The sequence below is a fragment of the Streptomyces griseorubiginosus genome (genome assembly GCF_001514195.1).
GTDB lineage: Bacteria > Actinomycetota > Actinomycetes > Streptomycetales > Streptomycetaceae > Streptomyces > Streptomyces griseorubiginosus.
Window position 1 is genome coordinate 57,672 of sequence record NZ_KQ948750.1, and the last position, 92,269, is coordinate 149,940.

Annotated in this window: 68 protein-coding genes and 12 pseudogenes; 37 read left to right on the forward strand and 43 right to left on the reverse strand. The window is 67.8% G+C overall.

Annotated features, from left to right (window positions below; translation table 11 throughout):
• Positions 1-185 precede the first annotated feature (185 nt).
• The 3 genes from AQJ54_RS41355 (at position 186) to AQJ54_RS41365 (ending at position 5,047) form a co-directional block, all read left to right on the forward strand.
• Positions 186-1,121: a hypothetical protein gene (locus AQJ54_RS41355; protein ID WP_079070303.1), complete on the forward strand. Its 936-nt coding sequence runs from the start codon at positions 186-188 to the stop codon at positions 1,119-1,121.
• Between the two features lie 79 nt (positions 1,122-1,200).
• Positions 1,201-2,664, forward strand: a complete 1,464-nt coding sequence (locus AQJ54_RS41360) for an RICIN domain-containing protein (protein WP_159055656.1) — start codon at positions 1,201-1,203, stop codon at positions 2,662-2,664.
• A gap of 784 nt (positions 2,665-3,448) precedes the next feature.
• Positions 3,449-5,047 carry an alpha/beta hydrolase gene (locus AQJ54_RS41365; protein ID WP_062246622.1) on the forward strand — a complete coding sequence of 533 codons (1,599 nt, stop codon included), beginning with the start codon at positions 3,449-3,451 and terminating at the stop codon, positions 5,045-5,047.
• Between the two features lie 286 nt (positions 5,048-5,333).
• On the opposite strand, the gene AQJ54_RS41370 is transcribed toward AQJ54_RS41365, so the two are convergent.
• The gene (locus tag AQJ54_RS41370) at positions 5,334-6,101 is read right to left on the reverse strand and encodes a winged helix-turn-helix transcriptional regulator (RefSeq protein ID WP_063806514.1); all 768 of its coding nucleotides are present in this window, start codon (positions 6,099-6,101) and stop codon (positions 5,334-5,336) included.
• A gap of 160 nt (positions 6,102-6,261) precedes the next feature.
• Between AQJ54_RS41370 and AQJ54_RS41375 the strand changes: the two genes are divergently transcribed.
• The gene (locus AQJ54_RS41375; RefSeq protein WP_059193854.1) at positions 6,262-7,068 is read left to right on the forward strand and encodes an alpha/beta fold hydrolase; all 807 of its coding nucleotides are present in this window, start codon (positions 6,262-6,264) and stop codon (positions 7,066-7,068) included.
• A 622-nt stretch (positions 7,069-7,690) separates the two neighbouring features.
• Here AQJ54_RS41375 and AQJ54_RS44620 read toward each other — a convergent pair.
• The 4 genes and pseudogenes from AQJ54_RS44620 to AQJ54_RS41395 all read right to left on the reverse strand — a co-directional run bounded on the left by AQJ54_RS44620 (position 7,691) and on the right by AQJ54_RS41395 (position 11,048).
• Positions 7,691-8,409: pseudogene (locus AQJ54_RS44620) on the reverse strand (IS5 family transposase).
• 82 nt (positions 8,410-8,491) lie between these two features.
• A pseudogene (locus AQJ54_RS47930) lies at positions 8,492-8,838 on the reverse strand (alpha/beta fold hydrolase); the annotation flags it as partial.
• A 255-nt stretch (positions 8,839-9,093) separates the two neighbouring features.
• On the reverse strand, positions 9,094-10,380 hold the full coding sequence (locus tag AQJ54_RS41390) for a sensor histidine kinase (protein ID WP_079070291.1): 1,287 nt from the start codon (positions 10,378-10,380) through the stop codon (positions 9,094-9,096).
• Positions 10,377-11,048, reverse strand: coding sequence for a response regulator transcription factor (locus AQJ54_RS41395; protein ID WP_062246626.1), 672 nt, complete (start codon positions 11,046-11,048; stop codon positions 10,377-10,379). Before AQJ54_RS41395 ends, AQJ54_RS41390 begins: the two co-directional genes overlap by 4 nt.
• An 86-nt stretch (positions 11,049-11,134) precedes the next feature.
• Here AQJ54_RS41395 and AQJ54_RS41400 point away from each other — a divergent pair, with 86 nt between their 5' ends.
• Positions 11,135-12,055 (forward strand): hypothetical protein, encoded by a 921-nt coding sequence (locus AQJ54_RS41400; protein ID WP_159055657.1) that lies wholly within the window; start codon positions 11,135-11,137, stop codon positions 12,053-12,055.
• 649 nt (positions 12,056-12,704) lie between these two features.
• On the opposite strand, the gene AQJ54_RS41410 is transcribed toward AQJ54_RS41400, so the two are convergent.
• Positions 12,705-13,130 (reverse strand): hypothetical protein, encoded by a 426-nt coding sequence (locus AQJ54_RS41410; protein WP_159055658.1) that lies wholly within the window; start codon positions 13,128-13,130, stop codon positions 12,705-12,707.
• A gap of 351 nt (positions 13,131-13,481) precedes the next feature.
• Between AQJ54_RS41410 and AQJ54_RS41415 the strand changes: the two genes are divergently transcribed.
• On the forward strand, positions 13,482-14,711 hold the full coding sequence (locus tag AQJ54_RS41415; protein ID WP_063806515.1) for a glycoside hydrolase family 68 protein: 1,230 nt from the start codon (positions 13,482-13,484) through the stop codon (positions 14,709-14,711).
• Positions 14,712-14,784: 73 nt separating this feature from the next.
• Here the strand turns inward: AQJ54_RS41415 and AQJ54_RS41420 are convergent, their stop codons facing one another.
• The 5 genes from AQJ54_RS41420 to AQJ54_RS41440 form a co-directional block, all read right to left on the reverse strand.
• Positions 14,785-15,543, reverse strand: a complete 759-nt coding sequence (locus AQJ54_RS41420; protein ID WP_062246720.1) for a nucleotidyltransferase family protein — start codon at positions 15,541-15,543, stop codon at positions 14,785-14,787.
• 36 nt (positions 15,544-15,579) lie between these two features.
• Positions 15,580-16,470 (reverse strand): polysaccharide lyase, encoded by an 891-nt coding sequence (locus AQJ54_RS41425; RefSeq protein WP_062019136.1) that lies wholly within the window; start codon positions 16,468-16,470, stop codon positions 15,580-15,582.
• A gap of 26 nt (positions 16,471-16,496) precedes the next feature.
• Positions 16,497-18,275: a right-handed parallel beta-helix repeat-containing protein gene (locus AQJ54_RS41430; RefSeq protein ID WP_159055659.1), complete on the reverse strand. Its 1,779-nt coding sequence runs from the start codon at positions 18,273-18,275 to the stop codon at positions 16,497-16,499.
• Positions 18,272-19,513 carry a glycosyltransferase gene (locus tag AQJ54_RS41435; RefSeq protein ID WP_062019138.1) on the reverse strand — a complete coding sequence of 414 codons (1,242 nt, stop codon included), beginning with the start codon at positions 19,511-19,513 and terminating at the stop codon, positions 18,272-18,274. The genes AQJ54_RS41430 and AQJ54_RS41435 overlap by 4 nt, the downstream gene beginning before the upstream one ends.
• 167 nt (positions 19,514-19,680) lie before the next feature.
• Positions 19,681-20,577 (reverse strand): nucleotide sugar dehydrogenase, encoded by an 897-nt coding sequence (locus AQJ54_RS41440; RefSeq protein WP_062246637.1) that lies wholly within the window; start codon positions 20,575-20,577, stop codon positions 19,681-19,683.
• 383 nt (positions 20,578-20,960) lie between these two features.
• On the opposite strand from AQJ54_RS41440, the gene AQJ54_RS41445 reads away from it, so the two are divergent.
• The 3 genes and pseudogenes from AQJ54_RS41445 to AQJ54_RS41455 form a co-directional block, all read left to right on the forward strand.
• Positions 20,961-21,635 (forward strand): response regulator transcription factor, encoded by a 675-nt coding sequence (locus tag AQJ54_RS41445; RefSeq protein WP_062019140.1) that lies wholly within the window; start codon positions 20,961-20,963, stop codon positions 21,633-21,635.
• The gene (locus AQJ54_RS41450; protein WP_062246645.1) at positions 21,632-22,906 is read left to right on the forward strand and encodes a sensor histidine kinase; all 1,275 of its coding nucleotides are present in this window, start codon (positions 21,632-21,634) and stop codon (positions 22,904-22,906) included. Before AQJ54_RS41445 ends, AQJ54_RS41450 begins: the two co-directional genes overlap by 4 nt.
• Positions 22,907-23,077: 171 nt before the next feature.
• Positions 23,078-23,452, forward strand: a pseudogene (locus tag AQJ54_RS41455) (IS5/IS1182 family transposase); the annotation flags it as partial.
• Positions 23,453-23,532: 80 nt separating this feature from the next.
• Here the strand turns inward: AQJ54_RS41455 and AQJ54_RS41460 are convergent.
• Positions 23,533-24,162: a TetR/AcrR family transcriptional regulator gene (locus AQJ54_RS41460; RefSeq protein WP_062246654.1), complete on the reverse strand. Its 630-nt coding sequence runs from the start codon at positions 24,160-24,162 to the stop codon at positions 23,533-23,535.
• 77 nt (positions 24,163-24,239) lie between these two features.
• Between AQJ54_RS41460 and AQJ54_RS41465 the strand changes: the two genes are divergently transcribed.
• Entirely contained in the window at positions 24,240-25,217 is a 978-nt protein-coding gene (locus AQJ54_RS41465; RefSeq protein ID WP_062246656.1) for an amidohydrolase family protein, read from the forward strand.
• Here AQJ54_RS41465 and AQJ54_RS44630 read toward each other — a convergent pair.
• Positions 25,218-25,382 (reverse strand): annotated as a pseudogene (locus tag AQJ54_RS44630) (IS5/IS1182 family transposase); the annotation flags it as partial.
• 655 nt (positions 25,383-26,037) lie between these two features.
• On the opposite strand from AQJ54_RS44630, the gene AQJ54_RS41470 reads away from it, so the two are divergent.
• From AQJ54_RS41470 to AQJ54_RS41480, 3 genes and pseudogenes are all read left to right on the forward strand, one after another.
• On the forward strand, positions 26,038-26,817 hold the full coding sequence (locus tag AQJ54_RS41470; RefSeq protein WP_062246658.1) for an SDR family NAD(P)-dependent oxidoreductase: 780 nt from the start codon (positions 26,038-26,040) through the stop codon (positions 26,815-26,817).
• A gap of 236 nt (positions 26,818-27,053) precedes the next feature.
• Positions 27,054-28,126, forward strand: a pseudogene (locus AQJ54_RS47935) (IS110 family RNA-guided transposase).
• Positions 28,127-28,398: 272 nt separating this feature from the next.
• Complete coding sequence (locus AQJ54_RS41480) at positions 28,399-28,962, forward strand: carboxymuconolactone decarboxylase family protein (protein WP_062246659.1); 564 nt, start codon at positions 28,399-28,401, stop codon at positions 28,960-28,962.
• Positions 28,963-29,367: 405 nt separating this feature from the next.
• Here AQJ54_RS41480 and AQJ54_RS47275 read toward each other — a convergent pair whose 3' ends face one another.
• The 8 genes and pseudogenes from AQJ54_RS47275 to AQJ54_RS41515 all read right to left on the reverse strand — a co-directional run bounded on the left by AQJ54_RS47275 (position 29,368) and on the right by AQJ54_RS41515 (position 39,852).
• A complete protein-coding gene (locus AQJ54_RS47275; protein WP_428843824.1) occupies positions 29,368-29,646 on the reverse strand; it encodes a hypothetical protein in 279 nt (92 codons plus the stop codon).
• Positions 29,647-29,714: 68 nt separating this feature from the next.
• Positions 29,715-30,464, reverse strand: a pseudogene (locus AQJ54_RS44640) (NAD(P)/FAD-dependent oxidoreductase); the annotation flags it as partial.
• A gap of 275 nt (positions 30,465-30,739) precedes the next feature.
• Positions 30,740-31,708, reverse strand: coding sequence for an alpha/beta hydrolase fold domain-containing protein (locus AQJ54_RS41490; RefSeq protein WP_062246661.1), 969 nt, complete (start codon positions 31,706-31,708; stop codon positions 30,740-30,742).
• Positions 31,709-31,723: 15 nt separating this feature from the next.
• Positions 31,724-34,144 carry a beta-glucosidase family protein gene (locus tag AQJ54_RS41495; RefSeq protein WP_159055660.1) on the reverse strand — a complete coding sequence of 807 codons (2,421 nt, stop codon included), beginning with the start codon at positions 34,142-34,144 and terminating at the stop codon, positions 31,724-31,726.
• Positions 34,145-34,226: 82 nt separating this feature from the next.
• Complete coding sequence (locus AQJ54_RS41500; RefSeq protein WP_062246722.1) at positions 34,227-36,527, reverse strand: alpha-L-rhamnosidase; 2,301 nt, start codon at positions 36,525-36,527, stop codon at positions 34,227-34,229.
• A 112-nt stretch (positions 36,528-36,639) separates the two neighbouring features.
• Positions 36,640-37,542: a carbohydrate ABC transporter permease gene (locus AQJ54_RS41505; protein WP_079070295.1), complete on the reverse strand. Its 903-nt coding sequence runs from the start codon at positions 37,540-37,542 to the stop codon at positions 36,640-36,642.
• On the reverse strand, positions 37,539-38,498 hold the full coding sequence (locus AQJ54_RS41510; RefSeq protein ID WP_079070296.1) for a carbohydrate ABC transporter permease: 960 nt from the start codon (positions 38,496-38,498) through the stop codon (positions 37,539-37,541). The genes AQJ54_RS41505 and AQJ54_RS41510 overlap by 4 nt, the downstream gene beginning before the upstream one ends.
• Positions 38,499-38,517: 19 nt before the next feature.
• On the reverse strand, positions 38,518-39,852 hold the full coding sequence (locus tag AQJ54_RS41515; protein ID WP_062246663.1) for an ABC transporter substrate-binding protein: 1,335 nt from the start codon (positions 39,850-39,852) through the stop codon (positions 38,518-38,520).
• Between the two features lie 132 nt (positions 39,853-39,984).
• Here AQJ54_RS41515 and AQJ54_RS41520 point away from each other — a divergent pair, with 132 nt between their 5' ends.
• A complete protein-coding gene (locus AQJ54_RS41520) occupies positions 39,985-41,124 on the forward strand; it encodes an alpha/beta hydrolase (protein ID WP_079070297.1) in 1,140 nt (379 codons plus the stop codon).
• Between the two features lie 27 nt (positions 41,125-41,151).
• Positions 41,152-42,147 carry a helix-turn-helix domain-containing protein gene (locus AQJ54_RS41525; RefSeq protein ID WP_062246667.1) on the forward strand — a complete coding sequence of 332 codons (996 nt, stop codon included), beginning with the start codon at positions 41,152-41,154 and terminating at the stop codon, positions 42,145-42,147.
• Positions 42,148-42,236: 89 nt separating this feature from the next.
• Here AQJ54_RS41525 and AQJ54_RS41530 read toward each other — a convergent pair whose 3' ends face one another.
• From AQJ54_RS41530 to AQJ54_RS41555, 6 genes are all read right to left on the reverse strand, one after another.
• Entirely contained in the window at positions 42,237-43,184 is a 948-nt protein-coding gene (locus AQJ54_RS41530) for an alpha/beta hydrolase (RefSeq protein WP_062246669.1), read from the reverse strand.
• Positions 43,185-43,392: 208 nt separating this feature from the next.
• Positions 43,393-43,917: an FAD-dependent monooxygenase gene (locus tag AQJ54_RS47545; RefSeq protein ID WP_079070299.1), complete on the reverse strand. Its 525-nt coding sequence runs from the start codon at positions 43,915-43,917 to the stop codon at positions 43,393-43,395.
• A complete protein-coding gene (locus AQJ54_RS41540) occupies positions 43,850-44,755 on the reverse strand; it encodes an intradiol ring-cleavage dioxygenase (RefSeq protein ID WP_062246673.1) in 906 nt (301 codons plus the stop codon). Before AQJ54_RS41540 ends, AQJ54_RS47545 begins: the two co-directional genes overlap by 68 nt.
• On the reverse strand, positions 44,752-45,813 hold the full coding sequence (locus AQJ54_RS41545; protein ID WP_062246675.1) for a maleylacetate reductase: 1,062 nt from the start codon (positions 45,811-45,813) through the stop codon (positions 44,752-44,754). The genes AQJ54_RS41540 and AQJ54_RS41545 overlap by 4 nt, the downstream gene beginning before the upstream one ends.
• Positions 45,810-47,612, reverse strand: a complete 1,803-nt coding sequence (locus AQJ54_RS41550) for an FAD-dependent oxidoreductase (RefSeq protein ID WP_062246677.1) — start codon at positions 47,610-47,612, stop codon at positions 45,810-45,812. The genes AQJ54_RS41545 and AQJ54_RS41550 overlap by 4 nt, the downstream gene beginning before the upstream one ends.
• A 152-nt stretch (positions 47,613-47,764) precedes the next feature.
• Positions 47,765-48,751, reverse strand: coding sequence for a helix-turn-helix domain-containing protein (locus tag AQJ54_RS41555; protein WP_063806517.1), 987 nt, complete (start codon positions 48,749-48,751; stop codon positions 47,765-47,767).
• A gap of 358 nt (positions 48,752-49,109) precedes the next feature.
• On the opposite strand from AQJ54_RS41555, the gene AQJ54_RS41560 reads away from it, so the two are divergent.
• The 3 genes and pseudogenes from AQJ54_RS41560 to AQJ54_RS41570 all read left to right on the forward strand — a co-directional run.
• Positions 49,110-50,111 (forward strand): alpha/beta hydrolase, encoded by a 1,002-nt coding sequence (locus AQJ54_RS41560; RefSeq protein ID WP_062019160.1) that lies wholly within the window; start codon positions 49,110-49,112, stop codon positions 50,109-50,111.
• Between the two features lie 51 nt (positions 50,112-50,162).
• The gene (locus AQJ54_RS41565; protein ID WP_159055661.1) at positions 50,163-51,167 is read left to right on the forward strand and encodes a helix-turn-helix domain-containing protein; all 1,005 of its coding nucleotides are present in this window, start codon (positions 50,163-50,165) and stop codon (positions 51,165-51,167) included.
• Between the two features lie 85 nt (positions 51,168-51,252).
• Positions 51,253-51,499 (forward strand): annotated as a pseudogene (locus AQJ54_RS41570) (transposase); the annotation flags it as partial.
• Positions 51,500-51,689: 190 nt separating this feature from the next.
• Here AQJ54_RS41570 and AQJ54_RS41575 read toward each other — a convergent pair.
• The 7 genes and pseudogenes from AQJ54_RS41575 to AQJ54_RS43080 all read right to left on the reverse strand — a co-directional run bounded on the left by AQJ54_RS41575 (position 51,690) and on the right by AQJ54_RS43080 (position 60,423).
• On the reverse strand, positions 51,690-52,610 hold the full coding sequence (locus AQJ54_RS41575; RefSeq protein ID WP_062246683.1) for an SDR family oxidoreductase: 921 nt from the start codon (positions 52,608-52,610) through the stop codon (positions 51,690-51,692).
• Positions 52,611-52,825: 215 nt separating this feature from the next.
• A pseudogene (locus AQJ54_RS41580) lies at positions 52,826-54,192 on the reverse strand (aldehyde dehydrogenase family protein); the annotation flags it as partial.
• Positions 54,193-54,622: 430 nt separating this feature from the next.
• Positions 54,623-55,393 carry an IclR family transcriptional regulator gene (locus tag AQJ54_RS41585; protein ID WP_248845585.1) on the reverse strand — a complete coding sequence of 257 codons (771 nt, stop codon included), beginning with the start codon at positions 55,391-55,393 and terminating at the stop codon, positions 54,623-54,625.
• Positions 55,386-56,228 (reverse strand): DUF8021 domain-containing protein, encoded by an 843-nt coding sequence (locus AQJ54_RS41590; RefSeq protein ID WP_062246685.1) that lies wholly within the window; start codon positions 56,226-56,228, stop codon positions 55,386-55,388. Before AQJ54_RS41590 ends, AQJ54_RS41585 begins: the two co-directional genes overlap by 8 nt.
• Complete coding sequence (locus AQJ54_RS41595; protein WP_062246687.1) at positions 56,228-57,472, reverse strand: acyl-CoA dehydrogenase family protein; 1,245 nt, start codon at positions 57,470-57,472, stop codon at positions 56,228-56,230. The genes AQJ54_RS41590 and AQJ54_RS41595 overlap by 1 nt, the downstream gene beginning before the upstream one ends.
• 180 nt (positions 57,473-57,652) lie before the next feature.
• Positions 57,653-58,762 carry an LLM class flavin-dependent oxidoreductase gene (locus AQJ54_RS41600; protein ID WP_062019165.1) on the reverse strand — a complete coding sequence of 370 codons (1,110 nt, stop codon included), beginning with the start codon at positions 58,760-58,762 and terminating at the stop codon, positions 57,653-57,655.
• A gap of 47 nt (positions 58,763-58,809) precedes the next feature.
• Positions 58,810-60,423 carry an SDR family oxidoreductase gene (locus AQJ54_RS43080; RefSeq protein ID WP_063806518.1) on the reverse strand — a complete coding sequence of 538 codons (1,614 nt, stop codon included), beginning with the start codon at positions 60,421-60,423 and terminating at the stop codon, positions 58,810-58,812.
• A 176-nt stretch (positions 60,424-60,599) separates the two neighbouring features.
• Between AQJ54_RS43080 and AQJ54_RS41610 the strand changes: the two genes are divergently transcribed.
• Together AQJ54_RS41610 and AQJ54_RS41615 are read left to right on the forward strand one after the other, a co-directional pair.
• Positions 60,600-61,097: a flavin reductase family protein gene (locus tag AQJ54_RS41610; protein WP_062246689.1), complete on the forward strand. Its 498-nt coding sequence runs from the start codon at positions 60,600-60,602 to the stop codon at positions 61,095-61,097.
• A gap of 99 nt (positions 61,098-61,196) precedes the next feature.
• A complete protein-coding gene (locus tag AQJ54_RS41615) occupies positions 61,197-62,126 on the forward strand; it encodes an alpha/beta hydrolase (RefSeq protein ID WP_062246691.1) in 930 nt (309 codons plus the stop codon).
• A 187-nt stretch (positions 62,127-62,313) separates the two neighbouring features.
• Here the strand turns inward: AQJ54_RS41615 and AQJ54_RS47940 are convergent.
• A pseudogene (locus AQJ54_RS47940) lies at positions 62,314-62,394 on the reverse strand (IS5/IS1182 family transposase); the annotation flags it as partial.
• Between AQJ54_RS47940 and AQJ54_RS47290 the strand changes: the two are divergent.
• Positions 62,374-62,764 (forward strand): annotated as a pseudogene (locus AQJ54_RS47290) (IS5/IS1182 family transposase); the annotation flags it as partial. The pseudogenes AQJ54_RS47940 and AQJ54_RS47290 overlap by 21 nt on opposite strands.
• Before the next feature lie 71 nt (positions 62,765-62,835).
• Here AQJ54_RS47290 and AQJ54_RS41620 read toward each other — a convergent pair.
• Complete coding sequence (locus AQJ54_RS41620; protein ID WP_062246693.1) at positions 62,836-63,219, reverse strand: hypothetical protein; 384 nt, start codon at positions 63,217-63,219, stop codon at positions 62,836-62,838.
• A gap of 124 nt (positions 63,220-63,343) precedes the next feature.
• On the opposite strand from AQJ54_RS41620, the pseudogene AQJ54_RS41625 reads away from it, so the two are divergent.
• Positions 63,344-63,721: pseudogene (locus AQJ54_RS41625) on the forward strand (transposase family protein); the annotation flags it as partial.
• Positions 63,722-64,260: 539 nt separating this feature from the next.
• Here the strand turns inward: AQJ54_RS41625 and AQJ54_RS41630 are convergent.
• From AQJ54_RS41630 to AQJ54_RS41645, 4 genes are all read right to left on the reverse strand, one after another.
• The gene (locus AQJ54_RS41630; RefSeq protein WP_062246694.1) at positions 64,261-65,721 is read right to left on the reverse strand and encodes a multicopper oxidase family protein; all 1,461 of its coding nucleotides are present in this window, start codon (positions 65,719-65,721) and stop codon (positions 64,261-64,263) included.
• Between the two features lie 1,095 nt (positions 65,722-66,816).
• Entirely contained in the window at positions 66,817-68,352 is a 1,536-nt protein-coding gene (locus AQJ54_RS41635) for a carotenoid oxygenase family protein (RefSeq protein WP_248845586.1), read from the reverse strand.
• Between the two features lie 33 nt (positions 68,353-68,385).
• Positions 68,386-69,855, reverse strand: a complete 1,470-nt coding sequence (locus AQJ54_RS41640) for an aldehyde dehydrogenase family protein (protein ID WP_062246696.1) — start codon at positions 69,853-69,855, stop codon at positions 68,386-68,388.
• 193 nt (positions 69,856-70,048) lie between these two features.
• On the reverse strand, positions 70,049-71,680 hold the full coding sequence (locus AQJ54_RS41645) for an MFS transporter (RefSeq protein WP_062246698.1): 1,632 nt from the start codon (positions 71,678-71,680) through the stop codon (positions 70,049-70,051).
• Between the two features lie 221 nt (positions 71,681-71,901).
• Here AQJ54_RS41645 and AQJ54_RS41650 point away from each other — a divergent pair, with 221 nt between their 5' ends.
• From AQJ54_RS41650 to AQJ54_RS41710, 13 genes are all read left to right on the forward strand, one after another.
• Entirely contained in the window at positions 71,902-72,396 is a 495-nt protein-coding gene (locus AQJ54_RS41650) for a VOC family protein (protein ID WP_062019172.1), read from the forward strand.
• A 4-nt stretch (positions 72,397-72,400) separates the two neighbouring features.
• Entirely contained in the window at positions 72,401-74,077 is a 1,677-nt protein-coding gene (locus AQJ54_RS41655) for a bifunctional 3-(3-hydroxy-phenyl)propionate/3-hydroxycinnamic acid hydroxylase (protein ID WP_062246701.1), read from the forward strand.
• Positions 74,074-74,916, forward strand: coding sequence for a fumarylacetoacetate hydrolase family protein (locus tag AQJ54_RS41660; protein ID WP_062246703.1), 843 nt, complete (start codon positions 74,074-74,076; stop codon positions 74,914-74,916). The genes AQJ54_RS41655 and AQJ54_RS41660 overlap by 4 nt, the downstream gene beginning before the upstream one ends.
• 92 nt (positions 74,917-75,008) lie before the next feature.
• Positions 75,009-75,782, forward strand: a complete 774-nt coding sequence (locus tag AQJ54_RS41665) for an IclR family transcriptional regulator (protein ID WP_248844788.1) — start codon at positions 75,009-75,011, stop codon at positions 75,780-75,782.
• A gap of 391 nt (positions 75,783-76,173) precedes the next feature.
• Positions 76,174-77,655 carry a carotenoid oxygenase family protein gene (locus tag AQJ54_RS41670; RefSeq protein ID WP_062246705.1) on the forward strand — a complete coding sequence of 494 codons (1,482 nt, stop codon included), beginning with the start codon at positions 76,174-76,176 and terminating at the stop codon, positions 77,653-77,655.
• 5 nt (positions 77,656-77,660) lie between these two features.
• Positions 77,661-78,041, forward strand: a complete 381-nt coding sequence (locus tag AQJ54_RS41675; RefSeq protein WP_062020665.1) for a nuclear transport factor 2 family protein — start codon at positions 77,661-77,663, stop codon at positions 78,039-78,041.
• A 93-nt stretch (positions 78,042-78,134) separates the two neighbouring features.
• A complete protein-coding gene (locus AQJ54_RS41680) occupies positions 78,135-79,391 on the forward strand; it encodes an MFS transporter (RefSeq protein ID WP_079070301.1) in 1,257 nt (418 codons plus the stop codon).
• A gap of 73 nt (positions 79,392-79,464) precedes the next feature.
• The gene (locus AQJ54_RS41685; RefSeq protein ID WP_248845588.1) at positions 79,465-80,991 is read left to right on the forward strand and encodes a FadR/GntR family transcriptional regulator; all 1,527 of its coding nucleotides are present in this window, start codon (positions 79,465-79,467) and stop codon (positions 80,989-80,991) included.
• A gap of 148 nt (positions 80,992-81,139) precedes the next feature.
• Positions 81,140-81,991: a DUF8021 domain-containing protein gene (locus AQJ54_RS41690; protein WP_246090823.1), complete on the forward strand. Its 852-nt coding sequence runs from the start codon at positions 81,140-81,142 to the stop codon at positions 81,989-81,991.
• Positions 81,992-82,025: 34 nt separating this feature from the next.
• Complete coding sequence (locus AQJ54_RS41695) at positions 82,026-83,330, forward strand: acyl-CoA dehydrogenase family protein (protein WP_062246709.1); 1,305 nt, start codon at positions 82,026-82,028, stop codon at positions 83,328-83,330.
• Positions 83,331-83,348: 18 nt separating this feature from the next.
• Positions 83,349-84,149 carry an SDR family NAD(P)-dependent oxidoreductase gene (locus tag AQJ54_RS41700; RefSeq protein WP_062019179.1) on the forward strand — a complete coding sequence of 267 codons (801 nt, stop codon included), beginning with the start codon at positions 83,349-83,351 and terminating at the stop codon, positions 84,147-84,149.
• 30 nt (positions 84,150-84,179) lie between these two features.
• Complete coding sequence (locus AQJ54_RS41705) at positions 84,180-84,698, forward strand: flavin reductase family protein (protein ID WP_062246711.1); 519 nt, start codon at positions 84,180-84,182, stop codon at positions 84,696-84,698.
• A 67-nt stretch (positions 84,699-84,765) separates the two neighbouring features.
• Positions 84,766-86,229 carry a benzaldehyde dehydrogenase gene (locus AQJ54_RS41710; protein WP_062246713.1) on the forward strand — a complete coding sequence of 488 codons (1,464 nt, stop codon included), beginning with the start codon at positions 84,766-84,768 and terminating at the stop codon, positions 86,227-86,229.
• A gap of 886 nt (positions 86,230-87,115) precedes the next feature.
• Here the strand turns inward: AQJ54_RS41710 and AQJ54_RS41720 are convergent.
• Positions 87,116-87,394 carry a hypothetical protein gene (locus AQJ54_RS41720; RefSeq protein ID WP_248845589.1) on the reverse strand — a complete coding sequence of 93 codons (279 nt, stop codon included), beginning with the start codon at positions 87,392-87,394 and terminating at the stop codon, positions 87,116-87,118.
• A 356-nt stretch (positions 87,395-87,750) separates the two neighbouring features.
• Here AQJ54_RS41720 and AQJ54_RS41725 point away from each other — a divergent pair, with 356 nt between their 5' ends.
• The gene (locus AQJ54_RS41725; RefSeq protein WP_062246718.1) at positions 87,751-89,109 is read left to right on the forward strand and encodes a Fic family protein; all 1,359 of its coding nucleotides are present in this window, start codon (positions 87,751-87,753) and stop codon (positions 89,107-89,109) included.
• Between the two features lie 314 nt (positions 89,110-89,423).
• On the opposite strand, the gene AQJ54_RS44665 is transcribed toward AQJ54_RS41725, so the two are convergent.
• Positions 89,424-90,332, reverse strand: a complete 909-nt coding sequence (locus tag AQJ54_RS44665; protein WP_079070302.1) for a hypothetical protein — start codon at positions 90,330-90,332, stop codon at positions 89,424-89,426.
• Positions 90,333-90,955: 623 nt separating this feature from the next.
• Here AQJ54_RS44665 and AQJ54_RS41735 point away from each other — a divergent pair.
• Entirely contained in the window at positions 90,956-91,609 is a 654-nt protein-coding gene (locus AQJ54_RS41735; protein ID WP_062019186.1) for a hypothetical protein, read from the forward strand.
• Positions 91,610-91,908: 299 nt separating this feature from the next.
• Here AQJ54_RS41735 and AQJ54_RS41740 read toward each other — a convergent pair.
• Positions 91,909-92,116, reverse strand: a pseudogene (locus AQJ54_RS41740) (IS701 family transposase); the annotation flags it as partial.
• Positions 92,117-92,269 lie beyond the last annotated feature (153 nt).

A 92,269-nucleotide genomic window follows, 5' to 3' on the forward strand; every position in this document is an offset into this window, starting at 1 on the left:
CAACAACTCCCAGGGCGGCCGCCTACCCATTCAATGCGTCCCCCATTGTTTCGGCCTGCCCATCACCTGCATCGTCATGCCATCCATGCAGGTGGAAGCCGCGATAACGCGTGAGGACGCCCTCTCGCGCTCTGACCGGCGCGTGCAGTGGCACGACCGCAACCACTCCCCGACTCGGAGAGCCCATGTTCAATCGAGCAGCAACGCGTCCGCCCAAATGGCGGATGCGCTACCGGATATCAGCGCTCGCGGCGTTCCTCGCCGCCGTCGCGGTCGTCCTGACCCAGGCCGTCGTCTCGACCAGCCCGGCGCGCGCGGCGGGGTTCTACGACTGCCCGCGAGGCTTCGGCAACGGCTCCTCATGTTCCAACATCGACAACACCGACACGGTCAACCAACGGCGGTTGCCGGAATACGTGTACCGCGGGGACTCGCGGGCGCCGTACGAGATCTTCACCAACGGTTTCAGGTCGGTCGGCACCGACTACGACATCCAGCGCCACGTGCAAGGCGGCAACAACGCCCGAAGCGGCTACATCTCCACGAGCGCGGCGCTGTCGGAGTCGGAAAGCTTCGCCCGCAGCCAGGGTGGCCGCAATCTCGACTCGATGGCGGCGCAGCCCTCGTGCCGACTCGGCCGTCCGATCGCGGTGTGGTCCACCATTCCGGGGCTGGGTGGGTGGAGGACCAGTGACTGCGACGGCGGCTGGGTGGAGGCGGACACCTTCGTGTACCTCATCGATGCCGGGATGGCGCACAACGCCCTGTACATCCCCGACCAGGTGCGCGGAAACACCACGCTGGCGCGCTACGCGAGTCAGGAGGAGTGGGCGTACGTCCGTCGCATCCCGAACACCGCGGTCGCCGGCGTGCGCATCTACCGCATGAGGGCGCGTGTCACCAACGGCGTGATCGATTTCCGGACGCAGACGTTCAGGTTCGACCGCTACGTGGGCAACCCTCACCATGCCGAAGCGCGGAGCACCTATGACCCGAGCGCCGACCCGGGCGCCCACTTCAACAGGGGCACCTACCTCGACGTGCCCGCGATCAACGCGAACCCGTACACCCGCGGTTGCGAAGAGATGTTCCGGTGCAGGGGCGGGGATGACCATGGCTGAAACCGGCTCGACTCCCGACACGACAGGCCAGGCGGACGCCGCAGTGATCACCCGCCCCTCGGACCCAAGGAAAACCAGGTTGGAAAACGCATCGACCGCGCCGCACCGCATGTGCTCCGCCCTGCGGGAGCGACCGCGCTCCGCCCTGCTCGCCCTCCTGTCGCTTCTGCTGGCGAGCGGGTCGCTGCTGCCGGCCGCGCCCGCACAGGCCGACACCGCCACCAGCACCAGCACCAGCACCGAGTGGGAGGAGATTCAGGAACTCGCGGGCTACAACGGCGCCCTTACCGCGTTCGAGGACCCGAACAGCGGCCCGGAGATCATCTTCCCGTCCGACTACACCGGTGACATCAACGACCTGAAACACCCGAGCGACTGGACCGACTCCACCGGCGCCACGCCGACCAGTTGGCCCACTCCCAAGACCGCCAAAAGCGCCGTGTTCACGCAGGACCAGCTCAACAGCGTGCAGAACGCGGTCGCCAACGCCGTCCAGCCAGGCGGCGACACCACCTACTCCCTGGCCGTCACCTACGACGGCACGAGCGACCGGGTGATCACGCAGACCAACGCCCCTTCGTCCGTCACCGACCCGCTGACCACCCAGTACCCCGACCAGGTCGTCATCCAGGGCCCGCCCGCGAACACCCCGCCCACCACGTGCGTGCCCCAGACATCGCTCACGGCCAGAACCGACGGAGCCGGCGGCGTGACCGCGGCGAGCGAGCAGTTGCAGGCCCTGGCCGACTACAACTGCGCCCTGGCTGCCTTCCAGGACCCGAAGTACGGCCCGGCGATGGTCTTCCCGTCCGACTACGCCGGCGACATCAACAACCTGCAGATCCCGCAGAACTGGACCGACTCCAAGGGCAACACCCCGACCAGTTGGCCCACCCCGACCACCGCTCGCAGCGTCAAGTTCACCGCCGCGCAGGTCCAGACGGTCATCGCCGCCGCCATCGCACAGATCGAGCCGGACGGCTCGCCGTTCTACTACGCCGCCGCCCACTACGACGGAACGAGCGACCGGATCGTGGTGAACACCGACGCGCCCTCCTCGGTCACCGACCCGCTGGTGGCCGCGTACCCCAACCAGGTCATCATCGTCAGCCAGGCGGCCCCGCCAATGCAGATCGTCAACAAGAACAGCAGCCTCGACCTGGGGATCGAGGGCGCCTCCACCACGGACGGCGGTGGGGTCACGCAGCAAAGCGCGGACACCACCGCCAACCAGCAATGGCAGCTGATCTTCGCCGGCGACGGCCAGTACAAGATCAAGAACGCCCACAGCGGCCTGCTGCTCGGCGTCGCCGGCGGCTCCAGCAACCTGGGCGCCCCCGCCATGCAATGGGACGACAACGGCCACGACGACCACCTGTGGAAGGTGACCGACGCCGGCCACGGTTACGTCAAGCTGGTCAACGTGCGCAGCGGACTGGCGTTGGACATCTCCGGAGCCTCGACCGACCCCGGAGCGAACGCGGTCCAGAACACCGACAACGGGACCGATTCCGAGCTCTGGCAGCTGACTCCGATCAGCTGACGAGTGACGCCCGCCACCGCGGGCATTGCCCGGACGGACGGCGAACCGGCCCGGGTTGTGCATACCTCTCGTGCGCAACCCGGGCCGGTTCATAGGCATCGTCTTGCTCGTCCCACCGCTCGACCGCCGGGTCGGCAATGGAAACTGTCGACGCCGAAGCGCGAGGGCATTCACGCGGTTGCGTACTCACGGCTTTGCCGGCTCCGGCCAGGCCCGTTCCCGGACGTGCTGCGCCGCTTCCACGCCGGCGTGACGACCGGGTGCGCACCAACAAGACCATGGGATTGGATAGTTCGCTCTCCGCATCGTAAGAGGTGACCGCGGCTGAATGCTCGCCGCGAACCTCGCCCCCGATCTCGACGCGCGGCTGTGACCGCCGGCCTTGCACGACATCGACGACCTGGCCCACGCCGAGCCGGACACCATGCGCTTCGCCTCTACGACCTGCCCGCCCGACTCACCGACCACCCCCGCCGTCGCCTGACGACCAGCCACCTGCCCGGCAAGACAAGGAAAGGAGCAGACCTGCACGACCTCCGGCCGCGCGGGCCGCGAAACCCCGGCGCAGCCGCAACGACACGCGAGGCCCGGTCCACGATCACGCGGAACGAACAGAGCGAACCGATGGCGCGGCTGAGCACTCACAGCCGCTGAAGAACCGAGGTTAAAGGCATATCAAAACTTCGCTCCGGATGTTTTCTGTGTTCGCACTTCTCCGAAAGACTCCGGTCGGGATCATGAACTTTCCGGTCCCGCCCAACTCCCCACGTTCTGAGAGAACTTCATGAAGAACAGCGCAGCTGTGCTGTGCGGCACGGCCGTCGTCCTGGCCGGCACGCTCACGGCCGCTCCCGCCGAGGCCGGAACGCCGACTTCCGCGAACGCCGTCCAGACGGCGAAGGTCACCTGGAAGAAGTGCGGCACCGACGACTACCCGACACTCGAGTGCGGGTCCGTGAAGGTGCCGCTGGACTACGCCAAGCCGCAGGGGCGGAAGATAACGCTGGCCCTGTCCCGGGTTCCGCACACCGCGAAGAGGTTCCAGGGCCCGCTGCTGGTCAACCCGGGCGGCCCCGGTTCCAGCGGACTCACGCTCGCCGGATTCGTCGCGTCCGGGCTGCCCAAGGCGGCCGCGGCCCAGTACGACGTCATCGGCTTCGACCCGCGGGGCGTCGGCAAGAGCCAGCCGGCCCTGGACTGCGAGCCGGGCTACTTCAACCCGGTGCGCCCCGCCAGCGTTCCCAGTACGCCCGCGCTCGAGAAGGCCAACCTGGAGCGCGCGAAGTCCTTCGCCGCCGCATGCGGCAGGAAGTACTCCGATGTGCTGCCGTACGTCAACACGATCAGCGCCGTGAAGGACATGGACTCGATCCGCAAGTCTCTCGGCGCCAAGAAGATCAACTACTTCGGCTACTCGTACGGTACCTACCTGGGCCAGATCTACGCCAAGTTCTTCCCGAACCGGGTGCGCCGCCTGGTCCTGGACTCGATCACGAACCCCGACAAGGTCTGGTACGACGGCAACATCGAGCAGGACTACGGCTTCGACGCCCGGCACAAGGCGTTCATGGCGTGGATCGCCAAGTACGACTCGACGTACAAGCTGGGCACCGATCCGGCCGTGGTAGAGGCCAAGTGGTACACGATGCAGGCCGAGCTCGCCAAGAATCCCGCGGGCGGCAAGGTGGGCGCCGCGGAGCTGGTGAACCTCTTCATAAACGGCGGTTACTACAACGGCTACTGGCCCTACCTCGCCCCGGTGTTCGCCGCGTACGTCAACGACCACAACCCCGCCCCGCTGGTCAAGGCGTTCGACACGTGGGGGGCGACCGATGCCTCCGGTGACAACGGCTTCAGTGTCTACTCCGCCGTGCAGTGCCAGGACGTGTCCTGGCCGCGGGACTGGAAGCAGTGGGAGAAGGACAACTGGGCGGTGTACAAGAAGGCTCCGTTCAGTACCTGGGCCAATGCCTGGTACAACGCGCCGTGCGCCTTCTGGCCCACGAAGACCCTGAAGCCGGTGAACGTCGCCAACTCCAAGCTCCCGCCGGTGCTCCTGTTCCAGGCGACCAACGACGCGGCCACCCCCTACCAGGGCGGCGTCACCGTCCACCGCCTGCTCAAGCACTCCAGCCTGGTCGTCGAGCAGGGCGGCGGCAACCACAGCATCACCCTGAGCGGCAACGCCTGCCTCGACAAGTACCTCGCCACGTACCTGACCGACGGCACGGTCCCCCGCGGCCACGGCACCGCGGACGCGATCTGCCAGAAGAACCCCGACCCCAAGCCGCTGAGCACGGCGACGTCCGCCATGCGCACGGAGCAGCCGGCCACCGCGCCGGGCGGCAGCCCCCTGCGGGGGATGTCCGGCTTCCGCGGCTGAGCGTGAGCGGAGCGGAAACGCGAAGGGCGCTCGGTGCTCGCCGGGCGCCCTTCCCGTCGTAGCGGAAGCGGTTAAGACTTGGTCTCAGAACTGCTCGGCTGGTTCTTATGGGGATGGGCTACTGCAACAAGTCGATCATGCTCGGTCGTGGACCAGCGCCTGGCGTTGAGCTGCGGGTCGCTATCCAAGTGGTGCGTTGTCGTCTCGGCGATGAGTTCCGCGAGCCCGCGGAGTCTGTCGGCCGGCGTAACCTCGCCACCGGTGTCCGGGGTCCGCGGACTGCCGCTCACCCCCGACGACTTCCTGCGCTGACGGCGGGATCCGGGAGTTCGGCGTTCGGTGATCCGGGGTCAGGTGATACGGGATCCGGCGGCTCGGGGTCCTGTGGCGCCGGATACCGCACGGCTGCGGGAAAGCAGCGCAGCAGCGCGGCGAGCCGCTCGGTATCGCCCGCCACTTCGGTGTCTGCCCGCTCGACGGCGTCGTGCAGCGCCGCACCGGCGAACACCAGATCGCGCAATGTCGCCGCCTCCGGCACGGTCAGCCACGCATCGGGGTCGGCGTGCTCACCGCGGTCCAACTCGAGGCGTCCGCCCGCAACGGTGGCGCGGAACCGGTCGCCCGCGACGTCCAGCTGGCAGCGCAGCGACAGCTCACCCGCCAGTGCCGGATCGAAGGTCGCGCGCAGGGCGAACAGCAGCGCGTCGACGCTCAGTTCCGCCGCGCCGTCCTCGGGCAGCGGTGCGCGGCTGCCCCAGTGGGCGAGCGCGCGGAGCACGGGCTCCAGTTCCTGCCCGCGCTCGGTGAGTTCATACACGGCGGCGGGCGCAGGCGGTCCCAGGCGCCTTCGCCGCACCAGGCCGTCGGCTTCGAGCTCGCGCAACCGCTGCGCGAGGACGTTCTGACTCATCTGCGGCAGCCCGCGGTGCAGGTCGGAGTAGCGCTTCGGGCCGAAGACCAGCTCCCGCACGACGAGCAGCGCCCACCGCTCGCCGACCGCGTTCAGCGCTCGCGCGATGCCGCAGGGGTCGTCGAACACCCGCTTCTTGCTCATGCACCCGAGTGTACTAGACAACAGGAGTGAATGCTCCTAAATTAGGAGTATGAATCGTGACCTGAGCCTACGGAACCGTCATCGGCTACACACGGCGCGGGTCAACATGCTCCGACGGTGACGACCACGCATCGAGATATGGAGAGAAGCGGTGAACGAGATGACACTTCGTGTGACGTCCGCCGACGGTACGAGGATCGCCTACGACCGGAAAGGCACTGGCCCGGCGGTGATCCTCGTCGGCGGCACCCTGGACGACGGCGCTGAGAACGCGCCGCTGGCCCGGCTCCTCGCCAACCATTTCACGGTCTACAACTACGCACGACGCGGCCGGGGCGACAGCGGCAATACACCGCCGTACGCCGTGGCGCGGGAGGTGGAAGACCTCGACGCGCTGATTGCGACAGCCGGCGGCTCAGCTCACTTGTACGGCGCCTCATCTGGCGGCGCCCTCGCGCTGGAGGCAGCAGCGGCAGGTTCGGCGATCGACAAGATCGCGGTGTGGGATGTGCCCTACGTGATCGGGGACGACCTGTGGCCGAGGTTCAACCAGTACCTCGCGGACACCCACGAGGCATACAAAGCCGGGCGGGACGAGGAGATGCTGGAACTGTTCATGAGGCTTACCGGCGGACCCGACGCGGACATCGCGGCTGGCAAACAGCACCCGTACTGGGCCTTGTCCGTCGCGCTCGCCCACACGCTCGTCAAGGACGCCATGGTCCTCAATGACTACAAGATCCCCACGAACCGACTTGCCCGCATCACTCAGTCGGTCCTGGTGACCACCGAGGGTCCGATCACCGAGCCCCAGATGGCAGGCCTCCCGACCGACTTCTTCGACCGCGCCGCGAAAGCGATAGCCGCTGCCACCCCCCAGACCGAACGACACACGCTCGACGGGCAGGGACACGTCGTCGCCCCCGAACTCATGGCCCGTGTACTGAAGACGTTCTTCGACCAGTAACCCGTCGACTGATCAGGTCGCGACCGTGGGTCGCTTCGGAACGCAGGCCCATCGGCCACGTCAGCATCGGTCGGTGAGCGGCGACTCCTGAGTTCCGGAGTCTCGCCGCGTGTTGGCGCGAACGCGATCTGCAGCCTGCGATCCCTTCCCCATGACGGGGGCTCCGATGACGCGGATCTTGCCGCGGGCTCGTCAACTGGGCAGCCAGCGCACGGACTCACCCCCGGGAAGTCGTCAACGACGCCAGCAGCGAACCAAGGACTCGCGCGGATAGGTGACCATCCGCCGGTCGGCGGGTTGGCTCGGTTTTCATACCGAGTGCGATCCATAGCCGACGACCGGGGAGGTTCCCACCATGATGCGCGCACTCGAACGCGAGGTTGTAGACGCCGTGTATGCGGCGATCGAGCCGCTCTTGCCCGAGCATCCGGCTGCCAGCGAGGTTCGGAGAACGACACTGGTAGCAGCAACATGAACGGCGTCCGCTGAGGAACCCCAATCGGACAGAAGCTGAGTCCGGGCGGCAACCCCGTCGAGCTGTACGCCAGGCTGACCCGCGTCGTCTCGGACTCCTGGTACGCATTGATTCTCAGTGACCGGGGGCTAACCGTGTCGTCGTTGCTCACGCGGCTGGGGTGACGGACGATGAGGATTCGGTTTGCAGCAGGCGCCGGAGGTTGATGATCGAGGCGGCGAGAGTCAGCAGCGGGCGTAGGTGGCCTCGGTACAGTCGTAGCGCAGCCCGAGGCGTTTGAACCGCAACAGCCACGAGACGGTGCGCTCGACTACCCAGCGCACCCGACCGAGCCGGGCGGGGTCTTCCACGCCGCGTCGGGCGATGCCGACGCCGATTCCGCGGCGGTGCAGGTAGCTGCGGCAGGGGCGGTAGTCGTAGCCCTTGTCGGCATGCAGCTTGTCCGGGCGCCGGCGCGGTCGGCCACGACCATGGGGTACGCCCGGGTTGGTCTCCAACAGCGGGACGAACAGTTGGCTGTCGTGGGTATTGGCCGCCGAGGCAAGTACGTGCAGGGGAAGTCCGTTGCGGTCGCACAAGATGTGGCACTTCGAACCGGATTTGCCTCCCCGATCCCAAACCGCGGCATCCTGCCACTCCCGCAATCGTCGCCACGCGGTGTGTCCGGACCCGCAGCCCAACTTCTGAGGCAGGTCGCGCCAACGGCAACCGGTGCTGAGCACGAACACGATCCCTTCCAGCGCGGCACGATCATCGATCCGTGGCCTCCCCGCTGGACCCTTTGGTGGCGGCCGTTCCGGGATCAGTGGCTCTACCAGTTCCCAGAGCCGATCATCGATCAGGCTTTCCTGCCGTCTCGTCACCAAATACCCGACGATCCCCGCTCAGAGCCGATCCATCCGGGACCGACACACCATCAGTTCTGAGACCATGTCTAAAGAGCTTTTTGTTCCGGAACGCGATCTTGTTGACCAGGTCCGAGGACGACACCGAGGAGCCGGCTTCGTCGGGTCCTCCAGCTCGCCGCGCTCCGCCCGGGCCAACAGGCCCCGCCAGACGGTACGGACGTCTCAGTCGTGCAGTGCGCAGTCCGTGGCACGCTGGCACCACTTCACGAACTCCAGGAACGAGTCATGCGCCGTGGCCGCCTCGGCGTGCAGGAAGTCACGGGTAGTGGGGACGCTGTGGTCGATGACGCTCTCCAGCACCATCGCGCGCACATGGCGCGGGTAGGTCTCGGCGTACTGTCCGCCGAGCAGCGTGCCGTACGAGCCGCCGTGGAAGGTCGCTGGTCGGGAGGTGCGGGCAGGCTGCGGCCTGGAGGGGGCAGCCTGCCCCGGCCGACGCATTTCTCGCTACGGATGCGGCCGCGTTCATTTGCGCTCAGCAAGCAGCTCATCGCACACATCGGAGCCGTGTATCCCGCTGGTGGTCCGCCAGTCAGGGTGGGGGCATGAGGTTGTTGGGGTCTGCGTTGCTCGCGCATGCCTCCTGTTCGTCAGGCTCAGGCGAACAGGCCGGGTAGCCGGGCATGCGTCGCAACGGCCCGGTCAGACCGGACCTTTCCGCGCGCGGGCCGACCGGCCAGTCGGGCCTTTCGGTCCGTCCGGTGCGGTGATGCGGAACGACAGGTGCGCACCCTGCGGTGTGTCCTGGGCCGTCAAGGTTCCGCCGTGGGCGGTGGCTATGTCGCGGGCGATGGCCAGGCCGAGCCCCGATCCGCCCGCGTCACGGGCCCGGGCCTCGTCCAGGCGGTGGAAGCGCTGGAACACCCGCTCACGGGAGGCGGCCGGGATGCCCGGGCCGTCGTCGATGACGTCGAGCCCGTCGGCCGTGACGCGAATGGTGACCTGGCAGGAGGCGTGGCGGACCGCGTTGGCGACGAGGTTGGCGACCATGCGTTCCAGGTGCGAGCGGGAGCCGGACACGACGACGTCGGACTCCAGCTCCAGTGCGATCTTCACGGGGGCCGGGCGTGCGGCGGCCTCGGCCGCGACCTGCGCCAGATCGACATCGGTGCCGACCAGTGGCTCCCCGCCGTCGAGCCGGGCAAGGAGCAGCAGATCACCGGTCAGCTCCTTGATGCGGGCCACGTCCGTGAGTGCTTCGGTGACGAGGTCGGGTGCCTGTGGCATCCCGAGTTCGAGCCGGGCGCTCAGCGTGGCGACCGGGTTGCGCAGTTCGTGGGCGGCGTCGGCGACGAACTGCTTGTGTCGCTCGACCGCGGACTCCAGCTGCCCCAGGGTGACGTTCATGGTCCGGGCCAGGCGTGCCACCTCGTCGCGGGTCACGGGCTCGGGCACACGACGGTGGAGGTTCTTGGCAGTGATGTCGGCAAAGGTGGACCTGATCGATTCCACGGGGGCGAGCACCCGGCCCATCAACTGCCATGTCATGACGGCCATCAGCACCGCCAACGCCGGGACACCCACCAGGAGCAACTGCTCGAGCACGCCGAGGGCGTTTTGAACGGGGGCCAGCGAGACCCGGGCCTTCACTGTCACCGGGCCGTCGGCGGTGACCACCACCGTGCTCGCGGTCGCATAGCCGTCGGCCAGGACCACCTTCTCCTTGCCCGGGCCGGCGCCGTTCCCACTGCGTTCCGGCGTCGGCTCGGCGCTGCCGTCCTCGCCAGGTGGTGGAGCCGCGACGATGGGCGGGTCCCTTTTGAGGGCGGCGGCGCTGGCCCTGACCTTTCGGGCGGCCTCGTCGGCGACGCCACCCTGCAGACTGTCGCGCAACGTCAGGATCAGCACGAGGGACGCCGCGGTCAGCACTGTGGCCACCATGACGGACGCGGCAAGGGTCACCCGCGTGCGCACCGACAGCCGGTTCACGGAAGCTCCAGAAGATAGCCGCTGCCTCGCACTGTCGTCAGGGTACGGACTCCGAACGGCGCGTCGATCTTCCGGCGCAGGGCACTGATGTAGACCTCGACGATGTTGGGATCGCCCTCGAAGGCGAAGTCCCAGGCACGCTGGAGCAGTTCCGCCTTGGTCACCACCTGGCCGGCCCGGCGGCACAGCAGATGCAGCACCGCGAACTCCTTGGGAGTCAGCGCAATGTGTACGCCGCCGCGCCGGGCGCATGCAGCCGCCGGGTCCACCTGTAGATCCCCCACCTCGATGATGGCGGGCCGTTCCTGCGCCCCGCGGCGGACGAGCGCCCGCAGGCGCGCCAGCAGCACCGCGAAAGAGAACGGTTTGGCCAGGTAGTCGTCCGCGCCGCTGTCCAGTGACTGGACCTCGTCGAGTTCACCGTCCATCGCGGTCAGCATCATGATCGGTGTCCAGTCGCCGGCTTCGCGCAGCTTCCGGCACACGGCGAAGCCGTTGAGGCCCGGCAGCATCACGTCCAGCACGATCGCGTCGTACTGGTGCTCACCGGCCATCCAGACGGCCTCAATTCCGTCACCGACCACGTCGACGGCGAACCCCTTGTCCACCAGTCCGGACTTGATGACGTCGGCGAGTCGTTGTTCGTCCTCGACCAGAAGCAGGCGCATCCGCTCAGTTTCCGCCATCCGAGCTGAAAAAATCCTGAAGACGGCCCTCAGAACCGCTTCAGGCACCGCCCAGCAAGCTTGCCGCCATGAACACGACCAATCAAAGCTTTCGTGTCAGGCGTTCGGCGACGGCCGGCGTGCTCGCTGCCCTTGTGCTCGCCGGATGCGGGACCAGCCAGGCGGCCATCGTCCCGCCCGGGAACAGCGCCTCGCCGAAGGCTCTCTCCGAAATCTGCGCGGCTTCCACGCAGCGAAACGGCGTCGTGCACTGCACGAAAGTGTTCGCGGGAAAGAAGCCGATCCGACTGCCGGGCGACCCGTCCCGCATCGAGCGCTACGGAGCCTTCAATCGTGGCGAAGCGACGTTCCACACCCGCGGCGGCGATCTGCCCCTCGCCGTCGCCCTCGCCAGGCAACTGAAAGCGGACGCCGAAAACGGCCGTACGGCCTACGCGAACACCGTGTACCTCGCGACGATCTCCAAGGGCACCGTCACCAAGATCAAACCGGTCGCGGACATCGACGAGAACCCCGTCCTGCAGGCCTCCTTCGCCGGCCGGGCCCTGGAAGGCACCATCGGTGTCCGCACCCGGCAGGGCGACTACGCCTCCCGCGCGACCCTCCCCGTCCGTATCGAACTCGTCAAGTCGGCGGTCCGCGGGGAACTGACCGGACAGATCACCAACGCGACCAGGGCCGTCCGGAGCGCCAACGGCTCCTGCTTCGCCCCACTCGACCGCACCCGGGCGAACCCTCTCGTCGGAGGCTTCACCGCCAAGATCGCCGTGGAGCGTGCCTCCTCGATGCATGTGCCGTTCGAAGACGAACTCGTCCTCAAGTGGTCCAGCAACGTGAGCAACATGGGCCAGGCCTACTACCCGAGCATCGCGACCCTGCTCGGTGCGGATCCCCTCGGCCGCACCTGGGAGGCACCGATCCACGGAACACCGTCGGCCGGCCCGCACCTCAGCCTTCGTCTCGTCAGCGGCGGCGGCGGAACCTGCTGAAAGCCGCTCCACTCTGCACCACGAGGGGCCACTCCTCCGATCGGCTTGGCGTCCTACGCCGTTCGGAGGCGCCCCGGCACCGTCCGGGACCACGCCGACAAGGTCGAGGGCATCAGCACCCTCGCGGATCGCACCTGCGGGGGCAGCAGCACCGCTGTGCGACATCCCGTGAGTTCCCGTGACTCCCGCCGGAGGGCCAGAATTCCTGGCCTGGGACTTCTCCCTCGTCGGCGCGTACGGGGAGGCCTGTGACACCTTCGGCAGCGTGGCAGCTTCACGGGCTGGGCTCCCGCCGCTCCACCCTGCTCAAGGTCACGGACTCGATCGCCGGTGTTGCTGGGCGCTCGCTCTGCTGCTCGGCCTGTTCTCGGACCTGGCGCTCAGCCCCATGCTTGCCGTGGTCATCCTCGTGTCCGCAGTCAAGCTCGCGCGTCACGGCTGACCAAACCGTCCGGGACCGCGAGGCGTGATCCCTCCATGCAGCGACAGCGCCACACCTGTTGTGCCAGATGTCGTCAACGACACCAGCGCTGAGCTGCACGGAGCTTCCGAATTCTCCCTCGTGCCACACTGAATGGCCCAGAGAACCCGCTTTTCCAGTGCTGCATGGAGTCCGTGCGGGCCGCCTGGGGGCCATGCGTGCGCTTCATCAATACGCGCCGCGCAGAGGCGGGCGGACGGGGTGGAAGGCGCGGCGGCCGTCCGGTTTCGCCGGCTCAGCAGCAATCGTCTCCCGCGTGATGTTCCTGTCCCCCAGGACGTTGAAGTACGGGTCATCCGCGGGGCAGTGCCAGGCGTGCCGGAATCCGGTGTCGGCCACCGGATAACCCAGAAGCCGGACGAACAACGGGTAGCGGAGCTCGTCGTTGCCGAGGGCGGGCGGGTCGGCGGCTGCGTAGTCGTCGAGAAACGCCCGGGGAAAACAGGGACCGTTGCCCAGACAGCCGTACGCGATCGGGTCGTCACCGTCATCGCAGCCGTAGCCGTAGCGGGCCCGGGCGAAGGCCAGGAGTTCCGTGCGCGCAGCACCGAACCACGCCCGTCGGAGGAGTTCGGCGATTCTCTGCACGATCACCACGAATGGCGGACCAGACTCCGGTCAGGTCCCGGTACCGGGTGCGAAGGAACTCGCTCGATCCTCATGTTCCGAGATCGGTAGAGATACGCCTCCTGAGAGCTCCATGCCGTTCAACTCCCTGGCACCAAAGGTTCATTGCCAGTGGCGAGAGGTGATGGAGTGTCAGGTGAGAAGGGGGGTAGCCGCGCTTTCGATTGCTTCCGTCTCTGTTCCATTCGAGCACCCCCTCCGGAAGGACGACGCATGCGCAAAGCGCGAAGAGTACTTCTCCGGCTGGCCACAGGGTTAACTGCCCTCGTGGCGCTGGGCGGTATGGCGACACCGGCTTCCGCCGACACATCGGCTGCGTTGCAGACAGGATCGCGGCAGTACAGCGCGGACGACGACTACACCGCCGTCTGGTCCCGCGCGGACGCGTTGAAGTTGCGCCAGGACAGGACCAACACCGCCCCTCGTGTGTCGCCCGACTTTCCGGTGATCAGCGACAAGGTGTGGCAGTGGGACACCTGGCCGCTCACCAAACTCGACACGAAGACCGCCACCTACAAGGGCTGGCACGTCATCTTCGCGCTGACGGCCCCGCGCTCGGTCCCCTTCGGTGACCGGCACTGGTACGCGAAGATCGGTTACTACTACTCGCGTGACGCCAAGAGCTGGAAGTACGGCGGCGATCTGTTCCAGCCCGGCACCGCGTTCGGCTCTCGTCAGTGGGCCGGCTCAGCGGCCCTCGTCGGAGACAAGGTGTACTCCTTCTACACCGCCTCCGGACGCGACAACGGTGGAGTCGACCCCAACGATCCCCTGCAGCGCCTGGCGATGGCGAGCGGTCGGATCCACGCCGACAAGACCCATGTGTGGTTCGACGGGTTCCGCAACCACCGCATCATCGCCGAGCCCGACGGCAAGATGTACCAGACCATGGCACAGTCCCAGTCGGGCCCGATCATCTATGCCTTCCGCGACCCGTTCGTCTTCCGAGACCCCCGGGACCGCAAGATCCACATCCTGTTCGAGGGCAATACGGGGGGTGCCGCCGGCAGCTACCGGTGCACCGAGCGCGACATTGGTGACGTCCCGTCCGGCCATGAAGTGCCGGAGGACTCGAAGTACTACACGGGCAACATCGGGCTGGCCACGGCTGACAGCGACAGCATGGGCAACTGGCGGCTGCAACCCCCGCTGCTCTCGGCCAACTGCGTGAACCAGCAGACCGAACGGCCCCACCTGGTCATCCGCAACGGCAAGTACTACCTGTTCACCATCAGCCACAAGTTCACGTTCGCGCCGGGGCTGAGCGGCTGGGACGGCCTCTACGGGTTCGTCGGTCCGTCCCTGCGCAGCGACTACAAGCCGCTCAACGCCAGCGCGCTGGTCCTGGGCAACCCGGAGGACGCCCCGACGCAGCAGTACTCGCACTATGTGATGCCCAACGGGCTGGTGGAGAGCTTCATCGACACCGTTCCGACCGCCAACGGCGGGACCCGCTTCGGCGGCACCCTGGCACGCACGCTCGTGCTGTCCCTGAAGGGCAACAAGACCTACCTGACCAAGCAGTTGGGTTACGGCTTCATCCCGTAACCCACTCGGAGTCGAGCAACCGCCGTGGCGGGCCACGCCCCTCGTGGGCCGCCACGGCCTCTCCAGCCAGCGGTCATGCCGCTTCGCGCGTGGAGAGCCAGCCGGACGCCGTGATCTCCGCGGACGCGGTCCTGAGGTCCTTGGCGTTGTCCACGCCGCGCCAGTAGCCGTTGATGCGGTAGGCCGTCAGCCGGTCCTGCTCTGCCAGGGCGGGGAAGGTGGTGTCCTCGTGGTCTCCGAGATCCGGCAGCAGGCCGGTGATCTCGGGCTCGAAGAGATAGACACCGGCGTTGATCCAGTGCGGCAGCACCGGCGCCTCGGAGAACCGGGTGACCCGGTCGTCGCTCAACTCCACCACGCCGTACGGTGACTTGAGCGGGGTGACCGCCACAGTGGCCGATGCGCAACGCTGCACGTGGCGGCTCGCCAGGTCGCGCAGTGAGAAACGGGTCAGGATGTCTCCGTTCAGGCCCACCCAGCGCTCCCCGGGGTACGGCAGCTGACGCGCCGCGTGTTTGAGGCCGCCGCCGCGTCCGAGGGGTTCGTCCTCGACGGCCACGCGGACGCGCAACGGCAGCCGGTTGGCGGCGACGTACGCCTTGAGGACCTCGGCGAGATAGCCGCAGGAGATGACGACTTCCTGGATGCCTTCAGCTGCCAGCCACTGCACCTGGTGTTGCAGGATGGGCCGGCCGGCGACCTCGACGAGTACCTTGGGGAGACGGTCCGTGTACGGCCGCAGGCGACTGGCCTGGCCGCCGGCGAGGATCACGGCCTGACGGACCAGCACGGTCTCGGAGGCGGCCACGACGGATTCGGGGCTGCTGGACATGGTGAACATCCTCCTGAACAGGGTGAACGGGGTGGATCAGGCTCCGCGCAGCGGGCCGATGGGATGGGTGGAGACGGCGAAGCCCGCGAAATCGGCGTACTGAGTGCGGGAGGTGGCCCAACTGGGGTCGGAGCCGCCGAAGAAGGTGGAGAAGAAGATCCCGTCGATGCCGAGCCGACCCGCGGTGCGGAACTCCAGGCCGCCGGAGTGCAGCACCTTCCTGCCGCCGATGCTCACGTCGATCGTGCCGTCGGAGCGGCCCGGGGTGTTGAGCCGGACGGCCTGCTCCACACACGTCCAGCGGCCTGTGGGCCAGCGCCACGCGCCTCGGCCCAGCGACGTGCCGTGCTCCACCGAAGTCGGCAGGTAGGCGTACACCTCGGCGTCACCGCCGCTGCGCCACATGTACCGGGTGGACAGCCCGTCCTCGCCGTTGGGAATGCGTCGGCCACTGGTGACGGTGCCGCCGTACAGACCGGGCAGCTTGCCGCCCTTGACGAAGTCGAACCCGCGCGGGAACCGCACGTAGTAGCGCAGGTACAGCATGTCGGTGGGCCCGGCCGTCAAAGGCAGGTACAGCTGTGCCCCGCCCTCCGGCCGGTCGAACTCTCGGGACACGGTGGGACTGGCCGATCCGGCCGGGTATTCCACCCGCACCACGCGTCCCAGGCGGCTGTCGGGCCGCGGCAGGAACACCGCTCGCGACAGCCCGAACGAACCCCGCTCCGCGGGCCGCACCTGGGAGCCGAAGAACTGACGCACACCGGCCATGTCGTCGCTGAGCCTGATGGCGGCCGGAGGGCTCGGCGATACGTTGCGACCTTCGTGCTCGGGGGTTTCGTCCCCGGAGGCGAACGAAACCAGGAAGGTGACGAGCAGGGCGAGCGCCACTGCCCCGCCGGAGACGATGAGCCGCCTCGCATGCATGAACGCGCTCCTGTTCTTTCGTGCGGTCACGCGGTATTCCGTACATGGCGCGGGACTTGAGGCCGGGGTGTGTGGCGATGGCGCACCTGGTGGACGGTCTGCAGCGCGATCGCCGTGAGGAGGGCGAGAATGGCCGCGGCGCCGAGCCAGGGGAACGGCGGCAGAGTGACCACCGTGCGGCCGTGGCGCAGGATGCGACCTGCGCCCCCCAGGGCGAGCGGAGCGCGTACCCGGGAGTCGGTGATGTCGATGACGGCACCCCGGTCGGCTTCGATGCCCTTGCGTTCGGCCAGGACGTCCAACGCTGTTCCCGTCGCCCGGACTCCTGGGGTGAGGTGTATGCCCCGGTGGGCTCCTGTGATGGTCACTTTGTCGAGGAGGGCCGGCGCTGCCAGGTCGATGGCCGTGCTCGCCCCGGACACGTGGCCGTCTGTGACCCGCAGTCCCGGTGAGGCGGACACCAGACCCTTCCCGGAGGTGTTGGTCACCTGCACACCGGTCAGCGACACATCGGTGGTGGTGGCACTCGTCGTCATCCCGGTCCTGCAGTCGTCGATCCTCACTTCGTGCAAGGCTGCATGCCGGGCCTTGCCGTTCACAGAGAGTCCGGTGAGGCAGCTCTCGATCCGCGTGCCGGTGACGGTCACCCTCGGCCCCGCGACCGCAATGCCGCGCTGGCAACCGCTCACCGTGCCGCCGGTGACGGTGGCCGACTCGATGTCCTCGTCCAACGAGATCCCGGTGCGACTGCCCGACAGGCGCGGCGCCTTGACGACCGCCCTGCTGCCGGGGCCCGTGACGGCAACCGCGACCTGCGTGCCTCGCACGGCCGCGCCGGTGACGGTGCACTCCGCGCAGGACAGCAGCCGTATGCCACCTCCTCGGTCGGAACGGGACTGGATGCCGTCGAGGACGAGGCCGTTCTGCGGGGTGGCCCGGATTCCGACGCCCGCGCTGTCCTCGGTGGTGATGCCGGACAGGGTGCGGTCCGGGGTGCCGCCGACGACGACGCCGTGGCGACCGCTGGACCGCGAAGCAAGCCCGGCGACGGAGGTCTTGGTGTCGCCGCTCAGCACGACCCCGTCCTGCAGGGAGTGTTCGACCGTGACCTTGTCCAGGCGGACACCGGTGGAGCCCTCCAGCCGCAGGCCGGTGCGATTGCCTTCGAACCTGGCGCCGACAGCGGATCCGGTACTTCCCCTCCCCCAGGTGACACCGGAGAAGCGCGATGAGGCCCGACCGGTGAGCCCGAAGCCGGAAACGGTGCTGTCGGTGATGTCGAGCCGCCCTCCGGCCCCCATGGAGATGTACGGCCGCACCCTGGTGGCACCAGCGGAACCGGTGACGGCCAGGGTGGTGTCGCGGATGTCGAGCGTCGCCCTGCTGCCCCGTATCCATGTCGCCGAGGCCGTGGAGTCGCCGGCGGTGAACAGCACCTTCCTGGTCACCGCTCCGATCCGCAGGCCGGACCCGGGGCTGAGCAGAACTGCGGACCTGATCTGTACGACGGAGAGGTCACCGCCAGGCCGGCCGATCCACTCCGACCCGGTGTTTCTGACCAGCCAGCTCAGGGGGACAACGCCCATCCCGGAAATACGGCGGGACTCCAGCATTCCGTGACGCACCAGATCCACCACCCCCGGGCGGACCACCAGGAGCCGGTCGGGTTGCCCGGTCCGCTGCCAGGCGGCGAGGTCCGACGCCGCGGGATCGGAGGCCTGCGCCGGGGACGCCGTACCGAAGACCGCCGCCAGGGCGGTGAACACCGCCACGGCCATGCACCCGCTGCGGAACACGTGCCTCACGCGCCCACCTCGCTCTCCACGGCCAAAGGCCGACTGTTTCCGGTGCGTACGACGACGCCGTTCTCCACGGAGACCTGACGGGTGAGCCAGCGCTGCTTGCGGATGGTGGCCAGGGCACACAGCTTGACCACGGCCATCACGAACGACAGGAGGACGAAGCCGGGGACCAGGAAGAACGAGGACGGCTTCCGGACCAGATGGGGAAGGATCTTCATGGCCCGGCTGATCCACCACCACGCGGCCAGGCAGGCGACGAAGAACCAGTCCTGGCGGACCACCGCGAGCGTCATGAACACCGGGGCGAACAGCAGCGTGAAACTGCTGACCGCTTTGTCTATCAGGGTGAAGGCGAGGAACGGGTGCCGCCAGACCCAGCGCCGCGACAGCGCCCGCAGATCCGACCGCCAGGTGTTGCGGGCCCAGCGCAAACGCTGCTTGAGGAAGATCCGCAGGGTACCCGGGAACGTCGACCAGACCCGCGCGGAGCGCTGCATGAAGGCCAGGTGCCCCCGCTCCAGAATCAGCGTGGTCAGCCGCTTGTCGTCACCGGACATGCACGGCACGCCCATGAAGGTCTCGGCCATGAAATCCTCGGATATCTCCAGCAGCAACTCCCGGCGGTAGACGGCCGTGCGCCCCGACAGGCAGGACACTGCCCGGCCCATCACGCTCTGCGCGGCGTTCTCGTCGAAGTAGCGGTAGTCCAGGTACATGTCGTTGACCCGCTGGAGGAAACCCCTGGGGTTGTAGACGTTCTGACGGGTACCCACTCCGCCGATCTTCGGGTCGGCGAAGGGCTTGCATGCCTCGGCCGCCACGTCATCCGCCCAGATGGTGTCGGAGTCGACAAGGGCGACCAGGTCCGTACGGGCCGCCTCCCAGCCGCGCACGAGTGCGTCCCGCTTTCCGGGCACGTCGGTGATGACGACGCTCACCGGGTACCGCAAGGCGATGTCCTGACACGCCCGGTCGGTCGCGTCGATGACGAGGATGACCTCCTCGACGTCGTTGGCCAGCCAGGATTCGATCGCCCGGGCGAAGATCACCGGATCTTCCTGGTAAACCGGGACGACGACGCTCATCGGAAGCCGAAAGTCGTTCTGGACCGGCTTGTACAGCGCGGCCGGCGCCCGACGTACCAGCCAGCAGCTCCAGCGCACCAGGCCGAGGACGCCCAGCGGCAGGTAGACGAGGTAGTACCGGAGATTCACCAGGGTGCCGTCGAAAAGTCCGTTCATGGTGCCTGTTCTCGTGGGTTCCGTACAGCTGACGGGCGGCGCCGGCCACACGGGCAGGGGCCGCAGCGAGCGCTGAGCGGGCGGACGGGGCCGGGGCCCGGATGGCCAGGCGAGGGGGGCCTGGGGGGGGCCACACCCGGGCCCCGGCAGTCTGGGAAAGCGTCGAGCTACGCGGCGTTCGGGCTCAGCGCACCGGCCTGCCCCTCGGCCTCCCGGGCCATTTGGTCATTGACCTCGACCACTGCCCTGAGCAGCGGCATGTCCAGGCCGACGGACTCGGCCACGCCCAGGAAGCCCTGGGTGTCCTTGGGCAGACACACCCCGCCGTACGGGGCGCCGCCGCGGATTCCGTACAGAGGGTTGATGGAGCCTTCCGCGGAGCGGGCCACGGTCCGGGCGATGGGATCCAGGTCCAGCCCCAGTTCCCTGCTCACCCGCCACATCTCGTTCCAGAAACTGATCTTCGTGGCGTTGTAGATGTTGTGGGCGCACTTGATCAGTTCGGCCTCCGCCGGATCGGCGAAGAGGCGGAGGTCACCGCCGAACGGCCGGAGCAGCTCACCGACCCGTTCCCGGGTCCGGGCGCTGCGGGCCGCCACCACCGTCATCCAGGGATGCCGGAAGTCCTCCACCGCCGAGGCTGCACGCAGGAACTCCGGGTTGCTCGCGACCGTGAACCCGTCACCCGGGTTCTTGCCCGAGTGGTCCTGCAACGTCGGCTGCACGAACCCCTCCGCCGTGCCCGGCGGAACCGTCGACCGCACCACCACCACATGGGACTCGATGGCGTTCCTCAGCGCCCTGCCGACAGCGGCCGAACCCGACTCGAAGGCCGACATGTCATAGGCGTGACCCACGTTGGGTGTCGGCAGCGTGAGGAAGATGAAGGAGCTCGGCTCGGCCACCAGGTCGAGGTCGCTGTGCGCGTCCAGGCCCTGCGAGCGCAATGCCTCCAGCCGCTGCTCGTCGACGTCGATGAAGGTCACCTTGTGACCTGCGTCGAGGAACCCTTTTCCCGTAGCGGTCCCCACGACACCGGAACCGACGATGAAGATACGTGCCATATGAAGTGGACTCCTGTGCTGTGGTGCGAAGACGAAGACACATGTCTGCTCGAATGAGCGTCATATCCCGCCTCGGTCGGGCCGTTCCGGCCAGAGGTCAGGAGATGGACGGTGCGGTACCGCGCGTACTGCTCGCTGAACCGTCCGGCTTCCGCCGGCGGCTCGCGAAGCCGTCAGCGAGTGACGGCTCGTCGGCCCGTTGCCGGCTCTCCAACGACGCGGTCGGTCCTGTGGCACCGTGCTGTCCCGACATCCACGGAAGCCAGGCCGTGGACTCTTCACCGCCTCTCCTCATCTCCCCGGCGATGCCTGAGACTTGCTGAGTGATGATGAGGTTTTGATGAGACACTTCCGGCCATCCGCGGCGTGGCTATCCTGACCGCGTGCGACTACTGGTAGTTGAGGACGACCCCGACCTGCGATTCGCCATCGCTGCGGCGCTGCGCGGCGCCGGATTGGCGGTCGACGTCGCCGCGGACCTTCCCGCCGCTGACGAAGCGCTCTTCGTGACCCGGTACGACTGCGTGATCTTCGACCGGATGCTCCCCGCCGGCGATGCCCTCGACTTTGTCGGCGACCTGCGCCGCAGCGGGCAAATGGTGCCGATCCTGTTTCTCACCGGCAGGGACTCCCTCACGGACCGGGTCGACGGCTTTGCCGGGGGCGGCGACGACTACCTGGTGAAACCTTTCGCGCTGCCCGAACTCGTGGCCCGCGTTCACGCCCTGTGCCGCCGTAGCGGCCAACTCCGGCCTCCCGTGCACGTTCTGGGCGACCTCGAGATCGACACCGCGCGGCGTCAGGTCCGTCGCGCCGGCGTGCGGCTCATGCTCACCGGCAAGGAGTTCGCCGTCCTGGAGATCCTCGCGGTTCACGCCGACCAGGCTGTGCAGAGGGGCGTCCTGGTCGAGAAGTGCTGGGACGAGATGGCCGAACCGAACTCCAACGTCGTCGAGGTCCTGGTCTCCCAACTGCGGCGCAAACTGGGCGATCCGCCGTTGATCCACACCGTCCGGGGCGTGGGCTACCGGCTCGAGGCAGCAGACCCGGCCGGATGACCGCCACCACCCGGATACGCAGGCTGCGGTGGTGGCTCACCACCATGTTCGCCGCCACCACCGCGACGGGTCTGGTCACCCTGACCCTGTTCGCGGTCCGCCACGACGACACCGCCTGGCACGCCGCCACCGACGACGACCTCAGCGTGCAGACATCCCTGGTCATCTCCGTGATCGGGTTCAACGACCCTTCCCGGCCCGACATCGACGATCTGGTCAACGGGTTCGACGCCTCCTGCCCACAGGTGACAGTTTTCTCCCGGGCAGGCGCAGAACTCGCCGCTACGCGCGCCGCCGGCATCCACTGCCCCAAGGTGCGGGAGGCAGACCTGCGGGGCGTCGCCGCCGCCGCAATAAAGGACGGTGACGCAAAGGCCGATGGGCAGACCGAAGACGGCCATCACGTACGCCTGCGCGCCGAGGCCTTCCCCGGCCTCGACGGTGACAAGCCCGTCGGCACGGTCGTGGCCGCAGTCGACACCACCGCCGACGAAGCCCAACACCGCAGGTTCGCATTCCTGCTCAGCGTCGGCTGCGCCCTGCTCGTTCTTCTGTCCGCCCCCATCGGCCACCTGCTGTCCGGCCGGGCGACCCGCCCCGCACTCACCGCTCTCAAGCAGCAGGAGGCCTTCCTCGCCGAGGCCGCCCACGACCTGCGTACCCCAGCCGCCTCCCTGCGCACCCTCGCCGAGATCGCCCTTCACCAGGACGGCGAGGACCGCGACGCCGCACTGCGCCGAACTGTCCGGCTGGCGACCCGCATGGGCGACCTCCTCGACGCCCTCCTCACCCGCGCCCGGCTCGAGGCCGGTGTCGCCCAAGTGTGCCGCGAACCCTTGCGCCTCGACCAACTTGTCGAGGCCGTCGTCGACGACACCCCTGCTGACGGGCACCGGATCACCGTCCGGGTCGAGGAGACAGTGGTGGTCGGCGACCCCGAGCTCCTGCAGCGGGCCGTCGCCAACCTGCTCGGCAACGCGCTCACCCACGGACATGCCCCCGGCCGACCCGCCGAGGTCGAAATCACCGTCACTGCCGACGGCATGCTCACACTCGACGACGCAGGCCCTGGCATCCCACCCGGACTGGCAGATTCGCTCTTCCAGCGCTACCACAGCGGCGGTGGCTCCACCGGTCTCGGCCTCTCCATAGCCTCCTGGATCGCCGACGCCCACGGAGGCATGCTGACCTCCGGCCCCAGCCTCCTCGGCGGCGCCCGATTCACCCTCCGGATCCCGGCACGACAACGGCCGAAGCAGGGTCGGCTGTGACAGACGCCCAACAGTCGTCTGCAGCCTCAAGCAGCGACCAACCCGGCCTGTGACCGCGCCTGTGTGAAGGTGGTGCGGCAAAATACCGGGCCGCAAACGCGGCCTGGCCGTTGACGGTCCGGACTGGTGATTGCGGTAGTGGTGGCGGTCGCGTCGGCGCACGAGAACGCCGTCGGGATCGCGCTGTGGAACCGCGTCATCGGCCTCGTCCTCGACCAGATCGCCGTCGACGGCTCCATCACCCAAGCCCCGGCGGCGGTGAAGCCACCGGACGTTCCCCGGTCGACCGGCAAACAGGGCCAGAACCGCTCCGGCATGACGGACGGTTACGGCATCCCGATCGACCGCGTTCTGGCCGGAGCGAACCGTAACGACTCCCCGCTGCTCGCCCCGCCCCTTGACCGCCTGGACGACCTGGGACTGGGACCGCTGCCCGACACCATCATCACCGTGCGTAGCCTGATCCGTCAGGCATGGACGACCTATCACTGGGACGAACGCCCGAACCGCCGCCAATTAACACACGCCTACCGGTGCGACCCATGAGCGTCACCCGTGCCAGTGACGTGACTGCCTTCTTGGAATTCGCGCCAGGCCCCACACAACAATCTGTCCCAACCAATTGCCTATGCGTGTCCGGCATCACTCGCGAATCCGGCCAGCACGAGCGCGATCGCGGCGTCCACCTCGGCTGTGAACGCCCCGTGCGGCGCAGCCTCTTGGGACAGACGTCGCATGACTGCGCCCTGGAAGACGTCGTAGAGCACGTCCACGGTCAGGGCGGGATCGGCAGAGGGCGTCGGTCCGTCGCCCGGCCGTTCCCGTAGGCAGTCATGCAGCCAGTCACGCAGTTCCACGGAAAGCCGCGAGCGGTGGGGCGGTACGCCGTGTCCGCGCAGCAGTCCGGTTGTCATCTGCCGGGTCTCATCCCAGTCCCGCTCCGCCATCAGGGCCAACTCGTGGAAATATGCCCGCACCCGGTCTGCGGGAGAGGTGATGCTGTCGACGTCGCGAACCAGGGCGAAGACCGATTCCCCGCCTCGTACGGCCCACTCAGTGGCGATGTCCGACTTCGCGGGGAAGTGATTGAACGCGGTCCGCCGTGCCACCCCAGCTTCTGCCGCGATCTCGTCCATCGTGGCGGCGTCGTAGCCGCGCGAGGCGAACACCTTGATCGCTGCCGCATAGACGCGCTCCCGGTTGGCCTGGGCATTGCGCGTCCTCCCGTCTTGCGTCTCGCCCTCCGTCTGCCTCATGTGGACATTATTGCACTCCCGTGCAACCATCGAGCTTGTTGCACCATAGTGCAATTTAATTTGAGGTAAGGACACACATGGACAAGGTCAACGGCTGGGTGGACATCCACGCGCATTTCACCCCACCGACCACGGAAGAGGCACGTGAGGCCCAGTGGCGCCAGCTGAGGGACGCACACCTGCTGACCCCCGAGCCCCACCACTGGGAACCCGAGACGACGCTCGCCACCATGGATCGCCTGGGCATCGCCACGCAGATGCTCAGCCCGGCACTACTCGATGCCCCACTGCCGCAACTGCGCGCCTGGAACGACTACGGCGCCCAGCTCGTCGCCGACCACCCCGGCCGCTTCGGCCTGCTCGCCTGTCTGCCCACCGACGACCCGGACGCGGCTCTGGCCGAGATCGCGCGCGGCGACACGGAGACACACCCCGACGGTTACCTGCTGTTCACCCGCTGGGCGGGTATCCCGCTCGGGGATCCACGTCTGACGCCGATGTGGGAGGAGCTCGACCGGCGTTCGGCCGTGCTGTTCGTCCATCCGAGCGCCGTAGCGCCCGTGTTCCGGCAGACCTCCGTCCTGGTCGAGTTTCCGTTCGAGACCACCCGGACCGTCGTGGACCTGCTCTACACAGGATTCTTCCGCCGGTACCCCCGTCTCACGGTCGTCCTCGCCCACTGCGGCGGCGCCCTGCCCGCGCTCTCCGGCCGCCTCGGGCTGCTGGGGGCGGAGGAGTACGTGTACAACCCGCTGGGCCTGACCGCCGACGACATCCGCACCGACCTGGCGAAGCTCTACCTCGACACCGCCGCGTCGGGCACCGACGCCAACCTTGCCGCAGCAGTCACGATGGTGCCCCGCGACCACATCGTCTACGGCGCCGACGCCGGAGTCCCCTGCTCGAACGAGACCAACATGAAACGCAACATCGACGCGCTCCTGAACTCCCACGTCCTCGCACCGCAAGAAGTCGAGGAACTCGGCCACCGCGCCTTCAACCTCTTCCCAGCAGCCGCCCAACGCCACCGCGACGCCACCGCAGCAGCAGCCTGAGAGGCCGACGATGCGGTCGTAGGACTCGAGCACGATGTGCTTGAGCTGGGCGAAGACGCCAAGCCGGATCCACCTGCCGGGGCGGGTGCGGATCGTGGCGGCCGAGCAGGTCGTGTCGGCGATCGCCTGGTAGGAGCTGCCGAACCGCAGGAGTTGCAGCATCTTCGCAACTCCATGATCGCCAAGATCTGTGCCTGTCCTGCTGCCGGGGTGCCACCACCGCGCCTATCGACGCGACCTCTTACACGAACCAATGAGGAGAAACCATGCGCATCGACGCGCACGCTCACCTGTGGAGCCAGCACTATCTGGAGCGACTGGACGGAGGCGGCGTGCCCACGCAAGCCCAGCGGGGTCTGGGCGCCGGAGCGAGCGACGAGGAACTGGCCGCCCGGTTCGCTGAGATGGACGCGGCAGGGGTCGACGCCCAGATCCTGTCGGCCACACCGTTCTCGCCCCATCTGCCCGCCGAGGCGGCCGCCGTCCGCGCCGCCCCTGGTCGAACTCATGGAGACCCCTCGGGCGACCGGGAAACTCCGAGAGGCCGCCGCGCCGCTGGACCTGCGTGTGCTCCTGTGCGGTGCCGCACTGCAACTGGTGCGACTGGAAGAACGTGACCCTGTGCTCTGGCGCCGATATGCAGCCATGGCCCTTCGGGCGCTGTGTCGCTGCCCGCACTGAACGGACCATCCTAACGGGACAGTCCCGGTCGCATCGCGCTGAGTGAATGTCAGAAAAACCGCCCCGGGCCGCCCGCAGCCGAACTCGGCTGGCGCCACAGCCTCGGGCGAGATGGTGATCAAAATGAGGAGAGCACGCCATGGATCTGGACCTGAAGGGCAAACGCGCGGTGGTCACCGGCGGCAGCCGGGGCATTGGCCTGGCGGTGGGCCGAGCCCTAGCCCAGGAGGGTGCCGATGTCGCACTTGTCGGCCGCAACGCGCAGGCGGCAGTCGAGCAGGCCACTGCGCTCGCCGCCGACACCGGGGCGCGCGTGATCGGGATCGGCGCGGACACCGGTGACGACGCCTCGGTAGCCGCCATGGCCGCAGCCGCCATTGAACAACTGGGCGGCGTCGATGTCCTGGTCAACAATGCGGCCATGACCAACCCCGGCGTGATCGCGGAGTCAGCGCTGGAAGCGGAGATCAATGTCAAGGTACGCGGCTATCTCCGCTGTGCCAGGTCGTTCGCGCCCGGCATGGTCGAGCGAGGCTGGGGCCGGATCATCAACGTCGGGGGCATCGCCGCGCGGTGCACCGGTTCGGTGACCGGCTCGGTACGCAACATCGCCGTTGCCGCGCTGACCAAGAACCTCGCCGACGAACTGGGCCCATGCGGCGTGAATGTCACCGTCGTACACCCCGGCGCCACCAGCAGCGACACCGGAACCAAGGCGCTCGCGGCCAACGCCGAGGCCCGCGGGCTGACACTGGAGGAGGTCGAACGCGAGTTCAGCGCGGCGATCTCGATCGGCCGGATCGTCACCCCGGACGAGGTCGCCGCTGTGATCGCGTTTCTGGCCAGCCCGCGCAGCGTCGCGCTCAACGGCGACCCGATCATCGCCAGCGGTGGTGCCCTCGGTCCGATCTACTACTGACAGTGAAGATGTCGCTGGTGGTTCCTCTGATGAGCCTGACTCGCCTACTGACTGACGTCATCGACTGTCCTGTTGGGGATTTGTCGGTTCATCGGCGGGCCCGCCATGCACGCGGCGGACGGGCGCTTGTGACCTCATGGGAGCTTGGTCCAGAAGCCCCGTCACTGTCTTGTCCACCCCGCCCGACCGGCGCGTGCCGCCCTCGGAACGGACTCGCAAGGACGGACACGACCAGCATGACGCACGCAGCCCGGGAGATCACCGGCGGAGTCGACACCCACGGCTTGACCCACCACGCCGCAGTGATCGACCAGATCGGCCGGCACCTGGCCGACCGTAAGTTCCCCGCCGGTATTCGTGGCTACCGCGATCTGCTGGACTGGATGCGTTCCCACGGCGAGCTGACGGTTGGAGTCGAGGGCACCGGCGCCTACGGGGCCGAACTGGCGCGGGTTCTCACCGCAACCGGTGTCACTGTCACCGACGTGAACCGCCCCGACCGTAAGACCCGCCGGCGCAAGGGAGAGTCCGACCCGATCGACGCCTACGCCGCCGCGACGGCCGTACTGTGCGGCCGGGCGACCGGCGTCCCCAAAGTCGGGACGGCGTGGTCGAGGCGGTGCGGGTCCTGCGGATGGCCCGCCGCAGCGCCGTCAGAGCCCGCAACCAGGCAATGAACCACATCCGCGGCCTGCTTGTCTCCGCGCCCGCGATGCTGCGCGAGCAGGTCGCCGGGCTGGACCGGGCCGTGCTGATACGCACACTCGCCCCGGCTGCGGCCCGGCGACGACCTGTCCCACCCGCTGGCGGCGACCCGGGCGTCCCTGCGCCGACTGGCCCGCCGTCACGAGGTGTTGGACGAGGAGATCGCCCAGTTGGACTGCGAGATCGAGCCGCTGGTGAAGCAGGCCACCCCCGCGCTGCTGAAACTGTTCGGTGTCGGCCCCGAGACCGCCGGGCAGCTGCCGACGTCGGCCGGCGACAACCCCGAACGCATGCGTTCCGAGGCGGCATCGCGCACCTGGCCGGGGTCGCCCCGATCCCTGCCTCCTCCGGGCGCACACACCGCCAGCGGCTCAACCGCGGCGGCGACCGGGCGGCGAACAACGCCCTGGACACCATCGTCCTGGTCCGCCTGCGCTTCAACGAACGCGCCCGCCGCTACGTCGAACGCCGCACCAAAGAAGGGCTCAACAGAAAGGCCATCATGGGCTGCCTCAAGCGATTCGTCGCCCGCGAGGTCTATCGCGCTCTGACCGCCACGCCAACGGAACGAATCACTCAAACCGACCTCGCTCCTACAGCTTGACAAGCACAGGAGCATCCGCCGTCCCGAGGGAGATGAACTCCCCCTGGTGAGGCGGAACTCCAGTCGGCGCCGTGTCCATACGACGCCCGGGACTTCCATGACAAACGACCATGCGCCAACCGGCAGTGTGCGAGATGAGCCGGAGCGGCGTCCACCGCACACGCGACGGCCGCACCGGCCGACGGCACATGGGCTTCGGGCGGTCTGAATCGAATTGGCCGACATGGCAGGCCGATCACATCGACCACCCATGACCTGAAAGGCAGGCAACTATGGCTCGCATCGGCTACCCGGAACTTTCCGAGGACGAGGGGACTGTCGTCAACATCGTCCGCATGCTCAGGCATTCACCCGACATCGGTTCCCTCGTCAACAGGTTGGGCGCTGCCCAGTTCGCCGCAGGGTCACTGCCCGCGGTCGACCGCGAGCTCGTCATCATGAACAGCGGCGTAACGTTCTCGGCCCCGTACGAATGGGAGCAACACATCTCCATCTCGCGGTCGGCCGGAGTCACCGACGCCCAGCGCGACGCGCTGGCCGCCCGCGACCTCACCTCCAACGAGATCACCGAGCCTCAGCGCTCTCTGTTGTTGTTCGCCGACAGCGCCGCGCGATCAACCGAGATGTCGGACGAGATCTTCGAGGCGGCGCGCGGCCACTACACCGACCAGCAACTGGTCGAGACCGTCATCATGGTTGGTTTCTACTTCCTCATTGCCCGCATGAGTACCGTCTTCCAGCTGGAGATCGACCCACCCGACGACAGCTCAGTGCTCGACACGATCGTGGACGCGTACGAGAACGAGACGTCCCGCTACCAGATTCCGAGATCTTGAACCGGGTCGGCTGAGCGCGACCGCGGTCGCCGGCGTCCTGGCTCGCGCCGCGCAGATCAGGCAGGCAGGCAGGCAGGCAGCCCGACGCAAGGCCCTGGTGGCCGAGGCGGGGAAGGTCGCCACCGAGTCCACCGACTACGAGCGCCGGGGCCAAGCCCTGGTCGCGGAGCTGGTCGGCCTTCAGGGGAGAGGCAGAGCACCACCAGGGCGCCACCGCCGACGAACACCTGGCCTGCCTAGGACGGCGGGCGCAACTGTTGCACCGGATCGTGGACGCGACCGGTGACGAGGGCTCCACTACCTCGCCCAGGACGCCGAGGACCGTGGCCGAGCGATGGCCGTCGAGTGCGTGACCCGCCGCCCAGACCCCGCTGCGTGTGACGGTGATCATCCCGACCGGAACGGTCACCGTCGGGTGTCACCAGGGGCGAGCAGGCTGGTGAGTTCGGCGATCGCCTCCGGCGAGGGCTTGAAGTAGCGGCGGACGTTCTCCGGCTTCTTGTGCCGGGACTTCGCCATGAGCATCAGCAGCGAGGCGCCCTGCTCGCCCAGGTGGGTCAGGGCGGAATGGCGGTACTCGTACAGGTCCCATCCGCTCCCGGGGCCGCGCAGCGCGGTGTGCTCGTCCGACAGCGCGCGGGCCTGGCCGTAGGACAGGCGGGCCAGGCCGGTGTCCGGGCACACGTCGCGACGCGGCTGTGGAGGACGACCGAGGTGTCTCCGGCAGGACGGATCTCGATGTGAGGCGCGTGCATGGCCCGGTGAACGGGGACCTGAGCACACTCGATCCGGGCGACGACGCCCGGTTCCCGGCGCATCGGCAAGCGCCGTGCGACGAGCCCTGCGACGTGGGATGCGCTGGGCCCCGCCGCGTTCACGACGATGTCGACGTCGAGACGGCTCCCATCGGACAGAGCAACTGACCGGATGCTTCCATCGGCATCGGTGCCGATGTCGCATACCGCGTTGCCGGACCGGAGCTCGGCACTGGATGCGACGGCCTGGCCGACCAGGCGGCCGACAAGATGGCGTCCGTGCACCCAGGCTTCGTCGGGGTAGAACAGGACCGGTACATCGTCGGGCACCGTGAGAGCCGGTTCGAAACGGCTGCGGACCTCGGCCCCCTTGTACCTCTCGACCCGGTAGTCCCAGCCGGCCAGCAGTTCGGCTGTCTCCAGGAACTTCGCCTCCGCTGCGGGATCATCTGCCCAGCGCAAGTGGCCGCTGGGAAACCACCACGAGTCCGGCCCGATGGTCCCGGCAAGCTCACGGTGAGCTGCCATGCCCGCGACGTTCAAGTCGAAGTAGGACTTGCGCGCGGTCTTGCTGCTCGCGTTGACCCACGAGAAAGACCAGCTGGTGACGCCTTCGCCCGGCTGGCCTGCGTCGATGAAGACCACCTCGGCGCCGTGCCGGGACAGGTTCCAGCCCACACTCGCCCCGATGACGCCCACTCCGATGACACCAACACGTTCAGGCCGCTTCACGGATCCGCTCCTCACACGGGCAATCCGGGATGAAACAACAGGAGATAACGACCTCTAAGGCTCGCAGCGCCTTGAAGTCGTCGACCAGGTCGCACGGGATGCGGCAAGGCCATGGTGGGCGCCAAGCCGGTGCTCCGCGGCAGCGTCGGCGATCTCCTCCTCGACGCTGCCGCGGGGTGCCCGGGCTGCCAAAGGCCTTGAAGCGCGTGCCGGAGTTGCCGTAGGCCCATGACCGCATCTCGATCGCGAGCTGGTCGAGCTGCTCCGCGATCTGTTCGAACCTTCTGGTGTCAGAGCCTTTCCCCGGATCGGGGCGTCGTGGGACGCATCCGGGCCATGTCTCGCAGAGCGCCCGCGAAGAACTCGAGCGACACGTCCACCTCCCCCAGCGAGGGAGTCCGGTTGAGGTGCCCGTGGGGCATGCCGGTGGCCAGGTGCGCGTCAGTGGCCACCCCCACCTCGGCCAGCTGCTCGAGGAGCAACTCTCCCGAGCTTCGTAGGCCGTCCAGCTCACTGAGCACCACGCTCGTCGGCGGCAAGCCCGAGAGGTCGGCTGCGCCGGGGATCGCCTCAGCAGGCAGGTGGGAGATCCGCCCGATGTAGTTGCGCACGACCTCCGCTATCGCCGCCGGCTCGAAACGCATCGCCGACGGCAACAAGTGCATGGCGGCGGCGCTGGCGGTGTCGAGCGCAGGCACCGGGAAGTGCGCGAAGGGGTACGCCAGCAGCAGCCGGTCCGGCCGGCGCGCCGAGGCTTGCTGGCGAAGAGTGGTCGACAGCGCGAGTGTGGCACCGGCGCTCGCGCCACCGAGCGCGTAGGACCCGGCCTGCGGAAAGCCCTCGTCGACCACCCAGCACCACGCCGCCTCCGCGTCGTCGACGGGCACCGGGAATCGCACGCCGTCGCGCGCGAGCCGGTAGTCGACGGTGACCACGGTGACGGCCGCTCGGGCCGCCAGCTCGGCTGCCACGACGTGCGATTCAGGCATCTCGAGGTCACCGGCGTGGAAGCCGCCACCGTGGAGCCAGACCAGCACAGCCTCCTGGCCCGCTGGCGACTTGTAGCTGCGGAGAGGCACGGGACCGTGCGGGCCGTCGATCGTATGGTCCTCGATCACGACGCCCGGTGGCGTCACCCACGCGGCGGGGTCGAGCTCGAACTCGGCAAAGCGTTCGGCCGCCGCCGGGTCGTCGTGATCGTCCCATGACAGGCCTTCGAGCAGATGCGCCTTCGCGGCGAGGAACGGGTCGAGCTGCACAGCAACCTACTTTCATCAGTGGTGAAGCACGGACAGTGCGCCATCGGCGCGGTGCATGGAGATCGCGATTCCGGGGTCCTCGGCGTCGTCGGCCACCGTCAGCTCGAAGGTCCCGTCCCTGGGAACCAGGTCGTCGGCACCGTCGTCGTACGACAACCAGGCGTGCGACTCCACCACGACGGTGACCTCCGCGCGCTCGTGCGGGGCCAGCGGCACGCGGCGGAACGCGACGAGTCGCCGCGGCTCGGTGTCCCACGCCTCCGGTCGCACGTAGACCTGGATCGTGGCGTCTGCCGGCCGTCCCGACGTTTCGCTTACCCGTAGGCGGAGGCGGACCGAGGTTCCTTCGACGTGCGCCCCGATCAGCTCGCTCTCGTGGACGCCGTACGAGAGCCCATGGCCGAAGGGGAAGAGCGCCGGCTTGTCGGCGGCGGCAAGGTTGCGGTACCCGACCAGGGTTCCCTCGTCGTAGGCGACTGCTTCGGGGGACGAACCGGTGTCCGAACGACCCGGAAGATCAGAGGTCGCCACCGGGAACGTGACGGGAAGACGCCCGCCGGGCGCCACATCGCCGAAGACGATGTCCGCGAGCGCGTGACCGAACTGCTCGCCGGGGTACCACATCTCGAGCACGGCCCCGACCTTGTCGATCCAGGGCATCAGGACCGCCCCGGGGGTGTTGAGGACCACGATCGTCCGGGGGTTCACCGCTGCGATCCGCTCGACCAGGACGTCCTGATCGCCGGGCAGGCCCAGGCCCGTGCGGTCCATCCCCTCCCCCGATGCCGCGTTCACGATGACGATCGCCGCATCGCAACCGGCCGCCACCGCGGCCGCCTCCTCATGCAGGGCCGCGATGTGCTGCCACCCGAGCCGAACCCCGGGCGCGGGGTCGACCTCGGCCGGCTCGACCGCCGGGCCGAGCTCGTAGGTCAGCTCGAGCAGCGTGGCTTGACCCGCGGGCAGGTCGACAACGGCCTGAAGCGGGAGAAGCGGACCACCGAGAAAGCGGATTGCCTCCCGGGCTCCCGCCATGATGATCGTCCCGTTCACAGCCAGCTCCGCATGACCGGCCACGAGCAGCGAGAGTCGGTACTCGCCGCCCTCCTCGGCGGTCAACATCGTGCGTAGCCTGGCCGTCCAGGGACCCGTCACTCCCTCGGGCGCACCGACGAGCGACATCGTCGGGAGAATCTCTCGGCGCTCCCGCTCGACTCCCTGCTCGTCCTCGTAGGACACCACCAGCTCGACACCGGCACTGCCACGATCCGGTGTCGTGAGGACCTCCGCAGGAACGTCAGGCAAGGGAGCATCCCCGAGGCTGCCCTGCGCGACTGCCACGCGCACCCGCTCGGCGGCCCGGGCTTGCAGGCCGGCGAGGGGCGTGACGACTCGGTCTTCCTCGAGGGGGACCGAAGCAGAGCCGCCCATCACGTACAGCGCGTCGAGACCGGAGGGGCCGACGACGGCGATCGAGCCGACGGTGCCGTCGAGCGGCAGCGAGCCTCCGGCGTTCTTGAGCAGCACCGCCCCGCGAGTGGCCACACGACGGGCGAGGCCGCGATGACTCGTGGTGGACGCGCAACCACTGCTGGTCGCCCTGACGCTGTCCGCCGCCCCGCTGGCAATCATCGCTTGAGCGATGCGACGGACGGAAGCAGCAGGATCGATGCCGCTACGACGGACCATCTCGGCCGTTCGGCCGAAGTCGCCACCGAGCCCGGGCAGGTCCAACCCCGCGCGCCAGGCCGACTCGACATCGCGGACCGCGAAGATGTAGTCGGGCATGAAGAATCCAGGCCAGTTCCAGCGAATTCTCGGGATGTCCAACAGGTCGCCCGACTCGCAGGTGTAACGGCCGTTCAACCGGTTGTAGGACCCCATGAAGGCCCCTGCGCCGGCCTGGGCGACCCGATGAAACGGCCAGAGATACGTCTCCCAGAGGGCGGCCTTTTCGAGACGGACGTCGACGCTGTCGCTGCGCTCGGACAAGGGGCCCCACCCGGTCCGGCGAGTCTCGAAGTTGTTGGCGACGAAGTGCTTGACCATGACGAGGACGCCGTTGTCCTGCACCCCGTGCACGTAGGCCTCACCGATGCAGGCGACCAGCTCGGGTGCCTCGCCGAAGCCTTCGGGGAGCCTTCCGCCAGAGGGGTCACGTGCGATGTCCAGGCTCGGTCCCAGGAGACAGTTGCGGTCCGCGTGCTTGACCTCCGCGGCAAGGACGCGTCCGTAGTCGTAGGCCTCTGCCGGGTCGAACGTGGCCGCCAGCGCGATACCGACGGGCAGGGCCGTCCCGCCTTCCACATCTCGAAGACCGCAGGGGCCATCGGTGTAGGACGGGGTTGGGACTCCCCGCTCCAGGAAGGGAGTGAAGTTGTGGCAGACGATGGACACGAGCTCGTCGAACTCAAGATCCTCCATGATCGCGGCCACGCGATCCTCCGCGGACAAGCTCTTGTCCAACCATGATGGCCGGCCGTCCGCACAACGTTCCGTGGACCCGTGGACCGTCGTGTCATCGCGTGGCATCGGGAACTCCCGGTGCACTGGAAGTCTCGTGCGCGGCCCGATCCGCCGAGAAGCGAGCGGTGTGTTGGAGGCCGCCCGGCCCCGCCGAGAGCTGTAGGTCGGGATGGCCTGTGACTCGCACGACGGCACTGACGCCGGGCGGTAGTTCAATATCGAGCGCCAACTCGGTCTCGCGTCTCCAACGGACCGATATCCGACCGCTGCGGGTCTCGAGAGCGCAATCGGCCCAGGTGAGCGCGCCGCCAGGTTGCGGCGCGATCAAGACGTGACCATAGCCTGGTTCAAGGGGGGTGATTCCACCGATGGTGCGGTGCATCCAGTCGGCAATTGCGCCGAGGGCGTAGTGGTTGAAGCTGGTCATCTCGCCCGGATTCACGGAGCCGTCCGGCAGCATCGAGTCCCAGCGTTCCCAGATCGTGGTCGCTCCCAGCGAGACCGGGTAGAGCCACGAAGGGCAATCGCGCTTGAGGAGCATGTGGTAGGCGTCGCCCAGGTGGCCCGTTCGAGTCAACGCGTCACTGATGAAGGGAGTGCCGGCGAAGCCCGTGGACACGTGGTGGTCGGCCTCGCGAACCAGTCGTGCCAGCCTTTCTCCGGCGCGCTCGAGAAGTTGTCCCTCGAGGAGGCCGAAGGTGATGGCGAGGGCGTAGACCGTGGGAGCGTCGCTGGTGATGGTGCCTTCGTCGGTCACATACGCCGCGTGAAAGGCAGCTCGGGTGCGCTCTGCAAGGGCCAGGAAGGCGGTCGCGTCCTCGGCTCGGCCCAGAATTGTTGCCGCCTGGGTGAGGATCGTCGAGGTGCGGTAGAGGCAGGCGGTCGCAACGACGGCCGCATCCGCGCGAGCGTTCCATGGCTCGTGCGGGTCGGCGAGCGGGTCGAGCCAGTCACCGAACTGGAAGCCCTCCGACCACGTTCCATCGGTCGACAGCAGGCCTTCGACGTGGCGGAGGTGTGCTGCCATCGAGTCGTAATGTCGGGCAAGCACGCCCGAGTCCCCATAGGCCCAGAAGAGAGCCCAGGGCACCCAGACGGCTGCGTCGGACCAGATGGCAGTGCTGTCAGGTTCGGAGAACTGGCCGGGCGGGATCGGCCATTCCTTGAGTGGGTCGGGGACAACCATCGGGACCATGCCGTCGCGGTGCTCCTGTTCGAGGCCGAGATCGATGAGCCAATCCTCCAGAAAGTCCTGGACGTCGAAGAGGAACGCGGCGGTTGGCGCGAACACGGCGATGTCCCCGGTCCAGCCGAGTCGCTCGTCTCGTTGGGGACAATCAGTAGGCACGTCGAAGAAGTTGCCCTTCGTGCTCCAAACGACGTTGCTGTGAAGCTGGTTCAGGTCTGGGTCAGAGCACCTGAAGTGACCGATGCGGCTGAGATCGCTGTGGACGACGACCGCCTCGATCGAATCGGGCGTGAGCTCGCCGGGCCAGTTCGAGACCTCGGCGAACCGGAATCCGTGATAGGTCATCGTCGGCTCGAACGAGTCATCCCCGCCACTGAGGACGAATCGGTCGGTGGCCCGAGCACTTCGCAGCGGACGAACGTTCAGCTGATCACCGTCGAGCACTTCGGCATGCCGCACCGTGATGGCCCGCCCTGGCTCCCCACGCACCCGGAATCGCGTCCAGCCGACCAAGTTCTGCCCGAAGTCGACGATGACCGCTCCATCGTCCGGCCTCCGTGTCAGTTGACGTGGGCGCACGATCTCCCGACGCACAATCGGAGGCCCGACGTACGGGGCGAGTCTGCCGGTGTCGAAGTCGATTTCCTCGACGCCTGTTTGGTTCGGCACGCACACGCCCGGCGTGGCCCACTCAGGGCGCCGCAGGCGCGCATCGATCGTCTGGCCGTTGTAGAGGTCGTTCTCGAGAACGTCCGAGGCACATGCCGACCAGCTCCGGTCCGTGGCGATCAGCTGCTGGTACCCGTCCTCAAACGTGACCTCCAGTTGGGCAATGGCACCCAGCCGGGTTCCGTAGGAATGCCGCTGGCCCTCCCAACCCAAGGTGCCGTGGAACCAGCCGTTGCCGAGTGACAATGTCAGCCGGGTTGACTGATCAAGCCGGTCGGTGACGTCGTAGCTGCGATACCGAAGACGCCACTGGTAGGCACTCCATCCCGGGCTCATGAGATCGGGACCGACCGAAACGCCGTTGAGCCGGGCTTCGAAGATCCCCAGAGCGGAGGCGTGCAGGGAGGCCGAGACGACGGACCCGTGCCCACCGGCAAGTTCGACGTCCTTGAACAGGATGGGCGAAGCGTCGAGCGGCCCGTCGGGTGCAATCATGCGAGCGCGCCAATGCATTGGTTGACTCCTTGTACGAGGGCGTCGAGAGATACGGTCAACGCGCCCGGCGCGCGATACCGGTGACCTGACCAGCTTGCTGAAGCGATGTGCGTCAGCCCTTGACGGCTCCCTCCGACAGCCCTGCGACGACGCGCCTCTGCACGAACAGGTAGGCGACGATCACCGGAAGGCTGGTCATCACGACGTGGGCGAAGATGAGGTCCCAGCGCATTGCGGCCACGTCAGCAGATGACGACGCGAACTGGTACAGCGCGAGCGGCAAGGTGGCGCTGTCGGAGCCGTGGAGGAGGAACGAAGCGAAGAAGAACTCGTTCCAAATGGTGATGATCAAGATGATGCAGCCGACCAGCAGGACCGGCAGCAACAGGGGAAGGACGACGACGCGGTAGATCTGCAGCCTGCTCGCGCCGTCGATGGCCGCGGCTTCCTCAAGGTCCTGAGGCATGGCGCGGATGAATCCGGTCGCAAGGAAGACCACCACGCCGAGCCGCGTGCCGGTCATGACCAGGAAATACCCGAGGCGAGTCCCATCGATCCCCACCACTTGGAGCATGTAGACGGTGGGAAGAACCGCCGGCGGCAGCAGCACCGAAAGCACGGTCAGGTTGTAGACGATCTTCATCGAGGTCCGCCGCGAACGCGCGAACGCCCACGCAGCCATCGATCCGAGGAGAACGACGACGACGATTGTCGGAACAACGATGATCAAGCTGTTGAGAAGGGCTTGCGGGTAGTTGCCCTTCTCAATGACGTACTTGTAGTTGTCGATCAGCATCCACCGCTTCGGCAGGCTCAGACTGAGATGACTTGCCTCGGTGTACGGCTTGGCCGAGTTGATGACAAGCAGCCACATCGGGATGCCCACCCACACCAGGGCGAGACATGTCAGGACGGCGACGCGCATCGGTTCGCGGCGGCGCCGCGACGAACGTCGGGAGGTGCCTCCTCGCCGGCGGTCGGCCTGCACGGGCAACTCGGACGGGACGGCACTCATGCCTCGACCTCTCGACGTCGGAGGAACGCGATCAAGGGGACCCCCAGAGCGATCACTAGGATCGTGACGACGAGGCTCAGCGAACTAGCGGTGCCGAAGAATCCCCCAGCGTATTGGCTGAACATCGCAATATTGAGGACCGTCGTCGCGTTGCCCGGCCCACCCTGGGTCGTGGCCTGCACGATGTCGAAGGCGCCCAGGGCACCGATGAACGTGACGACGACGCTGAAGGTGAATGCCGGCGCGAGCAGCCTGAACTTGATCCGCCAGAACCGCTGCCAGGCATTCGCGCCGTCGATCACGGCAGCTTCGGAGAGCGAATCCGGGATGGCGTTCAGGCCGGCGATATAGACGAGTGTCACCAGGCCGCTCCATTTCCACGCGTCGATGAACGCGACGCTGGCGAGGGCTGCGAAGGGGTGGCCCAGCCATGCGTAGTCGAAGTTTCCGAAGACGAGACCAATGGCGTTGTTGAGCGGGCCGGTAGGCGAAAGGATGGCGCTCCAGATGTAACCGGCCGCCAACGGGGACAGGAGGACCGGAAGGAAGAACACCGAGCGGAAGAACGAGTTGATCCGATTGGTCCGCTGCAGCAGCACGGCCATGCCGAGGCTGAAGACGTTCTGGATCACCATGGCGATGCCCGCGTAGACGAGGGTGACTTCGATGGATTTCCACAGGATGCCCTGGTCGATCAGGCCCCGGAAGTTCTTCAAACCGTTCCACGAGATGACATCGCTGAAGCCCGTCCATTGGGTGAAGGCGAAGCGGATGTTCAAAACGAACGGAATCAGGAAGAAGAGCCAGGTCAGCGCCACGGCGGGGATGGCGAACGGCCACCAGTGACGGTGAAGTCCGCGAGGTGAGCCTCGGTCGGCCCGGAGGCGCTGACGCCCCGCCTTGCGGCTGGGGTCAGCGGCCTCGTTGTCGACCATCGGCTGGATTTTCATGGTCATGAGACGGTCAGCCCTTCGTTCACCAGCCGGGAAGGCCGGCGGCGGTGGCGGCTTGTTCGAACGCCTTCTGAGACTTCTTGGCCGCATCGGCCGGAGTCTCGGAGCCGCTGAGGATCCCGGTCAGGTAGGCCGCGCCTTGCGAGTTGTAGCCGATCAGGTTGGAGTTGAACGCCAGCTGGGAGCTGTCCTTGTAGGCGTCGGCGACCTGCTGTGCCAGGCCCTGAACGCCTGTCGGCGGTGTGGCACCGTCGAGCACGGGGAACGTCTTGGTGGCGTTGACGTAGTCCTGGTACCCCGCACCAGTGGCGTATTGGATGAAAGCGAGCGCCGTGCTCTCCTTGGCGCCGTCGCCGGTCTTCGGGACGTACCACGTGCCAGAGAGGTTCGGGGCCCAGGCGCTGACCGCCCCGTCCGCCGACGGGTAGGCGAACCCGATGGTCGCGTCGGTCTTGGCCGTGTCACCGCCGAACTGGTCGTTGAACATCGAGATGAGACCGGAGTGGAGAGCGACCATTGCCGCGGTCCCTTCGGAAACTGCCTTGACCGAGTCCTCGAACTTCGCCGTGGTCGCATCCTTGTTGAAGCAGCCCATGTCGTGGAGCTTCTTGTACTCCTCCAGAGCTGCTGTGTACGGGCTGCCCGGGGCATCAAAGGTGGTCTTCTTCTTGAGGACCTGGTCGGCCCAGTCCTCGGACTTCTGGGCCGAGCCCATGTACATGAGCCCACCCAAAATCTGCGTCGGCCAAACGGAGCCGCCGCTCTCCCAGATCGGGGCGACCGAGGGGGCCTTCTTCTTGAGCGTGGTGCAGATGCTCTCGATGTCGGCGTAGGTCTTGGGTGCCTGGAGGCCGTACTTCTCGAAGAGCTTCTTGTTGTAGAACATGTCCATCAGCGCCGGAGTGTCCGTGATCGCGGCGTAGACCTTCCCTTCAAGAGAGCCGGCGACGTCGTAGATCTTCCCGGACTTCGCCACGTAGGGCATTCGCGACATGTCCACGAGGTTCTTCGCAGGGTTGAGGGCCCAGAAGAGGGACGTCGCGTGGTACTCGAGGATGTCTGGTCGATCGCCGCTGGCCCACTTGGTCTGCACCTGGCTCTCGTAGGCGTCGGCAGAGATCGAGACGATGTTCATCTTGACCCCGAACTTGTCGCCGAACCGCTTGTAGACATCACGGATGGCGGGGGTGTCGGCTGCGTTGGTCCACACCGTCAGCTCCTTGGCCTTCACCTTGGCGGTGCCGTCAGCCGTCACTCCGGCGCCGCCGTCATTCCGGCCCGGGCCCGGGTTGGAGCAGGCTGTCAGGCTGAGGGCAACAGCCGTGACCACCCCTGCCGCCTTCACGATCGTCTTCATTTCGGAGCCTCCTTGGCTTCGCCAGTTACTAACGCAGGACACTGTCGGCCGGATTGGTCGACTGTGGTCGCCTCCGCATCGCGAGGACGCTAACAATGCGAGCGGCCTGGATAGCAGCAGCCGAATGGCGGAATGGCATCGCCGAATGGCTGGGGCCCGATCGACTCAGCGGATGTGACACTCCCGGGAGGCAGTGCACGCAAAAAACTCGAGGAGCTTGCCTTGGTCGGACCTGATGTGTGGGCGCGAAGAGTACCGCCGGTCGGCCCGCCGCCGCCGTTCGATCCCGAGGTGGCCGCCGCGCTGGCGGCCCTCCCGAACAAGAGCCCGACCGAGGTCATCGCTGCAGCACTCGCAAGGCACGGCCCATTGCCGGAGAGCCTGCCCGCGCTGGTCGAGGCCTTTCGTGACTCTCCGGGCGCGACTGAGCCCACGGACGACGACCTCAGCCACGGGGGCGAGTACGCGGTCACGCGAATGAGCGTGCCTCGCTCGGACGGGACGGGTCTGATCGAGTTGGTCGTGTGTCGGCCGACAACGGACGCAGCAATGCCGCAACCACTGCTGTACGCGATTCACGGTGGAGGGATGATCTCCGGCACCAGTCGGACCGGTCTGCAGGAGCAGCTCGAACTGGCTCGGCCTGTCGGCGCCGTGGTCGTCTCCGTCGAGTATCGGCTCGCTCCCGAGCACCCGTCACCGGCCCCGGCCGAGGACTGCTACGACGGGCTTGTTGGCTTCTTGCGTGAAGCTGAGCGGTTCGATGTCGACCCGCACGGAGTCGTCGTGGTGGGCAGCAGCGCAGGCGGATGCTTCGCCGCGGCTGTCTGCTTGATGGCGAGAGACCTCGGTGGTCCCGAGATCGCCGGACAGCTCTTGATGACACCCATGCTCGACGCCCGCAACTCGACAAGATCGTCGTATCAGCTCTCGGGAGTCGATACCTGGGATCGCGATTGCAACGATCTCGGCTGGATGAGTCTGCTCGGCCCTGGACGGGACCCTGCGGATGCCAGTGCCTACGAGTCGCCCTCTTTGGCGGACAACCTCAGCTCGCTGCCGCCCGCCTTCCTGGACGTCGGCTCGGCCGAGACGTTCCGCGACGAGGTCGTCGCCTATGCTGGAGGGATCTGGGCAGCAGGTGGCAGCGCTGAGTTGCACGTGTGGCCGGGCGGGTTCCACGGCTACGAGGTGGTAGCACCACAGTCGCGCATCGCCCAGCGGACATGGGATGCGAGAAGTAAATGGCTACAGCAACTGCTCCAACCATGAGCGGACCCATGGTGAGGGGGTGGCGGCGTGGAGGAGCTTGCGGGTCGCCTCGCGCCGCTCGATCCTGACGCCGGCTCCGCTCTGCGGGTGGTCAGCTACTACGACGAGCTGCTGGCTCACCGTGGTGGCCTGGAGAGTGTCGTGCGCGGCGCCGCCGTCTTGTCCGGCGCACCCGCGCGCATGATGATCCCCGGCTGGCGTTGCGCCATTCGGATCCTTCCCGACGGTCGCCGGGACGACGAGCCCAGCCCAGCCGAGGCCGGCTGGGCGTCGGTGTCCCAGCCTGATCCGTCCGTCACCTTGTGGATCGAACGACTCGCGCCGCCTGGACCAGTCGACGCAGTGATCCTTGAGCGTGCCCTTCTAGCGGCACGCACCGTGCTGGAGAGGACGCCTGGCCGGCTGGCGATCAGCCGCAACGACCCTGCAACCGTTGAGGTCGCGATCGACGCGGACGCCCCGCCTGAGGCCCGCGCGCGTGCGGCACGCCAGCTCGGTCTCACAGCGGGCCAGCTCGTTCGCGTGGTCGCGTGGGAGGGTCGTCCCGCCCAGCTACAAGCTGCAGCGCAGCCGATCTCAGTCGCAGATTCCAGACAGCGCGTCGGCATCGGGCCCGCAGTACCCGTGAAGAACGCACCAGACTCGGCGCAGGCCGCACGACTGGCACTTCGATTCGCCAGCGACGCCGACGACCATCGGGTCGTCCATGCCGATGACCTTGGGGTCCTTCTGCTGCTTGGCGAGACGATCTCGGAAGCCCACCAAAGATGGCGATCGCATCCAGATGTGCTTGCGGTGCAGCGCGCAGCGGGACATGCAGCCTGGGTGCTGCCGACCTTCGATGCCGTCGCGGTCAGCGACAGCCTGCGGACGGCAGCCGCGATCCTCGTCGTCCACCATTCCACGCTGCAGAAGCGCGTGAGCCAGTTTCCACGCCTGCTCGGCTGGGATGTCACAACGCCGTCCGGTCGACTTCGGTTGCAACTCGCACTCTTCGTGGTCCGGCTGACGCAGCAGACGTGAGTGCCCGTCGTTCCATCCCACCAGCCGGACGGAGCCGCGCGGCGAAAGAGGCTCCCGACCCGCGTTTCCGCGGAGCGAGAGCCATGCGGTCAGCTGTCTTCCTTGGTGAAGCTGAGGTGCTCGCGCAGGAACGCAACCGTGGTCTCGACGATGGCATCGACGTCACCGCCGAAAAAGCCGTGGTCGGCGCCCTCGACAAGCTCGAGCCTGTTCGGGACGCCGGCCTCATCCAGCGCACCGTGGTGCGCGACGCTCTGCTCGTGCGGGACCACCTGGTCGAGCGTGCCATGGACGAGCAAGGTCGGCGCGGTCGCACCGCTGACATGCGAGATCGGGCTGGCGTGTCGAGCGAGGTCCGGGCGCTCGCTGACCGCGTGACCGATCAGGCGTGACTCCGGCGAGTCCGGAGCGCTGTGCGCAGTGAACGGCGTCCCGGGCATGCTCTCGGCTTCCATCGTGTCCAGCCGCGTGGGCGGGTACCAGCCGACACTCGCGCACACGGCTGAGGACGGGCCGGTCAGACCAACGGTTCCCTCCAGATCCATCGCAGTCGTGTTGGTGCCCAGGAACACCGCGAGATGACCACCCGCAGAGGCCCCGAGACTTGCGATCCGCTCGGGGTCGATCCCGAGCGCCGGCGCCGCGTTGCGCAACCATCGGATCGCAGCCTTGACGTCGTGCAATTGGGCGGGGAATGTCGCCTCGCACGAGAGCCGGTACTGGATGGAGGCCACAGCGATTCCCTCCTCCAGGAGCCGCGACTGCAGGACCCCGAAGTCGGCGATGTCAGGGGGCTCGATGTTCTTGCTTCCGCCCAGCCATGCTCCACCGTGGATCAGCACGACCAGCGGAGAAAGTCCGTGCGTGCTCGGAATGCTGAGGTCCAGCAACAGCGGCCGGTAGCCGTCAAGGCGGGCGTACTCGACATCCCGGTACCGCCGAACGTCGCCGGCCTCGACCGGCGTGAGGGCTCCGGGGTCCGCGAACGCGGGCGGTATGGCGTCGAGGGGAAGGCGGAGCGGTGTCTTGATGGTCAACGGATCTCCTTGAGGACAGTGCGACTCGGATATCGAGACGCGACGTCTGTGGCTCATTCTCGTGCGATCGCTGCGAAAGCGAAGTCACGGGTAGAGCGTCGAGGCATCGTGCTCACCTCTGGTCCGGCCAGCCGGAGGGGGCGCAGCTCACCGACCTGTCGCCCTACGTCGAAGGGGCTGGCGTCAGGCAGAGGGTGCAGCATCGTGGTCACCCAGTACGAGAAGTGCTGTGCTTTCCCCAGCCGCCGCAACGCGCGATCGACGTACTGGTCCGGGCCACCACGCCATGCTGCAGGTGGGACTGCACATGCATGGAGAGGATGCGCACATCGGCCAGCGCCAGGTTCAGGCCCTTGGCGCCGGTGGGACGAGCGGTGTGCCTGGCGTGTCCGGCGAGGACGAGGTTGCCGTAGCGCATGGTCTCCGGCACGAAGCTGCGGGAACGGGCGGACAATCCTGCTGATGGTGGCACCTTCCTTGAGCACGTAGCCGTTGGCCCCACCACCCGCTCCTGCAGGTCGGTCCAGATCCGGTCGTCGGACCATGCTGCCGCGTCTTCGGCGCGGTCCGGGGCCGCGATCTCCAGGGTCGCCGACGCTACCCGGGACGAGTTCGTGCGTCGCGCTCTGGAGGCATGAGCCGCGGCGGGACCGCCGATGCGTTTCTCACGCGTCCGCGGGTGCGAGGACGATGTCGAACCGCGCGTGCGACCACGACCGGCCCGCGAGGTCACGCCCGTCGGGGGGCGAGGCGCCGGCCGGCTCCTCGACGAAGTCCTTGATGAGAGACTCCTTGACCCCGAACACGCTGTCGCTCGCGAGGAGCTCGTCGCCGCGGACGAAGATGTGGGTGACCAGCGTCCGAAGGCCGGGTGCGGTCACCATGAAGTGCAGGTGAGAGGCACGCATCGGCGATCGGCCGGTCGCCGCCAGCATGGCGCCGACCGGCCCGTCGTACGGGATCGGGTACGGCGTCGGGGTGACCGCCCAGAACCGGTATCGGCCCTCGGCGTCGCTGAACAGGTGCGCGCGGCAGGCCACGCGGCCGTCTGCGTACTGCACGTCGTAGAAGCCGTCGTCGTCGGCCTCCCATACCTCGATGCGAGCTCCCGGCACCGGAGCGCCGTTCGTGTCCCGGACGCTGCCCTCGATCCAGCACGGCTGGCCCGAGGCGCCGCCGGCGATGTCGCCCCCGAGGTCGATTCGTGGGGCGTCCTCGACGAAGAACGGGCCGAAGACGGTCGCCTCGGTGGCGTCGGCACAGGCCTCGTTGTTGATCGCGATGGTCTGCATCGAGGCGCCGAGCGTGTCCGAGAGCAGGATGAACTCCTGACGGCGGTCGTCGGTGATGTGCCCGACAGCCGTCAAGAAGTCGATGCCCTGCTTCCACTCCTGCTCGGTCAGGCGGACGTCACGCAGGAACGCATGCAGGTGCCGGACCGCCGACTGCATGATCTGCTGAAGGCGCTCGTCAGGCGTGCCCGCGAAGGAGTCGAGGACTCGCTGGACGAGTTCCTCCTCGCGTGCGTGCTGCTCGGCGGTCACCGTTGCGCGATCGCTCTGGGTCGTCATCGTGGGTCCGCTCCTTCCCAGGCTCCGCGGAGCAGTCGCTCGAGGTTCTCGGGGGTGACTGTGACGGGGTTGGTCTCGGGCACCGACGGCAGGATCGCCTCGACCGCGTCGCCGATCCGGTCCTCCTCGAAGCCGTGGTCCCGCAGGTTTCGGGGTGCGTCGAGCCGTTCACGGAGAGCCTGCAAACCGTCCAGGCCGGTATCGGCGTCGAAGGCCCGGGCGATCCTCGCGTCGGCTTCGGGAGCCGCCGGGGCGTTGAGCGCGAGGACGTAGGGCAGCACGACGGCATGGGTGGGCGCATGCGGAAGGTCGTAGCGGCCACCCAGGACGTGGCAGATCTTGTGGTGCAGTCCCGAGCCGGCCGAGGCGAACGAGACCGCGGAGAGGTACGCACCGTAGAGCGCCTCCTCACGGCCTGCGAGATCGGCGGGATCGTCGACGATGCGCGGCAGGCCGGCGGCGAGCGCGCGGATCCCTTCAGCAGCAAGTGCCGCGTTGATGGGGTCCGCGCGAGGCGCCCACAGGGAGTCGACGCAGTGGGCGAGCGCGTTGAGCCCTGAGGCCACGCTGAGTTCGATGGGCAGCGTGAGCATCAGTGAGGCGTCGTAGACGATCGCCCGCGGCAGCACGCGCGCATCCACGCCGGTCGTCTTCTTCGCGCCCTCGGTCAGACCCCAGACGTTCGTGGCCTCCGAGCCCGCATAGGTGGTGGGCACGGCAATGATCGGCAGTCCGGCGGTGAGGGCGACGGCCTTCGCCAGTCCGGTGGTCGAACCCCCGCCGACGCTGACCAGGAGGTCGACGTCGTGGCGTGCGGCGGCCGCGCGTGCGCGCTCGGCGACGGGGACCGGCACGTGCATCACCACTTCGTCGTGACGGACCGCGACGGGGAGACCCTCGGTGATGTCCGTGGCGAGGTCTGCCTCGGCCGCGCCGGCGATGACCATGACGCGGGTGGCCCCCAGGGACTCGATCTCGGCGGCCAGGGCCTCTCGTGCCGTCCCCGAGGCGAAGCGGACCCGCTGGCCCAACGTCTCGTGCTCGAAGCGGAACGTCATGCGGGCGAGTCCTTCCCGAGGACCTGCGAGAGGGCTCCACGCAGGGCTGCTTCGGGATCCGACGGCAGTGAACCGGAGCGCCATGCGATGTGCTTGTCGGGCCGCACCAGCAACGCGCCGCTCTCGTCGGTGTCGCGGAGCTTTGCCCAGTCGTAGTACAGGTCGGTGACCTCCCGGCCGGGGCCGATCACGACCGTCCGGACGGGAACGCCGAGCTCGTCGGCCACCTTGGTCGCGGCGACCTCCCACTTCTCCCCCGCGATACCGGTGATGAGGGTGAACCGGTCGTAGGGCGCGAGGTCCATCATGGCGAGCCGGCGCTTGTTGTCGCCGACCCAGGCGTGTGGCAGTCGCGAGCCGGGGACCGTCGAAGCCTCGTGATAGAGGTCGGGGTCGCGGCTCGGTTCGGGGCGGCTGGTGCCGTCGGAGACGACGGCACTCGACTCGTAGAACTGGCCGAGCTCGACCCCGTGGGCGTTGAACTCGTAGTTCTTCAGCTCCATCGCCTTCACGAGCGCCTCGCGCTTGGCCGCGCCCTGCGGGGTGTTGGCCTTGCGCTCCTCGATCTGCCGGACCATGTCCTCCTCGGTCTTCGCCGCGGTGACGCCGAGGGCGACGAAGAGGTCCACGAACTCACGGCTGGACTTGTTGGCCCGCTTGACGATGCGCTCGGCGACCGGCGCACGCTCCGCGGAGTACGTCTCGAGCAGGGCCGGGTCGGCCTGCCCCTTGAGGACGGCGGCGAGCTTCCATGCCAGGTTGTAGGAGTCCTGGATGGAGGTGTTTGATCCGAGGCCGTTGCTCGGCGGGTGGCGATGGATGGCGTCGCCGGCGCAGAACACCCGGCCGGACTGTAGGTGGGTCGCGTACATCTCGTTGTTGCCCCACAGCGACGTACCGGTGATCTCGACGTCGAGGTCGGGCATGCCGAGGAGGTTCCGCACGATCTGGGTGGCGGCAGCCTCGTCGACGACCGGCGGCTCCTCGTTGATGTCGTAGCCCCAGACGATGAGCCACTCGTTCCACGGACGAACCATGCGGACGAGGCCAGCGCCGATCCCCCCGACGTTCGAGCCGGGCTGAACGACCCAGTAGAGCACCGAGGGGCGGTGGTCGCAGTACGCCGAGATGTCGGCCCTGAAGGTGATGTTCATGGAGCCGGCGATGTCCATGGCACCCTCGTAGGGCAGGCCGATGTCGGCAGCGACCTTCGAACGGGCACCGTCGGCTCCGATGAGGTACTTGGCGCGGATGGTGTATTGCGCGCCGGTGAGCCGGTCAAGCACCTGCACGCTGACGCCGTCCGCGTCCTGGGCGTGCGAGAGGTACTCGGTGGAGAAGCGGGACTCGGTTCCCCGTGCGGTCGCGTTGCGGACCAGGATCGGCTCGAGATAGGTCTGAGGGATGTCGACGGTCAGGCAGGGGGACGCCAGCTGGTAGTCCGCCTCACGGTCCGGCCGGGTTCCCCAGGTCCGTATCCGGCCGATCTCCTCCCCCGCGATCGAGGTGCAGAAGACGGTGTCGCCGACCAGGTCGTGCGGCGTGGCGTCGGCCAGGACCTGGTCCTCGATGCCCATGTCACGGAAGATCTCCATGGCGCGCTGGTTGGTGATGTGGGCACGCGGCGTGTTCGCCGTCCACCGGTACTTCGTGATCATGATGTTCGGGACGTCCAGCGTCGAAAGGAACAGCGACGCGGCGGCGCCCGCGGGGCCGGAGCCGACGACCACGACGTCGGTCTCGACCGTCGCCGTCGGCGGCAACTCTGTCTCGGTTTGGCCATCCTCGAACACGGGCATGGTTTCGCCTTCCTCGGCCGGTCGTCCGCCGGCGCTCGAGGAGCAGTCTCAGGCGCCACCTCCAGGTAGTCGACGCGTGACGCCCATCTCGGCGCGAACGCAAAGAGATGGCCGATCCAGGCAGTTGGGGTGCCGCGGTGCGGGGTCCGCCGTCAGTCCAACGGGAGGGACCGCGCGGTCACAGCGCCGCGGCGGATGTCACTCGCCCGCTCACCGAAGTGAGTCGTGAAGGCATGGGAGAAGTGCGCCGCCGAGGTGAAGCCGCAGTGGTGGGCCACCTCGGCGATCGTCATCGATGTCGCCGCGGGCTTCTCGAGGAGCAGCCGGGCCCTCTCCAGCCGTCGTCCGAGGATGTGTTTGGGGACAGTCGTCCCGGCCCGGGCGAACACCCGGGACAGATGGCGCGTGCTGATGCCGACCGCGGCGGCGACCTGGACGGCCGACAGGGTCGGATCGGACAGGTGCTGATCGATGTAGGTGAGTGCGGCGGCCCGATGGGCGCTCGACAGGCCGCTGTCCCGGTTCTTGCCCGCGAGAGCCGCGACCAGTTCGAGGAGGGTCTGCTCGTCGGCGGGGTTCGCGTCCTGGTCCCGGGCGGCGGCGCCGACCTGCCGCGCCAGGGTGTGCGCGAAGGAGTTCGCACCGGCAGCGAAGTTCATGACCATCGGACGAGCGAGGCGATCGATGCCGGTGACATCCGCGAAGAGCTCATGAGGGAGCTTCAGGACCAGCTCCTCCAGTCCCAGGGAGAAGCCCCGCATGAAGGGCCGATCGGCGTCGCACATCAGTATCTGACCGGGCTGCACGGTCCGCACACCGTCGTCGTGATAGAAAAACGCCTCGCCGGCCAGGCTGAAGAACAGGGCGACGGACTCGGCCGGTCGCCGGCGGACCATGGTCAGATCACGCTCGACGACGTGCGAGCTGCCACGCACACGGGCGAGGTGGACACGCTCCAACTGCACGTTGATCTCGGTCGCCTCGAGGACGGCTGCGGTCAGCGTGCGACAGCGCAACCCGATCAGCGCGTCGGCGTTGTGGCTCTCCCACAACTCGATGCGTTGCTCTTCGGGAAGCCCGACCGTCGTGAACACAACCGGCCCCGAGGGACAGGTTCCACGGTCGGAGACCTGAGTCATAGGTGGAGCCTACCTGCGACCAGCGCATCGGGTCCCGAACGAGCGCGTGCCCTACACACCTGGGTACATGTCGATACGTCCTCGTGTGATCGCACCCCAGAGATCACTCGGCCCGAGCAGTCGACGCCTACGCCGCCCCGTAAGTGGCACGCTTGGGTCGCTGGGTCTTCTATCGCAACGCGATGCCTGGTCCATGTCCGCACGGTCGCACCCTGGGCGTTCGCACCCACCGACGTTCCATGATCCGGCCCCCGCCGAATGGCGGGGGCAAGCGATGTGATGGCCGCCGCTGGGCGGGTGTCGGCGGCCCTGCCGGAGGAGCAGGTTGGTACCACCCGTTTCCGCAAGAGGAGTGACCATGACCGGCACCATCGATGACGTCTTCTCTGACAGGCCGGTCCGACCGCCGTTCGACGCGGAACTCGAGCCCGTGCTCGCGGCGATGAAGGCCGGGATGCTGCCGATGAATCCCCAGAATCTGCCCGCGATCCGGCAGATGGCGGCCGACGGACTGCCTGGTACAGAGCCGACCGATCTCACAGTCGGAGGTGCGGTCATGGTGGACGAGCGTGATGTCCCCGGCCCCGACGGCGCCCCCGACATCACGCTGCTGATCCTGAGACCCGCGCGTACGGCCGGTCCGGTACCCGCGATCTACTACATTCACGGCGGGGGAATGGTCATCGGCGACCGCCGCTTCGCCGTTGAGTTGTTCCTGCCTTACGTCGCCGAGGGCAAAGCGGCCGTCGTGTCCGTCGAGTACCGACTTGCGCCCGAACACCCGGACCCCGCACCGGTCGAGGACTGTTACGCCGGCTTGGTGTGGACGGCGAAGAACGCCACCGCCATCGGCGTCGACCCTCAGCGACTGATCATCGCCGGCGGCAGCGCCGGAGGTGGCCTGGCAGCAGGCACGGCACTCCTCGCGCGTGACCGGGCATTCCCTGCCCTTACTCACCAGGTGCTGGTCTGCCCGATGCTCGACGACCGCTTCGATGACCCCAGCAGCCGGATGCTGGACGGCGAGGGTCTGTGGGACCGCAACGACAACCTTTTCGGGTGGACCGCGCTGCTGGGCGAACGCAGGGGCGGTCCCGACGTGTCGCCCTACGCCGCGCCGGCCAGGGCGGAGGATCTCGCCGGCCTGCCACGCACCTACCTCGATTGCGGGTCGGCCGACACCTTCCGTGACGCCGTACTCCGATACGCCGAGCGGCTCTCCCAAGCCGGGGTCAGCGTCGACCTCCACCTGTGGGGTGGAGGGTTCCACGGCTTCGACGGCATGGCTCCTCACGCCGCGATCTCTCGCGCTTCGAACGCGACGCGGGACGAGTTCCTGCGTCGCGCCTTGGAGGCGTGAGGCCACTGGACGGCGCGACGCTCCTGGACGATCATGGCAGGGGAGGTCCAGGTGCGGGAACTGATCGGCAAGCTCGAGGTCGTCGACGATGACATGGCCAGCGCACTGCGAGTGATCCAGCAGTTCGACGGCCTGGTCGCCGCGCGTGCTTCGATGTCAGCGGTCGTCCGTGCCGTGACCGGCTTGGCCGGGTGCCCGGCCGGGTTCCACGACGCGTCCCGGGCGTCCACCATCCGCTTCGCCCCGGACGGTCGGACACTCGACGCCGCCCAGGAGCACTCCTGGCCGCGGATGGCGGTCTTGGGCCGCCCCGGTTCGACCGTCTGGCTGGAGCGCGTCGGGCCGGACGGTCCGCTGGACACGCTCATCCTCGAGCGTGCGGCCCAAGCGCTCAGTGCGCTGGCCGGAGAAGCGACGCAGCGCACCTCCGAAGCTCAGGTGCGGATCGCGTGCGACCCGGACGCCGGCGGTGATGACAGGAAGAACGCTGCCCGGCGGCTCGGGCTCGCCGGCCCGGTGATGGTCGTCGTCGGGTCAACTGTCGACCTTCCCACGCCATGGCGCGCACGGATCGGCGCCGACTCGGTCGCGCTCATGCCGGCCGCCTACCTGCTCCCCGAGGACATTCGGGCAGGTGCGGATCTCGCGGAGAGCCCGATCGAACTACCCACGGCGCTGGAGCATGCCCGCACCGCCCTTCGGATTGCCGCGGACGTCGGCGGCCTGGCGCCCTCGCTCGTGCGTTATGACGACCTCGGCGTGCTTGCGGAGATCATCGAGAGATTCACGCCCGCCGCGGCGAGCGGCGTGCCCGACGTGAGCCGGATCGACGACCTCCTTGCAGGCCATCCGTGGGTGGTCGACACCCTTCAGGCAGTCCACGACCAACCGAGCATCCGCCGGGCCGCGGCCATGCTGCATGTGCACCACTCGACCCTCCAGGAGCGCATCGCCTGGCTCGGTGGCCAACTCGGCTACGACCCCAGCGCGGGCCGCGGCAGGCAGCGGGCTGGGCTCTCCCTTCTCCTGTGGCGCGTCTCGAAGTCCGACGGCTGACGTCACTACGAACTGGACGTATGCACGTCGACGTGGCTCGCCGCCGGGGCTTCTCCCACCGGAACGCGCCGCCCAGGCCTGACACATGTCGCTGACCGGCGGCAACCGCAACGACGTCACCCAACTGCTGCCGCTGCTGGACAAGATCCCGGTCCGTGGCCGGCGTCGTCGGCCGGCCACGCAGAGGGCCCGACATTCTCTTCGCCGACCGCGGCCACGACGACAAGTACCGCCGGCTCCTGCGCCGGCGCGGCATCCCACCCGCGACCGCCGAACGCGGCCAGCCACACGGCACCAGCCTGGCCACCTTCGGCTGGCTCGTCGAGCGCACGGGCTTCTGATCTCGATCTTCTGGTCATGATGCGAGGATCGTCGTCCTCCTCAACCGCCAGCAGCCAGGGTGAGGACGTTCCGGATAACCACCATATGTGGCTCGACATAGACGGACGTCCCCGAATGGAATCATCTCGGATGACCCTTCGCGTGGTTGGGAGGTCAGTCGACCGCGTTGTTGAAGGCGCCTCATTCCGCCCTGTCCGAGCTGTCCGCGCCGTTCATCCGGTCGATCGCGACTCTGGCGGAATTCGTGCGCTCGCGGATCATGGCCTGGAATTCGAGGCGATCGCGGCCGACGTCCTGCCCGACTGGAAAGGCGGCCAGGAGTTCTTCGTAATTCTCGGCTACCTCTCCGCGGAACTCGCTGTGGCTCAGAATATGGCCCTTGTTGTTGAGGATGGCGTGTACGACCATATCGCCCATCTCCCGCGGATCCATGCCGGCAACCCCGGTCGGCCCACTGGCGCCGACAGGCTGGTCCGCCATCTTTCCGGTGCCGAACTGCGCCTGGCGGTTCTGCTCGGCCAGCAGCATGCGGGAGCGAGTCAGCCCCGGATAGAGCGTCGAGACCCCGATGCCGTGCGGCGCGAGCGAGAGGCGCAACGAGTCCCCCAACCCGCGGACCGCGTATTTGGACGCGGCGTAGATAAAATTGTCCGCCGCGGGAAGCAGGCCCGCCATCGAGGATGTCGAAACGATATGCCCGCCCTCGTTCTGGCGCAGCATGTGCGGCAGAAAGCTCATGATGCCATTGATCACACCGCCGAGGTTCACTCCGAGCACCCAGTCCCAGTCCTCGTAGCGCATCGCCTCGACGGTGGGTGCGGTGCCGACGCCGGCATTGTTGACGAGGATGTGTACGGCACCGAAGCGCTGGACGACCCGATCCGCCGCGTCGGCCATCGCTGGGCGATCAATGACGTCGACCTCCAAGAATTCGGTGGATGGTCCGTCACCGAGGACAGAGCGAGCCTCATCGAGGTGATCGGACCGCAAATCCGCTACGGCGACGCGGACGCCATGAGCGAGGAGGGCCTGAACGATCCCCAAGCCAATCCCACTCGCCCCACCGGTAACAAACGCCACTTTGTTCGTCAGATCTCTCATGTCGTCCTTCTTGTCGCCACGGCGTCGGAAGCAGCGCCAACTCTTGACCCGCCGCTCGCGATCGCAAAACTGGCAGGGGCTTCACAGATCACAGGTCGGGCTCATGGGCCAACGTACGGTGGCCGAGTAGGGAAGCAGCGGCCTTCCGGCCGAGCCCGCAGCAGTCCCTCCTGGACGGACACCGCGGGTGCAGGATGTCCCTTGCACCTCGTGGGGATGTCACCGCGGACCGTGACCCACTGCTGTTCCGTGAAGGCCTCCAAGTTCGCGGCGGCACCACCGTGCCGGGATCCATTGCCGGAGTCGCCACGGCCACCGAAAGGACAGCCCGTACTCCGTATCGGCGGCGAGCTTGGACACCTCGTCCAGGTCGTGGAACCGCACCACTGGAGCGACCGGGCCGGAAATCTCCTCCGCGTGGGCGCGAGCCGTGAGCGGCACGTCTGCCAGGACGGTGGGCCGGTACATCAGTCCCTCGTAAGTCCCGCCGGTCACGAGCCGCGCGCCCACCGCGAAGGAGTCCGTGACGACAGCATGTGCTGCCTCAAGCTGTCGTTGGTCGATCATCGGTCCCACAGCGACGTCGCCTCCGGCCGGGTTGCCCACCACCGCGACGTCGCCTCCGGCCGGGGCGCCCACCACCGCGGCTTGCGCACGCTGCGCAAGGAGCTCGACGTACTCGTCGGCGACCCCGGCGTGAACCAGGTGTCGGCTGGAGGCCATACAGATCTGGCCGGCGTGGTGGAACGAGCCGAACGCGCCGACGGACGCGGCCGTTTCCAGGTCGACGTCGTCGAGAACGATCAACGCGGAGTTACCCCCGAACTCCAGGTGCGTCCGCTTGAGCCGCTTCGCCGCCGCAGCGGCGATGGCCTTGCCGGCGCGGGTGGAGCCCGTGAAAGCGATGACCGGTACCTGCGGGTGATCCACCAGCGCTGCGCCCACATCGGCGCCACCGGGCAGCACGTGCAGGAGTCCGTCAGGCAGGCCCGCTTCTTCGAAGACACCAGCGATCGCCACGCCACCGCAGATCGCCGTGCGCGGGCCCGGTTTCAGCACAACCGCGTTTCCGAGGGCCAACGCCGACGCCACGGCGCGCATGGCGAGCAGCATGGGAGCGTTGAACGGGGCAATGACGCCGACGACGCCGACCGGGAAGCGGCGCGAGATGGACAATCGCTCGTCAAGGGAACGGAGGACTTCGCCGTACGGCGCCGCAGCCAGGGCGGCTGCCTCGTAGCACTCCTCGGCGCCTCCGTTCGAAGACTGGAACTCCGCGAACGGCCGCAGTGCTCCCGGCTCCCGCACGATCCTGTCCGCGATCTCTGCCTGGTTCTCCTCGAAGGCTCGGGCCGCGCGCCGCAGCACCTGCGCCCTCTCGATGTACGGCAGCGCCGCCCGACTCCGTTGAGCCTCCGTCACCCGCTCCACCGCCCGCGCGAGGTCGTCCGGCGTCGCCGCGCCTACCCTGCCCAACGTGTCCCCCGTGGCGGGCTCACAGGAGTCGTACGAATCACCCGAACTCTTGGTCCAGCCTCCGGAGGAGATCCTCCGTCCAATCCGTGGAGTCGAGCAGTGCCATGATGTCTTCCTCACTTCATCTCGAGTCGAGCTACCCCGTGACGCGGCCATACAGGAGGTGCCGCTCGAGCACCGCAATGATCGCGTCGACTCGGACGGCTGACGTATGAGGCATCGCGGCGGCTGAAGTCCTCCATGTCGATCTCTTCGAAGCCCAAGACGAACGCGCCCCCTCACAGGAGTACCTGCGGGCGTGTGTACCGGATGCGACCAGTCGGACAAGGGGGCCCCTTCGCCCATCGGAATGGCGATGGTGTTCTCGGCCTTGCGTGCCTGCGGATCGAGCGGCAGGGGGCAAATGGCTGTGCAGGGCGTCGAAGTATCGGTCGGTCGGCGACAATGCGGGCCGCCGCCTCCGGGCCGATCACGTGGACGTTCTTCATGCCTTGTCCTCCACTTCACCCGCACAGAAAGGGCCACCGGGAACCGGATCATTCCGGTGCATCCTTGCGCGCCTGCAGTGCGATCTCTTTCGCTGCGACCGCGAGCAGCGCGGCCGACTTTTCGATGGCTGCCGCGTTGTCGGGCCCGCTGGCGAGGGCAACGGTCAGGCTGCCCGCGATGCCGTGCCCGTCCTGCTTCAGGGGAATCGACACGTGCAGGACGCCCGGGTCGGGATCATCCACACCGACGGCGTAGCCGAGCCCGCGAACCGCCCGCATGCGCCGCTTGAAGGCAAGCCACTCGGCGTCACCTGAGTCGACCCGCTGGTAGATCGACCGAACGGTCCGCACCTCAAGAAAGGAGAGGAGGGCCAGCCCGGGAGCTCCCCGGAACAGCGGGGCCAGACGCCCCCTGCCGAACGCGCCCTCCGGGAACGGCTCAGCGCTGATCCGATGCTCGTGCGTCGTCATGACGGAATCGCGATAGATGCGACTCAAAAAGATCAGGCCCTGTTCAGCGTACTCCGCTGCCATCTTCACCACGGCAGGCTCCGCGGCGCGGATCAGTGGGTCGGAAAGGCGCAGTTGCCGTTCGTAGTGGATGATGCCCGGCCCGAGCAGGTAGCGACCCGGCCTGATGCTGAAGATCAGTCCAACCGCCGCCAGGCTCCGAAAATACCTGTAGACGGTGCTCTCGGACTGGCCCATCGCCACGCACGCCTGCTCCACCGTCCACTCCGGCTGCTCAGGGGTGAACAAGTCCATCACCGACAGCATCCGGTCCGAACTTGTCCCGCTTCGCTGCGTTTCCTCAGCCACTGCCGCTCTCTCCATCCTGCCGCCACCAACCCGAGGAGGCCTTCAAGGGAAGGATCTCCCGGATCTCGTCGATGATCCGAATCTCGCCGTCCACCACCTTGAAAACTCCCAGCATGTACATGGCTCCGGCGTCGGGCCGCGGATGGTCCGGGATGGGGTGAAAGTCGACCACCACGAAGCTCGCTGCCACGCCCAACTCTGTGTCGAGCACCGGAAATCGGCGCTCACGTGCGAGCGGGCGCGCCGCACGGGTGTCGTTGAGCGCGGACGCACAACTGTGAACCTTCGCGTCGGGCGACAGGAGCGTACGCAAGGTATTGGTCGTCTTCGCGCCGTTGTCGAACTTGTCGCAACGATAGTTGAAACGCGGAATCATCCCATCACTCTGCTCCAATCCCTCCCAGTATGAATTGGCCGCCGCACGCAGTCCCTCTCGGTCGACGCGGCGGTCCGCCGGAACTACCGCTGAATAAATGATGTCGGGCTTCAGAAGGTGGGAGGCGTCGGCGAAATGCCCATGGGAATCGGAACTGACGATCGCTTCGGCTTCGAGGATCAGCTGTCCGCGCATCTGAATACGTTGCGCGAAAGGCTGGGGCCGGCCACCTTCGAATGTCACCACGCCCATGCAGACCGCCTGGCCGGTGAGGGGATCGGCGAAGCTGTTGATCCCTCCGAATTGCGGCGCCCGACGCCACAGTCCGTGGCCGATCTCCACGAGCGCACCGTTCTCGGTGCCGCGGAAGTCAGTATGGAATCCGAGCGCTTCCGGTGCGCCACTGGACAGCGCGGACAGATAGTCAGCGAGAAGGCCGGTCAGGTCACTTGAGTCCATCACGATATCCCTACAGGTGAGTGAGCGAAATGAACGCGACCATAGTTGATCGCAGCGCTGTCGGACTGATGCGCGAGATGGCCGCGCAGCACGCCGACATTGCGCCAGTACCGGCCCAGCAGCGCATCCTTCCTCGCCGCCGAAGAGCCCACCGTGCGGAACATGATGTCGACTGCCTCGTGCGCGAGATGGACGCTTTGCAGCATCACCATCGTCAGGCGCCGGCTGTCGTCCTCCGAACATGGTTGGCCTGTCGTGAGCGTTCGTTCCGCGATCTCCATGTAGTCGGCCGCGGTTTGCAGCAGCGCGGCTCGCGCCGTATCGACCAGGGCACGGCAACGTCCGAAGTTGAACTGGTACTCGGCCAGATCGGCCCGTGCGGCCCCGGCCGGGCCGGTCGCCTTCCGCGCCCGGAAGGTCTCCTCGTAGACATCGAGTGCGCCTTCTGCGGCACCGACGATCACTGCGACGGACTCGGTGATGATGAAGGGCCGAGCGGGGCCGTAGAAGAGCGAGCTGTCGTGGTAGGCCTCGGCAGGGGGCATCGCCGCTGTCTGCGGGTACGACTTGGTCCGGTGCGCCGGCACGAAGACCTCGTTCATCACGACACGGTCGGAACCGGTGCCCTGCATACCGATCACGTCCCAGTTCCGCACGATCTCGTAGTCGGCGCGTTCGAACAGCCCCATCCGCAAGGGCGACTCACCCGACCGAGGGCCGTCGACCTGGAACGCCAGCAGGATGTGGGTGGCGTGAGCGCACCCGGATGCGTAGTCCCACGCACCGCTCACCCGAAAGCCTCCCGGCACCGCCACACCGGTCCCCTGCGGGGCGGCCACCTCCGGCGCTCGGAAATCGCCGAGGGCGCCGTACGCCTCCCGCTGGCCGTCCAGGGGGAAAGTAGCGAGCTGATGCACGTGTCCCGACACGATGGAGAGCACCCAGGCAGTTTCCGGACAGCCCCGCGCCACCGCCGTGACCAGGCGGACGAAGGTCGGCAAGTCGAAGCCGTAGCCACCGAACAGACGCGGCTGGATCACACGGTAGAAGCCCGCCTCCACCATGTCCCGGTTGGTCTCCGCCAGGACGTTTCCCGCCGCCTCCGTCTCCGCCTGGCGATCGCGAAGATGCCCGAGCATCTCCTCGGCACGCAGGATCAGTGCCCCTGCGGACAGATCGGGCTCCGGAGGCGCAATCGAAATGAAGGGTGCCGTGCGCTGCTGCGCGCGCATCGGAGCGGTCATGACGTGCCTCTCCTTGTTGAATGACTGCGGCGAAAAGCCGCGGATCACCAGCGAATGCTGCGGTGTGGGCACACTTGGCCCGGCAACGACTGTTCGGGCGACGGGCGGCAGTCGCGAGCCCAACCTGACAGCACGAGGCGTCACGGTACGACCGCCTCGCAGGCTGCCCCAGGCGAGCGATCAGGAGGTCTGAAGCTCGCGCGACCGGCCGTCGAGAGTGCCCTCGCAGGGCCAGCTCTTGACCTCCGGAAGGCACTTGTCCGCGAACAGACGCATGTTCCGCTCGGCCTCCGCGCGCGGCATGCCGCCGAAGTGGAAGTGCGGGAAGAATCCCTGCAGGTTCAGGTCCGCGTTGATCCGCTCGAGCGCTTCGATCACCTCGGTCGGGTTCCCGGCCGGCATCACCTTTGCCGTGTTCTCGGCCATCTCCTCGATCTTCTCGGGCGAGATCCGCATCTTCGCGTAGAACTCGTTGCCCTTGGTCGTGCCGAAGCTCTCCTCGGCCATGCCGTAGTTCTTCACTGCGGCGCGGAAGTTCACCCGGTGGTACTTGATGGACATCTCCTTGGCGCGATCGCTGCTCTCGTCGACGAAGATGGTGCCCGACAACATCGGCGCGGGGGCCGAGCGTCGCGCACCGTGCGTCTCTCCCCACACCTGGTGGTAGGTGTCGACGTCGACACCGAGATTGGCGCGCGGCTCCGGGTTGATGATCATGACGCCCATGCCCAGTTCGGCAACGGTCCGAACCGATTCCGGCGAGCCGGCCGATCCGAATATGCGTCCCTCGAAGCTTCTGAACGGCCGCGGACGCAGCTCGCGGCGAGGCTGCTTCGTGAACTCACCGCCTTCGATGACACCCGTCTCGAGCGCGGTGATGATCAACTCGGCGTGCTCTCGATACAGTTGACGGGTCTGGTTGATGTCGACCCGCAGGCCGTCGTACTCCATCTTCCCGAGACCACGGCCGAAGCCGAGCAACAGCCGGCCCTCCGTGACGTTGTCGAGCCACAGCGCCTGCTCGGCGACGCGCACCGGGTCGTTCCACGGCAATACCACGACCTGCGTTCCGAGCTTCACTTGCCTGGTCCTGCCCGCGAGATAGGCGAGCGACTGCAACGGCGAGGGAGAGATGGAGTAGTTGGAGAAGTGATGCTCCGTCACCCAGATGGATTCGAAGCCAAGGTCCTCCGCCTCGATCGCCATGTCGAGGTCTTCCTTCAGGAACTGCCTGTCGTCGACCTCGTTTCCGCTCTGGTGCTGAAACCCGGTCGCGATACCTACATGCATCATTCGCTCCTTCTGGTTTTTCGACCTGCGTTGCCAGGCGCCGAGCTTCAGGACGGGTCGGGTGCCTTCATGTCTTCCGCCTCCAGGCGGTAGACCTCCCCCATCGGGCCGAGCGGGGGCAGAGCCACGTCCGACGGGGTCCGGGCGAGAGCCTCCAGCCACGGATCGAAGACACTCGCTACTCGCTCATCGGTCGCCGACGAGGGGAGGGCGTAGAGCGGCCCGTCACGCAGTGCGTCATGGATTCGCTTCGCAAGAACCGCTTCTTCCTCGCCCTCGTGAGTGAGGACGAGTGTCACGGCCGACCTCCTGGCGAGGAGTTCCGCCCGGAGCCCCTCGATGAGCCCGACCAGGCTGCGGCCGAGCACCGAGTCCGCGCATCTGGCACTGTCGGCAAAGAGTGCGGTCGTCGGCAGAACGACCGCGATGCCTCCGCCGCCGGAGGACGCGATACGACCGGGAACGAGACCTCGGATGATGGTGAAACATCGCCGAAGGACCTGATGCACTTGCGCCGTCCAGTCGACCGAACGTGAGCCCCCGGGGCTCTGCGGAGCGATGGCAAGGACCAGCGGCGCAGCGTCCGACGGGTCTCCCAGCCGCTCCGGCTCCTTCATCACTGTGTCGACCACCTTCATGTCGAGCACGTCCACCTGGCAGCCCAGGGCCGTGAGAGCGCGCCCCGCACGCGTCTCCCCCACGGGTTCAGCCAGAACGATCCGGCCTGGCCGGAGAGTCTTCCGCACAGGAGCGGTGAGCCGGGCCGCCCGCATGAGCGCATCGCGTCGCATCGTGACGACCGGTGCGATGCCGCCGTCGGTGAACACCATCGGCGCGTCTTCGTCGATCGCATCGAGGACTCGCTTGCCGACGTCGCGAGGGTCGGCGCCTTTCGACAGCATCTCCCGAGCCGCCTGCTGCGCCTTGGCGCGCTCGATGTCGTCACCCCGCAGGCCGCTGTCGCGATACGCCGCGGGACGCATCGTCTCGTGGTCGTGAATGTTCGTGTTCACCCCAGCCGGGCAGAGCGTCGTCACCCCGATGCCCTCCGCCGACAACTCCGTGCGCAGGCAGTCCATCACCGCGATCACGCCGAACTTCGCCGTGGAGTAGACGCCGCCGTCGCTCGCCACCATGAGCCCGCCGGCGGAGGAGGTCGCCACGACATGACCGCCCGCGCCTCGTGCGCGCATGAGGGGCAGCACTGTCTCCAACCCATGGGTGACCCCTTCCAGGTTGACTCCCATCAGCCACTCCCAGTCGGCCGGCCTGCTGCGCAGGATCGTCCCCAGAACACCGATGCCGGCGTTCAGGCAGAGGACGTCGACGGCGCCGAAACGGTCGCCGGTCGCCTCGACGGCATCGAGCCAGGCATGTCTGTCGGTGACGTCCAGCCGACGCGGCATCAGCCGGCTTCCGTGGCGGCGCAGGTGGTCCTGGGCGTGAGCGAGGTGGTCGTCCCGCACATCGGCCATGACCACGTTCATCCCTCGGTCGAGGAAAGCTTCGGCGATGCCGAGGCCGATGCCGCTGGCACCGCCGGTGACGATCGCCGTGTTGCCCGGCATCGCCGCGGAGTGGGGGCGGTTGTCCGCACTCCGAAGTTGCTTGCCCCTCGGGTCTTCGCCCGCGCCGACCCGGCGTCGCACCTCGTCGTCCATGTCGTGGACGCTACCACGAAGCGACAAGTATTGCCTCATGGTGAAAATCTATGTATGTTTTGGCTGGCCGGAGTGAGGTGCATCAGGGTCAGATGCCCCAAAAAGGAACATCGCCGGGAAGCCACAAGCCCGCGCTTCGGCTCACACGAGCCGACTCCGAGAATGAGGACGAAGCGATGACGATGAACCCGGCGGACTTCCGAGCCGCCATGAGTCACCACCCGACGGCCGTCTGCGTGATCACGACCACCACCAGCGAAGGCAAGGCGGTCGGGATGACCGTCGGCACCTTCACCTCGGTGTCCCTCGATCCACCGCTGGTCGGGTTCTTTCCGGACAAGAAGTCCACGAGTTGGCCGCGCATCGCCCAGACAGGCCGGTTCTGCGTCAACCTGCTGGCCGAGAACCAGGAGGAGGTCTGCCGCACATTCGCCAGGCAAGGACCCGACAAGTTCACGGATGTCGTGCACCGCTTCTCCGAGCATGGCCTGCCCTTGGTGGACGGGGCGGTCGCCCACATCGAGTGTTCGATCCACAGCGTGGCCGAGGCCGGCGACCACTTCCTGGTACTCGGCGAAGTGGACGCCATGACGATCGGCCGGTCCGCGTCGCCGCTCATATTCCACAAGGGCACCTACGCACAAGTCGCCCCCACCGCGCACCAAGTCGCTTGAGCCATCGCCCCGACACGCAGCGGTTCTCTGACAACGAGGTGCTACAACGCGCGCCCGCGTCGGCCCTGCAGAGCCGGGAGCACCATGAAATGAGGACACGTGCCGCAGTTTCGAGCAGACGCCTTCGGCCCTGGCGCCGTTGCCGAGGATGTGGCCGCGTTCAACGCGGCCATGGCCCGGCAGTTCGGCGATCCTCCGGACATCTGGGACGTCGGCATCGATCAAGCACGCAGCGGCGGCTTCATGCCGTTGCCACCGCCGTCACCCCGTGCGTTCGACATCCAGATCGCCGACCACCTGTCTCTTCACGTGGTCCCGAACGCTCGTCCCCGGGCCGTGCTGCTGCACATCCACGGCGGCGGCTTCGTACTCGGCGGCGCGGCGCACCAGGACGTCCTCCTGGAGAGGATGGCGGATGCGGTCGTGGCGACATGCGTCAGTGTCGAATACCGGCTGGCACCCGAAAATCCGTACCCGGCGGCGTGGGACGACTGTGCAGAAGCCGCTCAGTGGCTACTGAAGCACGCAGGGGAGCGATTCGGAGCCGAGACCCTCCTCATCGTCGGCGAGTCCGCGGGCGCGTTGCTGGCTGTGGCGACCCTTCAGCGCCTGCGCGACCGTGGCCTGGCGGAGCGTTTCCGCGGGGCAGCACTCAGTTTCGGGGTCTACGACTCGACGATGACACCGAGCCAGACTCGCGCACGCACAGGAACTCTGAAGGCCGCCAGTATCGCGAAAATCGTCGATGCCTATGCTCCCGACGTCTCGCTACGTCGCGACGCGGACCTGTCACCGCTGTACGGCGACCTCAGCGAGATGCCGCCCGCGCTGTTCACCGTGGGCACGCTCGATGCCATGCTCGACGATTCGATGTTCATGTACTGCCGCTGGCTCGCGGCCGGCGGCCGTGCCGAAATCGCGCTCTACCCAGGAGCGGACCACGCTTTCACCGAGACCGCGCATCCCTCGGCACGTGAGGCAAATGCCCGTATCGATCGATTCCTGGCGTCGTGCATCGAGCCGCACTGACCGCCGGCATCCTGGCTCGCTTTCCTGCTCATCCGCCATCTCACCTCTCGCACCGACTCGCAACGGCTAACACAATGAGGTGGCCTAGCAGTGATGTCCATGCCTGTACGGCGAGTTGAGCGTTGTCCGATGCGTGGGGGCATCACCGCGGATCGTGTCGGATGAGCTGTGGGAGCGGATCGAGCCGCTGCTGCCAGACCCCGGCCTCGTTCCAGTCCCACAGCCGACGCCAGCACGTCATGCCTGAACCGAACCCGAGCTCCTTGGGCGGCTGCACGAGGTCCTGCTCGCCGAGCTGAACGCGGAACGGAAGCTGGACTGGTCCCGCTGCGTGGTTGATTCCTCGCAGGTACCGGCGGGAACCGCAACGATGTCACCCACCCGCTGCCTCTGCTGGACGCCCCCCCCCCCGCCCGTCCGCGGTCGGGGCGGCCGGCCCCGTCGCCGAGCGGTCACGCTCTACGCCGGCCGCGGCTACGACCACGACTGCTACCGCAAACAGGTCCGCGCCCGCGGCATCGTGCCCGCCATCGCACGGCGTGGAGCACGGCTCCAGCTTGGGTGTCTACCGGTATGTGGTCGAGCGGACCGTTGCCTGGCTTCACGGCTTCCGCCGACTGCACGTGCGATGGGAACGATGAGCGGACACGCACGAGGCATTCCTGAAACGGAACTGCTCGTCACGGTGAACCGGTGATGCCGACCTGCGTCAGCCGAAGACGAGGTCGACGTCCTTCTCGACGCAAAGCTGCAGGACAATCGCCAACTGGCGTGCGTGGTCGATGTGTTGCTGGAGGAACGGGGCGACGCTTCCCTCGTGGCACTGGTCGGCGAGCTCCTGGAGGCGGGGCAGGATCGCGGCGCACTGGATCGGTGTCAGTTCGGGTCCGTCGTCGTCAGGGTGATCGAGGAGTGGCGCCAAGGCGGTGGTGACGTCGCTCCAGGGGCGCGATCCACCGAAGCCGCGCATCTCGTCCAGTGTGAAGCCCTCGGCCCGCGCCAACCACTCCCGGAACACTCCGAAGCCGGTGTAGGACCAGGACACGTCCGGGCTGCTGGTGTCGTCGTCTCCGGGGAACAGAACGAGCCCCATGTTTCCTCCTCGTTGACCGAGCACACAGGATCGGTCTTGGGAAGGGCCACAGCAACTGAAATGATGCCGTCGCAGCTGGTGTGATCACTGCTCGGAACCGTCCTGGACAGCCCCGTTCACCGGGCTGAGCCCGCGCCAGCTCGGCTGGCTGATCACCACGTTGCGGCATAAAGGTGCGGATCCGCTGCGCAAGGCGAGGCAGTGAAGGCTGGCGTTTGAGGACCGGGTACTGCTGGTCGCCGCGAGCTGTCGCACCAGCCTCACGCTGCGCCAACTCGCCACGAGGTAGGGGGTGTCGAAGTCCGCGGCCAACCGCGTCATCGACGACCTCGGCCCTGCGCTCGCGCTACAGCAGCGCCAGCGGTTCCGCCCGGCCACCGTACTGATCGTGGACGAGATCCTGGTCCCCACCCGCAGCCACACCCTCGCCGATCAGTCGAAGATTGGCCGGTACTCCACCAACCACCACGTCGTCATCGACGCCGACACGCGGCTCGCCGTCGCCTGACTGCACAACCTCGCCCTCGCCGGATGACCAACCAGCCAGCTCAGCAGGCATGCTCCAAACCAGATACGGGACAGCCCTTGGACGACGCCTCAGGAACTCCACGAGTGCCTGCTCCGTGTCCCGCTCGGCGTGCGCCGGAACGTCAAGCGTCGCGGCAACCGCTTCAACCACTTGAGTCGGCCCGATCACCGAGGCGCTGCCCGAACCAAGCCTCGTCGCGGAACACCCGGCGTGCCGCTGCGAGCCACCTGAACCGGTAGCCGGGTCTTTCCGACCCTGCCCGTACCAGTCAGAGCGACCGGTCGGAAAGGCCGCAGGCGGCTTGCGCGGCAGGCCCTCGGACATCGCCTGCCAACGGGCAGGCCTTGCTCTGAGGTCGGCGGCCACCGCTTCATCTTCCGTTCGCACACCTTCCGATGATCGCCGGTGGCCGCACCTGTCTTCCCACAAGGAAGGTCACATCTGCGGCTGGGTACCGAGCGGGATGTCAAGGCGTGTGTCCGCCTGTCGAAGCCCTGACGCACCGGTCGGCGCTAACCGGCAGCGACGACGTTCACGTAGCCCATCATTCCGTTGTCCTCGTGTCCGGTGATGTGGCAGTGGAACATCCACATACCGGTGAAGTCCGTGAAGCGGATCCGGATCACCACCTTGCCTGCTACTCCATTGACCGCGTGGGGAACGGTCACGGTGTCCAGGTAGTCGGCGGGAGGCTGGGCGCGGCCGTTCACACTGAGGACCTGGAAGGGCGCGATATGGAGATGGAACGGATGATCGTGCTTACTCGTGTTGGTGAGCGTCCATTCTTCGACCGTTCCGAGTCTGGCCGGCTTCTTGAAAGTCGGATTCTTCATGTCGAACAACTTGCCGTTGATCCAGAAGTTGTTGCCGCCGTCGTCGCTCAGGGCCACCCTTCGGGATTGGGCGATGGGCTTCCTGGACAGATCGGGTTCGGAACCGGGAAGCGGCCCAGCAACCTGGGGCGAGGTGGCCATGCCCGACGGAGCCCCGGCGGCAGCCGATCCCGCGCCCCCACCGCCCTGTTGGACATTGACCTTCATGAGGGTGGTGTTGGGGTAGGAGTCTCCGTCGCCCTCCGGTCCGGTCGTGTGGGCGAGGGTCCTGAGCCAGGTCGATCCGGTGGCTCCGGCAGTCACCAGGACGTCGAAGCGTCCGCCGGGCGGAATCAGGAGGTGTTTCACCCGAGCCGGCGCTGCCGAGGGATTCCCGTCCTGGCCGACGACTGTGAAGCTGCCGCCGTCGAGCTGAAGATCATAGAAGATGGCGTAACCTTCGTTCGCTATCCGCCACAACTGGGTCTCGCCGGCTTTCACGTTCAGCGTGGGTCGGTACTGGCCGTTGACCAGGCGAACCGTCGGTGATGCGGGCTCCAGGACCCCGTCCGGGTAGACGATCGAGCTGGATCCGCTGATCTGGGCGTCCTTGAGCGCCAAGGTATGAGCGGTGATCCCCCGGTAGGCCTTCGGCAACGATGCGCGACTGTCCCCGACAATGATCGTTCCCGACAGCCCCGCCCCGATCTGGCTCTCGGTTCCATCACAGCGAGCGTTCGCTGAGGCGGCGGACATGTCCATGCCCGGCATCGACCCGCCGTTCATGGAGCACATTTCATGGTCGTGGTACCAGTACGTCCCGGGTACCTGGTTCGCGGGAACGTCGAGATGGTAGGTCAGAATATGACCAGGCTGAGCGGACAGCATGATGTTGTCCGCGCTTCCCTTCGGAGACAGGTGCATCCCGTGGAAGTGCAAGTTGGTCGCCGTGCCCAGCTTGTTGGTCAGTTTCAAGGTGACGCGCTGGCCGGGAACCACGTGAAGGGTCGGTCCGACAAGGCTTCCGTTGTAGGTCTCCGCGAGCACCTTCTTGCCCGAGATCATCACCTCCTTCTGGACCGTCGTCAGCTCGACCGTCAGATCCTTGGGAGTTGCCTTGTTGAGTTCGGGCGGTTCGACCAGTGCGGCGCCGGGCACCATGCCGGCCGCCTGCTTTTGGGTAGTCGGAAGTGGCTTTCCAGCAGCCGCCGATTTGGGCTTTCTTCCACTGGCCGCCGAGTTCGGGTGTGCGTCCCCGTAACCTGCGAGCCAGGAAAGCAGGAAAGCGACTCCGACAACGAGGACTCCGAGAAGGGCCATGGGCGATCGACGTAGCGCCCGTCGCCTCCGTCCTCCGCCCTTCACCACGCCCGCTCCCCACCCTGGGTGCTCCACTCGTGCGCAAGCGACTGCATGACCGCGCCCCTCCTTGGCTCGATTCCATGACGGCCCTGGAGACTTCCTGAAGAACCCTGAGGTTTTGATGAGGCGAGCGGGCGCCGCCCACGGCGCGGTTGTGACGCACAGCCGCGTGCGCGTAGTGGTGGCCAGGGATGAACCGGTGGGGCTCCACCGGGACTTGATCCGAGCCGGGCTGTGACACCATGCCTCGGCAGCGGGTCGGCCTTCAGGCGCATCGGGCCTGATTGCCTGCTCTCGCACTGACGGCGCCCCTGGCGGCCGGTACCGCGGCCGGGCAACGGTGCACTCGGGCGTGCGGCACCACCAGCACACCACGCTCCCGCGCCGGACGAGGCGAGTCACGCGACGAACCCGGTGCGACCGGCGTCAGCGCTGCGGGAGGCAAGGGCGGCAGAGCTCACCGAATGCTCAGGTTTCCCCTGTGATGATCGTTCGTGTCGGCCGCAGCGCCTTCCGGTTCGCCCCTGACGGAGAGTCGCGCCGCCGACTCTGTCGGTCCGAAGCCGTCGGCGGTGGTGGGCCGATGAGTGGCGGTGCCTTCCGCTGAGACGTCCCCGGGTCATCGGCGAGGCACCGCCACCCCGCCCTGCGGTTCGACGTGCGCTGGGAGACCCGCCGCTGGTGGAGTGGTCCAACGCCGACGACTGGGTTCAGCGGTCACGACAGGAGACCAACGGAGCCTGTGAGCGATTCAGGTCTCTGCCGAAGCGCGGCGAAGGCCCGGCCGTCAACGAGGCCGGGGACCTCCCGCCGCCGAAGAGGCTCTTCGACCCGATGCTGCCGTCCGGCGACTCCGCGGAGTACGTGCACCGGACGAGGTTCGACGCAACGCCGCTACCTGTCGTCGCCCTTCGCCGCGATGGCGCGGTCCAGAACGTCGTGTTCGGCCCAGCTTCCGTGGAAGCCGAACGGCACCCGGCTGGGGAGCTTGACCCGGGCCAGCGGGGTGCGGCGCAGGTCGGCCGCGTCATGGACGAGGAGTTCGCTCAGGTCGGTGGCGCGGTTCCACCACAGGGAGAGCAGGTAGCCGTCGTCCTCGCCGCGGGCGTTCTCGCGGGCCACGAAGACCGGTTCGCTCGGGCTGGTCAGGCCGTCGGGTCCTTCGACGACGGTGGTGCGGTCGAGAAGGTAGTCGTGACGGGCGAGGCCGTCGGACATGGTGTCGTCGGCCAGGCCGCGCGTGGTGACGAAGTAGCCGTAGCGGTGCGCCCGACCTGTGTAGGCGTCGTTGATCTTGGGGAACTCGCCGAAGACACCGCTGATCCTCTCCTCCGTGGCCCGGCCGGTCGCCAGGTCGACCCGCCAGCGGTAGGGCAGGGCAGGCGGGAACCACTCGTGGGAGTCCACGGGCGTGGAGAGACGGTCGACCGGGTTGCCGAGGCGGCTGATCCGGTGCCCGTCGACGATCAGCTCACCGTCCTGCTCGTAGGCGTTGTAGAAGTGGGTGTTGGCCCAGTGCCCGCCGAGCTCGTGCCAGGTGATCTCATGGGTGTGGCGGTTCATCAGGACGATCTGGACGCCATGTTCGAGGGAGTTCTCGTCCCAGACGACGCCGGGCCTGCTCTGGGCCACCAGGTCGAGGCGGAACTGGGCGGGCGTGACAAAGAAGATCGCGTACGTCTCGCTCACCGCGAAGTCGTGCATGAGGACCGGCACACCTATGTCGAAGGAGTGCGAGTCCTTGATCTCGGCGGTCTTCACGTCGGCGCGGTACCAGGTGATGGTGGGTCCGACCGCGGCGAAGAACAGCATGTCGCCGGTGTCCGGGTCGGTCTTGTAGTGACCGGTGCACAGGATGTCGACGCCGCCGTGGAAGTCGTACGTGCCGAGGGTGTGCAGCGTCTCGGGGTCCAGTGCGTGCGGCAGTCCGCCGTCGAAGTAGACGAGCAGATGGTCGTCGAAGAGGCCGGCGTTGATGTTGGCCACGTTCTTGGCACGTGGGGCGCCGTCGGGCAGCCGACCCGGGGTGCCGCCGTTGACGAAGCCGCTGTAGATCGCCTCCCCGGCCTCCACCTCGACCCTCATCGAGTCGGTCTGGACCCAGCGGGTGCGGTAGGCGGCCCTGCCCTCGCGCAGGTAGACACCGCACACCATGCCGTCGCCCTCCCACCAGTGGTAGCGGTCGGTGTTGCGGGGCTGGAAGCGGGGGTTGGAGGAGACGCGGAACAGGGCACCCGCGAGGTCGGACGGTATCTCGCCGTCCACCTCCAGGTCGTACGCCTCGTTCTCCTCCGTCCAGGGTGCGAAGGGGCCGTTGAGGAACCTGTTGCCGGTGTGCCAGTCGGCTCCGGCGCCGACGGGGACGGTGTTCTCTCCGGTCCCCCGCGGGACGACGGTCATGGGGTTCGCGGGCATGGGGTTCGCGGGCATGGGGCTCTCCGTGCGGGTTGTGTGCCGGGGCGGTCAGAACGGGTAGCGCGGGAGTTCGCCGCGTACGGTGACCCACTGCTGTTCGGTGAAGGCCTCGAGGTTGGCGGCGGCGCCGCCGTGACGGGCGCCGGTGCCGGAGTCGCCGACGCCGCCGAAGGGGATGTTCGCTTCGTCGTTGACCGTCTGGTCGTTGATGTGGACCAGTCCGGTGGGCACGCGCTCGGCCAGGGCGAGGCCCTTCGCGACGTCCCGGGTGAGGATGCCGAGGGACAGTCCGTACTCGGTGCCGGCGGCGAGCTTGGCCGCCTCGTCCAGGTCCTGGAAGGGGACGACGGGCGCGACCGGGCCGAAGATCTCCTCGGCGTAGGCGGGCGCGGTTAGCGGTACGCCGGAGAGCACGGTGGGTCGGTAGAACAGGCCCTCGTACGTGCCACCCGCGGCGAGCCGGGCGCCGGCCTCGACCGTGTCCGTGACGATGCGGTGGACGTTGTCGCGCTGACCGCTGTCGATGAGCGGTCCGACGGCGACGTTCTCGGTGGCCGGGTCGCCCACCCTGAGCGCGTCGGCGTGCTGGGCGAGCAGGGCGGTGTAGTCGTCGGCGACCGACGCGTGGACGAGGTGACGGCTGCTGGCCATGCAGATCTGGCCGGCGTGCACGAAGGACCCCCAGGCGCCCACCGAGGCGGCCTGCTCCAGGTCGACGTCGTCCATCACGACGAGCGCGGAGTTCCCGCCCAGTTCCAGGTGGACCCGCTTGAGGTGCCGGGCCGCGGCGATACCGATGGCGCGTCCAGCCCGGGTGGAGCCGGTGAAGGCGATGACGGGGATCTGCGGGTGTTCGACGACAGCTGCCCCGACGTCCGCCCCGCCGGGCAGGACATGCAGCAGACCGGCGGGCAGGCCCGCCTCTTCGAAGGCCCGGGCGAAGACGACACCGCCGCTGATCGCGGTGCGGGGGTCCGGCTTGAGGACTACCGCGTTGCCGAGGGCGAGGGCCGGGGCCACGGCCCGCATGGCCAGGATGATCGGCACGTTGAAGGGGGCGATGACGCCGACGACCCCGACCGGGACGCGGCGGGAGAAGGACAGCCGCTCCTGCCCGGAGCGCAGCAACTCGCCGTACGGGGCCCCGGCGAGGGCGGCGGCCTCGTGGCACTCCTCCGCACCGCCGCTGCTGACCTGCAGGGCGGCGAACGGCCGGATCGCACCGGACTCCCGTACCAGCCAGGTCTCGATCTCCTGCTGGTGTTCCTCGAAGAGACGCGCTGCTCGGCGCAGGACAGCGGCACGGTCGGAGTACGGCCGCGCGGCCCACTCCCGCTGGGCCCGCACCGCCTGCTCCACCGCCTTGTCCACGTCGGCGGGCGTGGCGGAGCCGACGCGGCCCAACGTCTTTCCGGTGGCGGGCTCGACGGCCTCGTACCCCTCGCCGGTGCCGCTGATCCACTCACCCGAGCCCGAGAAGATGCGGCCTTCCCAGGTGCTGCTGTCCAAGAACGTCATGGTGTCCCGATCCGGTAGTGCGTCGTGACGCGAAGATTATGTGTGGTGTCGCGAAGGTGGCGAGGTGGCGGCTTTCCGGCCTCGATTCCCGGTTTCACGCCCTGGCTGACCCAGCAAGGGCCTTGTCTCCGAGCCGGCCCCTGGTCTGCGAGGCTCGCTCCAGGCCGAGCGCGGAGTCGGCCGGTAAGGCGGGTCAGTGGCTGGGCAGCGCCTTGGCCGGGGCCGCCGAGTCGGTGTCCTGCGGCGGGGTGGACAGGCCGACCGCCTCCCTGCCGTCCGAGCTGCCGGGCGCATTCGCGGTTGTGGTGTGCCGCAGGGCGAGTACGGCGATGAGTGCGGCGAGCAGGCTGGCACCGGCGCAGAGATAGAGGCTGAGGTCGAGGCCTGTCTCCAGGGTTTCGCGGGCCAGGGGGGCAAGCGTGCGCGACAGCTCGCCGAGATCGGCGTTGGCGACCGCAAGCGCGCCGCCCTCCGCGTTGACTCCCTTGGCCACGCCCACGGCCTCGGCAGGAAGCTTCGCGGCGCCGAGCTTCGCAGCGAGGGCGCTGCTCGCCGTACCGAGGGCGACGGCGCTGACGATCGCGGGGCCCAGAGCCTGCCCGGTCTCGCGGACGAGGCTGGTGACCGCGCTGGCCATGCCGGCGTGGCGGATGTCCACGGTGCCGACCGCGACGGCCGTCAGCGCGGAGAACATCGTGATGAAGCCGACCCCCAGCAGCAGGATCGGTCCGGCCATCGCCGCCAGATCCGTGGCGTCACCCGGCAGCAGCGCCATCCAGACCTCACCGGTGGCGAGGGACAGCAGACCGCCGACGAGCAAAACCCGGGGGTGCACCCGCTGAAGCAGTCTCGGCAGGACGGGTGTGAGCAGCAGCGGGATCGCCTGGATGAGGGCGAAGGGCAGGGCGGCGTTCAGTGGGGAGAGGTGGTGCACGGCCTCCAGCTTGATGCTCAGCGCGTACGCGGTGCCGATGAAGCCGAACATGGCGAGCAGTCCGATGGCGGCAGCCGCGGCGAAGGAGGGGTTCCGGAAGAGCTCCAGCCGCAGCATCGGCGTCCGCGACCTGCGCTCCGCGATGAAGAAGCCCACCAGGGCGGCCAGGGACAGCACGAAAGCAAGCACGATGTGCGGAGCGGTGTAGCCGTCGACGGCGCCCTCGATGACGGCGTAGAGCAGTGCCAGCAGGGCGACGGCGATCGTGACCTGGCCCGGCCAGTCGAGTCCGCGCCCGGCCGGCTCGCGGGAATCGGTGATCCAGCGGAGGGTGACGGCGGCGGTCACCAGGCCGAGCACCGTCAGAGGTACGAAGGCCCAGTGCCAGTCGGTGTGCTCGGCGATGAACCCACTGATCAGCGGCGCCATCATGGCGCCGAAAGCCAGGCTGACGGCCCAGTACGACAGGGCCCGCGCGCGGGCGGCGGGCTCCGGGGTGCCCGCGACGATCACGGCCAGCGACGAGGGGAAGATCGCCGCGGCGCCGAGTCCGGCGACCGCCTGGCCGGCGATGAGCTGGGTCAGTGTGCCTGATGTCGCGACGACCAGGGAGCCGGCCGCGATCAGGAGTCCTCCGAGAACGAGCAGACGCTTGCGCCCGAAGAGGTCACCGAGAACACCGAAGTTCAGCTCCAGGATGGCCGTCGGGAGGATGAACGCGGCCGGGATCCAGGCGAGGGCGGCGGCGGACGCCCCCAGATCCCGCTGGATCTCTCCGATGATCGGGGACGAGAGCGGGATGCCGATCTGGGCCACGCAGATGGCCAGGCAGGCGGCGATCAAGGTGCCGAGGCCCAGCGAGGGCGGGTCCTCCGCAGCGGAATGGTTCATGAGGGTTTCTCCAGTAGCGGCTTGAGCGGTTCCCGGTGACTCGACAGCGCCCGACCGCTGTCCCGTATACCCGGACGCTTGTATCGTCAGACAGGACGTTGCACCCCAAGCGCTCGTCGAGTCAAGAGGTCCGACTCGCCGAGATTCACCGTTGACGTCGACACAGTCAGCGACCTAGCGTCTCATTAGACAAAACATCAGTCCTGCAAAAGGAGACAAGCATGACGATCACTGGACTCGGCCACACCGGCTTCTGGGTCGACGACCTGGAGAAGATGCGCGACTTCTACTCGCGCGTCATGGGCCTGACCGTCACCGACGAGGACCCGGAGCAGGGCATCGTGTTCTTCTCCGCGCGTCCCGAGGACGAGCACCACGAATTCGTCCTCCAGCAGGGCCGCACCGCCCCTGCCGGCTCCAAGCTCACCCACCAGGTGTCATGGCGTGTGGACTCCCTGGAGTCGATCATCGACTTCCACCACCGGTTCCGCGCCGAGGGCATCGAGGTCCAGCAGGAAGTCACCCACGGCAACGCGATAGGGATCTACTTCTTCGATCCCGAGGGCAACCGCAACGAGGTCTACCTCCGCATCGACCGCGACGTACGCCAGCCCTTCCGGAAGACGATCGACCTCGACCTGCCCCCCGAGGAGATCTTCGCCGAGGCCGAACGGCTGCTGACCGAGGGCGGACCGGCCTACCAGCCGGTCCAGTAGTCCCGTGCCCACGACATCCGAGACACCACCGGTCCTGGTCGTCGGCGCCGGACCGACCGGGCTGACGGCAGCCCATCTGCTCGGCTCGCGGGGCATACGGGTGCTGCTGGTCGAACGCAACACCACCACGAGCAACGACGCCAAGGCGATCAGCCTCGACGACGAGACCCTGCGCACCCTGCAATCGGCCGGCGCCCTGGACGAGGCGGTCTACCCGATCCTGGTGCCGGGCACCGGGACGAGATACTTCGGCGTGGGCGGGCGGCCGCTCGTGCACGCCCGGGGAACTGGCGACCAGCGCCTGGGACATCCGTTCAAGAACCCCTTCGCCCAGCCCGACCTGGAACGGGTGCTGTGCACACAGCTGCGCCGCCTGCCCGGCGTCGACGTCCGTTTCGGCACCCGGCTGACCGACCTCGCCCAGCACCCCGACAGGGTGCGCGTGTCCCTGCGAACAGGCGGCGAGGACGGGCCGGTCGAGGAGTTGGACGTCTCGTACGTCCTCGGCTGCGACGGCGGCCGCAGTACTGTGCGCGACCTGCTGTCCGTGCCCATGCAGGGCCGCAGCTTCCCTGACGTGTGGCTGGTGGCCGACACCCTTGAGGACACGCACGACCAGCGTTACGGCATGCACCACGGCGACCCCGACCGACCTGGCGTCATCGTCCCGGGCCAGGACGGGCGTTGCCGCTACGAGTTCCGCCTCAAGCCGGGCGAGTGCGAGGCCGGTACCTCTCCCCCGTTCGCTCTCGTGCGCGAACTCCTGCGGCCCCACCGGGAGATCACGCCCGACCAGATCGAGCGCGCGGTCGCCTACAGCTTCCACGCGTTGCTGGCCGACCGGCTGCGCGAGGGCCGCTGCTTCCTGCTCGGCGACGCCGCGCACATGATGCCGCCGTTCGCCGGCCAGGGCCTCAACTCAGGGGTGAGGGACGCGGCCAACCTGTGCTGGAAGATCTCCGAGGTGTTGGCGGGCCGGGCCGGTGACGCGCTGCTCGACACCTACGACAGCGAGCGGCGCCCGCACGCCCGGGCCGTGATCGACCTCTCCGTGCGGCTGGGCCGGATCGTCATGACCACCAGCCGACCGCGTGCCCTGCTGCGCGACGCGCTGGTGCGCACCGCCATGCACATCCCGCCGGCTCGCCGCTACCTCACCGAGATGCGCTACCGACCCGACACCCGGCTACGGGCGGGGGCCGTCCTCCCGACGGACGGCGCGGGCAGCGGACTGGTCGGCACGATGCTGCCGCAGCCACGGGTGCTGCACGGACCGCACCACCGCCCCGCACGGCTCGACGACATCCTCGGACAGGGCTGGAGCCTGCTGGGCATCGGCGTGGACGACACCGACTGGGCAACCGTCGCCCGGGCCGACATCCCCGAGGCCACCGCAGTGGATGTCTTCCTGGACGACCGCACACCGCGTGACCGGGCCGGCCGAACGGGGATCGCCGACGCCGACGGCAGGCTCGACGCCCTCCTCGCCGGACTGACCGGATCCTTCGTCCTCGTACGTCCCGACCGGTTCGTGGCAGCCGTGTTCACCCCCGATCGGGCCCAGTACGTCGGCGTGACGCTGCGGCGCTTCGCACGCCCCCGCCCCACCACGGGCACCACCACCGCCCCCTCCGATCCCGCCCCAGAGATCCCGTACGACACCCCAGGAGTACCCCGATGAGACTGAGCACCGTCCGTATCACCGACGACCGCGTGACCTCGGCCGCCCGACAGGAAGGCGACGAACTCGTCCTGCTCCCCTACGCCGACGTGGGCGCGCTGCTCGCAACCGGCGACGACTGGCACGAGCGCGCGGCCTCCGCCGACGGCGAGCGCCTGTCCCTGGCCGAGTCGTCGCTCGCCCCACTGGTCCCCCACCCGAACAAGATCGTCTGCCTGGGCCTCAACTACGCCACCCACATCAAGGAGATGGGCCGCCCCACCCCCACGCATCCCACCCTCTTCGCGAAGTACGACGGCTCCCTGATCGGCGCCCACGACGACATCCACACGCCGCCGGTCAGCGACGATCTCGACTGGGAAGCCGAGTTGGCAGTCGTCGTCGGACGCCCCGGCCGTCACGTACCGCGCGAGAAGGCCCTGGAGTACGTCGCCGGCTACACGGTCGCCAACGACGTCACCGTGCGGGACTGGCAGCACCGTACCCGTGAGTTCCTCTCCGGCAAGACCTTCGAGGCCACCACCCCGGTCGGACCCGCTCTGGTCACCGCCGACGAACTCCCGCCCGGCGCCTCGGGGTTGGACATCTCCTGCAGCGTCGACGGGCACACCATGCAGAAGTCCAACACCGCGGACCTGCTCTTCGACGTGGCCGAGACCGTCGCGTACATCAGCACCATCATCACGATCCTGCCCGGCGACCTGATCCTCACCGGCACCCCGGGCGGCGTGGGCGCCGGGCGCGACCCGAAGGTCTTCCTTCGCCCCGGCCAGGAACTGATCACCACGGTGGAAGGCATCGGGGAACTCCGCAACACCGTCATCAAGGACCAGCTGTGAACCCTGACCACGGGACAACGGCGACCACGCGGCACCGCGGGGTCTCCACCGACCCACGCCCACCCACTAAAGTCTCTCGTATGTCAGGAAACATGTCTTCCAGCTACCGCGAGCGCAACTCCACGGCCGACCGGGCACTGGACATCCTGACCATGTTCGACGACGTTCATCTCGTCGTCTCCGGAGCCGCCGTGGCCGAGCGGCTCGGCGTGGCGCGATCCACCGCGTACCGCTACCTGCAGAGCCTGGTGGCCGGGCGTTTCCTCGAAGAAGCTCCCGGCGGCGGCTTCCGGCTCGGCCTACGAGTGCTGGAGATCGCCCGAGTGGCGCGCCGCAGTTACGGTCTCTCCGAGGTCGCGGTGCCGTCGATGGAATCGCTCGCCGAGGAGGTGCACGAAACCGTGCTGCTGACCCGGCGCACCGGTGACCTGGTGGTCTGCGTGGACCGCGCGGAAAGTGCCCGCGCGGTGCGGATCTCGTACGAGCGCGGCAGCGCCCTGCCGATCAACGCCGGCGCCTCCGCCCTCGTCCTGCTGGCCTGGAGCCCGGACGACGAAGCCCGCCGGCTGCTGGAAAACGCCGAACTGCGCCGCTTCACCTCGGCCACGCTCACCGACGTCGACGCCCTGATGGAACGACTCGGCCGGATCCGCCGCATCGGCTACTCCGTCACCCGGGGCGAACTGGATCCCGACGTGGTCGGCATCGCCGCCCCGATCCGGGACGAGAACAAGCAGGTGGTCGCGGCGGTCAGCGTGGCCGCCCTCGCCTCCCGGGTCTACCCGGAGGCGGAGACGGAGATCGCTCAGAAGGTCCTGGCCACCGCGCAGGAGATCAGCGAGCGGATGGCCGTCGTCGCGGGCTGACCCCTGGCCCTGCTCCGTCCGGGCACCAGCCCGTTGCGGGCGAGATGGACGACCCCGAAGGCCGGCGATTCGTCGGCGAGGCGATAGAAAGCGAATGTCGTCCTGCGCGCCGACGAATACATGACCACCGTCGCGCACAAAGAAACCACACAGATCACAGGGCAGACGCACAGCCGAACGGGGTTCGCGCGACAACCCTCGCCGGGGCCGTGGCGCAGATCAGAAACCCCCAGGTCAGCGGGCATGCGAGACGCTTGGTACCTGCCAACCGCCACCGAAAGCGGGATGCGGTGATTTCACCGTCTGGTTTGGGCAGCGACCGCATCCTACTGTCAGAAAACCGCAGCTCGTGGCGAAATTCTGCGCGACGGCAGTCAAAGGAGACGGCTTCATGGCAAAGACTTTTCCCCCCGAAATCACCATGGGAATGGACGAGCCGTGCCGGTTCGATATCGAGGTGTTCGATCTGGAGGTCCTCGAGGGCACGGTACCAGCGGACATCGACGGCCTGTTCGTCCAGGCGGTTCCCGACCAGGTGTATGTACCCGAGGTCCCGGTGCTGTGGCCGATGACCACCGCCGCGGGCGGGGACGGTGCAGTACGCGCATTCCGCATCAAGGACGGCTGCGTCGACTTCCGGACCCGCTATGTACGCACCGAGCGCTTCCTGCTCGAGCGCCAGGCCCGCCGATCCCTTTACGGGAATTACCGGGATCCGTACTCCGACGATCCGAGCGTCGCCGGCACGAGCCGTACGACGGCGAACACCGCCATCTACTTCCACGCCGGACGGATGCTGGCGTCGAAGGAAGACGGACTGCCGTACGAGATCGATCCCGTGACCCTCGAGACCCGCGGCGTCTGGGATGCGCACGGTGATATCACGAGTCTCACCTTCACGGCCCACCCCAAGTTCGACTCGGACACCGGCGAGATGTTCGGTTTCGGGTACGCCGCGAAAGGCGAGACCACACGCGACATCGCCTACTACGTGATCGATGCCTCCGGCAAGGTGATCCACGAGACCTGGTTCGAGGCACCGTACTCGGCCATGATCCACGATTGCGCGCTGACCGAGAACTTCATGCTCTTCCCGGTCATGCCCATCACCAGCGACCTCGACCGTCTGAAGGACGGCGGTCCGCACTTCGTGTACGACGGCGACCTTCCGCAGGTCTTCGGAGTCATCCCGCGCTTCGGTGATGCTTCCGAGGTGCGCTGGTTCCAGGCCCCGCCGGCCTTTCCCGGCCACACGATCAACGCCTACGAGGAGGACGGCGTCATCGTCTTCGACCTGTACGAGGCGGACGGCAACGGCTTCGCACCGGTCGTGCCCGACAAGAACGGCAGGCCGACACCGCCTGGCAGCGTCACCACACGGCACGTGCGCTGGCACATCGACTACCACACCGGCGAGGAGCGGCTTACCGAGCGGGAGGTGCTGGCAGTCGTCAACGGCGAAGGGCCGCACATCGACCCGCGCCGCGACTCGAAGCCGTACCGCCACGTCTTCGTGCCGACGCTCGACCGCGACAAGCTCGAGACCGACGTCAACGGCCGCCCCTACCCGGTGATGTTCAACCAGCTCAGCCACTTCGACCTGGAGGCCGGGACCCGTGACGACTGGTATCCCGGGCCGGCCGCGACGTTCCAGGACCCCGTGTACTTCACCAAATCCACCGAGTCCGCGGAGGACGACGGCTATCTGATCGCCACGCTCAATTGGCCGACAGAAAAGCGCAGCGAACTCGTCATCCTCGACACGCTCGACCTCGCCGGCGGGCCGATCGCCCGGCTGCGGCTTCCTGTACGCATGCGCCTCGGAATCCACTCGACGTGGATCGACGGCGCCCTCGTCCCCTCCTGGAGGTGATCACCATGTCCGGCGACCAGCCCAAGGACATCGTGCTCAAGATGATGTCACTCCTCGTCGATCCCTCGACCTCGGAACAGGCGCGTCAATACCTCACCGAGTCCTATGTCCAGCACAACCCCAACATCGACTCGGGCGCCGACGCGATCATCGAGTGGACGAAAACCGATCAGGCTCGCGAAGCACGGGAATCCATGCGTCCTGCGCCCGAGCCTCCGGTATTCGTCACCGAAGGAGACAAGGTCGTGATGATGCTCGCCCGGGACCTGCCCGACCCGGACGACCCGGGAAAGACCTACCGCTCCTACTGGTTCGACATGTGGCGGATCGAGGACGGCAAGCTCGCCGAGCACTGGGACGGCGCTCCCAAGGAAGCAGCAGAGTAGACGTCGGAGCCGGGCAATGACGCCCGGTCGCGAGAGGGTTTTCGAATGTCATCATATGCTCGCATATCCGCTACGATCGCCGCTTTCCTCTGTATGGCGTTCGGCATGTCGGCGATTTACGTCGGATCCCTGTCTGTCTTTCTCGGGCCGGTTTCGGCATCGATGGGCTGGGGCGTTTCCGTCTTCACCTTGGTTTTCACGGTGTCCGCCTACATCGGCGCCTTCAGCACTCCCTTCAGCGGGCGCCTGATCGACCGGGTGGGAGTGCGGATCCCGGTCACGATCGGTATCGCGATCTTCGCCCTGGGGCTGTTCGGCCTGTCCCGGATCCACTCAACCGGCTTCGTGTTCTGGGCATCCGCCGTCTGCATCGGCATCGGTGCCGCCCTGGCCGGGCCGGTGGCCCACGTGCGCGTCGTCTCCTCCTGGTGGGACACCAACCGGGCGCTCGCCCTCGGCCTGGTGGTCGCGGTGGCTCCCGCACTGTCGCAGTCCCTGGTCGCGCCGGTGACGCGATGGCTGATCGACGCATTCGGCTGGCGCACCGCCTACGAGATGCTGGCCGCCGCTGTCCTGGTCGTCGGATGCACATCGGCCCTGTTCTTCCTGAAGGTGCGGAGCGCGGATGCGGCCACGGACTCCCCGGCTGCCGCCACGCCGTCCCCGGCGGTCCTCGAAGGCGTGCCCGCGAAGCGGGCATACCGGTCCCGGACCTTCTGGACCCTGACGGTGGCGGAGTGCCTCGCGACGAGTTCGCTGATCGGCACGCAGGCGCACTTGGTGCACTGGTTCACCGGCCGCGGCGTCAACGGCGGCACGGCGACCTACCTGGTGTCCCTCATGGCGGTGGCCGGGATGGTCGGCGTGCTGTTCTCCGGCTCCCTCACCGACCGCATCAGGTCGCACCGCGTCGCCGCCGTGCTCTACACGCTGCCGGCGATCAGCCTGGCGCTGCTTCTCGCCGCCGGGAGCACCCTGTGGATGCTGGGCGTAGGAGTCGTCCTGATGGGATGCGCGCTGACCGCCGTGACACTCCTGCTGCCCTACCTGGTCACCCGGTACTTCGGGCTTCGGGCATCCGCCGAGATATTCGGCATCAGCCTCGCGTGCAGCATGCTCAGCATCGGAACCGGGCCCACGCTGATCGGCATAGGCTTCGACACCTCCGGCGGCTACACGCTCCCGATCTCACTCGCCGTGGCCGCCACCACCCTTTCCGCGCTGCTCATGTTCAGCCTCAAGCCGTACACCTACGCGGTGGTCAAGCCCGCTCCTCGCGATGCGCGCAGGACGCACACGGTCCCGGCCGTGACGGACACACGCCTCTCCGGACAGGAGGCGACCCCCTAGCGGCGGCGAGCCGCCGGCAACCGAGTGCGATCACGCCCGTCGCTCCGCCGCACCCCTGGAACTGAGGGAAGCGATGAACACAACCAGACACTCTCGCGGGCTCTCCGACAGCCCCGGCGGAGCACAGCGCTCCCGTACGACCGGAGCTACCGGAAACCCGCTGTCGGAGCTCTACTCCAGCGTGGTCGGTGACCAGGAGCGACTGACCAAGCTGCCTCTGGTCGTCTCCCGGGACATGGAGGAGCGCTTCATCCGCGACGGCTGGCCGGTCGGCAAGGTCTACGGCAGCGAGGCCGACCTGGCGGCGTACTACGGCGTCGGCCGGGACGTGATGCGGGAGGCCGTACGCGTGCTGGAGGCACGCGACGAGGTGCGGGTACGGCGCGGTCCGCAGGGCGGCATCGCGGTCGCCAGGCCGGGCGGCACACATCTGCTGGTCATGATCGGCGGTTACGCCTACCTCACCGGCCTGGGACTGCCTGACATCGTCGAGGCGTGGAGTGCCGTGCACATCAGTGCCGTACGCCTCATGGGCGACCGGTCACGGCAGGCCGGCGGAAGGCTGCCGGAGAGTCAGGCGGCGGACGACGGAGGGAGACCGGACACCGCCGGGCTGCTCGGGCGGTTCGCCGCCGAGGTGATCGGCGGAAGCGGCAGCGGTCCGCTGAAGTACTTCAACGACGTCCTGGCCCCGCTGCTGCCGCGGATGAGTACCGACCTGAGGGCCGACGCGCTGGCCCGCATACGGCAGCGGATCATCCATGATCTCGATCGCGGCCGTACGGAGGACGCCGTGCGTCGGGCACGTACGCTCTTCTGCGGCGCGGCGCGGGACACCCTCGCGCACGTCGCTCGGACAGGCGGCTGGCAGGGCACGTCGGTGCCGGAGCCACTCGAGCAGATGCGCATACCCGCGTTCGCGGCCGTGCGGCGGATGATGTCGGAGATCACGCCGCAGGAATGGGTACGAGGTCGGCCACTGGGCAACGAGTGGGAGCTGGCCGAACGGTTCGGCGTCGATCGCAGCGTCGTCCGCCAGGCGATCCGCATGATGGAGGACGCGGAGACGGCGGTCACGTTGCCCGGACGAGGACACGGCCTGGTGACCCGGTGCCCGAGCCCAGCCCCCCTGAGCCGTCAGGTCTGCGTATACCTCGCGTCGCACTCCGAACCGCCTGAGGGCGCCGCCCTGGCACTCGGCAGTCTCATGATCGAGATGGCCGAGATCGCCGCTCGGAAGACCGGTCCCCGCGATGCCGAGCTTTTCGAGGCGCTCTTCGATGAACTGCGGCAACTGACGAGTGCCGCACCGATAGCCAGCGTCCAGTTGATCGAACGGCTGCAGAACCGTCTTGCGCGCAACGCACTTCTGTCACTCTTCATCAATGGCATCAAGGCTTATGTGTCCTGGAGCATGAGCGAGGAGTTGCATGCGCCGTCCTGGGTCATCGAGTTCTTCGCCCAGTCCACACATGATGTCCTGCGGGCCATCGGCCGTCGTGACGCACCGGAAGCGGCCCGGCTTCAGGCCGTGAAACAGGAAATGCTCGCGAAGTACCGCCAAGCCGTGCTCGAAGGGCGGGGTCACGAGGTCCGGTGAATGTGGTGAGCCGCACCCCGCTCCTTTCCTGGTCGATAGCCTTCACGGACCCGAATCCGCCGTCTGGTTACCGGAAAGGCCGAGTCCTAGAGTAAAGCCACCTGGACCGATGGAAATTGTCCACGTGAAGTACAGGAGGCAGGCAGGAATGCGAACCCTGGCAAGTGGTGCCGGAATAGAACACGACTGGGAATCCGAGCGCGTCCTTTTCGGACACGGGGAGAGATTCCTGGACAGTCTGGTGGGTCACGATCCAGGCCTCGCGAGCCTCGCGCGCTCTTTCCGGGCAACAGAGAACGCCAGTGAGACCGCCCCGGGGCACGGGCTCTGGGCGACCGCCGAGGACTTCCTCGGCCTGCAGACCTTCGCCGATCCGGTCCAGGGCCAGCTCATGACCATGGGGGTCGTCGTCACAGCTGGACAACGCCGGCCGTTCGGCCTGCGACTGAAGGTCGTCGGGGACGAGGTGACCGAGGCAGAGGCCGTCATCAGTACCGATCCGAGCGGGCACTTCGCCGATGTGGACCAGCTGCTGGCACCCGACGTGCTCTACGACGCACCGGTTCCGCCCGACCGCGCCTGCGACCGGGACGGGCTGGTCCTCGCGGCGGACAGCTACTGGACCGCACTGCAGGAAAGCGACGGCAGCCTGGCTCGCTTCGGATACCGATGTGACCGTTACGACAACGGCAAGAAGGTGACGAACACCCTCACCACTCTGCTGTCTCCGGACGCCACCGTGCACACCGTCGCGAGCTGCCTGAACAACACCCGAGGCGCCAGGCCGAAGGCCCGTGGGCGTCGCTGTCCCGTTGTCGACGTGGCCCGCGGAATCGCGGCAAGTGTGGTCGTCGTCGACTTCCACCCCGTCCCCGGAAGCCCGCGTCCCGACAACGGCTCCTTTTACATGATGGCCCTCTTCAAAGTGGTCGACAACGAAATACGCAGTATCGACGAAATACGAGAAATCCTGCCGCTCGGCACAGCATCGGCCTGGTGAGCGAAGGGATATGCATATGAAAGAGGCGCCAGCTATGAGTGAACCAGGGTCCATCCACGAGTCGCCGTTCACGACACCGGAGGGGCGCCGCATCCGTGACGCCGTGCGGGCAGCGGTACCCCTGATCCGGGAGAATGCCCCGGAAGGCGAGAAAATCGGCTGTCTGCCGTCGCCCACACTCGATGCGCTGCACGACGCCGGAGCGTTCCAGGCCTCAGTGCCGAAGGAATTCGGCGGCTACGCCCTGGGGGCGCGCGATCTGGCCGAAATCGTCAGCGCGGCGGCGAGCGGCGACGGATCGGCGGGCTGGACCACCATGATCGCGAGCGGGTTCACGCGGGTCATGCTCACCTTCCCGCAGGAGACGGTCACCGAGGTCTACGCACGCGCTCCGCAGTGGCCGGGGCCGGTCGTGGCAAGCGCCTCGTTGTTCTCGGAGAGGATTCAGAAGGCCCGCCCGGTTCCGGGCGGCTACCTGATCGAGGCCGGGAACAAGTGGGGTTTCGGCAGCGGCTCCAAGCACGCCGCCTATCTGGTCGTCGGCATCGAGGTGGAAACCGCCCCTGGCACCACGACACGCGCGATGGCACTGCTGGAGAGGGGCCAGTACGAGATCGTCGACGACTGGCACGTCATGGGACTGTCCGGTTCGTCCAGCAACAGCGTCACGACACCTGCGGAAGTCTTCGTCCCCGAACGGCGCGTCGCGGATCTCGCCGGTATGCCGGGGCGTCTGGACGGCCTGCACCAACGCTACGCGGGGCTGGGCTTCGCCCTCGACGCCCGAGGCCTGATGCTCATCGTGGCCATGGAGACCATGGCCGTCGTCCTGGGAATGGCCAAGGGCGCCTTCGACTGCTTCGTCGACCAGAGCCGGCGCAAGAAGCCTTTCAACCTCCCCTACGACACACTGGCCGCCACTCCGTCGGTGCAGGTCGTCGCGGGCAAGGCGCGCGCCATGATCAACGCGGCGGAAAGCCTGCTGTTCGGCCGCGCGGACCACATCGACCGCAAGGCACGCGACGGGCAGCCGTTCACGGCTGCCGAGGAGTCCGAGATCACCATGGACTTCGTGCACGCCGGCAATGTCTGTGGTGCCGCCATCGACGCGATACAGATCGCGCTCGGCTCGTCCACGGTCAGTCTGCGCAACCCGATTCAGCGCTTCGCACGCGATGCGCGGGTGGCGTTGACCCACGGCTCCACCCGGCTCGACCCGGCGGCGGAGATCAGCGGACGGCATCTCATGGGACAGACACCGTTCACCGACGGCATGGCGGCCGTGCCCGGAGTGGCCAAGGCCGCAGAGGCCCCGCGCATCGTCGAACCCGTCGCTTGAGCTCGACCAGGAGACACCATGAACCTTGAACTGAACGGCAAGCGAGTCCTTGTCACCGGCAGCAGCTCGGGCATCGGCACCAGCATCGCGCGCGCACTGGCCGACGAGGGCGCCCACGTGGTCGTGCACGGCCGGAACGGGGAGCGCACGTCCAAGATCGCGGCGATGATCCGGGAGAACGGTGGTCAGGCCGACGAGGTGCTCGGCGACCTCACGGACCCCGACCAGGTCGACGCCGTCTGTCGGCAGCTGCTCGACTCCGGCGGCGTGGACATCCTGGTCAACAACGCGGGTGGACGTCATGGAGGTTGGGAGCGCGACGGCTGGTTCGGGACCTCGCCCGACAACTGGCTCGAGACGTACAAGCTGAACGTGATCTCGACCGCAGCCCTGGTCAACAGCCTGGTACCCGCCATGAGGGAGCGCGGCTGGGGACGTGTCATCCAGATCGCCAGCGCCGTCGCCCTGCACCAACCGCCCAACTTCCCCGACTACCAGGCGGCCAAGGCAGCGGAGATCAACATGACCCGCAGCCTGTCCCGCGGCCTGGCCGGAACCGGCATCACGGCCAACTGCATCAGTGCCGGCATCATCCACACGCCGGGCTCCGCCGCGGAACTCGCCGCCATCGCAGCCGAATTGCAGCTGGAGGGCGGGTGGCAGGCGCACGAGCGCCACATCGCCGTCGAGGTGTTCCGCCAGACCGCCGGCCGCATCGGCAGGCCGGAGGACATCGCCGCCGCCGTCTGCTACTTGGCCAGCCCCCGCGCCGACTTCGTGACCGGCGTCAACCTGGTCATCGACGGCGGCATCAACTGAACCGCTCAGGCGGCGAGGAGAGAAGGGTCGATGCAAGCATCCCAGGAGACGCCCGAAGAGCTGCGCCACGCGTTCGGTCACCTGCCCTCCGGAGTGGTCGCGGTCTGCGCCCTCGTGGGCGGCCGGCCCGTCGGGATGGCGGCGAGCTCGTTCGTGCCGGTCTCTTTGAAACCGCCGTTGGTGTCGTTCTGTGCCGCACGCACTTCCCGCACGTGGGAGGCGCTGCGCCAGGCGCCGAGCCTCGGTGTCAGCGTGCTCGCCGAGGACCACGGGACCCTGTGCCGGGCGCTCGCCTCCTCGGCGGAGGACCGTTTCGCGGATGTCCGATGGGAGGCCGGGGAATCCGGCGCGGTCTTCCTGCCGGGCACGGTGCTGTGGTTGGAATGCGCGCTGGACTCCGAAGTCGAGGCGGGCGACCACGTGATCGCCGTACTACGGCTACGCGGAACCGCATTGTTTCCGCAGGTGAGGCCGTTGGTGTTCCACCAAGGGCACTTCGAGCGACTCGACTCGTCCCAGCCCCCCGCCCGGAGTCATGCTTCGGCGTGACCGACGGTCGGCGGTGTCAATCGCGGCAGCGGCTGACCTCCCATCACCTTACGAGGAGCAGAACATCATGACGTTTCTGGAAGCAGGCACCTGGTCGGAACGGATCTTCTCCGGCGAGTGGATCAAGGGTTCGGGCGAGTCGTACGACGCGCTCGAGCCGGCGACCGGCGAGACGCTGGCGCGTGTCGGTGCGGCCACGCCCGACGACCTGGGCCGGGCCGTGGAGCAGGCGGTACGGGCACAACAGCAGTGGGCGGCGCTGCCGTACGTCGAACGGGCACAGGTCCTGCGGCGTGCTGCGCACCTGTTCGAAGAGCATCACTCCGAGATCGCCGACTGGATCGTGCGGGAGTCGGGGGCGCTGAGGGCATTCGCAGACTTCCAGACCTCCAACGGGGCAGCGGAGGAGTGCTACGAAGCCGCGGCGTTGTCGGCGGCGCCGTTCGGGGAGATGCTCCGCTCCGTGGAGGACCGTCTGTCGTTCTCCCGCCGGCGGCCGGTCGGCGTTGTCGGTGTGATCTCCCCGTTCAACGCACCGATGGTGCTGGCGATGCGGGCGGTGGCTCCGGCGCTGGCTCTGGGAAACGCCGTCGTCCTCAAGCCCGACCCCCGGACCGCGATCTGCGGCGGTGTGGTGATCGCGAGGGTTTTCGAGGAGGCGGGACTCCCCAGCGGCGTGCTGCACGTACTGCCGGGGGGAGCAGATGTGGGCGCGGCACTGGTGGATCACCCCCAGGTGCCCGTGATCGCGTTCACCGGATCCACGCGGGCCGGAAAGGCGATCGCGGCAGCGGCGACGCGGCATCTGAAGCGCGTTCACCTCGAGCTGGGGGGCAACTCGGCGCTGATCGTCCTGGACGACGTGGATGTGGAGAAGGCCGCGTCCGCAGGAGCGTTCGGCTCCTTCCACCACGCGGGGCAGATCTGCATGGCCTCCAGCAGGCATCTCGTGCACGCGTCGATCGCCGAGGAGTATGTCGAGTCGCTGGCCCGGCGGGCGAATGCCGTGACCGTGGGAGACCCGGCGAGGGACGAGGTGGCAGTTGGCCCCATGATCGACGAGCAGCAGCTGCAGGCCGCGCACTCTGTCGTCAACGACACCGTGGCGGCAGGCGCTCGGCTCGTGGCAGGTGGCACTTACGAGGGCCTTCTGTACCGGCCGACCGTGCTGACCGACGTCCCCTTGACCGCACGCGCCTACCAGGAGGAGATATTCGGCCCGGTCGCCCCCGTGGTGCCCTTCCACGATCTGGAAGAGGCGGTGAGACTGGCCACCGGAACCGAGTACGGACTCTCGCTGGGCGTGCTGACCCGGGACATCGCCAAGGGGCTGGCACTGGCCGAACGCATTCCCACCGGGCTCGTGCACATCAACGACCAGACGGTCAACGACGAGGCCACCGTGCCGTTCGGCGGGCGCGGCGACTCCGGCAACGGTTCCCGTCACGGCGGCGCCACCGCGAACCTCGAGGCCTTCACCGAGCAGCAGTGGGTCACCGTCCGGGGCGACATCCCCGCCTACCCCTTCTGATTCCAGGGTGCCCCGGCGTAGAGCTCAGGCCACAGGTTGGCGGGATCGCGGGGCACGCCGCCGAGTTGGAGGGGGGGACGAGGTGGTCTTCCTCGGGGTCGGCGAGTCGGTGTCGCAGTAGGCGTAGGCGTAGGCGTAGGCGTAGGCGATGATGCCCTGGGCCACTGGCCGAACGACGAGAGCCGCACCTTCCACCGCCTCTACACGTCGTACGCAGTTCCGGCGGTCAACCATCCGGCGCTCGCCGCCCAGCCCTTCGTCAGGAACTCGGATGCCGCCGAGAACGCCTCGACCGAGGTCCTGCGAAAGGCACGGGAAGCGGCACTGCTCGAGCCCGGTGTGTCCTTGCCGGCCCGCCGTCCCAACAGCAGCCGGTCTGGTCGCTTCGCGACGGCGAGCTGGCCCTGCCCGGATGGCAGGATGCTCCTGTCGACGGTGTCGGCTGAGGACACCGCGGATCACGGGCCGAAGTGTCCGGCTGCAGATTGTGAGCCTCATCCACTCGGCTGCCGCATCCTCAGCCTGCGGCTGATCGTGCTGGTCGCTGCCGTCAGCACCGCGCCCTGGCCGGTGTGACTACTTCACCCCGCCGCCTTGGGCGAGAGCGGCCGGCTCTCGCTCAAGGCAGTGCCGGCGCACTGTCCGAACCGGACGCACTCGCTGAGCCTGTGCGTTCCCTTCGTGCACGTCTCCCCTGCAGCCGCCAGACCACCAGCTGGCCCGGCATCCGGAGCACGACCGCAGTCCGCGACTGCCGGACTCTCGCAGCCGTGAACCTCTGGGGTTGTCGAAGGCCATCGCAACCGCATCAAGATGCTGAAGCGCCAGATATTCGACCGCGCCAGCCTTACGCAAGCTCGTCCGGCTCTACTCCCGTAAGCGCTGCTCACAACTCATCATCGACCAGCCCGAACCCTTCCGGGAACTCGTCCAGGAACTCGCGACGAGCCGAATCGGTCTCGGCGGCTGCCATCTCCCCAACCAGCGCAACCAGTTCCTGCCGCTGATCATCAGGCAGCGTACTGAGCGTGTGGGCGACGCCCTCCATCACCTTGACCGCATCGTCCTGATCCATCTGCTCATCCTCGCTGCCCTCGATGAACCACAGGACATCGACAAGTGCCTCGGCCAAGACGCGAGTCACGGACGGATACGAAGACGTCATGATGGTCTCCCAGCAGATCAAGGGGCAAAGTCCAGCCATCCGATCACAGACCACTGACAACGCCAGCTGTAAGCCCCCACAGGAATCGCAACCAGAGCCCCCAGAAGCGAACCAAGCACCCCAGCAGCTGACGATGCGGGTCGCGCACGCGTCAGAGCGGAGCCAGCTGAGCACGGTGCACGCCGGCGCGAGTGCCGCAGCGAGCTTGCGTGTCCGGCTACCCGACGTTGGCCGGGTCCGGCGCGCCCCAGGGACGGCGCCCCCTTCCCCGGCGTTCGGCGCCGCCCGCGCCCTGCTTCCTTCGGACCCTGCAATATCCGTTTGAACTGCCGTCGGCTGGAAGGCAGGCTTGCGCGGTGATTGTCGAGCTGGCCCCCCGCTTCCTGACCTGGGACGATGTCGATCCCGCCCAACACTTCTTCGATAGCGCGTCAGCACCGAAGGCAGTGCGGTCGCTTGGTGCCGCCCGGAAGGTGCCCAGCCCCTCCGATGACCCAGAGTTGAGGGACTGGAGCTGGAGCGAGGGACGGCCCTGGGCCGACGCCATGTCGCAGGCCCTGGCCGAGCACTACGGCCGCTGGGCGGTGGGCTGGCGCTGGGCGCATGACGAAGGTGACTTCGACGGAGGACCCGTCGGGAACTGGTGCTGCGCACCGCACTCGATCACCACTCCTGAGGAAACGCTCACGCGTGTGGTTGCGGCGCTGCGCGAATGGCGCGAGTGGCTGGAGAGTCTCGCCGGGTGGTTCGACGAGTACCCCCTGGACCTGGCCGGCATCGAGGACCAGCGGATTCTGTGGGAGCGTGCCGCCCGGAACCTCATCCTGCAGGTGACCGACCGCACCGGCTGCGGCAGCGGCTGGCACGGGCACTGCCGTCAAGTGCTCACCTGGTTCCTCAGCCGCTGGGGCGTCGCGCCCGACCGCGCACAGAAACTGGTCGACGAGGCTGTCGGCGGGAGGTTCGCGAGCTGGACCTGCCCCGACACAGTGCTGGTTGACGACGTCGCGGAGGAGCTGGCGATGTCGCTGCGGCCAGACGACGGCACACAATCGGCCGGCCCCGCAGCGGACCATCTCGAGCGCTGGCTCGCGGTGCGTGCGGCAGTGCCCTGGCGGGACGCGCCGGGCGGCGGTGGGGACGGGCCGGTGGCTCCCTCGCGCGACGGGGCGGCTGACGACATACGTGCCTTCGACGGCGCGTTGGATCCCGACCGCGCACGGGGCATGCTTGCCGCACTGGATCTGCTGCGGGCCGATGCGGCACACGGCGCCCTGCTCGATTTCGAACGGCTCCAGCGCTGGCAGCAGCATGTTCTGGGCACACCGCAGCCGCCACCGTTCCGCGACCTGCCGGCCTTCGCCAAGGGAGGCCGGGAACGCTACGGCATCGGTCCGGACACACGAGCCCGCCTGGACGCCTGCCTGGCCGAGAGCGCGCGCCGGACTGGGCAGCTCCTCCCCCTTACTGCCCGGGCCGCACGGGCCTATCTCGACGTGTGCTTCTTCCATCCCTTCGACGACGGCAATGCCCGGTCCGCCTTCCTCGCGCTCGTTTTCGTCCTCGCTCGCGAAGGCGTTGCGCTCGACGGGGTCAGCCTGCTGCGCCGCGTCACCTTCCAGGCCGATGAGCCGGAGGACGCAGTGATCCTCACTCGGTACATCGACATCCACCTCGCGGAGACCCGACGCAACAGCGCCTCCCCCGCCTCCTAGCGGAAGCCATGACCATGAGAAATTTGGCTGCACGCATACCACTGCGTCGCCGAACCGATCCTGGCCTGGGGCGCAGTGGCGAGATCGCCGTAGACCATCGCTCCGCCGTGGAGGACGCTCTCCACGCGGACGGTCCCACGCACGTCCCCGACGCGTAGACAGGTGTCCGCGACCAGGTCGTCCTCCTATCTCGATGCTCCGGCGCACGTCCATCACGATCCCGGGCCGTGCTGGCCCACTCGGCGGCCTGGCGTGCCAGGCGGTGGCGTCGGGACCGCCGGTTGCGAAAGGCGGTGGCAGCTGAATTGATTCGCTCAGCCTCTGCCCTTCTTTGCTTGGTGCCGTGTCTGTTCGGCGAGCTCCTGGGCGTGAGCGGCGGTCTCCGTCGCCCGGCGCCGAGCTTCGCGGACAGTCCGGTCGACGGCCCGTACGTGATCGTGGCCCTTGCGAGCAGCCTCGCGGGTCCGCTGCTGCTCGCGTTCGGCGTCCTGAAGCTGCTGGGACAGGTCGGTGACACGCTGTTCGGCCAGTTCCTGATCTTCCTCAGCGCGGCGCTGCTCCTCCTGCGCGGCAGCCAGCTCGCCCTCACGGTCGTGCAGCTCTTGCTCGGCATCGGCGGCCTGTCGGCGGGCCCGTTCCAGGCGCTCCTGCTGCTCGCGGCGCCGGGCGCTTTCGGCATTCAGAGCGGCCGCCTCGCCGGCGGGCCTGGTGCGACGGGCAGCGGCGGCCGGGGCACGCTGTACGGAAAGGGCGGGGAAGCCGGTAGGGGCGGCCAGCGGCTTGGCCAGACGACCCCTCGCCCACTGCTCGGCGGCCTCGGGGTCTGCCAGTGCTGCGTGCAGGGTGTCCTGGACCTGTTGCCGCATGTCGTCGCTGAGGCGTTGTCCGGCCCGTGCCGTCAGCTGGCCGGCCTGCCGGGCCAGAGCGAACGTGACCTGATGCTGCTGTGCCGACAGCTCGCGCAGCTGATCGCCGTCCAGATCCTGGTGGGCCTGGCGCAGCCCCTCCCCCAGCCGTAGCAACCGCTGCACCTCATCCGGCTCTTCACGCACCAGCAGGTTGCTGGCCCACGCTGCCAGGGTGGGGCGAGGCAGCCGACGGATCTGCTCGGCCAGCTCCCGGTCACCGGCAGCCCGCGCCGCCTTGGCCCGCTCGCCCCGGACAGCCGTGAAGTCGCCCGGAGCGAGGGCGTACAGCTCATCCGCAACAGCGTCCAGATCCACCCTTACCTCCCGCCAGCACCTCCGTGCCTCTTGAGTTTGCCATCATTTGTTCCGACATGATCACATACGGGTGCGGGCGGGCAATCAGGCATCGTAAAAGGCATGAGGGCATCAAGGTGACCCGGACACTGCCGGAGCCGATAATCACCTCCCTGTCCAACCCTGATCTGCGGCCTGGCTGGGCGGGCGAGCCCACGTAGGACGGAATCCTGGCTCGCGTCTCCGTTGCGGTGGGCCAGCGACGCTGCGCTCCAGGCGCGGCAGCGACCGCGGTGGACGGCGAGCTGGTCGTATGTGACGCGTCGGCCACTTCGCATTGGAGCAGCTGCAGAACCGGCTCGCCCGCCGCGGTGCCACAGCGGCCCTCGCGGCACAGGAGAGGCCGGCCCACTTCGTAACCGGAGCACGTACGGGTTCCGGAGTGGCGAGCTGCGGGAGAAACGCCCTAAGTCATCAGGTCAACGGGGCCTGTTCGACTCGTCACCCGATGGCGTGAGATTCCTGCGATTACTGTTCTGCGAGTAAAGGCCCTAGTCTGCGGATCCGTGGAGGAATCGGAAACTCGTCGCCTGGCGCTCTTGCCGCCGCATGCCCGACACAACGAGGATCCACTAAGCCCCGGGATGCCTCTGGCCGATGTCTTCACGCTGCACGGGCGGCGGTCGGCGTCGTCGGATCCGGCGGACGAGCAAGCGTTCTTCCTGGACGTGCTGGCCGAGTACCAGTGGGCCAGGGACGCCGTCGGGCTGATGCCGGGCACCATCGACAAGCTCGTGAAGCCGGTGATCGAGCTGTGCGATCACTACGCAACGGTCCCCTGGCGGATCGAGCCGAAGCACCTGGACCGGTACTTCGCGGGCGTGGGCAAGCGGGCGCGGTCCACGGTGCGAGCGAAGATCACCAACATCGACGGCTTCTACGCGTTCCTTGAACAGCGGTACGCCGGGGAGATCAGTCGCCTGTTCGGCGCCGTGGTCGAGTCGCCCGTCGATCCGTTCAACCGGCCACGCCACCGTGGGGACTTCGGCCTGCGCGTGCCGCCGTCGCAGCGGGCGATGACCGACTTCTTCGCGCGGTGGCGCAAGGCTCTGCCTGCCCCGCGGAAGGAGGCAGTAGCCTGCCGCGACTACGTGATGGCGAAGATCGCGTACCTGTCTGGGGTGCGGGCCGGGCCTCCGAGCTGTGCGGCGTGGGTCTCGGACGTGCACTGGGAGTCCGGGCAGTGGGGCCGGTTCATCGTCGAGGGCAAGGACGCACGCGGTTTGGGGCCCCGGTAACGCGAGGCGTTCTTGTTCCAGCAGGGCCGTGAGCTGCTGTGGTGGTACGTCGAAGAGGTCCGCGGGATGTTCAGGGACGACCCAGAGCACCCTCTGGCCCCCTGTTCCCGTCCGAGCGGGTGCCGGGCGCGGTGGCGGCTCTCAACATGCCGATCTCGCCCGCGCTCGTGCCGGCCACGTTCCGGCGTGCCTTGAAGACGGCGTCCCGGCTGCACCTTCCGGGGGCCGGACGCCGAGCTGTACCCGCACCTGCTGCATCACGCCTGCGCGACGCACAACGGGCTCCCACTTCGATCCGGCGAGGAAGTGCTGCAGGCCGTCGGGGGTGGAGTGCCCGGCCTGTTCGGCCAGCTGCCAGCTGTTCTTGCGGGCCACCGGGGCGAGCGGACCACGCACGTAGTCCCGCATGCGGCGGCGGAGTTCGACTCGGCCGAAGCGGTGCCCGATGGTCAGGAAGAGATCGTCCAGTTCGAGGTCCCACTGCGCGGTGGCAGACTCGGTGATCACTCTCGGAGGCTGCCCCGCCGCTGTCACTACCTGCGGCGTTGCCGCACGATCGCGGGGCGGTCTCCGTGAGACCGCCCCCGCACGATCGAAGTCCCGCTACACTCCCGCCACCCGGCGAAAAGGCCAGGTCAGACAGCGAAATCCTGCTGGAGT

Excerpts from the sequence above, each read along its gene's own strand:
- AQJ54_RS41355 (WP_079070303.1), top strand. The coding sequence starts at position 186 with ATGTTCAATCGAGCAGCAACGCGTCCGCCCAAATGGCGGATGCGCTAC.
- AQJ54_RS41365 (WP_062246622.1), top strand. The coding sequence starts at position 3,449 with ATGAAGAACAGCGCAGCTGTGCTGTGCGGCACGGCCGTCGTCCTGGCC.
- AQJ54_RS41370 (WP_063806514.1), bottom strand. The coding sequence starts at position 6,101 with ATGAGCAAGAAGCGGGTGTTCGACGACCCCTGCGGCATCGCGCGAGCG.
- AQJ54_RS41375 (WP_059193854.1), top strand. The coding sequence starts at position 6,262 with ATGACACTTCGTGTGACGTCCGCCGACGGTACGAGGATCGCCTACGAC.
- AQJ54_RS41395 (WP_062246626.1), bottom strand. The coding sequence starts at position 11,048 with ATGCGCCTGCTTCTGGTCGAGGACGAACAACGACTCGCCGACGTCATC.
- AQJ54_RS41400 (WP_159055657.1), top strand. The coding sequence starts at position 11,135 with ATGAACACGACCAATCAAAGCTTTCGTGTCAGGCGTTCGGCGACGGCC.
- AQJ54_RS41420 (WP_062246720.1), bottom strand. The coding sequence starts at position 15,543 with ATGTCCAGCAGCCCCGAATCCGTCGTGGCCGCCTCCGAGACCGTGCTG.
- AQJ54_RS41425 (WP_062019136.1), bottom strand. The coding sequence starts at position 16,470 with ATGCATGCGAGGCGGCTCATCGTCTCCGGCGGGGCAGTGGCGCTCGCC.
- AQJ54_RS41435 (WP_062019138.1), bottom strand. The coding sequence starts at position 19,513 with ATGAACGGACTTTTCGACGGCACCCTGGTGAATCTCCGGTACTACCTC.
- AQJ54_RS41440 (WP_062246637.1), bottom strand. The coding sequence starts at position 20,577 with ATGGCACGTATCTTCATCGTCGGTTCCGGTGTCGTGGGGACCGCTACG.
- AQJ54_RS41450 (WP_062246645.1), top strand. The coding sequence starts at position 21,632 with ATGACCGCCACCACCCGGATACGCAGGCTGCGGTGGTGGCTCACCACC.
- AQJ54_RS41460 (WP_062246654.1), bottom strand. The coding sequence starts at position 24,162 with ATGAGGCAGACGGAGGGCGAGACGCAAGACGGGAGGACGCGCAATGCC.
- AQJ54_RS41465 (WP_062246656.1), top strand. The coding sequence starts at position 24,240 with ATGGACAAGGTCAACGGCTGGGTGGACATCCACGCGCATTTCACCCCA.
- AQJ54_RS41470 (WP_062246658.1), top strand. The coding sequence starts at position 26,038 with ATGGATCTGGACCTGAAGGGCAAACGCGCGGTGGTCACCGGCGGCAGC.
- AQJ54_RS41480 (WP_062246659.1), top strand. The coding sequence starts at position 28,399 with ATGGCTCGCATCGGCTACCCGGAACTTTCCGAGGACGAGGGGACTGTC.
- AQJ54_RS41500 (WP_062246722.1), bottom strand. The coding sequence starts at position 36,527 with ATGATTGCACCCGACGGGCCGCTCGACGCTTCGCCCATCCTGTTCAAG.
- AQJ54_RS41505 (WP_079070295.1), bottom strand. The coding sequence starts at position 37,542 with ATGAGTGCCGTCCCGTCCGAGTTGCCCGTGCAGGCCGACCGCCGGCGA.
- AQJ54_RS41510 (WP_079070296.1), bottom strand. The coding sequence starts at position 38,498 with ATGACCATGAAAATCCAGCCGATGGTCGACAACGAGGCCGCTGACCCC.
- AQJ54_RS41515 (WP_062246663.1), bottom strand. The coding sequence starts at position 39,852 with ATGAAGACGATCGTGAAGGCGGCAGGGGTGGTCACGGCTGTTGCCCTC.
- AQJ54_RS41520 (WP_079070297.1), top strand. The coding sequence starts at position 39,985 with ATGGCATCGCCGAATGGCTGGGGCCCGATCGACTCAGCGGATGTGACA.
- AQJ54_RS41540 (WP_062246673.1), bottom strand. The coding sequence starts at position 44,755 with ATGACGACCCAGAGCGATCGCGCAACGGTGACCGCCGAGCAGCACGCA.
- AQJ54_RS41545 (WP_062246675.1), bottom strand. The coding sequence starts at position 45,813 with ATGACGTTCCGCTTCGAGCACGAGACGTTGGGCCAGCGGGTCCGCTTC.
- AQJ54_RS41550 (WP_062246677.1), bottom strand. The coding sequence starts at position 47,612 with ATGCCCGTGTTCGAGGATGGCCAAACCGAGACAGAGTTGCCGCCGACG.
- AQJ54_RS41555 (WP_063806517.1), bottom strand. The coding sequence starts at position 48,751 with ATGACTCAGGTCTCCGACCGTGGAACCTGTCCCTCGGGGCCGGTTGTG.
- AQJ54_RS41560 (WP_062019160.1), top strand. The coding sequence starts at position 49,110 with ATGACCGGCACCATCGATGACGTCTTCTCTGACAGGCCGGTCCGACCG.
- AQJ54_RS41575 (WP_062246683.1), bottom strand. The coding sequence starts at position 52,610 with ATGAGAGATCTGACGAACAAAGTGGCGTTTGTTACCGGTGGGGCGAGT.
- AQJ54_RS41590 (WP_062246685.1), bottom strand. The coding sequence starts at position 56,228 with ATGGACTCAAGTGACCTGACCGGCCTTCTCGCTGACTATCTGTCCGCG.
- AQJ54_RS41595 (WP_062246687.1), bottom strand. The coding sequence starts at position 57,472 with ATGACCGCTCCGATGCGCGCGCAGCAGCGCACGGCACCCTTCATTTCG.
- AQJ54_RS41600 (WP_062019165.1), bottom strand. The coding sequence starts at position 58,762 with ATGCATGTAGGTATCGCGACCGGGTTTCAGCACCAGAGCGGAAACGAG.
- AQJ54_RS43080 (WP_063806518.1), bottom strand. The coding sequence starts at position 60,423 with ATGGACGACGAGGTGCGACGCCGGGTCGGCGCGGGCGAAGACCCGAGG.
- AQJ54_RS41610 (WP_062246689.1), top strand. The coding sequence starts at position 60,600 with ATGACGATGAACCCGGCGGACTTCCGAGCCGCCATGAGTCACCACCCG.
- AQJ54_RS41620 (WP_062246693.1), bottom strand. The coding sequence starts at position 63,219 with ATGGGGCTCGTTCTGTTCCCCGGAGACGACGACACCAGCAGCCCGGAC.
- AQJ54_RS41630 (WP_062246694.1), bottom strand. The coding sequence starts at position 65,721 with ATGGTGCCCGGCGCCGCACTGGTCGAACCGCCCGAACTCAACAAGGCA.
- AQJ54_RS41635 (WP_248845586.1), bottom strand. The coding sequence starts at position 68,352 with ATGCCCGCGAACCCCATGCCCGCGAACCCCATGACCGTCGTCCCGCGG.
- AQJ54_RS41640 (WP_062246696.1), bottom strand. The coding sequence starts at position 69,855 with ATGACGTTCTTGGACAGCAGCACCTGGGAAGGCCGCATCTTCTCGGGC.
- AQJ54_RS41645 (WP_062246698.1), bottom strand. The coding sequence starts at position 71,680 with ATGAACCATTCCGCTGCGGAGGACCCGCCCTCGCTGGGCCTCGGCACC.
- AQJ54_RS41650 (WP_062019172.1), top strand. The coding sequence starts at position 71,902 with ATGACGATCACTGGACTCGGCCACACCGGCTTCTGGGTCGACGACCTG.
- AQJ54_RS41660 (WP_062246703.1), top strand. The coding sequence starts at position 74,074 with ATGAGACTGAGCACCGTCCGTATCACCGACGACCGCGTGACCTCGGCC.
- AQJ54_RS41665 (WP_248844788.1), top strand. The coding sequence starts at position 75,009 with ATGTCTTCCAGCTACCGCGAGCGCAACTCCACGGCCGACCGGGCACTG.
- AQJ54_RS41670 (WP_062246705.1), top strand. The coding sequence starts at position 76,174 with ATGGCAAAGACTTTTCCCCCCGAAATCACCATGGGAATGGACGAGCCG.
- AQJ54_RS41675 (WP_062020665.1), top strand. The coding sequence starts at position 77,661 with ATGTCCGGCGACCAGCCCAAGGACATCGTGCTCAAGATGATGTCACTC.
- AQJ54_RS41680 (WP_079070301.1), top strand. The coding sequence starts at position 78,135 with ATGGCGTTCGGCATGTCGGCGATTTACGTCGGATCCCTGTCTGTCTTT.
- AQJ54_RS41685 (WP_248845588.1), top strand. The coding sequence starts at position 79,465 with ATGAACACAACCAGACACTCTCGCGGGCTCTCCGACAGCCCCGGCGGA.
- AQJ54_RS41690 (WP_246090823.1), top strand. The coding sequence starts at position 81,140 with ATGCGAACCCTGGCAAGTGGTGCCGGAATAGAACACGACTGGGAATCC.
- AQJ54_RS41695 (WP_062246709.1), top strand. The coding sequence starts at position 82,026 with ATGAGTGAACCAGGGTCCATCCACGAGTCGCCGTTCACGACACCGGAG.
- AQJ54_RS41700 (WP_062019179.1), top strand. The coding sequence starts at position 83,349 with ATGAACCTTGAACTGAACGGCAAGCGAGTCCTTGTCACCGGCAGCAGC.
- AQJ54_RS41705 (WP_062246711.1), top strand. The coding sequence starts at position 84,180 with ATGCAAGCATCCCAGGAGACGCCCGAAGAGCTGCGCCACGCGTTCGGT.
- AQJ54_RS41710 (WP_062246713.1), top strand. The coding sequence starts at position 84,766 with ATGACGTTTCTGGAAGCAGGCACCTGGTCGGAACGGATCTTCTCCGGC.
- AQJ54_RS41720 (WP_248845589.1), bottom strand. The coding sequence starts at position 87,394 with ATGACGTCTTCGTATCCGTCCGTGACTCGCGTCTTGGCCGAGGCACTT.
- AQJ54_RS41735 (WP_062019186.1), top strand. The coding sequence starts at position 90,956 with ATGCCTCTGGCCGATGTCTTCACGCTGCACGGGCGGCGGTCGGCGTCG.